General features: G+C 69.9%; 97 protein-coding genes, 3 pseudogenes and 1 riboswitch (2 of these 101 only partly in view). Of the genes and pseudogenes, 63 read left to right on the forward strand and 37 right to left on the reverse strand.

What is annotated here, in order from left to right:
* Window positions 1-478, forward strand: partial view of a hypothetical protein gene (locus ACQEU1_RS43330; RefSeq protein ID WP_433216106.1) — the final stretch only. The gene continues 1220 nt to the left of window position 1, outside the view; only the last 478 of its 1698 coding nucleotides appear in the window; its start codon lies off the left edge, out of view; its stop codon occupies window positions 476-478.
* A gap of 4 nt (window positions 479-482) precedes the next feature.
* On the opposite strand, the gene ACQEU1_RS43335 is transcribed toward ACQEU1_RS43330, so the two are convergent.
* Entirely contained in the window at window positions 483-1295 is an 813-nt protein-coding gene (locus tag ACQEU1_RS43335; protein ID WP_433216109.1) for a LysR family transcriptional regulator, read from the reverse strand.
* Between the two features lie 83 nt (window positions 1296-1378).
* Here ACQEU1_RS43335 and ACQEU1_RS43340 point away from each other — a divergent pair, with 83 nt between their 5' ends.
* Complete coding sequence (locus tag ACQEU1_RS43340; protein ID WP_433216112.1) at window positions 1379-2260, forward strand: MBL fold metallo-hydrolase; 882 nt, start codon at window positions 1379-1381, stop codon at window positions 2258-2260.
* Here the strand turns inward: ACQEU1_RS43340 and ACQEU1_RS43345 are convergent.
* Window positions 2257-2607: an MmcQ/YjbR family DNA-binding protein gene (locus ACQEU1_RS43345; RefSeq protein WP_433216115.1), complete on the reverse strand. Its 351-nt coding sequence runs from the start codon at window positions 2605-2607 to the stop codon at window positions 2257-2259. The two genes, ACQEU1_RS43340 and ACQEU1_RS43345, sit on opposite strands and share 4 nt — an antisense overlap.
* Before the next feature lie 335 nt (window positions 2608-2942).
* Here ACQEU1_RS43345 and ACQEU1_RS43350 point away from each other — a divergent pair, with 335 nt between their 5' ends.
* From ACQEU1_RS43350 to ACQEU1_RS43360, 3 genes and pseudogenes are all read left to right on the forward strand, one after another.
* The gene (locus tag ACQEU1_RS43350) at window positions 2943-3677 is read left to right on the forward strand and encodes a carbonic anhydrase family protein (protein WP_433216118.1); all 735 of its coding nucleotides are present in this window, start codon (window positions 2943-2945) and stop codon (window positions 3675-3677) included.
* Between the two features lie 982 nt (window positions 3678-4659).
* A pseudogene (locus tag ACQEU1_RS43355) lies at window positions 4660-5871 on the forward strand (MFS transporter).
* Window positions 5872-5901: 30 nt separating this feature from the next.
* Window positions 5902-7110, forward strand: coding sequence for an MFS transporter (locus tag ACQEU1_RS43360; protein ID WP_433216121.1), 1209 nt, complete (start codon window positions 5902-5904; stop codon window positions 7108-7110).
* Here the strand turns inward: ACQEU1_RS43360 and ACQEU1_RS43365 are convergent.
* Window positions 7017-7610, reverse strand: a complete 594-nt coding sequence (locus ACQEU1_RS43365) for a DedA family protein (RefSeq protein ID WP_433216124.1) — start codon at window positions 7608-7610, stop codon at window positions 7017-7019. The two genes, ACQEU1_RS43360 and ACQEU1_RS43365, sit on opposite strands and share 94 nt — an antisense overlap.
* Window positions 7611-7727: 117 nt before the next feature.
* Here ACQEU1_RS43365 and ACQEU1_RS43370 point away from each other — a divergent pair, with 117 nt between their 5' ends.
* The 6 genes from ACQEU1_RS43370 (at window position 7728) to ACQEU1_RS43395 (ending at window position 13525) form a co-directional block, all read left to right on the forward strand.
* Window positions 7728-8261 carry a DUF1453 domain-containing protein gene (locus tag ACQEU1_RS43370; protein ID WP_433216127.1) on the forward strand — a complete coding sequence of 178 codons (534 nt, stop codon included), beginning with the start codon at window positions 7728-7730 and terminating at the stop codon, window positions 8259-8261.
* Window positions 8258-9343 carry a sensor histidine kinase gene (locus tag ACQEU1_RS43375; protein ID WP_433216130.1) on the forward strand — a complete coding sequence of 362 codons (1086 nt, stop codon included), beginning with the start codon at window positions 8258-8260 and terminating at the stop codon, window positions 9341-9343. The genes ACQEU1_RS43370 and ACQEU1_RS43375 overlap by 4 nt, the downstream gene beginning before the upstream one ends.
* Window positions 9340-9963: a response regulator gene (locus ACQEU1_RS43380; RefSeq protein ID WP_433216133.1), complete on the forward strand. Its 624-nt coding sequence runs from the start codon at window positions 9340-9342 to the stop codon at window positions 9961-9963. The genes ACQEU1_RS43375 and ACQEU1_RS43380 overlap by 4 nt, the downstream gene beginning before the upstream one ends.
* 92 nt (window positions 9964-10055) lie before the next feature.
* Complete coding sequence (locus tag ACQEU1_RS43385) at window positions 10056-10820, forward strand: hypothetical protein (RefSeq protein WP_433216135.1); 765 nt, start codon at window positions 10056-10058, stop codon at window positions 10818-10820.
* A gap of 85 nt (window positions 10821-10905) precedes the next feature.
* A complete protein-coding gene (locus ACQEU1_RS43390; RefSeq protein WP_433216138.1) occupies window positions 10906-12258 on the forward strand; it encodes a gamma-glutamyltransferase in 1353 nt (450 codons plus the stop codon).
* A 64-nt stretch (window positions 12259-12322) separates the two neighbouring features.
* Window positions 12323-13525: a sugar efflux transporter gene (locus ACQEU1_RS43395; protein ID WP_433216141.1), complete on the forward strand. Its 1203-nt coding sequence runs from the start codon at window positions 12323-12325 to the stop codon at window positions 13523-13525.
* Here ACQEU1_RS43395 and ACQEU1_RS43400 read toward each other — a convergent pair.
* Both ACQEU1_RS43400 and ACQEU1_RS43405 read right to left on the reverse strand, forming a co-directional pair.
* Entirely contained in the window at window positions 13478-14590 is a 1113-nt protein-coding gene (locus ACQEU1_RS43400) for a hypothetical protein (protein WP_433216143.1), read from the reverse strand. The genes ACQEU1_RS43395 and ACQEU1_RS43400 overlap by 48 nt on opposite strands.
* A gap of 10 nt (window positions 14591-14600) precedes the next feature.
* On the reverse strand, window positions 14601-16286 hold the full coding sequence (locus ACQEU1_RS43405; protein WP_433216146.1) for a serine/threonine-protein kinase: 1686 nt from the start codon (window positions 16284-16286) through the stop codon (window positions 14601-14603).
* Between the two features lie 52 nt (window positions 16287-16338).
* On the opposite strand from ACQEU1_RS43405, the gene ACQEU1_RS43410 reads away from it, so the two are divergent.
* From ACQEU1_RS43410 to ACQEU1_RS43420, 3 genes are all read left to right on the forward strand, one after another.
* The gene (locus ACQEU1_RS43410) at window positions 16339-17091 is read left to right on the forward strand and encodes an FHA domain-containing protein (protein ID WP_433216149.1); all 753 of its coding nucleotides are present in this window, start codon (window positions 16339-16341) and stop codon (window positions 17089-17091) included.
* Window positions 17092-17413: 322 nt separating this feature from the next.
* On the forward strand, window positions 17414-18334 hold the full coding sequence (locus tag ACQEU1_RS43415) for a hypothetical protein (RefSeq protein WP_433216152.1): 921 nt from the start codon (window positions 17414-17416) through the stop codon (window positions 18332-18334).
* Window positions 18331-18861, forward strand: a complete 531-nt coding sequence (locus tag ACQEU1_RS43420; protein WP_433216155.1) for a histidine phosphatase family protein — start codon at window positions 18331-18333, stop codon at window positions 18859-18861. Before ACQEU1_RS43415 ends, ACQEU1_RS43420 begins: the two co-directional genes overlap by 4 nt.
* Here the strand turns inward: ACQEU1_RS43420 and ACQEU1_RS43425 are convergent.
* Window positions 18848-20002, reverse strand: a complete 1155-nt coding sequence (locus ACQEU1_RS43425) for a metallophosphoesterase (protein WP_433216158.1) — start codon at window positions 20000-20002, stop codon at window positions 18848-18850. The two genes, ACQEU1_RS43420 and ACQEU1_RS43425, sit on opposite strands and share 14 nt — an antisense overlap.
* A gap of 190 nt (window positions 20003-20192) precedes the next feature.
* Between ACQEU1_RS43425 and ACQEU1_RS43430 the strand changes: the two genes are divergently transcribed.
* The 3 genes from ACQEU1_RS43430 to ACQEU1_RS43440 all read left to right on the forward strand — a co-directional run bounded on the left by ACQEU1_RS43430 (window position 20193) and on the right by ACQEU1_RS43440 (window position 25019).
* A complete protein-coding gene (locus ACQEU1_RS43430; RefSeq protein WP_433216161.1) occupies window positions 20193-20582 on the forward strand; it encodes a hypothetical protein in 390 nt (129 codons plus the stop codon).
* 77 nt (window positions 20583-20659) lie between these two features.
* The gene (locus tag ACQEU1_RS43435; RefSeq protein WP_433216164.1) at window positions 20660-21904 is read left to right on the forward strand and encodes a PIN-like domain-containing protein; all 1245 of its coding nucleotides are present in this window, start codon (window positions 20660-20662) and stop codon (window positions 21902-21904) included.
* 106 nt (window positions 21905-22010) lie between these two features.
* On the forward strand, window positions 22011-25019 hold the full coding sequence (locus ACQEU1_RS43440) for an amidohydrolase family protein (RefSeq protein WP_433216167.1): 3009 nt from the start codon (window positions 22011-22013) through the stop codon (window positions 25017-25019).
* On the opposite strand, the gene ACQEU1_RS43445 is transcribed toward ACQEU1_RS43440, so the two are convergent.
* The 5 genes from ACQEU1_RS43445 to ACQEU1_RS43465 are packed head-to-tail and all read right to left on the reverse strand — an operon-like array spanning window position 25013 to window position 30034.
* On the reverse strand, window positions 25013-25894 hold the full coding sequence (locus tag ACQEU1_RS43445) for a dioxygenase (RefSeq protein ID WP_433216170.1): 882 nt from the start codon (window positions 25892-25894) through the stop codon (window positions 25013-25015). The genes ACQEU1_RS43440 and ACQEU1_RS43445 overlap by 7 nt on opposite strands.
* Window positions 25891-26886, reverse strand: coding sequence for a maleylacetate reductase (locus tag ACQEU1_RS43450; protein WP_433216173.1), 996 nt, complete (start codon window positions 26884-26886; stop codon window positions 25891-25893). Before ACQEU1_RS43450 ends, ACQEU1_RS43445 begins: the two co-directional genes overlap by 4 nt.
* Window positions 26883-28643, reverse strand: a complete 1761-nt coding sequence (locus tag ACQEU1_RS43455; protein WP_433216176.1) for an FAD-dependent oxidoreductase — start codon at window positions 28641-28643, stop codon at window positions 26883-26885. The genes ACQEU1_RS43450 and ACQEU1_RS43455 overlap by 4 nt, the downstream gene beginning before the upstream one ends.
* A 47-nt stretch (window positions 28644-28690) precedes the next feature.
* A complete protein-coding gene (locus ACQEU1_RS43460; RefSeq protein WP_433216179.1) occupies window positions 28691-29596 on the reverse strand; it encodes a helix-turn-helix domain-containing protein in 906 nt (301 codons plus the stop codon).
* Between the two features lie 21 nt (window positions 29597-29617).
* Entirely contained in the window at window positions 29618-30034 is a 417-nt protein-coding gene (locus ACQEU1_RS43465; protein ID WP_433216182.1) for a Rid family hydrolase, read from the reverse strand.
* A gap of 227 nt (window positions 30035-30261) precedes the next feature.
* On the opposite strand from ACQEU1_RS43465, the pseudogene ACQEU1_RS43470 reads away from it, so the two are divergent.
* A pseudogene (locus ACQEU1_RS43470) lies at window positions 30262-30381 on the forward strand (AraC family transcriptional regulator); the annotation flags it as partial.
* 22 nt (window positions 30382-30403) lie between these two features.
* Window positions 30404-31012, forward strand: coding sequence for a GlxA family transcriptional regulator (locus tag ACQEU1_RS43475; RefSeq protein WP_433216185.1), 609 nt, complete (start codon window positions 30404-30406; stop codon window positions 31010-31012).
* Here the strand turns inward: ACQEU1_RS43475 and ACQEU1_RS43480 are convergent.
* Window positions 30999-31433 carry an NUDIX domain-containing protein gene (locus ACQEU1_RS43480; protein WP_433216188.1) on the reverse strand — a complete coding sequence of 145 codons (435 nt, stop codon included), beginning with the start codon at window positions 31431-31433 and terminating at the stop codon, window positions 30999-31001. The two genes, ACQEU1_RS43475 and ACQEU1_RS43480, sit on opposite strands and share 14 nt — an antisense overlap.
* Before the next feature lie 55 nt (window positions 31434-31488).
* Between ACQEU1_RS43480 and ACQEU1_RS43485 the strand changes: the two genes are divergently transcribed.
* The gene (locus ACQEU1_RS43485; protein WP_433216191.1) at window positions 31489-32427 is read left to right on the forward strand and encodes a phosphotransferase; all 939 of its coding nucleotides are present in this window, start codon (window positions 31489-31491) and stop codon (window positions 32425-32427) included.
* Window positions 32428-32579: 152 nt separating this feature from the next.
* On the opposite strand, the gene ACQEU1_RS43490 is transcribed toward ACQEU1_RS43485, so the two are convergent.
* Both ACQEU1_RS43490 and ACQEU1_RS43495 read right to left on the reverse strand, forming a co-directional pair.
* On the reverse strand, window positions 32580-34502 hold the full coding sequence (locus tag ACQEU1_RS43490) for a putative bifunctional diguanylate cyclase/phosphodiesterase (RefSeq protein ID WP_433216194.1): 1923 nt from the start codon (window positions 34500-34502) through the stop codon (window positions 32580-32582).
* The gene (locus ACQEU1_RS43495; protein ID WP_433216197.1) at window positions 34499-35533 is read right to left on the reverse strand and encodes a sugar ABC transporter substrate-binding protein; all 1035 of its coding nucleotides are present in this window, start codon (window positions 35531-35533) and stop codon (window positions 34499-34501) included. Before ACQEU1_RS43495 ends, ACQEU1_RS43490 begins: the two co-directional genes overlap by 4 nt.
* A 120-nt stretch (window positions 35534-35653) precedes the next feature.
* Between ACQEU1_RS43495 and ACQEU1_RS43500 the strand changes: the two genes are divergently transcribed.
* Window positions 35654-37117, forward strand: coding sequence for an RNA-guided endonuclease InsQ/TnpB family protein (locus tag ACQEU1_RS43500; RefSeq protein ID WP_433216200.1), 1464 nt, complete (start codon window positions 35654-35656; stop codon window positions 37115-37117).
* Here the strand turns inward: ACQEU1_RS43500 and metH are convergent.
* Entirely contained in the window at window positions 37002-40577 is a 3576-nt protein-coding gene (metH, locus tag ACQEU1_RS43505) for a methionine synthase (protein WP_433216203.1), read from the reverse strand. The two genes, ACQEU1_RS43500 and metH, sit on opposite strands and share 116 nt — an antisense overlap.
* A gap of 14 nt (window positions 40578-40591) precedes the next feature.
* A riboswitch (S-adenosyl-L-homocysteine riboswitch) is annotated at window positions 40592-40672 on the reverse strand.
* Window positions 40673-40736: 64 nt separating this feature from the next.
* Here metH and ACQEU1_RS43510 point away from each other — a divergent pair.
* The 6 genes from ACQEU1_RS43510 (at window position 40737) to ACQEU1_RS43535 (ending at window position 48922) form a co-directional block, all read left to right on the forward strand.
* Window positions 40737-41567: a patatin-like phospholipase family protein gene (locus tag ACQEU1_RS43510; RefSeq protein ID WP_433216206.1), complete on the forward strand. Its 831-nt coding sequence runs from the start codon at window positions 40737-40739 to the stop codon at window positions 41565-41567.
* A gap of 152 nt (window positions 41568-41719) precedes the next feature.
* Entirely contained in the window at window positions 41720-43357 is a 1638-nt protein-coding gene (locus ACQEU1_RS43515) for a glycosyl hydrolase family 8 (RefSeq protein ID WP_433216209.1), read from the forward strand.
* Window positions 43358-43509: 152 nt separating this feature from the next.
* Window positions 43510-45198, forward strand: coding sequence for a glycosyl hydrolase family 8 (locus tag ACQEU1_RS43520; protein WP_433216212.1), 1689 nt, complete (start codon window positions 43510-43512; stop codon window positions 45196-45198).
* Window positions 45199-45221: 23 nt separating this feature from the next.
* Window positions 45222-46877 carry a HEAT repeat domain-containing protein gene (locus ACQEU1_RS43525; RefSeq protein WP_433216215.1) on the forward strand — a complete coding sequence of 552 codons (1656 nt, stop codon included), beginning with the start codon at window positions 45222-45224 and terminating at the stop codon, window positions 46875-46877.
* A 34-nt stretch (window positions 46878-46911) separates the two neighbouring features.
* Window positions 46912-48213, forward strand: a complete 1302-nt coding sequence (locus ACQEU1_RS43530; RefSeq protein WP_433216218.1) for a serine hydrolase domain-containing protein — start codon at window positions 46912-46914, stop codon at window positions 48211-48213.
* Window positions 48214-48220: 7 nt separating this feature from the next.
* Window positions 48221-48922: a MerR family transcriptional regulator gene (locus ACQEU1_RS43535; protein WP_433216221.1), complete on the forward strand. Its 702-nt coding sequence runs from the start codon at window positions 48221-48223 to the stop codon at window positions 48920-48922.
* Here ACQEU1_RS43535 and ACQEU1_RS43540 read toward each other — a convergent pair.
* On the reverse strand, window positions 48903-49961 hold the full coding sequence (locus ACQEU1_RS43540) for a hypothetical protein (protein WP_433216224.1): 1059 nt from the start codon (window positions 49959-49961) through the stop codon (window positions 48903-48905). The genes ACQEU1_RS43535 and ACQEU1_RS43540 overlap by 20 nt on opposite strands.
* Before the next feature lie 83 nt (window positions 49962-50044).
* Between ACQEU1_RS43540 and ACQEU1_RS43545 the strand changes: the two genes are divergently transcribed.
* From ACQEU1_RS43545 to ACQEU1_RS43555, 3 genes are all read left to right on the forward strand, one after another.
* Window positions 50045-50905: a DUF5829 family protein gene (locus tag ACQEU1_RS43545; protein WP_433216227.1), complete on the forward strand. Its 861-nt coding sequence runs from the start codon at window positions 50045-50047 to the stop codon at window positions 50903-50905.
* Window positions 50906-50944: 39 nt separating this feature from the next.
* Complete coding sequence (locus ACQEU1_RS43550) at window positions 50945-53752, forward strand: LuxR C-terminal-related transcriptional regulator (protein WP_433216230.1); 2808 nt, start codon at window positions 50945-50947, stop codon at window positions 53750-53752.
* Window positions 53753-53853: 101 nt separating this feature from the next.
* Window positions 53854-54828, forward strand: a complete 975-nt coding sequence (locus tag ACQEU1_RS43555) for an alpha/beta fold hydrolase (RefSeq protein WP_433216233.1) — start codon at window positions 53854-53856, stop codon at window positions 54826-54828.
* Here ACQEU1_RS43555 and ACQEU1_RS43560 read toward each other — a convergent pair.
* Window positions 54825-56219, reverse strand: a complete 1395-nt coding sequence (locus ACQEU1_RS43560; protein WP_433216236.1) for an amidohydrolase family protein — start codon at window positions 56217-56219, stop codon at window positions 54825-54827. The genes ACQEU1_RS43555 and ACQEU1_RS43560 overlap by 4 nt on opposite strands.
* Before the next feature lie 131 nt (window positions 56220-56350).
* A complete protein-coding gene (locus ACQEU1_RS43565; protein ID WP_433216239.1) occupies window positions 56351-57388 on the reverse strand; it encodes a sugar ABC transporter substrate-binding protein in 1038 nt (345 codons plus the stop codon).
* A 124-nt stretch (window positions 57389-57512) separates the two neighbouring features.
* Between ACQEU1_RS43565 and ACQEU1_RS43570 the strand changes: the two genes are divergently transcribed.
* A complete protein-coding gene (locus ACQEU1_RS43570; RefSeq protein ID WP_433216242.1) occupies window positions 57513-59468 on the forward strand; it encodes a putative bifunctional diguanylate cyclase/phosphodiesterase in 1956 nt (651 codons plus the stop codon).
* A gap of 6 nt (window positions 59469-59474) precedes the next feature.
* Here the strand turns inward: ACQEU1_RS43570 and ACQEU1_RS43575 are convergent, their stop codons facing one another.
* The 4 genes from ACQEU1_RS43575 to ACQEU1_RS43590 all read right to left on the reverse strand — a co-directional run bounded on the left by ACQEU1_RS43575 (window position 59475) and on the right by ACQEU1_RS43590 (window position 63885).
* Window positions 59475-60806, reverse strand: a complete 1332-nt coding sequence (locus ACQEU1_RS43575; protein ID WP_433216245.1) for a M28 family peptidase — start codon at window positions 60804-60806, stop codon at window positions 59475-59477.
* A gap of 53 nt (window positions 60807-60859) precedes the next feature.
* Entirely contained in the window at window positions 60860-61879 is a 1020-nt protein-coding gene (locus ACQEU1_RS43580; RefSeq protein ID WP_433216248.1) for a YbaB/EbfC family nucleoid-associated protein, read from the reverse strand.
* A 130-nt stretch (window positions 61880-62009) separates the two neighbouring features.
* Window positions 62010-63257 (reverse strand): PepSY-associated TM helix domain-containing protein, encoded by a 1248-nt coding sequence (locus ACQEU1_RS43585; RefSeq protein WP_433216251.1) that lies wholly within the window; start codon window positions 63255-63257, stop codon window positions 62010-62012.
* 118 nt (window positions 63258-63375) lie between these two features.
* On the reverse strand, window positions 63376-63885 hold the full coding sequence (locus ACQEU1_RS43590) for a hypothetical protein (RefSeq protein ID WP_433216254.1): 510 nt from the start codon (window positions 63883-63885) through the stop codon (window positions 63376-63378).
* 73 nt (window positions 63886-63958) lie between these two features.
* Here ACQEU1_RS43590 and ACQEU1_RS43595 point away from each other — a divergent pair, with 73 nt between their 5' ends.
* Window positions 63959-64351 (forward strand): GNAT family N-acetyltransferase, encoded by a 393-nt coding sequence (locus ACQEU1_RS43595; RefSeq protein ID WP_433216257.1) that lies wholly within the window; start codon window positions 63959-63961, stop codon window positions 64349-64351.
* Here the strand turns inward: ACQEU1_RS43595 and ACQEU1_RS43600 are convergent.
* Both ACQEU1_RS43600 and ACQEU1_RS43605 read right to left on the reverse strand, forming a co-directional pair.
* Entirely contained in the window at window positions 64348-64656 is a 309-nt protein-coding gene (locus ACQEU1_RS43600) for a hypothetical protein (RefSeq protein ID WP_285631591.1), read from the reverse strand. The two genes, ACQEU1_RS43595 and ACQEU1_RS43600, sit on opposite strands and share 4 nt — an antisense overlap.
* Before the next feature lie 15 nt (window positions 64657-64671).
* Window positions 64672-65244, reverse strand: coding sequence for a PadR family transcriptional regulator (locus ACQEU1_RS43605; protein WP_433216261.1), 573 nt, complete (start codon window positions 65242-65244; stop codon window positions 64672-64674).
* Window positions 65245-65300: 56 nt separating this feature from the next.
* Between ACQEU1_RS43605 and ACQEU1_RS43610 the strand changes: the two genes are divergently transcribed.
* Window positions 65301-65687, forward strand: coding sequence for a nuclear transport factor 2 family protein (locus ACQEU1_RS43610; RefSeq protein WP_433216264.1), 387 nt, complete (start codon window positions 65301-65303; stop codon window positions 65685-65687).
* On the opposite strand, the gene ACQEU1_RS43615 is transcribed toward ACQEU1_RS43610, so the two are convergent.
* The gene (locus ACQEU1_RS43615; protein WP_433216267.1) at window positions 65684-66403 is read right to left on the reverse strand and encodes a class I SAM-dependent DNA methyltransferase; all 720 of its coding nucleotides are present in this window, start codon (window positions 66401-66403) and stop codon (window positions 65684-65686) included. The genes ACQEU1_RS43610 and ACQEU1_RS43615 overlap by 4 nt on opposite strands.
* A gap of 10 nt (window positions 66404-66413) precedes the next feature.
* Complete coding sequence (locus tag ACQEU1_RS43620) at window positions 66414-66896, reverse strand: nucleotidyltransferase domain-containing protein (protein WP_433216270.1); 483 nt, start codon at window positions 66894-66896, stop codon at window positions 66414-66416.
* Between the two features lie 175 nt (window positions 66897-67071).
* Here ACQEU1_RS43620 and add point away from each other — a divergent pair, with 175 nt between their 5' ends.
* The 6 genes from add (at window position 67072) to ACQEU1_RS43650 (ending at window position 73044) form a co-directional block, all read left to right on the forward strand.
* Entirely contained in the window at window positions 67072-68070 is a 999-nt protein-coding gene (gene add / locus ACQEU1_RS43625; protein WP_433216273.1) for an adenosine deaminase, read from the forward strand.
* Between the two features lie 134 nt (window positions 68071-68204).
* Window positions 68205-69074, forward strand: a complete 870-nt coding sequence (locus ACQEU1_RS43630; RefSeq protein WP_433216276.1) for an SGNH/GDSL hydrolase family protein — start codon at window positions 68205-68207, stop codon at window positions 69072-69074.
* A 92-nt stretch (window positions 69075-69166) separates the two neighbouring features.
* Window positions 69167-70087, forward strand: a complete 921-nt coding sequence (locus ACQEU1_RS43635; RefSeq protein ID WP_433216279.1) for an AraC family transcriptional regulator — start codon at window positions 69167-69169, stop codon at window positions 70085-70087.
* Window positions 70088-70146: 59 nt separating this feature from the next.
* Window positions 70147-70515 carry an STAS domain-containing protein gene (locus ACQEU1_RS43640; protein WP_433216282.1) on the forward strand — a complete coding sequence of 123 codons (369 nt, stop codon included), beginning with the start codon at window positions 70147-70149 and terminating at the stop codon, window positions 70513-70515.
* A gap of 11 nt (window positions 70516-70526) precedes the next feature.
* Window positions 70527-71792 carry a tannase/feruloyl esterase family alpha/beta hydrolase gene (locus ACQEU1_RS43645; RefSeq protein ID WP_433216285.1) on the forward strand — a complete coding sequence of 422 codons (1266 nt, stop codon included), beginning with the start codon at window positions 70527-70529 and terminating at the stop codon, window positions 71790-71792.
* A 757-nt stretch (window positions 71793-72549) separates the two neighbouring features.
* A complete protein-coding gene (locus ACQEU1_RS43650) occupies window positions 72550-73044 on the forward strand; it encodes an O-acetyl-ADP-ribose deacetylase (RefSeq protein WP_433216288.1) in 495 nt (164 codons plus the stop codon).
* Here ACQEU1_RS43650 and ACQEU1_RS43655 read toward each other — a convergent pair.
* Both ACQEU1_RS43655 and ACQEU1_RS43660 read right to left on the reverse strand, forming a co-directional pair.
* Entirely contained in the window at window positions 73032-73571 is a 540-nt protein-coding gene (locus ACQEU1_RS43655; RefSeq protein WP_433216291.1) for a hypothetical protein, read from the reverse strand. The two genes, ACQEU1_RS43650 and ACQEU1_RS43655, sit on opposite strands and share 13 nt — an antisense overlap.
* A complete protein-coding gene (locus ACQEU1_RS43660; RefSeq protein ID WP_433216294.1) occupies window positions 73568-74560 on the reverse strand; it encodes a LacI family DNA-binding transcriptional regulator in 993 nt (330 codons plus the stop codon). The genes ACQEU1_RS43655 and ACQEU1_RS43660 overlap by 4 nt, the downstream gene beginning before the upstream one ends.
* 124 nt (window positions 74561-74684) lie before the next feature.
* On the opposite strand from ACQEU1_RS43660, the gene ACQEU1_RS43665 reads away from it, so the two are divergent.
* The 7 genes from ACQEU1_RS43665 (at window position 74685) to ACQEU1_RS43695 (ending at window position 83736) form a co-directional block, all read left to right on the forward strand.
* The gene (locus ACQEU1_RS43665; protein WP_433216297.1) at window positions 74685-75725 is read left to right on the forward strand and encodes an ABC transporter substrate-binding protein; all 1041 of its coding nucleotides are present in this window, start codon (window positions 74685-74687) and stop codon (window positions 75723-75725) included.
* A complete protein-coding gene (locus ACQEU1_RS43670) occupies window positions 75715-77205 on the forward strand; it encodes a sugar ABC transporter ATP-binding protein (protein WP_433216300.1) in 1491 nt (496 codons plus the stop codon). Before ACQEU1_RS43665 ends, ACQEU1_RS43670 begins: the two co-directional genes overlap by 11 nt.
* Window positions 77186-78148, forward strand: a complete 963-nt coding sequence (locus ACQEU1_RS43675; protein WP_433216303.1) for an ABC transporter permease — start codon at window positions 77186-77188, stop codon at window positions 78146-78148. Before ACQEU1_RS43670 ends, ACQEU1_RS43675 begins: the two co-directional genes overlap by 20 nt.
* The gene (locus tag ACQEU1_RS43680) at window positions 78145-79119 is read left to right on the forward strand and encodes an ABC transporter permease (protein WP_433216306.1); all 975 of its coding nucleotides are present in this window, start codon (window positions 78145-78147) and stop codon (window positions 79117-79119) included. The genes ACQEU1_RS43675 and ACQEU1_RS43680 overlap by 4 nt, the downstream gene beginning before the upstream one ends.
* A 7-nt stretch (window positions 79120-79126) precedes the next feature.
* Entirely contained in the window at window positions 79127-81844 is a 2718-nt protein-coding gene (locus tag ACQEU1_RS43685) for an AbfB domain-containing protein (protein ID WP_433216309.1), read from the forward strand.
* A gap of 8 nt (window positions 81845-81852) precedes the next feature.
* A complete protein-coding gene (locus tag ACQEU1_RS43690; protein ID WP_433216312.1) occupies window positions 81853-82926 on the forward strand; it encodes a S1 family peptidase in 1074 nt (357 codons plus the stop codon).
* A 192-nt stretch (window positions 82927-83118) separates the two neighbouring features.
* Entirely contained in the window at window positions 83119-83736 is a 618-nt protein-coding gene (locus ACQEU1_RS43695) for a DedA family protein (protein ID WP_433216315.1), read from the forward strand.
* An 81-nt stretch (window positions 83737-83817) separates the two neighbouring features.
* On the opposite strand, the pseudogene ACQEU1_RS43700 reads toward ACQEU1_RS43695, so the two are convergent.
* A pseudogene (locus ACQEU1_RS43700) lies at window positions 83818-84126 on the reverse strand (RapZ C-terminal domain-containing protein); the annotation flags it as partial.
* 172 nt (window positions 84127-84298) lie between these two features.
* Here ACQEU1_RS43700 and ACQEU1_RS43705 point away from each other — a divergent pair.
* The 9 genes from ACQEU1_RS43705 to ACQEU1_RS43745 all read left to right on the forward strand — a co-directional run bounded on the left by ACQEU1_RS43705 (window position 84299) and on the right by ACQEU1_RS43745 (window position 96174).
* Window positions 84299-84805, forward strand: a complete 507-nt coding sequence (locus tag ACQEU1_RS43705) for an SRPBCC domain-containing protein (RefSeq protein ID WP_433216318.1) — start codon at window positions 84299-84301, stop codon at window positions 84803-84805.
* Window positions 84806-84882: 77 nt separating this feature from the next.
* Window positions 84883-85401 carry an RICIN domain-containing protein gene (locus tag ACQEU1_RS43710; protein WP_433216321.1) on the forward strand — a complete coding sequence of 173 codons (519 nt, stop codon included), beginning with the start codon at window positions 84883-84885 and terminating at the stop codon, window positions 85399-85401.
* A 68-nt stretch (window positions 85402-85469) separates the two neighbouring features.
* On the forward strand, window positions 85470-88598 hold the full coding sequence (locus tag ACQEU1_RS43715; protein WP_433216324.1) for a tetratricopeptide repeat protein: 3129 nt from the start codon (window positions 85470-85472) through the stop codon (window positions 88596-88598).
* A gap of 318 nt (window positions 88599-88916) precedes the next feature.
* On the forward strand, window positions 88917-89225 hold the full coding sequence (locus ACQEU1_RS43720; RefSeq protein ID WP_433216327.1) for a hypothetical protein: 309 nt from the start codon (window positions 88917-88919) through the stop codon (window positions 89223-89225).
* 61 nt (window positions 89226-89286) lie between these two features.
* Window positions 89287-90264: a phosphate ABC transporter permease subunit PstC gene (gene pstC, locus ACQEU1_RS43725; RefSeq protein WP_433216330.1), complete on the forward strand. Its 978-nt coding sequence runs from the start codon at window positions 89287-89289 to the stop codon at window positions 90262-90264.
* A gap of 15 nt (window positions 90265-90279) precedes the next feature.
* Window positions 90280-91326: a phosphate ABC transporter permease PstA gene (gene pstA, locus ACQEU1_RS43730; RefSeq protein WP_433216333.1), complete on the forward strand. Its 1047-nt coding sequence runs from the start codon at window positions 90280-90282 to the stop codon at window positions 91324-91326.
* Window positions 91323-92876: a substrate-binding domain-containing protein gene (locus ACQEU1_RS43735; RefSeq protein WP_433216336.1), complete on the forward strand. Its 1554-nt coding sequence runs from the start codon at window positions 91323-91325 to the stop codon at window positions 92874-92876. Before pstA ends, ACQEU1_RS43735 begins: the two co-directional genes overlap by 4 nt.
* The gene (locus ACQEU1_RS43740) at window positions 92876-95278 is read left to right on the forward strand and encodes a hypothetical protein (RefSeq protein ID WP_433216339.1); all 2403 of its coding nucleotides are present in this window, start codon (window positions 92876-92878) and stop codon (window positions 95276-95278) included. The genes ACQEU1_RS43735 and ACQEU1_RS43740 overlap by 1 nt, the downstream gene beginning before the upstream one ends.
* Window positions 95275-96174: a class E sortase gene (locus ACQEU1_RS43745; protein WP_433216342.1), complete on the forward strand. Its 900-nt coding sequence runs from the start codon at window positions 95275-95277 to the stop codon at window positions 96172-96174. Before ACQEU1_RS43740 ends, ACQEU1_RS43745 begins: the two co-directional genes overlap by 4 nt.
* 48 nt (window positions 96175-96222) lie before the next feature.
* On the opposite strand, the gene ACQEU1_RS43750 is transcribed toward ACQEU1_RS43745, so the two are convergent.
* Both ACQEU1_RS43750 and ACQEU1_RS43755 read right to left on the reverse strand, forming a co-directional pair.
* Window positions 96223-97092 (reverse strand): esterase-like activity of phytase family protein, encoded by an 870-nt coding sequence (locus ACQEU1_RS43750; RefSeq protein ID WP_433216345.1) that lies wholly within the window; start codon window positions 97090-97092, stop codon window positions 96223-96225.
* A gap of 79 nt (window positions 97093-97171) precedes the next feature.
* Window positions 97172-98167 carry a hypothetical protein gene (locus ACQEU1_RS43755; protein WP_433216348.1) on the reverse strand — a complete coding sequence of 332 codons (996 nt, stop codon included), beginning with the start codon at window positions 98165-98167 and terminating at the stop codon, window positions 97172-97174.
* A gap of 200 nt (window positions 98168-98367) precedes the next feature.
* On the opposite strand from ACQEU1_RS43755, the gene ACQEU1_RS43760 reads away from it, so the two are divergent.
* On the forward strand, window positions 98368-99180 hold the full coding sequence (locus ACQEU1_RS43760) for a phosphate ABC transporter ATP-binding protein (RefSeq protein WP_433216351.1): 813 nt from the start codon (window positions 98368-98370) through the stop codon (window positions 99178-99180).
* A 4-nt stretch (window positions 99181-99184) separates the two neighbouring features.
* On the opposite strand, the gene ACQEU1_RS43765 is transcribed toward ACQEU1_RS43760, so the two are convergent.
* A complete protein-coding gene (locus tag ACQEU1_RS43765) occupies window positions 99185-100489 on the reverse strand; it encodes an MFS transporter (protein ID WP_433216354.1) in 1305 nt (434 codons plus the stop codon).
* 75 nt (window positions 100490-100564) lie between these two features.
* On the reverse strand, window positions 100565-101206 hold the full coding sequence (locus ACQEU1_RS43770) for a TetR/AcrR family transcriptional regulator (protein ID WP_433216357.1): 642 nt from the start codon (window positions 101204-101206) through the stop codon (window positions 100565-100567).
* A 111-nt stretch (window positions 101207-101317) separates the two neighbouring features.
* Here ACQEU1_RS43770 and ACQEU1_RS43775 point away from each other — a divergent pair, with 111 nt between their 5' ends.
* Together ACQEU1_RS43775 and ACQEU1_RS43780 are read left to right on the forward strand one after the other, a co-directional pair.
* On the forward strand, window positions 101318-102166 hold the full coding sequence (locus ACQEU1_RS43775; protein ID WP_433216360.1) for a shikimate dehydrogenase: 849 nt from the start codon (window positions 101318-101320) through the stop codon (window positions 102164-102166).
* A complete protein-coding gene (locus ACQEU1_RS43780) occupies window positions 102156-103925 on the forward strand; it encodes a bifunctional sugar phosphate isomerase/epimerase/4-hydroxyphenylpyruvate dioxygenase family protein (RefSeq protein WP_433216363.1) in 1770 nt (589 codons plus the stop codon). Before ACQEU1_RS43775 ends, ACQEU1_RS43780 begins: the two co-directional genes overlap by 11 nt.
* On the opposite strand, the gene ACQEU1_RS43785 is transcribed toward ACQEU1_RS43780, so the two are convergent.
* Window positions 103918-104949: an FAD-dependent oxidoreductase gene (locus ACQEU1_RS43785; RefSeq protein WP_433216366.1), complete on the reverse strand. Its 1032-nt coding sequence runs from the start codon at window positions 104947-104949 to the stop codon at window positions 103918-103920. The genes ACQEU1_RS43780 and ACQEU1_RS43785 overlap by 8 nt on opposite strands.
* Before the next feature lie 166 nt (window positions 104950-105115).
* Between ACQEU1_RS43785 and ACQEU1_RS43790 the strand changes: the two genes are divergently transcribed.
* The 3 genes from ACQEU1_RS43790 (at window position 105116) to ACQEU1_RS43800 (ending at window position 106740) form a co-directional block, all read left to right on the forward strand.
* Entirely contained in the window at window positions 105116-105892 is a 777-nt protein-coding gene (locus ACQEU1_RS43790; protein ID WP_433216369.1) for a heparin lyase I family protein, read from the forward strand.
* Between the two features lie 84 nt (window positions 105893-105976).
* Window positions 105977-106315 (forward strand): SPW repeat domain-containing protein, encoded by a 339-nt coding sequence (locus ACQEU1_RS43795; RefSeq protein WP_433216372.1) that lies wholly within the window; start codon window positions 105977-105979, stop codon window positions 106313-106315.
* Entirely contained in the window at window positions 106312-106740 is a 429-nt protein-coding gene (locus ACQEU1_RS43800; protein ID WP_433216375.1) for a hypothetical protein, read from the forward strand. Before ACQEU1_RS43795 ends, ACQEU1_RS43800 begins: the two co-directional genes overlap by 4 nt.
* Window position 106741: 1 nt before the next feature.
* Here the strand turns inward: ACQEU1_RS43800 and ACQEU1_RS43805 are convergent, their stop codons facing one another.
* Window positions 106742-107131 (reverse strand): RidA family protein, encoded by a 390-nt coding sequence (locus ACQEU1_RS43805; RefSeq protein ID WP_433216378.1) that lies wholly within the window; start codon window positions 107129-107131, stop codon window positions 106742-106744.
* Between the two features lie 77 nt (window positions 107132-107208).
* On the opposite strand from ACQEU1_RS43805, the gene ACQEU1_RS43810 reads away from it, so the two are divergent.
* Window positions 107209-107586: a winged helix-turn-helix transcriptional regulator gene (locus ACQEU1_RS43810; protein ID WP_433216381.1), complete on the forward strand. Its 378-nt coding sequence runs from the start codon at window positions 107209-107211 to the stop codon at window positions 107584-107586.
* A 9-nt stretch (window positions 107587-107595) separates the two neighbouring features.
* Here the strand turns inward: ACQEU1_RS43810 and ACQEU1_RS43815 are convergent, their stop codons facing one another.
* Both ACQEU1_RS43815 and ACQEU1_RS43820 read right to left on the reverse strand, forming a co-directional pair.
* Window positions 107596-107982, reverse strand: coding sequence for a hypothetical protein (locus ACQEU1_RS43815; protein ID WP_433216384.1), 387 nt, complete (start codon window positions 107980-107982; stop codon window positions 107596-107598).
* On the reverse strand, window positions 107982-111896 hold the full coding sequence (locus ACQEU1_RS43820) for a tetratricopeptide repeat protein (protein WP_433216387.1): 3915 nt from the start codon (window positions 111894-111896) through the stop codon (window positions 107982-107984). The genes ACQEU1_RS43815 and ACQEU1_RS43820 overlap by 1 nt, the downstream gene beginning before the upstream one ends.
* 295 nt (window positions 111897-112191) lie before the next feature.
* On the opposite strand from ACQEU1_RS43820, the gene ACQEU1_RS43825 reads away from it, so the two are divergent.
* Window positions 112192-114394 carry the 5' portion of a hypothetical protein gene (locus tag ACQEU1_RS43825; RefSeq protein ID WP_433216390.1) on the forward strand. 539 nt of this gene lie beyond the right edge of the window, so 2203 of the gene's 2742 nt are visible here — the first part of the coding sequence; it begins with the start codon at window positions 112192-112194; its stop codon lies beyond the right edge, outside the window.

Genomic DNA, 114394 nt, shown 5'->3' on the forward strand with positions numbered 1-114394 from the left:
GGGGCAGCGGAACGTCAGCCGCCTGGTGATCGGCGGCACGGTCGCCGAGTCCGGTGTGGACACCGTGGCCATCGCGCAGAGCATCGACCCCGGCAACTTCGCGCACGAGGAGACCGCGATGGTGCAGCTCGACCGGCTGAGCGCGCCGGCGGGCCCGTCCGTGTCGCTCAACACCTACATCACGCCGGCGAGCGACAAGACGTACTTCATCGGCCGTGCGCTCGGCAACATCGCGGCGCACGAGCTCGGCCACATGTCCGGTTCGTGGCACCAGCACCAGTTCAACGAGCACGACACGCTGATGGACCAGGGCGGCAACCCGCAGGCGATGTTCGCGGTCGGCGCGGACGGGATCGGCGGCAACGCCGACGACATCGACATGGACTTCGGCGAGGACGTCTTCGTGCCGAACGAGGGCTTCACCGGTGTCGAGGACGCGGCGAACCGCACGCGCTGGGGTTACAGCCGGGGTTACTGAAGGGTTAGTAGGCGCGGCTCGCTGACTCGACGAACGCGCGGGTCAGCGGGTCGTCCTTGATCCACGCGATCACCACGGGGCTCGGCGCCATGTCGGTGAGCGGCACCGTGACGAGCTCGCCGAGGTCGTGCCCGAGCGGGGCGAGACCCACGGAACCGTTCCACAGCACGGACTGCACGCACTCCTGGACGGCCCTGACGGTGGGGCCGGTGCGTGCTTTCCCGCCGTTCCAGTAGTTCTGCCAGATCTCGTCGGTGCCCTCGGGGAACTGGAACCAGTCGCGGCCGTCGAGGTCGGCGGTGGTGATCTCCGCCCTGGTGGCGAGCGGGTCGTCGGCTCTGAGCACCGCGCCGACCGGATCCTCTTTCAGGACAAGGGTTTTCAGGCCCGTCTCGTCGAACGGGCCGCGCGTCAGGGCGACGTCGACGTGGCCCGCGCGCAGGCCGCAGGTCGGGTCGGTCAGGTCTGTTTCACGGACGCGGATCTCGACGTCGGGGTGCGTGCTGCGGAATGCCTCCGCGAGGTGCGGGACGTGGTCGCCGAGCATGCCGACGGTGATCGTCCTCCTGGTGAGCTTGGCGCGGATGCGGTCGGCGTGGTCCAGCAGCGCCCTGGCCTCGTCGAGGAGGGTGTGGCCGGCGGCGGTCAGCGTGACGCCGGCGGGGGAGCGGAGCAGCAGCGTCGTGCCGAGGTCGTGCTCCAGGTGCCTGATCGCGCGGCTCAGCGGCGGCTGGCTCAGGTGGAGCCGTTTCGCGGCCCGTCCGAAGTGGCGTTCCTCGGCGACGGCGACGAAGTAGCGCAGCGTCCGCAGCTCCATGACCAGGCACGATACTCGCTCGGTATCGGGCATGCGATCTTGGTCTTGGACGTGGGGTGCGGTGTGGGGGTTCGGTTGGGGTTATGAACCTTCCTGATCCTGTCGTCCAGCTCTCCGGTGCCGTCGAGGTGGCGTCCGAGGTGCTGGTGGTCCCCAACTCCGGCGCCGGGCTCGTGCCCAACATCGGCGTCATCGGCGGCCGTGAGGCGGTGCTCGTGGTGGACACGGGACTCGGCCTCGTCAACGCCTCCGCCGTGCGCGAGTTCGCCGCCGAGTTCGCTCGCGGGCGTCGCGTGCACCTGACCACGACGCACTTCCACCCGGAGCACGCGTTCGGCGCGTCCGCGTTCTCCGGTGCGTACCTGGTGAACTCGGCGCAGGCGGCTGACCTGCGCCGCAAGGGTTCCGGATACCTGGAGATGTTCCGCGGCTTCGGCGGGCACGTGGCGGAGCGGCTGGCCGACGTGGTGCTGCCGGTGCCGGACGAGGTGTACGACGGCGTGCGCGCGCTGGACCTCGGCGGGCGCACGGTGCTGCTGCGGCCGACCGGGCGCGGCCACACGCTGGGGGACCAGGTGGTCGAGGTGCCCGACGCCGGCGTGCTGTTCACCGGCGACCTGGCCGAGACCGGGCAGTTCGCGATCTTCCCGTGGTTCCCGCCGCACGACACCGACGTGTCCGGGGTGGCGTGGATCGGCGTGCTGGACGCGTTGATCGCCGCTTCGCCGCAGATCGTCGTGCCAGGCCACGGCTCGGTGGGCGACGTGGGGGTACTGCAGGGGGTGCAGACCTACCTCCACGAACTGCGCGACGAGACGTGGCGGCGCAGGGACTCCGCGATGGCCGTGGACGAGATCGAGGCGGAGGTGCGCGAGGTGCTGCTCGCGCGGCACCCGTCGTGGACAGGTCGGGAGTGGATCTCGCCCGGCGTGCGTTGTCTGTGCAGTGACTTCAGTGTGGACTAAAGGTAGTCCTCGCCGAGGCGCGCGCGGATGAGCTTCTTGGGCACGCACAGGGCCCAGGCGCCTTCGACGAGCTCGGTCATCTCCTCGACGTCGAGCTCGGCCATCGAGGCGTGCACCCACTGGAAGCGCATGTCGGACTCGCTGGGGAAGGCGAACTTGACGGGGTCGCTCGCGACGAGCGCCTCCCGTTCCTCGCGCGGGAACCCGAAGCCGAGCACGGTCTCGTCCCGCGACAGCGCCGCGTAGACGATCTGGCCGACACGGAACTTCACGCGGTCGCGGATGAGGTGCTCGGTGGTGCGCGGCAGCGTCTTCGCCACGGCGCGAATGTCGTCCACGGTGACCATCCGCTCATCCTGCCGCATTCGTCGTGTTCACGGAGTTACTTCAGGCAAATTCGGCAAATCCTCCCGAATCGGACAATGGTGATCAAGAACCGTTCGGTTCATCAATCTTCCCGGTCGTTCTTCTCTGTCTCAATTCGAATTTGCGTGGTCAACAAACCTGCCCTGCGCGCCGTTCCCGCCTACCTGTTTCGACGGTGCTGACCTGCATAGAAGCACGTCGGGCCGCTGAATCAGTTCAGTCTCGTCCCGAATGGAACGCGGGGAATATTTCCGGTCAATGAGAGCGCGACCACACTCCACTCCCCATTTCACCCGATCGGGTGAAAAGTGGCGTTATGAACCTTAAGCGGTCCCTTCCGGCGCTTCTTCCGCTCGTGCTCACCGCGACGTTCTTCGCGTCCGGCGCGGCCGAGTCGGCGACGCCGAAGCAGAGTCCCGTCAACGTCACGCCGAACGCGATCCGGTTCGACCCGCACGCGCCGAAGCTCGACGTGTCGTACGGCGAGTCCGCGCTGGAGCTGAAGTACATCCGCAAGGACGCGGACAAGGCCGACGGCTGCACCACCCGCGACCACGAGGAAACAGAAGAGGCCGAGGTAGAGCCCGGCGCCGGCCACGTGACCGTGGCGGGCACCAGATACGACCTGGTCCAGTTCCACTTCCACACGCCGTCCGAGCACCAGTTCGCCGGCCACAACACCCCGCTCGAAATGCACCTCGTCCACCGCAGCGCCGCGGGCAAGCTCCTCGTGGTCGGCGTCCCGCTGGTCGCCGGCGGCCACTCGGTGGTCGACGACGTGCTCGCCAAGCTCTCCGCGGAGTGCGGCGCGCCGGTCGACATCGAGCCGATCAACCTCAACCGCCTGCTCCCCGCGGGCCACCACACCCTGCACTACACGGGCTCGCTCACCACGGCCCCGTTCACCGAGGGCGTCGAGTGGTACCTCACGGGCGAGCAGCACGTGACGGCGGCGAGCATCGCGCGCTTCAAGGGCCTGTTCACCGCAGGCAACGCCCGCGCGACCCAGCCGCTCAACGGCCGCACGTTCGTGGACGTGCCGCGCATCTGAGTCCTGGCGCGAAGGAAGGCCGGTCCCGCTCGGGGGCCGGCCTTCCTTCGTGTCTGGGGGATGGGTGGGGTTAGGGCTGGGGGTTGGGGTGCTGGTGTGGGGCGTGGAGGTACCGGTGGCGAGCGAGGCGGCTGGCGGCGAGGCGGCTGGGCAGAGCGGTGGCGGGGCGGGTGGCGAGGCGGGGCGGGTGGCGGGGTAGGCGCGGCGCGGTGCTGCAGGGCGGCGGGCGAGGTGGTGGGGCGGCGCGGCAGGCGGGGGCGAGGTATGGCGGTGCTGCGGAAGCGGGATGGCGGAGGGCGAGGGCGAGGGCGAGGGCGAGGGCGAGGGCGAAGCAGTTTGGCTGGGCGGAGTGGGGGAGGGAGGGGTGTCGGAAGTCAGGGCGGCCAGGCGGGGCGCGGTGGCGGTGGTGAGGAGGCGGGTGGCGAGGGGAGAGGAGTTAGCGACAAGGCGGGCCGGGTGGCGAGGTAGCCGGGGGCGGGGCTAGGCGGTCCGGGTGGCTAGGTAGGGCGGCGGGCGCGGTAGGTGGGGCGGGTGCTGCGGGGCTTCGACATGGCGGGGCGGCGGGCGAGGTGGGGGCCGACGTGGCGGAGCGGCGACGTGGCGGTGCTGCGAGGGCGTGGTGGCGAGGGCGAGGTGGCTGGGTGGCGAGGTGGCTAGGCGGCGAGGTGGCGTGGTGGGGGTGGCGAGGTAGCTGGGTGGCGGGGTGGCTGGGCGGCGCAGCAGGTGTGGCAGTGCTGCGGGGCGGGGTGGCCGAGGGCGATCCTGGCCGGTCGTGCGCGAAAGAAGGGCTGGTCGCCGCCACCCCTCGTCGCCCGTTCGCCCGCATCGCCCCTCCTGCTCGTCCCGCCCCGTCCGCCCCTCCTCTCGCCTCCTCGCCTCCTAGGCAGGTGACGCGCTTCACCGATTCAGGAGTCGCGTGCAATTGCCCGCGCGTGCAACTATTGTTGGCGCTGGCAACCTACGACTTCAAGGATTGTGTGACATGCCTGTCGCTCTGCTCGCCCTCGCGATCAGCGCCTTCGCCATCGGCACCACCGAGTTCGTGATCATGGGCCTGCTGCCGGAGGTGGCGGCCGACCTCGGCGTGACCATTCCCAGTGCGGGGCTGTTGATCTCCGGTTATGCGCTCGGGGTGGTGGTTGGGGCGCCGCTGCTGACCGTTCTCGGTGGGCGGTTGCCCCGCAAGAAGATGCTCATGGGGCTGATGGTCCTGTTCATCGCGGGCAACCTGGTGTCGGCGTTGGCCGGTAGCTACGGCGTGTTGATGAGTGGGCGGGTTGTGGCGGCGTTGGCGCACGGGGCGTTCTTCGGCGTTGGGTCGGTGGTGGCCGCTGACCTTGTCGCGCCGCAGCGGAAGGCCAGTGCGATCGCGTTGATGTTCACCGGGTTGACGGTGGCGAACGTGCTGGGTGTGCCGATGGGGACGGCGTTGGGGCAGGCGTTCGGGTGGCGGTCCACGTTCTGGGCGGTCACGGTGCTCGGGGTGGTGGGGTTGCTGGGGGTGTTGTTCCTGGTGCCTCGGCAGAAGGCCGGCCAGAACGAGCTGCGGAGCGAGCTCGCGGTGTTCCGGAACCCGCAGGTGTGGTTGGCGTTGGCGATGACCGCGTTCGGGTTCGCGGGGGTGTTCGCCTCGTTCACCTACATCGCGCCGATGATGACCGAGGTGGCCGGGTTCGCTGCTGGTTCGGTGACGTGGTTGCTGGTGTTGTTCGGGGTCGGGCTGTTCGCGGGGAACCTGCTCGGTGGCAAGGCGGCGGATCGCAGCGTCATGAAGAGCGTCATCGTCATCCTCGCCACCTTGGCCTTGGTGTTGACGGCGTTCGTGTTCACGGCTCAGTCGCCGGTCCTCGCGGCCATCACGATCGTGGTGTTCGGGGCGGCCGGGTTCGCGACGGTGCCGCCGTTGTAGATGCGCGTCATGCAGACGGCCGAGGGGGCGCCGGCGCTGGCCAGTGCGGCGAACATCGCGGCGTTCAACCTCGGCAACGCCGGCGGGGCGTGGCTCGGCGGGCTCGCCATCGAACGGGGGCTCGGGTACACGGCGCCCAACTGGATCGGGGCGTTGCTGGCCGCGGTCGGACTGGTCATCGCGGCCGGGTCGGTATTCCTGGAGCGGCGTGTGAGCATTCGCACTGCTCACGGGCCTTCTGAAGCGCGTCAGAACGACCGTACGATCGGTGCAGCCACTCACTAGCCAGGGGATGCCTTGAACACCACGCGCGCCATGACCGCGCTCGCTCTCGGCGGGTTCGGCATCGGGACGACCGAGTTCGCGACGATGGGGTTGCTGCCGCAGATCGCGGAGACGTTCGGCATTCCCGACTACGAGGCCGGTCACGCCATCAGCCTGTACGCCGCCGGCGTGGTGGTGGGTGCGCCGTTGATCGCGGTGCTCGGGGCCAAGCTGCCGCGCAAGGGCATGCTCATCGGGCTCATGCTGGCCGTGGCGCTGGGCAACGGGCTGTCGGTCATCGCCCAGGACAAGACACTTCTGCTCGTGTCGCGGTTTGTGGCTGGGTTGCCGCACGGCGCGTTCTTCGGCATCGCGGCGGTTGTCGCCGCCACGCTCGTTGCTCCCGAACGGCGCGGAACGGCCGTTGCGCGCGTGATGGTCGGTCTGACCGTGGCGAACCTTGTGGGCGTGCCGTTGGCAACGGCGGCGGGGCAGCAGATTGGCTGGCGCACGGCGTACATGGCGGTCGCGGTGATCGCGGTCATCACGGCGTTGGCCATCGCGGCGTGGGTGCCGCGGGTGCCCAAGGTCGAGGGTGCGTCGATGAAGGGCGAGGTCCGCGCGTTCGGACGGCCCACGGTGTGGTTCGCGATCTTCACCGGCATGATCGGCTTCGGCGGCATGTTCGCCGTCTACTCGTACGTCGCGCCGCTCACGACCGAGGTCGCCGGGCTGTCGGCGAGCGCGGTGCCGTGGATCCTCGCGGTGTTCGGGCTCGGCATGACGCTCGGCGCGGCCTTCGGCGGGCGGTTCGTGGACCGGTCGGTGACGGGCTCGGTGTTCGGCGGGCTGATCGCGGTCACCGCGATCCTCGTGCTGTTCGGGCTGCTCGCCGCGGTCCCGGTGTTCCTGTTCGTCTTCCTGTTCCTGCTGGGCTTCACCGTGCAGATCCTCGCGGCGGCCCTGCAGATCAAGCTGATGGACGCCTCGCCGGACGCGCCGTCGCTCGCGGCCTCGTCCAACCACTCGTCGCTCAACGTCGCGAACGGCGCGGGCGCGTGGCTCGGCGGTCTCGCCATCGCGGCGGGCTGGGGCTACACCTCCACGGCGTGGGTCGGCGTGGGCCTGTCGGTCGCGGGCCTCGCGATCGCGAGCGCCGCGCTGCTCTACGAACGGCGCTCCCTGACGCGTGCCACCACGAACCAGGCGACGCTGATCGCCAGCACCACGAGCACGCCGGTCGAGACCCAGCCCAGGTAGCGGTCGACCAGCTCGTAGTTGTCGCCGAGCGCGTACCCGGCGAGGATCAGCGCGGTGTTCCAGACGAGGCTGCCCGCCGCGGTGTAGAGCGTGAACTTCACGATCGGCATCCCGGACACCCCGGCGGGGATGGAGATCAGGCTCCGCACCACCGGCACCATCCGCCCGACGAACACGGCTTTGGTGCCGTGCTCGTCGAACCAGGCGTCGGCCTTGTCCACATCGGACGCCGAGGTGAACGGGATCCGGTCCGCGAGCCGCCGCAGCCTCTCCAGCCCGAGCCACGCGCCCAGCCCGTAGAGCACCAGCGCGCCGACGACCGAGCCCGCTGTCGTCCACAGGATCGCGGCGACCAGCGAGATCTTGCCCTGGCCCGCGGCGAACCCGGCCAGCGGCAGGATCACCTCGCTCGGCACGGGCGGGAACACGTTCTCCAGCGCGACCGCGAGGCCCGCGCCCGGCGAGCCCAGCGCCTCCATCAGACGGGTGATCCACTCCATACCTGTCGAATTACCCGTTTCGTCCCGGACCTCAACCCTCGGGTGGAGACGGATCTCCACCCTGGCTACAGTCCTGGGTCCACGCGCTGACCTGCGGAAATTCCTAACGTTGCCAGCATGAACGCAACCGCAGAGATCGTCCTCATCGCCGCCGCGATCATCTACGTGATGGCCCGCAGGCTGATGGGAGAACCCGCCGTCGGCAAGCGCCTGCTGCTGCTCCCCGTGATCCTCGGCGTCATCGGCCTGACCCAGACGACGCCGAACGGCCTGGGGTTCCTGCTGGTCAGCGTCGTGCTCAGCGTCGCGTTCGGACTGCTGCGCGGACTCACGATCCGCACCTACGAGCAGAACGGCATCGTGATGCTCCGCTACACCGCCACGACGGTCGTGCTCTGGGTGGCGAGCATCGCCGCGCGGTTCGCCGTCGGGTTCGCGCTGGCCCCGAGCGGTGCGCAGAGCAACGGCCTGATGCTCGTCGTCGGCGCCGGGCTGCTGGCCGAGGGCCTGGTCGTGATGTCGAAGGCCGTGCGGGTGGGTGGCCAGGTCGTGTGGGCGAAGGGGCGCAACGGCGAACCGCACCGCACGTCGGCGTTCCTCGACTCCTGGCAGGAGAAGCTCCGCGAGACCCGGCATGATTCGACCCGATGAAGCTCCCCGACGAGATGTTCCGGCCGCTGGTCACGCTGGTGATCGCCGTGATCACGGTGATCCAGCTGGTGACCCGTCCGCCGTCGCTGCTCGCGCTGACCTGGACCGTGACCGCCGTGGTGATCGCCGCGGCGGTCACGGCCGTGTTCGCGCTCGACCAGCTCCCCGACCGCGGCCAGATCGCGGTCATCGGCGTGTACGTGCTGTTCAGCGCCCCCTTGTTCGCGCTGGCGCCGTCGACGGCCGGGGTCGCGTTCGTCTTCCTCGCCACCAGCACGGCCGGCCGGCAGCTCGAGTCGCGGCACGTCTCGGTCGGGCTGGCCGTCGCCGGATCGGCGCTCGCGATGGTCTCGACCTGGGTGGCGGAAGCGCTGGGGGCGGCGGAGATCCCGCCGTGGTGGCTCGGCCTCACCGCCGGCCTTCCCGTGTACTTCGGCCTGGTCCGCCGCGAACGCGTCGCCGCCCAGGCCGCCGCCGAGTACACGGCGGTGCTCGAGGAACGCGGCCGCATCGCGCGCGAGATCCACGACGTCGTCGGGCACTCGCTGTCGGGCATCGCCGTGCAGCTCGACATGGCCGACGCACTGCACGGCGCGGGCAAGTCCATGGAGGCCAACGAAGCCGTGTTGCGCGCACGGGCGTTGGCGGTGTCGGGCCTGAAGGAGACACGACGGGCCGTGCACGCGCTACGAGAGAGCACGCTGCCCCTGACGGAATCGGTCGCACGGCTCGCGGAGACCCATGGTGCTGCCTTCCGGAGCACGGGGGAGGGGCCGGTGGGCGTGGAAATCGCGCAGACGGTGATCCGGGCGGCACAGGAGGCGTTGACGAACGCCCACAAGCACGCACCAGGGGCAGCGGTGGAGGTGAGGTTGGAGTACACGCCGGGGGTGGTGAGATTGACGGTGGCTGACAACGGTGGGGCAAGCCGGGTGATGGGGGCGGCCGACGGGCAGGAGCGGGCGGCGGCCGGTGGAATGGGCCTCGTTGGCATGCGGGAGCGGGCGGAACTCCTGGGCGGCAAGCTCTTCGCCGGGCCGGAAGGTCCGGGATGGACGGTCAGGGTGGAGCTGCCCCGATGATCAGGCTGTTGATCGTGGACGACCAGGCCGCCGTGCGCGACGGTCTCGCCGTCATGCTCGACCTCGACCCGGACATCACCGTCGTCGGCACCGCGCCCAACGGCCAGGAAGCCTTGGCCGCGGTCCAAGACTTCACCCCCGAAGTCGTGCTGATGGACCTCAACATGCCCGTCATGGGCGGCGCCGAGGCCACCAGAAACCTGCGGCGGTCACACCCGGAGCTGCCGGTCGTGGTGCTGACGACGTTCGACGACGACGAGTCAATCTTGGAGGCGCTCCAAGCCGGCGCACGCGGGTACCTGACGAAGGACGCCGATCGAAAGACGATCATCCAGGCGGTCAGGGGCGCCCACGCCGGGAACGCGATCCTCGACCCGGCGGTCCAGCTGCGCCTGCTCGACCTCGCGAGCCGCACCTCCACCACCGATCCCGGCTTCGACCTCACGACCCGTGAACGCGAGGTGCTCGACCTCATCGGCCAGGGCCTGCGCAACGGGGAGATCGCCAGGAAGCTCTTCATCAGCGAGGCGACGGTGAAGACGCACATCAACAACCTGTTCGCGAAGGCCGGGCTGCACTCGCGGGCGGACGCGGTCAGGCTCGCCCTCAAGCTCCGATGACTGCGGTCATCCGCAGGCATCTTGCCTGACAATCGTTGACAATCCTGGCGGAGACCTCCTACCTTCGGTGGTGCCGCCAGGAAGGAAGCACGATGAGAATCGCACTGACGGCTGCCGCGCTGATGCTGGTCACCGTCACTCCCGCGAGCGCGGCGCCCGCGTGGAGCCCCAACCCCGCGACCGACGGCCTCAAGGCGTTCGAAGGCATCGAGGTCGACCGCGGCAACAAGTTCCCCGACCGCAAGGGCAAGTACATCGTCGTCCAGGGCGACGCCTACCGGTTCAACATCTGGAAGAACGACCGCGACACCACCGGCGGCGGCGACCGCCAGCGCACCGAGTCCAAGGGCATGGTGTCCGGTGGCAACGCGCTGAAGATGAAGAACGGCGAGACGTGGGTCATCTCGTACGAGATGTACATGCCGTCATCGCTGCACGGCACGAGCAAGTTCACGCACATCTTCCAGACCAAGACGCCCAAGACCAACGGCGGCCCGTGGACGACGTTGTCCCTGAGCCGCAGCGGTAACACCGAAACGATCCGAGCGCGCGCGTTCAGCACGGACGGCGCACCGGACATCGCCGCCACGAACCTGGCCCCACTGCGCGACAAGTGGGTCACGGTCGAATGGACCATCACGCCCGGTTCCAGCGGCACGGTCGGTTTCGTGCTCCGCAACGGCGCGGGTGCCAACGCGCCGATCGCGGTGCAGGGCAAGCGAAGTGGCGTGAAGATCCCGGACGAGGGTGACTACGTGCGGCCGAAGTGGGGCATCTACCGCTCGGTCGAGAGCGCTTCCTCGGACATCCTCGACACGTACATCAACTTCCGGAACTACTCGGCGACCAAGAAGTAGGACGCCAAGAAGTAGGAACCAGCCGGGTGGCCCGCCCATCGCGACCAGGTCTACCGTGGAACGCCTTCACTTCTGGAGGTCGACGGTGCGAGGCGCGATCGCGGCGGGCCACCCGCTCACCGCACAGGCGGGCGCGGCGATGCTGCGCGCCGGAGGCAACGCGGTGGACGCGGCCGTGGCGGCGATGCTCACGTCCTGCGTCACCGAGCCACTGCTCACCGGGCTCGGCTCGGCCGGGTACATGATGATCGCCCCGGCGGGCGGAACCCCTGTGCTGCTGGACTTCTCGGCCGTCGCGCCGGGCCGCGGCAAGCAGGGCCCGAGGGCACCGCTCGACCCCATCACCGTCCACTTCGGTGACGCCGAGCAGGAGTTCCACGTGGGACCGTCGTCGGTCGCCGCCTACGGAATGCCCGCCGGTGCAGCGAGAGCCGCCGCGTACGGCCGTGCGCCGCTGCACGAACTCGTGGCCACGGCGGCGATGCACGCCCGTGAGGGTCATCGGGTCAACCGGTACCAGGCGTACGTCACGGCGTTGCTGCTGCCACTCGCGCGCGGCGCGGGCCTCACCGCGTTCGAAGAGGGTGACCTGCTCGTCCAGCACGAACTCGCCGAAGCCCTCGACCGGCTCGGCAGCGACGGCGCCGCCCCGTTCTACGACGGCGACATCGCGACCGCGATCACCGACTGGATCCAGAGCCACGGTGGCGACCTCACGCGCGAAGATCTCAAGGCGTACGAAGCCGTCGAACGCGAACCGCTGCACGTCACGCATCGCGGCCGTGACATCCACACGAACCCACCACCCGCCGCGGGTGGTGCGTTGCTCACGCAGATGCTCGAAGCGCTGCCGGACAACCCGTCCCAGCAGGACCTGATCCGCGCGCTCGCCACCCCGAAGACGCACCTGAACCGCCTCGGCTCCACCACGCACATCTCCGTGCTCGACGCGGACGGCACGGCGTGCAGCGTCACCACCACCAACGGCGCGGGCTCCGGCATCTCGATCGCGGGCGTGCACCTCAACAACATGATGGGCGAGGAGGACCTGTCACCGGACGGGTTCTTCAGCCACGCGCCGGGCGACCGGCTGCCGTCGATGATGGCGCCGACCGTCGTCCTGCGAGACGGCGAACCGGAGCTCGTGCTCGGCAGTGCCGGGTCGAGCCGGATCTGCGGCGCGATCCTGCAGGTGCTCGTGAACGTCCTCGACCGCGGCATGCCCGCCCAGGACGCCGTCGACGCGCCCCGCCTGCACCTGTCGGGAGACCACCTCCACGTCGAACCGGGAATTCGGCCGGAAACCGAGCTGCCGGTCACCCGGTTCCGCGCGCCGAACATGTTCTTCGGCGGCTGCCAGGTGGTCGAAATGACCGGATCGGGCCAGCTCAGGGGTGGTGCGGATCACCGTCGCGACGGTGCGATCGTCATCGTGTGAGACTTTGACCGCATCATGGGATATGTAGTTTCCTGATTGACCGCTCAACGAGCACGATGACGGGGTGACAACACTCAGCGAGAGAAGATCCTCGCCGTTCTTGTCCCGCACGTTCCTCCAACTCTCCGGCATCAGCGTCGTGTCGGGCGTCTCGATGGCGTTCGCGCTGCCGTTCGGCTCGCTGTTCCTGACGAGCGAGATCAAGGTCTCGCCGTTCCAGCTCGGGTTCTTCCTGATCGTCAGCCCGATCGCGCAGGTGGTCGCGAGCACGATCATGGGGAAGCTGTCGGACGGCCGGGTGCAGCGGCGGTACCTGCTCGCGGTGGGCGGTCTCGCCGGCGCGATCGGCTACGGCCTGTTCGCCGTGCTGCGCGACTACTGGTACCTGCTCGGCGCGTCCGTGGTGTTCATCGCGATCACGGGTTCGCTGCTGCCGCAGCTCTTCGCTTACGGCCGGCAGGTCTCCCAGGGGCCGTCGATGGTGGTCAGCGTGCTGCGGACGCTGCTGTCGGTCGCGTGGGTCGCCGGACCGCCGGTGGCCGCGTTGCTCGTCGCGCAGACCGGCTGGGTCGGGCTCTTCGGCGCGACCGCGGTCCTGCAGCTCGGCGTCGCCGTCCTCGCGCTCACCCTGCCGATCCCGCCCGCGCGGGCGGAAGAACCCGCCGAGCAGGAAGAAGCGGCCGGTCCGGCGCGCAACAACATGATGGTCGTGTCCGCGGCCTTCCTGTTCCTGCAGGGGGCCGTGGCGCTCGCGGTGAGCGGCCTGCCGTTGTTCATCACGACCGAGCTGCGGGGCTCCGCCGGGGACGCCGGGCTCGCGATGGGGCTGTGCGCGGCGCTGGAGATCCCGATGATGCTGTGGTTCGGCTCGCTCGCGAACCGCATGTCGCAGCACAAGCTCGTGCTCATCGGTGCCGTGATCGCGTTGGGCTACCACGGGTTGATGGTGTTCACCGGTTCCGTGTGGCAGGTGATGGCCGCGCAGCTGCTGCACGCCACCGTCATCTCGTTGATCATGGGTGTCGGCATCACGTACTTCCAGAGCCTCGACCCGTTGCGGCCCGGCCACGCCACGACGATGTTCAGCAACACCCAGATCGTCGGTGGCATGGTCGCGGGCGCGTTGCTCGGCGTGTCCCAGCAGCTGGGGTTCCGCTGGGTCTACGGGTTCAGCCTCGCGATGAGCGTGTGCGGTCTCGCGTTGCTGCTCGTCGCGGGCTCACTGAATCGTCGAGCCGGTGACCTTCGGCTTCTCGCTCGCGCCTAGGTAGAAGATCCCCTTGATCGTCTCGAAGCCGAGGCTGGGGTTGCGGCGCAGCGTGGAGCCCTCGACCGACATCGAGCCGGACTTGTCGTTGCTGACGAAGAACACCGCGCCGCCGCCCTCGTTGGCGGTGTTGTCCTCGATCAACGACCCGGCGACGCGCAGCGTGAACGTGTTGCCGTCGTTGTAGATCGCGCCACCGCTGCCGCCGCCCGGCGTGCCCCCGCGCGCCGGGTTGGCGCCGCGGCCGATGGCCTTGTTGCCGCGCATCAGGCTGTTGAGCACCACGAACGACGCGCCGATGCTGCTCAGCGCCCCGCCGTTGGAGCACACCCCGCCCTCGAACGTGCTGCTGGTGACGTAGATCGGCGCCTTCTGCGCCCAGTCGGTCACCCGGATCGCGGCACCGCCGAGGTCGGGGCCGTTGGTGTCGCACTTGTTGCCGGCGAAGCGGGAGTTCACGACCTTGAGCTGGCCGCCGAGCACGAAGATCGCGCCGCCGCCCCCGCCCTCGGTCTGGTCGCCGGTCGAGTTGCCGTCGGCGAGCGTGATGTTCTGGACGACGAGCCGCGGCCCGTTCTGCTCGATGATCCGGCGCTGGCCCTGGCCGCTCAGCGTGACCAGGCCGCCGCCGTCGAGCACGGTCCGCTGCCGCACCTTCGCGGTCGCGGCCATCGGGATGGTGTGCGGCTGCGCGCCGCAGTTGAAGGTGACGACGCCACCGGCGCCGAGCGCGTCGGTCACGGCCTGCGAGGTGCATGACGCGGGCGTCCCCGTGCCGATCACGCGGGTGGGCTTGGAGGTGTCCTCGGCGGCGGCTTCCGGTGGTACGGCGACGGTGCCGTTCGGGTTGCCGAACTTCGCGACGGGAGGAGGCGGGGGCGGAGGCTGCGCGGGCGGGGGAGCGGCGCTGCTGCTCGACGCGGGGGTCGTGGTCACGACGGTGACGGTCTGCGTCGTCGACGTGGTCGGTAACTGCGGTGCTGCGACGGGGGAACCGGGGATCGCCGTGCCGCAACCCGCCACGAGGGCGGCAAGCAGCACGACGGCCTGTCTACCTGAGGGCATGGCGGGCACCCTAAACGGGCTGGGGAAGGTTGGCTACCACCGTCTTGGCCAGCATGATCGCTCCAGAGCACAGAGTTGAAGAGTCCTTCACGTCCTTGTCCGCCAGCACGACCACGACCACCTCGTACCTGTCGTCCTTCAACGCCTTGTGCTGCAACGAGACCTCGCACGCGCCGTCCTCGGGTTCGGCACGGGCGGGCCTGCCGACGTCCACCGGGTCGCCGTCGTCGGGTTCGAACGGGCCTTGGCGGCTGAACTCGATGGCGATCTGGCGCTGCTGGTAGTCCCAGCCGCAGCCCCAGCTGCCGAGCTCGTTCCACGGGTACGGGATCGCCTCGGACCGCAGCTGGGCGCGGATGTCGCCCTTGTCCAGCAACGCGCAGGCGTTCGCGGAGGCGAGGGAGTCCTGCGGCCACGGGTGCTCCCGGCGCGGGATCTGGTCGCCGGCGAGGACCTTGCGCGCGTGCCCGCCCGCCGCGTCGGCGATCTCGCACAACGGCCGCTGCGACGTGCCGCCGGTCTTCACGTCGATCTGCAGGACGTTGCCGTCCACCAGCACGGCCGTTTTCGTGCAGATGTCGGGCGTGTCGGCCTTCTTCTCGAGCTGGCCCAGTTCGCCGTTGGGTTCCTCGGCGCCGTACTGCACGAACTGCTTGACGAAGTACTCCACCACCACACCGTCATCGCCCTTGTCGTCGAACGACAACCAGGTCGCACAGCCGTTGAACCAGTACGACTTCTCATCGGCCGTGTCGGCCTTGCGCGCGCCGAACCGCTGATAGTCGTCCACGGACGCGGCGAGCTCGCAGACGTCCATCGTCGCCGGGTCACCTACGGTGCCGGCGGCGGGCCGTTGCCAGAGGTAGACGCCACCCGCCGCGACGACCAGCGCGAGAGCCGCCGCGCCGAGCACGAGAGGCCGTCGGCGGCGGGGCTTGACGCCCTCCAGCAAGGCCCGGACGTTCTCGGCGGCCGGACGCTCCGCGGGGTCGCGTCGCAGCAGCTGGGCCAGCAGGTCGCCGAACGGGCCCGCGTGGCGCGCGGGCGTGATGTCGTAGGCCTTGGCGCGGCGGAGCTGTTCGGCGGATCCGGCGTCCGGGGACCCCCACGGCGAGGTGCCTTCGACGGCGGCGAAGAGCGTGGCTCCCAGCGCGAAGACGTCGGCGGCGGGCCGTGCCTCGTGGCCGTCCGCGACCTCCGGGGCGAGGTAGGCGGGCGTGCCGGCCACGTCGCCGCCGCCGACCAGGGTCGCTTCGGCCCAGCGCGAGATGCCGAAGTCGCTGAGCTTCGCGACGTCGTGCGCGGCCACCAGCACGTTGCCGGGCTTGACGTCGCGGTGGACCATTCCCTTGGCGTGCATCGCGGTCAAGGCGTCCGCGAGCTGCGCGCCGATCCGCGCGGCCCGTTCGGGCGTGACCGGGCCGTCCGTCTCGATGATCTCCGCGAGCGTGCGGGACGGCAGGTGCTCCAGCACCAGCCACTGCTCGGCGCCGTCGCGCACGGTGCCGAGGGTCGCGATCACGTTCGGGTGGCTCAGCTCGGCGCCGATGCGCGCCTCCCGGGCGGCGTCGCCGGTGCGTTTCAGCGCGACCGTCTCACCGAGCTCCAGATCGGTCGCCCGCCAGACCTCACCCATGCCTCCCGTGCCGAGATGCTGCTCCAGCCGGTACCGGTCCGCGATCGTGCGCCCCACCACGAACCCGGATCTTAGGGACGGGTCCCCGGGGAATGGAGGCAGACTGCTCGGAATGTACGAAAGTCTCGCCCGCCAAGTGCCGCAGACCGTGCCTGGAGGGATCGTCGCGCTCGCCCTCGCCGGCCGCGTGAACAGCGCTCCCGTCGACGGCCACACCGTGGTGTTCGGCCGCAACCGGCCCGACGTCGACATCTGCGTCGGCGAGAGCGACCTGCGGGTGTCGCGCAGGCACGGCGCGCTGACCTGCCGCGACGGCGGGTGGTGGGTGAGCAACCTCGGGCGGCTGCCGATCCGGTTGCCGAAGTCGCGGTGGCTGTTCCCCGAGGAGGACGCCGTGCCGCTCGCGCACGGCTACACGCCGTTGTTCATCCGCGGCACCCGCGATCGCGAGCACCTGCTGGAGCTGTACGTGGCGGGACCGGACGGCGGGCAGCCGTCAGTGCCACACGGCGCGATGACCGAGCCTCCGCGCCGATGGCGGCTCACCGACGACGAACGACTGCTTCTGGTCGTGCTCGGCCAGCGCTACCTGATGCACGAGGCGAACCCACAACCGTTGGCACGCCAGCACGTCGCCGCCGTTATGTCTGATTTGCGGCCCGACGAGCAGTGGAGCCACAAGAAGGTCGAACACATGGTGGCCGCGGTGCGGGCCCGGCTGTCCCGCGAAGGAGTGCCCGGCCTGGTCCGCGAGGAGGTCGGCGAGCCGGTCGGGAACGCGTTGAACGACAACCTGATGCGGGAACTCGTCCTGTCGACGACCCTGGTGCCGCCAGATCTTGCGCTGATCGACGCCCTGTCCTGAACAGGGCGGCTCTGAACCGGTTCCGTTGCCTGAAAGCGCGACGAGATCAAGGCGTTCTGCAGGTGTTTCCCTTCCGTGACACGGAAACCGGAACAAGATCCGGTTTTTCGCCACTTGCGCGACGGGTGTCCGCAGGTGCGGGACGGTGCTTAGCCTGACTCACGAGTCAGGAATCAGGCATTCGTTGACCCACCCGCCGTCACGGTGCGTAGACGGAATGGACTAACGGCCGACACAGCGTGCGGTCTATTGAACTCAAACAACCCGTTCGTGAAAGAACCACACGTTCGAGTGGCCGTGTGTCCCTGGCACACTGCGCTCCGTGCCGACCCAGTTCCCCGACGAACCACCGACCGAGCGCCACCTGGCGCCCGACCCCCAGCTGATGGAGGCCGCCCGCGCCAGGGGAGCCGCTCGCTGGGCCGCCGCCGGTGACCGCGTGGAGCAGGAAGAACAACCGAAGCAGATCGGTCCCCTCAAGCCCCGTGCCGCCGCGATCGCCGCCATCGTCGCGCTGCTCGTGCTCGGCGGGATCGCGATCATCACGTTCAACGGCGGCTCCGGCGACGGCGCCACCGACATCGCGAACCCCTCGCACAGCTACATCCCCGGCATGATCACCCCGCCGGAGGACCTGCCGGAGGACTCGGCGTCGAACAGCCAGAACCCGACGCTCGCCTCGTCCGCGCTGGGCCTGATGCCGACGACCACGCAGAACGCCGTGCCACCACCGGCTCCAGGTGACGCCGGACGAGCGGCCGGCGGCGCCAAGTCGTTCACTACCGGCCCCGGCTGCGGTGGCTACACCAGCGTCGGCTCGTACCGCGACGGCAAGAAGGGCTGGGTCGACCGCGGCGACGGCAAGTGCGGCTCGACGTTCGTGTCGATCCCGATGTCCGGCGACTCCCGCCGCGACGACAGCTCCGCCTACGGCCTGTGGACGTTCGCGGTCACCGGCACGTGCGACGTCTCCGTGCACGTCCCGAACGGCGGCCTGGAGGAGGTCGGGGGTAATCCGACCGTGTACAACGTCTACGACCGCAACGGGGTCGGCGGCACGCCGCTCGCGTCGTTCGCGATCAAGCAGGTCGACAAGCGCGGCCAGTGGGTGAGCGCCGGGAAGTTCAAGGCCAGCGGAAACCTGACCGTGCAGCTGCTCACCCGAGGTCAGGACTGGAACAACTCCGGACCCACCTACGCCCATCACGCCGCGAGTGCCATCAAGGCAGACTGCACGGCGTGACAAGAGATCTTCACCTGGTCCGGCACGGCGAAGCGACGAAGGACGAGTCGAGGCTGACCGCACGCGGTCGCCAGCAGACCGAAGCGCTGGCGGAACGGTTGCGGGGCACGGGGTTCGCGGCCGTGCACCACGGTCCCTTGCCCCGCGCGGCCGAGACCGCGTCGATCCTCGCGGACGTGCTGGAGGTGCCCTGCCGGGCCGAGGCCGCCGCGGACGACTTCGTGCCGCACTTCGTCCCCGACCACGACGAGTTCTTCGACCAGTTCCCCGAGTCCGAACGCACCCGCGGCCCCGCACTGGCGCACGAGGCCGAGACGCGGTTCGCCCGGCCCGGCGACGGACCGGTGCTGGTCGTGACGCACGCGTTCCTGATCAGCTGGCTCGTGCGGGACGCGCTGGACGCCCCGCCCGAGAGCTGGCTGACGCTGAACCACGACAACGCGGCGCTGACGGTCATCCGCTACACGACCGGTCAGTCACCGCGTCTCGTGCGGTTCAACGACTCAGGGCACCTCAGCTCGCTTTGAGGGTCAGCAAGCTGATCTCACTAGGCGCGAAGACGCGCATCGGCGGGCCCCAGAAGCCGGAGCCGCGGCTGGTGTAGAGCTGGGTGCGGTCGCTGTGCCTCGACAGGCCGGCGACCACCGGCTGCTGGAGCCGCACCAGGTAGTGGAACGGCCAGATCTGCCCGCCGTGCGTGTGCCCGGACAGCTGCAGGTCCACGCCCGCCTCGACGGCCTTGCCGATCTCCGACGGCTGGTGCGCCAGCAGCACGACCGGCGCGGTGGAGTCGGCGCCGCGCAGGGCGTGCGCGAGGTCGGCGGCGTGACCGGGCTCGCCGGAGTGGCTCGCCGTGATGTCGTCGGTGCCAGCGAACACCAGCTTCGCCTCGCCCCGCGTGAGCGTCTCGTGCTCGTTGCGCAGCGCCTTCCAGCCGAGCCTGGTCATGAGGTCGACCCAGCCCTGGCCGTTCGAGTAGTACTCGTGGTTGCCGGTGATGTAGAAGCGGTGCGCGGTGTTCACGTCGCCGAGCGGGGTGGCCTGCTCCAGGCGCTGCTCGGCGGTGCCGTCCGCGATGTCACCGACGTGCACGGCGACGTCCGCGTTCAGGCCGTTGACCGCGTCGACCATGCCGCGCGACCACTTGGCGCGGTTGATGGCGCCGTAGTGAGTGTCGGTGATGACCGCGACGGTCAGGCCGTCGAACGCCGGGTCGAGACGCGGAATCGTCACGTCCTGCCGTTTGATCCGAGGCACGCGCATCGCCTCGTACACGCCGTACACCGTCACGGTGACGATGAGCACCGCGAGCAGCACGGCGATGAAACGGCTGCGGAACGGGTTCTCGACGCCCGCGAGCGCCATGCCCAGCCGCACGACGTCCGTCAGCAGCGTCCACACGAACGCGATCCACACGAACCCCAGCAGGAACTGGGAGATCCGCGCGGCCCGGTCGCTGGAGCGTTGCGTGAACAGCACCATCATCGCGACGGCCGCGGCGACGAACACGATCGCGGCGATCGGGCGGACCGGGTCCGGCCACTCCGCGCTGGCCGCGAACAGGCCCTCGAACGGCACCCAGAACAGCAGTGTCGTCACGGTGAGGAGGACGAGCGTGAACACCACCCGCCGAACCGTGACGCGGGGCCGGGTAGCGGTGGTCGTCATCGAGTGCATCCTCCTGAGTCAGTTGCCTTAGACCTGGTTCAACGCTCAACGGCCGCAGTTTGTTCGCTTTGCTGTGATTTGACGTCCGTCACAGGCGTTTTCCCTGCTCGGACGCAACCGTACGGCCGTTGGGGAGTCTTCTAGTCAACACCCGGACAGCCACCGGACCCGACGACCTAGAGTGGGCCACATGATCTTCTACACCGCCGAGGAAAGCCGCACGCTGCGCACCGCCGTGTACGGCGCGATGCTGCTGGTTTCCCACGCCGACCCCGGCCCGGTGCTGGAGGAGCGGTTCGCCGGCCTGCGCGCGCTGACGCACCTGTCGCACGACCTGCGCGGCGTGCTCGGAGGCGCCCGCCCGTCCGTGCCCGCGGGGTCGGACGAGGAGATCGAGCCGGTCATCCTGGAGGCGCTCCGCTCGTCGATGAAGACGCTGACCGCGAAGTCGCCGGAGGACGCGGCGGACTTCCCGCGCGCGGTGCTCGCGATCTGCCGCGAGGTGGCCGAGGCCGACGGTGTCGTGGTGGACTCCGAGGACGCGATGGTCGCCCGCATCGAGGGCGCGCTCGCCCTCTGACGATTCGCGGTGGGCCGTTCGGATGAACGGCCCACAACCCGCTGAAACGCTCGCTTCGCTGCCGCGATCATTCCGGCATGAACGGGTTGTACGACGGCGAGTTCGCCGGCTACAAGATCGCGTCCCCGGCCGAGTTGGACACGGCTTTGCGGGAGGCGGTCGTCGCGGTGGACGCGAACGTGCTGCTCGACCTGTACAGGTTCAGCCCGCGGACGTCGAGCGACCTGATCAACACCTTCAAGAGCCTGGGCGACCGGCTCGTCGTGCCGCACCAGGCGTTGCGCGAGTTCTGGCGGCACCGGCAACGGGCGCAGGGCAGCCCGCGCGGCGCGACGAAGACCGCGACCGACGCACTCGCCAAGGCGGCGCGCTCTATGAACGACACCTTGGGCATCTGGGCGAAGGCCGTGGGCTTCAACCAGGGTGATCTGGCAGGGCTCACCGGCGAGGTGAACGCGCTGGTGTCGAGTCTCCAGGAGAAGCTCCAACAGGTGCTCGCGCACGCCGACGCGGACCGGGTCGGCGATCCGATCCTGGAACAGCTGGAAGAGTTGCTGCGTGGCCGGGTCACCTCGCCTTTGGCGGACGAGGAGCACGCGTCCTGCGTTGCCGAGGCCGGTCGGCGCATTGCTGCGGAGATCCCTCCCGGCTACAAAGACGCGGGCAAGCAGGAGGACGGCTCGGCCGATGGTGGGGCGGGCGATTACCTCGTCTGGTACCAGGCCACCCGTTATGCCCAGGAACACCAGCGCGACCTGCTGATCGTCACTCGTGACGAGAAGGAGGACTGGTGGTGGCGGCAGGGAGCCGAGTTCATCGGCCCGCGTCCCGAGCTCTCCCTGGAGTTCCAGAGCCTGACCGGACGGCGGCTGTTCCTCCTGCGCCCGACCGATCTGCTCGCACGCGCGTCTGTGCTGGAGGTCGACGTCGATGAGGAGTCGTCGGCGGACGCGGGTCGCCTGTCCTCTTACCTCGAAGAGTTGGAGGGGGTGCGACCGGCCACGTGGACGTTGGAGGAGCTCGCCGTGCTCCTTGTCGAGCTCGATGCGCACGCGCCGCCCCAGGCAGCGGCGCTCCGTCTCGCCACCTCAGGGCCGGTGGTCAGGTGCAGCGAGGTGTCCGCGCTGGGCGACGACCCCGAGGGCACGGTTCTGGTTACGTTCGTCCGTCCCTGCGACCGTCTGACGGCGACCTTGAAGGAGCAAGGACTCCTACATCCGGCCCTTCCAAAGATCTTCAGGTTCAGCCGCAGGGAAGGCGTCTGGTGTTTCGTGGTTCCTGAGGAGGTGCCTGCGTTGTTGCGCACGCTTGCCGCCAACTGAGACCGGCGTCCCACCAGGTGAGTGGTGGGCCGAATGGCGGATGTGCGCGGAAATCGCGGTGCCAGGGTGGATTCCACAGGGGATCGACACTGGGGAGTGTGCCGCCATGGAACTGTCGCGCCGCGAACTGCTGACCCGCACCGGCCAGGCCGCCGCCGTCGCCACCGCCGCGTCCACGTTGACGGCCGGCACCGCCACCGCCGAGTCCGGCGAGCGGGTGAAGCTGACGCAGGGCACGAACATCTCGGTGTCGCGGTCACGAGATGGCAAGTGGCTCGCCATCGACCTCGTCACCGCGATCTGGGTCTTACCGGCGAGTGGCGGGGAGGCGCGCAAGCTGACCGACGAACTGCAGGACGCGACGCTGCCGTCGTTCGGGCCGGGCAACCAGATCGCGTTCCAGTCCTATCGGGACGGCAACTACCACCTCTACACGATCGGACTCGACGGCCGTGGCCTGAAGCAGTTGACGCAGGGGAAGTTCGACCACCGCGAGCCCGCGTTCTCGCCTGACGGCAAGCAGATCGCGTTCGTCAGCGACCGGGCCGGCAGCTACGGCGTGCACGTGCTCGAACTGGCGAGTGGCAAGATCACGCAGCTCACCGGGGTGCCGGACGAGGCTGCCGCACCGCAGTGGTCGGCGGACGGCAAGCGGATCATCTTCACCGTGGGCAACGCGACGGTCGACGCGGTGGCGTTGGACGGCACGCGCGAACGGCTGGCGACCGCACCGGCCGGCTGGCAGGTGTTCGGCGCGGCTTTCGGGCCCGGTGATCAGCCCAGCTACACGCGGATGCGGCCTGGCCAAGCCGAGTTGGTGCTCGGGACGACCGCCGTGGTCACGGGGCAGGACGTGTTCGGGTTCGCGCCGATCTGGGACGGTTCCAGCGTTCTCTACACGGCCGACGGCAGGATTCGCCGGCTGACCGAGGGGTCTACAAAGGACATTCCGTTCACGGCTGTCGTGCCGGTCGTTTCGAAACGTCGGCCGCACCGCACGCGCAACCTCACCGGGGGAGCGGTCAAGGGCATCGCGAGCCCGGTCGTGTCGGGCGACGGCAAGATCGCGTTCCGGGCGTTGAACGCGCTGTACGTGCTGGTCGACGGCAAGGCCACCAAGCTCACCGATGGCAAGTACTTCGACTCGGACCCCGACTTCTCGCCGGACGGCAAGCAGATCGTCTACGCGAGCGACCGCACCGGTGTCGCCCAGCTGTGGGTTCGCGACCTCGCGTCCGGCCAGGACGAGCTGTTCGCGCCCGCCCCGCACGCGCAGATCACGCCGCGCTTCTCACCGGACGGCACGAAGGTCGCGTACCTCGACCAGGACGGCCAGGTGTGGGTCGCCGACCGGCAGGGACGCAGGCAGCTCACGCCGACGTTGTTCCAGCCCGGCCGCCCGACCTGGTCCAAGGACGGCACCATCGTCGCGCTGGCCGCGGTGAAGCCGTTCTCGCGCCGGTTCCGCGAGGGCACCAGCCAGATCTTGAGCGTGGACCTGACCAGCGGCGAGCTGAAGTACACCGAGCCGATGCCGTTCCGCTCCATCGCGACGCGCGGCGACGACGGCCCGGTGTGGTCGCCGGACGGCAAGCTGATCGCGTTCGTCGTGGAGAGCGTCGCGTGGGTCGTGCCGGTCGACGCCAAGGGCACCTTCCAGGGCACGCCCCGCCAGGTCACGCACGAGGTCACCGACTCGCTGGCGTGGCACGGCAGCGAAGCGTTGGTGTACCTGAACAACGGCCTCCTGCGGAAGTCCACTCTGGACGGAAGGGTCACGACCATCCGGCACGGCCTCACCTGGCGCAAGCCGAAAGCGCCGGACCGCAAGGTGATCCGCGTCGGCGCCTACTGGGACGGCGAGGCGCACGAGCTCAAGCGCAACGTCGACCTCGTCGTGGAGAACGGCAAGGTCGCGGAGATCCGCCCGCACCGGGGCAAAGCCGACGTCGACGCCGGCACCCTCACGGCCATCCCGGGCCTGATCGACGCCCACAACCACTGGCACCTGCGCGGCCGCCAGTGGGGCGCGCGGCAGGGCAACGTCTGGCTCGCCTACGGCATCACCACCGTCCGCTCGCCCGGCGACCCGGTCTACCAGATGGTCGAGACCAGGGAGGCGCTCGCGGCCGGAACCCTGACGGGCCCGAGGTTCTACGCCACCGGCGAGGCCGTGGACGGCGGCCGCGTCTACTACAACTTCATGCGCCCCACCCTGAGCAAGGCGCAGCTCGACCTCGAACTCCGCCGCGCTCACGAACTCGGCTACGACCTGATCAAGACCTACGTCCGCCTGCCCGTCGAACTCCAGCGCGCCGCCGTGCAACGGTCGAGGGTCCCGCTGTCGAGCCACTACCACTACCCGGCCGCCAACCTCGGCATGGACGGCCAGGAACACGTCGGCGCCACCAACCGCCTCGGCTACTCGCACACGATCACCAGGCAGGGCAGGGCATACCAGGACGTCGTCGCGATCTTCACCAGGTCCGGCATGTCCATGACCCCGACGCTCTTCCAGTCCCGAGCCCTCTACGACACCGACAAGTCCCTCGCCACCGACGAACGCACCCGAATCCTCTACCCGCCGTGGGAGTACGAGCGCAACCTCGCCGACGCCAACACCCAAGGCACCCCGACGGCCACGTCATCCCGCGCGGTCCTCAAGGGCTGGGTGGAACTGGCGCTGAACGTCCACCGCGGCGGCGGCTTCGTCATCACCGGCACCGACGCACCGCTCGACAGCCCCGCCACCGCCACCCACCAGAACCTGCGCGCCCTCGTCGAATACGACTTCACCCCGAGGGAAGCGCTCATCACCGCGACCCGCAACCCGGCGAGGTGGCTGGGCCTGCCGCTCGGCACGATCACCCGGGGAGCACCGGCCGACATCGCCTTCGTCGAAGGCGACCCGCTCGCCGACATCAAGGCGGCGGCGAACGTCAAGCAGGTCATGGTCGGCGGGGTCCTGCACAGCGTCCCGGACCTGCTGAAGCCCTACCAGCAGCCGGTCCAGAACCTGACGACGTCAGCGGCGCTCGACCCGTTCCCGTCCGCCGAGAACGAGCACTGGTGGCACGAACCGGAGTGGGCCGAGCGCGTCTGCTGCGATCACTGACGTTCGGGCGCCAGCACGATGTCGAAGCGGGAGCGCGTCCACGGCTTGTCGCCGAGCGCCCTCCCGTCCGGCGTCGGCGCCCCCGCCGGCTGCTCCTCGAACCGCTTGACCAGCGACTCCTTCACCCCGAACACCGAGTCGCCGATCTCCAGCTGCGGATCACCCTCGACGAAGATGTGCGTGACGAGCGTGCGGAAACCCTGAGCCGACACCATGAAGTGCAGGTGCGCGGCCCGCACGGGGGAGCGGTCGACGGCGTCGAGCAGCGCGCCGACCGGGCCGTCGTGCGGAATCGGGTACGCGGTCGGCTGCACGCCCCAGAAGCCGAACGCGCCGTCCTCGCCGGAGAACAGGTGGCCGCGGCCCGCGACACGGGAGTCGGTGTACTGGACGTCGTAGAAGCCGTCCTCGTCCGCCTCCCACACCTCGATGCGTGCGCCGGGGATCGGGTCGCCCAACGTGTCGCGGACGGTTCCCTCCACCCAGCACGGGGTGCCGGCCGCGCCGCCCGCGATGTCGCCGCCGATGCCGACGAAGGGTGACTCGTCGACGAAGAACGGGCCGAAGACCGTTGCCTCGGTGGCGTTCTCGTAGGCCTCGTTGTTGACGGCGATGGTCTGCATCGAGGCGCCCAGGACGTCGGACAGCAGGATGAACTCCTGCCGTTTGTCGTCGGTGATGTGGCCAACGGCGGTGAGGAACTCGATCGCGCGCGTCCACTCCGCCTCGGTCAGGCGGGTCTCGCGGATGAACACGTGCAGGTGCTTGACGAGCGCCTCCATGAGTTCCTTGAGCCGCGGGTCGGGGGTGCGGGCGAACGAGGCCAGCACGTCCGCGATCAGCTGCTCTTCGACTCGGTGCTGGGCGGTGGTCATGCTTGCGGAGCTCCGTTCTGGGCGGTGGTGAGCAAGGCGATCAGGTCGTCCTCGGTGACCGCACGGGGGTTCGACGGGGGCACGGACGGCAGGATCAGTGCAGCGGCCTCTCGCACGTCCGGAACGCCGCGCAGCACGGGGGAGGCGCCGATCTCGGCGTACAGGTCGAGCAGGCTGCCGCCCAGCGCATCGCGGATCCGGGTAGCTGCCTCGGGGACCGCGACAGCGTTGAACGCCAGCACGTGCGGCAGGACGGCGGTGTGCGTCTCGGCGTGCGGGAGGTTGTACGCGCCGCCGAGGACGTGGCAGATCTTGTGGTGCAGGCCGGAGCCGGCCGACGCGAACGCCACGGCCGCGAGGTAGGCGCCGTAGAGCAGCTGTTCGCGTGCGTCCTGACGCAGGCCGGTGCTCAGCGCGCGGATGCCTTCCAGCGCCAGCGCCTGGTTGATCGGGTCGGTGCGGGGTGCCCACATCGAGTCGACGCAGTGCGCCAGCGCGTTGCAGCCGGAGGCGACGGCCAGGGAACGCGGCAGGGTCGCGGTCAGCGCCGTGTCGTAGATGACGGTCACGGGCAGCACGCGGTTGTCCGAGCCCGTGGTCTTGCGCGACGCCTCGGTCAGGCCCCACACGTTCGTCGCCTCGGACCCCGCGTAGGTGGTGGGCACGGCGACGATCGGCAGGCCGGTGGTCAGCGCGACCGCCTTCGCGAGGCCGGTCGTGGAGCCACCGCCGACGCTCACCAGCAGGTCGGCGTCAGCGGCGAGCGCGCGGGCACGTTCGGCGTTCTCGACCGGTACGTGCGGGGCCACGTCGGTGCAGTGAACCGCCACGTCGATCCCGGCGGTGACCTCGGCGGCGACGGGTTCGCCGGAGATCAGCATCACCCGGCGAGCACCGAGCCGCGAGACTTCGGCGGCGAGGTCGGTGGCCGCCGTGCCGGTGCCGAACCGGACCCGCTGGCCGAGCGTCACGTGCTCGAACTGCCAGGTCATGCGCTCTCCTCCCGGCTCAGCACCGACGTCAGGACGGTCATCAGCTCGGCCTCCGGGTCCGCGGGCAACGACGCCGCCCGCCACGCGACGTGCTTGTCCGGCCGCACCAGCACCGCCCCATCTTCGTCCACACCGGACAGTCGCGACCAGTCGAAGTACAGGTCGGTGACCTCGCGGCCGGGCCCGATGACCACGGTCCGCACCGGTACGCCCAGCCGGTCGGCGGCCTTCTGCGCCGCGGCGGCCCAGGCCTCGCCGGTGATCCCGGTCAGCAGCGTGAACTGCCCGTACGGCACCAGGTCGTGCGTCGAGACCTTGCTGCGGCTGTCCCCGACCCAGGCGTGCGGCAGGCGCGCACCCGGCCAGGTCGAGGGCTCGTAGTACAGCTCCGGATCCCGGGACGGCTCGGCCCGCACCGAGCCGTCACCCACGACCGCGCTCGACTCGTACGACTGACCCATCTCCACGCCGTGAGCGTTGAACTCGTAGTTCTTCAGCTCCATGGCCTCCCGCACGGCCGCGCGCTTGGCGGCACCGGCCGGAGTGCCGTCCTTGCGCTCCTCGATCCGCGCGTCCATCTCCGCCTCCGACTGCGACGCGTCCAGCCCGAGCGCCTCGAACAACGCGCCGAACTCCCGCGCGGACTTGTTGGCACGCGTCACGATCTGCCGCGCGACCGGCGCCCGTTCGTCGGAGTACGTGTCCAGCAACGAGGTTCCGGCCTGGCCGTTCAGCACCAGCGCGAGCTTCCACGCCAGGTTGTAGGAGTCCTGGATCGACGTGTTGGAGCCGAGACCGTTCGACGGCGGGTGCTTGTGCACGGCGTCCCCCGCGCAGAACACGCGCCCGCTCTGCAACCGCGTCGCGTACTGCTCGTTGTTGCCCCACAACGAGATTCCGGTGATCTCCGCGTCCAAGGACGAGTCCCCGACGAGGTTGCGGACGATCTGCAACGCGTCCTCGGAGCTCACCTCGGGCACGCCCTGCGAGAGGTCGAAGCCCCAGACGATCAGCCACTCGTTCCACGGCCGCACCATCCGCACGAGCCCGGCGCCGATGCCACCGACGTTCGCCCCTGGCTGGATCACCCAGTACAGCACCGAAGGCCGGTGCCGGCAGAGTTCGGAGAGGTCGGCCTTGAACGTGATGTTCATCGAGCCCGCGATGTCCATCTCGCCTTCGCAGGGCAGACCCAGGTCGGCGGCCACGGCGGACCGGGCGCCGTCCGCGCCGATCAGGTACCTGGCCCGGATCTCGTACTCGTGCGCGGTCGTGCGGTCGAGCACCCGCACGGTCACGCCGTCCGCGTCCTGCTCGTGCCCCAGGTACTCGGTGCTGAACTGCGTGCGGGTGCCGCGTTCGGTGGCGTTGCGGACCAGGATCGGTTCCAGGTACGTCTGCGGGATGTCGCAGTTCATCGACGGCGACGCGAGCACGTGGTCGGCGTGCCGCGCCGGGTGGGTGCCCCACGTGAGGATGCGGCCGATCTCCTCACCGGTGATCGAGGTGCAGAACACCGTGTCACCGATCTGGTCGTGCGGGGTGGCGTCGGCGAGCACCTGGTCCTCGACGCCGACGTCGCGGAGGATCTCCATCGTGCGCTGGTTGGTGATGTGCGCGCGAGGGGTGTTCGCGGTCCACCGGTACTTCGTGATCATGATGTTCGGAACGCCCAGGGTGGACAGGAACAACGCCGCGGAGGCTCCGGCCGGGCCGGACCCCACGATCACCACATCGGTCTCGACGGAGGTCACCATGCCGAGAACGGTGACAGGTCAACTTCTTGGTCGGTGGCCCGTGCGCGTCACGTGGCGGAAACAGGCAAAAACTTCAAGGCCGCCCGGTCCTGCCTGGGCGTCACGCCGAACCGCGCCCGGTACGTGCGGGAGAAGTGCGCCTGCGACACGAACCCGGTGCGCGCGGCGACCTCGGCCAGCGAGATCGGCTCGGCGAGCTTCAGGCGTGCCGCGTCGAGGCGGGCGTTCAGGATCGCCTGCGGGACGCTCTGCCCCGACCTCGCGAACAACCGGGACAGGTGCCGGTCCGAGTACCCGATGGCGGCCGCGATCCGGTGCGCGCACAGCTCCGGTTCGTGCAGGTGCGCGGCGATGAACGCCTGCGCGGCGGCCAGGTCGGCGGTGGGCGTGCGGACGCCCAGCACCGAGTCCAGCAGGCCGGCGGCCGTGCTCTCCAGCCCGTCCCAGTCGGCGGGCCCGCGCAACGCCCCGGTCAGGGCGTTGACCAGCGCGAACGCGTGCGGGTTGTCCCGGAAGCCGAACACCTGCGGCTGCACGGGTCCCCGGCGCGGCGCCTTCAGCACCAGCTCGGTGAGACCGGCGGAGAACTCGCGCCGGAACGGCCGGTCGGCGTCCAGCACCAGCGCCTGACCCGGCACGACGAGGGCGCTGCCACCTCGGTGCTCGAACCGGCTCTCCCCGGCGAGCGAGAAGTAGACGACCACGCCGTCGGCGGGGTGCTCGGCGATCTGCCGGACGTCCCTGTCGACGGCGTGCGGCGACCCGGTCACCCGCGCCACCTGGAGCCTCGGCAGCGTCAGGTTCACCTCGGTGCCCTCGAACGGCCGGTCGGCGGTGACCCGCAGGCCGACCAGGGCGCGGGCGTTGTGCTCCTCCCACCCGGTCAGCCTGCGCGCACCGGGCAGGTCGTGCGTCCGGAACCTCGTCAGGCCGGGCGGGTGCACGAGTGCCATCCGTCCACGGTAACCCGTCCGTCAGACGCGGGCGATGAACTTGATCTCCACCAGCTGCTCCGGGAACGCGAGCCCGGTCGTGCCGACGAGCGTGCTCGCGACCTGCGGGTCCGGCCTGCCGTACGCCTCCTTGCGCACCTCGCCCGCCACCGCGAACGCCGCCGGGACGTCGAGCACGTAGAGGACCTCCTCCACGACGTCGTCGAGCGTGGCCCCGAACCGTTCGAGCAGCTTCGCGGTGTTGACGTAGGTCTGCCGCATCTGCGCCGCCGTCTGCTCGTAGCCCGTCGCGCGGCCGTTCTCGACCGGGGCCGGTGCGACGAGGTCCGCGCCGTCGTGCGACAGCTGGCCGGAGATGTAGATCGTGTCACCGTGCCTGAGCGCCTGCACGTACCCGTAGGCGGATTCCCAAGGCACACCGTGGTTCTGCGTTTCCATGGCGTCGAGCCTCGCGAACGTCGCTTGTGGACACGACCCCGCCGGGTGCCGGAAACCGCAAGGATCGTGACACCCGGAGTACGGTCGGCGGCGTGCTGACCGTCGCGATCCTCGCGCTGCCCGACGTGTACCCGCTCGACCTCAGCATCCCGGCGCACGCGCTCGGGACGCAGCCCGGCTACGCCGTCGAGGTCGTGCCGGCCCTCAAGCCCGCAGACATCGTCGTGGTGCCGGGCTACGAGAACCCGGAGACCGCGCCCGCTCCCGAGCACCTCGACGCCCTGCGCGAGGCCCACGCCCGCGGCTCGCGGATCGCCGCGATCTGCACCGGCACGTTCGCCCTCGCGTTCGCCGGGTTGCTGGACGGCCGTGACGCCACCCACGCACTGGCGCTACCTCGAACCGTTGCGCGCGCTGCGACCATCGGTGAACGTGCTCGCGAACCGGCTCTTCGTCGAGGACGGCACCGTGCTCACGTCAGCGGGTGGGGGAGCGGGCATCGACGCGTGCCTGCACCTGATCCGCGCCGACTTCGGGGCGGCCGCCGCGCACGAGGCGGGCCGCGAGGTCGTCGCCTCCCCGGCCCGCGACGGTGCCGAGCCGCAGTACGTCGACGTGCTGAGCCCCGTCCGCGCCGACCTGAGCGAGGTGCGGTCGTGGGCCATGGCGCACCTCGGCGAGGCGATCACCGTCGACCGGCTGGCGGCGCGCGGCAACCTGGGGCGGCGGACGTTCATCCGGCACTTCGAACGGGAGACCGGCCATCCGCCGATGCGCTGGGTGACGCTGCAACGGGTGCTGAGCGCGCGCCGGCTGCTGGAGACCTCGGACTGGCCGGTGGACCGGATCGCCGCCGCCACCGGGTTCGGCACGGGATCGAACTTCCGCGCGATCTTCCGGCGCGAGGTGGGCACGACGCCGACCGGCTACCGCAAGGCGCACCAGGGAACCACGAGCAGGGACCTCACCAGCCGATGACGCCGAACCTCTCCCCGGCCAGGTAGCCCGCGATCCCCGCCGCCGGGTACCCGATCATGTCCTCCGGCAGGTCCCGCAGCCCGAACCACCGCACCTCGTAACACTTCTCCGGCTCCAGGTTCGCGGGCTCGCCGCTCCACCGCAGCACCTCGAAGTACAACCCGAGCCGCGGCTCCACCCCGAACCCGTTGGCGTGCGAGAGGTGCACGTGCCGCAGGTCGGCGGGATCGATCACCACCCCGACCTCCTCCTTCGCCTCCCGCGCGGCGGCCGCGAGCACCGACTCACCGGCGTCGAGCTTGCCGGACGGCAGGTGCCACCGACCGTCGAACTCCGGGTCGGGATCGCGCCGCCGCGACAGCAGCACCGAGCCGTCGCGGACGAGCAGGACGTGGACATCGATCAGGTGACGGTCCGCCATACCGCCCACCGTAAATGATCTGCGAGAGGCCGCGGTTTTGTGACACTGTCGTGCGATGAACGCCTTCGCGACCCCTGAAGACATCGCACACCGCACACAGGCGGCGACGAACGCCGCCGTGGCGGCCGGTCGCGAACTCGGCCTGGAGATCACCGAGGGCAAGGTCCTCTACGAGCTGTTCTCCGTCGTCGTGCACCTCGCACCGGCGCCGGTCGTGGCCCGCGTCCCGACCGTCCTGCCGCACACCACCACGCTGGAAAGCCTGGCCAGGAGGCAACAGCAGGAGCTGGACGTCGCGCAGTGGCTGCACGACCAGGGCACCCCGGTGATCCCGCCGAGCCCGCTCGTCGAACGCAAACCCGTGCAGCGCGACGGTTTCTCCATCACCTTCTGGCCGTTGACCGGCGAGGACAAGTCGAAGGAACCCGACTACGTCAAGAACGCCGAGCTGTCCGCCGACCTGCACAAGGCGCTGCGCACCTACCCCGGCGAGCTCGACTTCCTGGCCTCCGCCGAACCCCGGTTCGTCCGCGAGGGCCTGGAACGCCTGGAAGGCCTCGGCATCGTCAGCCAGGACGACCTCGCCAGGGCCCGCGCCGAGTGGGCGGTGCTGGAGCCACTGGCGAGCGACGAGGCCGAGTTCCGCAAGCGGTTCCCCGGCGTCGACCTGCAGCCGATCCACGGCGACTCGCCGCCCGCGAACATCTTCGCGAGCACCGACGGCCCGTTGTTCTCCGACTTCGAGCTGGTCACGTACGGCCCGGTCGAGTGGGACCTCGCCGGTCTCGGCCTCGAGTACGAGGCCGCCTACAACCGGGGTGCGGCGCGCAACGGCCTGCGCGAGCTCGACAAGGAGGTGCTCAGGTTCGTCAACGCGATCGGCGCGATCCGGGTGATCGCCTACCTGTCGTGCGCGGACCAGCTGCCCGCCATGGTCGACTTCATGCAGCCGTTCATCGACCAGTGGCGGGACACCGAACGGTACGCGCGGTGACCGCGATCTTCACCACGTCTTTCACCGCTCAGCAGGGCACCTCGTAACACCGGCCCCCGCCCCCCATATGTCCAATATGGAGGGCGGGGGCCGGCGTCACGATGCACCCGCCTGAGGGGCGAAACACGCGGCGAAGGTCAGCGCTCACCGCGCTACGCGTGAGCCGCGGCCCGATCACCCAGCCAGGACACGACTTCCTCGGCGGGCAACGGCTCACTGAGGAAGTACCCCTGCACCACGTCGCAGCCCGCCTCGGCCAGCGCCGTCCAGGTGTCCTGGTCCTCCACGCCCTCCGCGACGGCCTGCAGCCCGAAGTTGCGGGCCAGCGCCACCAGGGCGTGCACGATCGCCGAGTCGCCGGCGTCGGTGCACATGTGCGTGACGAACGACCGGTCGAGCTTCATCTCGTGCACCCGCATGCTGCGCAGGTACGAGATCGACGAGTAACCGGTGCCGAAGTCGTCGATCGAGAGCCGCACGCCCAGCTCCGTCAGGCCGCGCAGCACCTCGACCGCGCGGTCCGGGTCCGAGATGATCGCGGACTCGGTGATCTCCAGCGTCAGCAGGCGCGCCGGCAGGCCGTGCCGCTTGATCAGGTCAGCGACGTCGCCGGGGAACTCGGTGTGGTGCAGGCACGCCGCGCCCACGTTCACCGAAACGGGCACCTCCCAGCCCGCGTCCGACCACGAACGGCACTGCCTCAGCGCGGCGTCGATCACGTACCGGGTGAGCGGCTCGATCAGGCCGTTCTCCTCGGCGATCGGGATGAACTCGTCCGGGCGCACCAGGCCGCGCGTCGGGTGCTGCCAGCGGGCCAGCGCCTCGACCCCGCACACCGCGCCCGTGTTCGCCAGCGCCTTCGGCTGGTAGTGCAGGAACAGCTCGCCGCGGTCGATCGCGTGCCGCAGCTCCGTGACGGCCGTCAGGTGCGCGGCACCGCGTTCGTGCAGGCGTGCGTCGTACACGGCCACACCGGACTTCTCGCGCTTCGCCGCGTACATCGCGATGTCCGCGTGCCGCAGCAGCTCGTGGCCGTCACCGGAGTCCGACGGGCACAGCGCCACGCCGACGCTGCCCGCTATCTCCAGCTCCAGGCCCTCCAGCGTCACCGGCATCGCCAGCGCCTGCAGGATCTTCTCCGCGACCATGCTCGCGTTCTCCGCCGAGCCGACGCCGGGCAGCAGCACCGCGAACTCGTCGCCGCCGAGGCGTGCCACCAGGTCCGTGTCGCGCACGGCCCACGACAGTCGGTTCGCCACCTGGCGCAGCAGCAGGTCGCCGGTGTGGTGGCCGAGGGAGTCGTTGACCTCCTTGAACCTGTCCAGGTCCACGATCAGCAACGCCAGCGGCTCGTCCTTCTTGCGCGCCGTGTCGACGGCCAGTTCCATCCGCCGCGCGAGCAACGCCCGGTTCGCGAGGCCCGTCAGGGTGTCGTGGTGCGCCTCGTGCTCGTTCTTCGCGGCCTGGCGCAGGATCATCCGGCGCTGGCCGAGCAGGATCATGCCGAACAACCCGACCAGGGCCGCGTCCAGCACGAACACCACGATCTGCGCGATCCGCAGCTGCGCGTTCTTGGCGTCGGCCGTGCGCAGGTACTCGTTGGTGTCGAGGCGCTGGACCCCGATCGTCGAGGAGATCTGCCGCTTGAGCGACGAGTGCGCGAGCGAGGCCTGGCTCGCCTGCAACGGGTCGGTGCCGGCGACGACCTGGCGCAGCATGTCGGTGCTCTGGTCGTACAGCGTCAGCAGCCTGCCCGCCTGCTGCGCGTCGGACGGCGAGCCGTTGGCGACCAGCCACTCGAGGTCCGGCCGCGCCGAGCCCACGGAGTTCTGCAGCGGCTGGATCGTCTGCTCGGTCCGCGCCAGCTGGATGTCGCTCAACGCGTTGTCGGCGACGTTGATGTGCTCGAGCACGCGGGCCCAGCGCTCGCTGGTCTCGTTGAGCTCACGCACGTGCGCGGTCGTGGCCTGCGCGCTGATGCTGCTCCACAGCGCCAGCCCGGCCAGGACCAGCAGTCCGAACGTCAGCCCCACCGTCGCCACCCGTGCGGTGGCGCGGCCCTCCCAAAAGCTCACCGTGCCTGCTCCAACGGTCGCACCCAGCTCGCCGGATCCTCGACGAAGCTGTCGATCTGAGGCTGGAAGAAATCCTTGCGGGCCTTCTCCGACTCCTGCCGGTGCAGGATCTGCTCCAGGTTCCCGGTGGTGACCGTGAGCCCGGGCGTCTCGATCCAGCCCTGCGGCAGCGGCTCTCCGCTCTTCGCGTGTCGCGCCAGGAGCCAGCCTGCCACAGCTCCCTTGAGGTAGTGCTCCGGCGAGATGGACGCCACCATCGCGCCGTCCCGCACCGCCTGCAACGTTCTCGGGTCGACCCCGAACCCGCCCACCAGCCACCTCGCCGACTTCTCGGTTCTCAACGCGGCGAGGTTCACGCCGTCGCAGTCGCCGGTACCAACGAACGCGAGGGCGTTCGGATTCGCGGCCACGAGACGTTTCCACGCGTCGCGATTCGCGGCGTCGTCACGTTGCGTGTCGAACGGGCCCAGCACCACTACCCCCGGTAGCTTTTCGGTGAATCGACCCCGGATTCCCTCCGCCCGGTCGTCGAACCCGGCGAGTCCCGGCGCGGTGTTTCCCAGCACCACCGTTCCGGTCGCGTCCGAGGGCAATCGGCGCATCAACTCGTCAGCCAGCTTTTCGCCCAGTTCGTAGTCGTCGTTACCGATGTGGAGTTTCACGCCGGAACTCACGGTGAGGCGGGTGTCCACCCCCACCACCGCGACGTGCTGGGAGAGCGCCTCACCGATGGACGGCGCCATCAGCGCGGGCTCGGACGTGGCCACCGCGATTCCGCCTTTGGCCGCCGCCGTCAAATCCCGGAACAACTCGACTTCCTTGTGCCCGTCCTGCCCGCGAGGGCCGGTGACCGTCGCGCTGACGCCGCCGATCCTGCCGACGCCCTCGTGAAAACCGCTGGTCATCTCCTGCGCGAAGGAACCGCCGGTGCGCTTGACGACGAAACCCACGTGCGGCAGCGCCTGGGAACCGCCTGCGCCACCGCAGCCTGCCAGCAGCACCAGACCCAGCACCAGCGCCGCAGCTCGCATGGATGACCTCGGGCTCGTCACGAGATGGATTGATCTCCAGAGCGGCCGAGCCTACCGGAATGCGGACCGCCGCTCCGACCTCAACCGCGGTGCGGTGGACGAGCATTGGAAGGCCTGCCAATGAGTGGGGCAGCGCGTGGTCCGGGTTGGTTCGGCGGTGCGGGTTCGGTTGTCGAATCGCTCGGTCCCGCTGATTCGTCACGAAATCGCATGGTTACGCTTAGGGTCGTGCACCTCCGGCACAACTTCCGCGTCTATCCGTCTCCCGGTCAGCAGATCGAACTGGCCAGGGCGTTCGGATGCGCGCGTGTGGTGTTCAACGACGGACTGAGGCTGCGACAGCAGGCTTATGAGGCAGGCGAGAAGTACGTCTCGGACAGGGAACTGTCCCGCCGCCTGATCACGGAAGCCAAACGCACAGCCCGACGGGCGTGGCTCGGCGACGTGTCGACCGTGGTGTTGCAGCAAGCGCTGGCCGATCTGAACACGGCGTATCGTCACTTCTTCGCCTCGGTCACGGGCAAGCGCAAGGGCGGAGAAGTCGCTCATCCCCGGTTCCGGTCTCGCAAGGACAACCGGCAGTCCATCCGGTTCACGAAGAACTCGTGCTTCAAGATCCTGGACAACGGACACCTGCGGCTGCCGAAGATCGGCGCCCTGGAAGTCCGCTGGTCGCGGCCTCTGCCCTCAGACCCCTCGTCCGTGACGATCGTCAAAGACGCCGCGGGCCGGTACTTCGCCTCGTTCGTCGTCCAGGCGGCGGACGACGAGACCCTGCCCGCGATCGAATCCGAGGTCGGCATCTATCTGGGCCTGATCCACTTCGTGGTGCTGTCGGACGGCGCGAAGGTCGCCGCTCCGAAGTTCCTGCGCCGGTCGGCCCGCAAGCTCAGGCGCCTCCAACAAGCTCTGTCGCGCAAGACGAGAGGCAGCAACCGTCGCAAGAAGGCCGTGGTCAAGGTGGCCCGCGCCCACGCACGGGTGGCTGACACCCGACGGGACTGGCAGCACAAGCTGTCCACGACGATCATCCGCGACAACCAAGCGGTGTACGTCGAGGACCTGTGCGTCGTCGGTCTGAGCCGGACCAGGCTCGCCACATCGGTGCACGACGCCGGGTGGGCGGCGTTCATCGGCATGCTGGAGTACAAGGCGGCTCGGTACGGGCGCACCTTCGGCCGGGTGGGCCGGTTCTTCCCTTCCACCCGGATGTGCTCGGGTTGCGGGCGTGTCAACGAGAGGTTGGCGCTGGACGTCCGGTCGTGGACCTGCTCCTGCGGAGCGGAGCACGACCGTGACGTCAACGCCGCGAAGAACATCAAGGCCGCCGGGCAGGCGGACTTCAACGACCGTGGAGCGTGCGTAAGACCTGCACTCGTGCCGGCAGCGCGCGGTGAAGCGGTAACCCACCCGGACGCCGGCATAGCGCCCGCCGATACCGGCAAGCGCTTTCACGTCGCGGAACCGATCAGGCGGGTTCGTACCCGAGATTCGGGCGCAGCCACTGCTCGACTTCGGCGAGCGGCTTGCCGTACCGGTTCGCGTAGTCCTCGACCTGGTCGCGGCCGAGGCGCCCGACGGTGAAGTACTTCGCCTCCGGGTGCTGGAAGATCAGGCCGCTCACGCTCGCCGCCGGGTTCATCGCAAACGATTCAGTGAGCCCGATCCCGATTTGCCGTTCCGCGTCCAGCAGGTCGAACAGCTCGCGCTTCACGGTGTGGTCGGGGCAGGCCGGGTAGCCGAGCGCCGGGCGGATGCCGCGGAACTTCTCGGCGTGCAGCTCGGCGAGCTCCGGCTGGGCGTCCGGCTCGAACCAGTCGCGCCGCGCGCGCAGGTGGATCCACTCGGCGAACGCCTCGGCCAGCCGGTCTGCCAGCGCCTTCACCATGATGGCGCGGTAGTCGTCGTTCTGGGCCTCGTACTTCGCGGCCAGCTTCTCCGCGCCGAGGATCGTCACCGCGAACCCGCCGATGTGGTCGCCCTCCGGGGCCACGTAGTCGGAGAGGCACCGGTTCGGGCGCGACAACGGCTTCTGCGTCTGCTGGCGCAGCATCGGGATTCGCACGCCGTTGTCGAGCAGGATGTCGTCGCCGTCGGAATGCGCGGGCCAGTAGCCGTACACGCCCTTCGCCTCGAACAGCTCACCCGCGATGATTTCGTCCAGCAACGCCGTCGCGTCGTCGAACAGTTCGCGCGCGACCGGGTTTTCCAGGATCGCGGGGAACTTGCCCTTGACCTCCCAGGCGAGGAACAGGAACGTCCAGTCGATGAACTCGCGCAGTTCGGTGAGCGTCGGCGTCATCACGCGGGTTCCGGTGAATTCCGGGGTCGGCGTTTCCGAGAAGTCCACCTTCTCCGAGTTCGCGCGCGCGTCTTCTAGCTTGAGCAGCGGAACCGATTTGCGGTTCTCGTGCTGTTCGCGCAACCGGGCCTGTTCGGCGCGGTTCGAGAGGTTCAGGTCGTGCGCGCGCTTGTCGTCCAGCAGGTCGGAGACGACGCCGACGACCCGGGACGCGTCCAGCACGTGGATGACCGGCTCGTCGTAGACCGGGGCGATCTTCACGGCGTTGTGCTGCTTCGAGGTCGTCGCGCCGCCGATCAGCAGCGGCACCTTCATGCCGCGCCGCTGCATCTCCTCGGCGACCGACACCATCTCGTCCAGCGACGGCGTGATCAGCCCGGACAGGCCGATGACGTCGGCGTGCTCCTTGATGGCCGTGTCGAGGATCTTCGCGGCGGGCACCATCACGCCGAGGTCGATCACCTCGTAGTTGTTGCAGCCCAGCACCACGCCGACGATGTTCTTGCCGATGTCGTGGACGTCGCCCTTGACCGTGGCGAGCACGACCTTGCCGTTGCCGCCGGCGGTCGCCTTCGGTTCGGCGTCCATGAACGGCTCCAGGTACGCGACCGCGCGCTTCATCACGCGGGCGCTCTTCACGACCTGGGGCAGGAACATCTTGCCGGCGCCGAACAGGTCGCCGACGACCTTCATGCCGTCCATCAGCGGGCCCTCGATGACGTCGAGGGGCCTCGGCAGCGCCTGGCGGGCCTCCTCGGTGTCGTCCTCGATGAAGTCGACGACGCCGTGCAGGATCGCGTGCTCCAGGCGCTTGGCGACCGGGGCCTCGCGCCACGACAGGTCGACCACGCGCTTCTGGCCGGGGCCCTTGACGGTCTCGGCGTGCGTGACGAGCCGGTCCGTCGCGTCGTCGCGGCGGTCGAAGATGACGTCCTCGACCAGTTCGAGCAGGTCGGCCTTGATGTCCTGGTAGACGACGAGCTGGCCCGCGTTGACGATGCCCATGTCGAGGCCGGCCTTGACGGCGTGGAACAGGAACGCCGAGTGCATGGCCTCGCGGACCACGTCGTTGCCACGGAAGGAGAACGACAGGTTCGAGATGCCGCCGCTGATGCGGACCCCGGGACATCGCTCCTTGATCCGCGGCAGGGCGTCGATGAACGCCTTGGCGTAGCCGTTGTGCTCCTCGATGCCCGTCGCGACCGCCAGCACGTTCGGGTCGAAGATGATGTCCTCGGCCGGGAAGCCGACCTTCTGCGTGAGCAGGTCGTACGCCCGCGCGCAGATCTCGACCTTGCGGTCGGTCGTGTCGGCCTGGCCCGTCTCGTCGAACGCCATCACGACGACACCGGCGCCGTAGTCGCGGATCGTGCGGGCCTGCCGCAGGAACGGCTCCTCGCCCTCCTTGAGGCTGATCGAGTTGACCACGCCCTTGCCCTGCACGCAGCGCAGCCCGGCCTCCAGCACGGACCAGCGGGAGCTGTCGATCATCACCGGGATGCGGGCGATCTCCGGCTCGGTGGCGATGAGGTTGAGGAACGTCGTCATCGCCTGCTCGCCGTCGAGCAGGTCGGCGTCCATGTTGACGTCGAGCAGGTTCGCGCCGCCGCGCACCTGGTCCAGCGCCACGGTGAGGGCGGCGTTGTGGTCGTCGCCCTCGATCAGCCTGCGGAACTTGGCGGAGCCCGTGACGTTGGTGCGCTCGCCGATCATCACGAACCCGGTGTCGGGGCCGATCTCGAACGTCTCCAGGCCGCTGTACCGGGTGGTGTGGCGTCCGTCGGGCACCGAGCGGCTGGTCTCGTCCTTGACGGCCTCGGCGATGGCCTTGATGTGCGCGGGGGAGGTGCCGCAGCAGCCGCCGACGACGTTGACGATGCCGTTGCCCGCGAAGTCCTTCAGCAGGGCCGCGGTCTCGTCCGGCGTCTGGTCGTAGCCGCCGAACGCGTTGGGCAGCCCGGCGTTCGGGTGACAGGCGACGTAGGTGTCCGCGAGCCGCGCGAGGTCCGTGACGTGCGGCCGCATCTCCTCGGCGCCCAGCGAGCAGTTCACGCCGACGACCAGCGGCTTCGCGTGCGCGATCGAGTCCCAGAACGCCTCGACGGTCTGGCCGGACAGCGTGCGGCCGGACAGGTCGACGATCGTGACCGAGATCCACAGCGGCAGCTCGGGCGCCACCTCGCGGGCGGCGGCGATGGCGGCCTTGCAGTTGAGCGTGTCGAAGATCGTCTCGATCAGCAGCAGGTCGACGCCACCCTCGCGGAGCGCGTCGATCTGCTCGACGTAGGTGGCCTTCACCTGCTCGAACGTGACGGCCCGGTACGCGGGGTCCTCGACCTTGGGGGACAGGCTGAGCGTGACGTTGAGCGGTCCGACCGACCCGGCCACGAACCTGCCGCCGAACTCGTCCGCGGCCTGCCGGGCGAGCCTGGCGCCGGCGATGTTCATCTCGCGGACCTTGTGCTCCAGCCCGTAGTCGGCCTGGCCGATCGAGGTGGCGGTGAACGTGTTGGTGGTCGTGATGTCCGCGCCGGCCCGCAGGTACTGCCGATGGACGTCCAGCACCAGGTCGGGGCGGGTGAGGTTCAGCAGGTCCGGGTCACCCGCGACGTCGGGGACGTGGTCGGCGTACTCGGTGCCGTAGTAGTCACCCGGCGCGAGCTTGGCCTGCTGGAACATGGTGCCCCAGGCACCGTCCAGCACGGCGATCCGCTGGTCCAGCAAGGACTTGAGTCCACTCACGCGCGCTCCCGAAAAGTCCGGAAGCGCCCTTGTTCGTGGTGGAACGAATCCGAGCGTGGCAGGCTTGCTGGCCCGTTGCAGCGCTTCTCGGTTTCAACCGCAAGGCTACCAATCTGGACCAAACGTCAGGAAACCGTCTCACTCCATAGGATGGTCGTCGTGACCGGAAAACGCGCGTTGGTGCTGGGTGGCGGTGGTGTCACCGGGATCGCCTGGGAGACCGGGATTCTGCACGGACTGGCCTCCCAGGGGGTCGACCTGTCCTCGGCCGATCTGTTCGTGGGGACCTCGGCGGGGTCCGTGGTGGCCACCGAACTGGCCGGGGGCGGGGTGCTGGCCGACCTGTACGCCGGTCAGCTGTTGCCGCCGGACGGGGAGATCCCGGCTCGGTTGACGTCCTGGATGGTGGTGCGGTACGCGCTTTCCTACGTCCTGCCGGGGACTTCGGCCCAGAAGAGGGCTCGGCTGGGGCGGGCCGCCTTGAAGGCCCGGACGCCGTCCGAGGAGTCCCGGCTCGCGGTGTTCGACTCTCGTCTGTCCATTAAGGACTGGCCGTCGCGTGCGCTCAAGGTCACGGCCGTGGACGCGGTCAGCGGGGAGTTCGTGGCGTTCGACCGGGACAGCGGGGTGCCGCTGGTGAAGGCCGTCGCGTCCAGTTGTGCCGTGCCGCTGGTCTGGCCGCCGGTCAGCGTCAACGGGAGCAGGTACATGGACGGCGGGATGCGGTCTGTGGCCAACGTCGACCTCGCCAAGGGGTACGAGCGGGTCGTGGTCGTGGCGCCGCTGACCCGGGCCGCCAGTGCCGCGGCTTCGCCTGGTGCTCAGGCCGCGAAGCTCGGGGTGCCGTCGATCGTGGTCAGTCCGGATCGGGCCGCGCTGGCCGCCATCGGGTCGAACCTGCTGGACCCCGCCCGGCGGCGGCCTGCTGCCGAGGCCGGGTACGCGCAGGCCGGGACCGTGGTCGAGGCGGTGCGCGAGGTCTGGGGCTGACCGGCCCCCGGTGCCGGAACGTCCGGAACTCGTCCCGGTCCCGATTTGTCCTGGACAAGTGGTTGGTACCTCTTGTCCGTTGGTGACCTGCCGCCTAATCTGCGCCCGTCTGCGATCAGGCAGCTTTGTTACCCAATGGGCTAGAGGTGGTTGTGAGCAGCAGATTGATGGTGGGAGCGCTGGCATTGGTGCTCCTGGCGGCAGGGACGACCAGCGCTTCGGCGGCGGATCCCCTGGTCTCCCGCGGCAAGGCGGTCACGGCGTCGTCGGTGGAGGCGTCCGGGTACGAGCCGGACAAGGCCGTGGACGGCGACGCCGGTACGCGGTGGGCCTCGGCGCTCGGCACCGCCCAGGAGTGGGTCCGGGTCGACCTCGGCTCGGCGCACTCGGTCAGTCGCGTGCGGCTGAGCTGGGAGGCGGCGTTCGCCAGGGCGTACCGGGTGCAGACCTCCGCTGACGGTGGCGCGTGGAACGACGTGTTCACCACCAGCACCGGGGACGGTGGCGTCGACGACCTGACCGTGTCCGGCAGCGGCCGGTACGTGCGGGTGCTGGGTACCGCTCGCGGTACGGAGTGGGGCTACTCGCTCTGGGAGTTCGAGGTCTACGGCGTCGGGGACGGCACACCGCCGCCCACCGGGGTCGCGGTGCCGTTCGGCAGCCGGCAGCAGCCGTACGCGGCCGGGATGCTGAGGCCGTCCGGCAGCACGTCCACTGTGGACGCTCAGGTGGTGGACCACTACCAGCGCTGGAAGAACGCCTTCGTCCGGCAGAACTGCGGCAACGGTTGGTACCAGGTGATCTCGCCCGATGCCGACCATCCGTACGTGGCCGAGGCGCAGGGGTACGGCATGGTCGTGGTCGCGACCATGGCCGGGGCCGACCCGGACGCCAGGAAGATCTTCGACGGGCTGGTCAAGTGGAAGATCGACCACCCGTCCTCGATCAACCGGGACCTGCTGGCCGCGGAGCAGGACGTGAACTGCCGCAGCGTCAACGGCGGTGACGGTGCCACCGACGGCGACATGGACGTGGCCTACGGGCTGCTGCTCGCCGATCGGCAGTGGGGTTCCGCCGGGACCTACAACTACAAGCAGCTGGCGGTCCGGCACATCAACGCCATCAAGGCGAGCGAGGTGAACCCGCAGACCAACCTGCTGAAGCTGGGGGACTGGTCGAGCGCGGGGGACCAGTACTACTACCTGTCGCGGTCCTCGGACTGGATGGTCGACCACTTCCGGGCGTTCCGGAAGGCGACCGGGGACGGGGCGTGGGACACGATTCGCGGCGCGCACCAGAACGTGATCGCGCAGCTCCAGCAGAACTACGCGCCGGGGACGGGGTTGTTGCCGGACTTCGTGGAGAACACGAACTCCTCGCCGCGGCCGCCTGCCGGGCAGGTGCTGGAGAGCGTCAACGACGGCAGGTACTACTGGAACGCCTGCCGCGTGCCGTGGCGCATCGGCGCGGACGCGGTGACCAGCGGGGACCCGCAGTCGCTGGCGGCGGCCCGCAAGCTCAACACGTGGGTCAAGGCCAAGACCGGCGGTAACCCGAACAACATCGCGATGGGATACCAGCTCAACGGCACGCAGATCTCCGGTGGCAGTGCCGCCGCGTTCTTCGCGCCGTTCGCGGTGGTCGCGGCGACCGACTCGGGCAGCCAGGCGTGGCTGGACGCGTTGTGGAACAAGATGGTGCAGACGCCGGTCGACGGCGGCAGCTACTTCTCCGCGAGCATCCAGCTGCAGGTGATGATCACGGTCACCGGCAACCACTGGGTGCCGTGACCTGACGGCCGGCGGGGCTGTTCCGGGTCTCGCCGGCCGTGCTGTCCGAACGCGCAACACTGGGCCGTACCTCTTGTGAGCTGCGCAGACGCCTGCCTACCGTCCCCTCCACTCGCATTGGCAGTTTTGTTAACCAATTGCTGGAGGCGGTCGTGGGCGGCAGAAAGACGGCATTCGGGGCGGCCGGGCTCGTGCTCGGCCTCCTCGTCGCCGGAACAACCATCGCGTCGGCGGCGGATCCGCTGGTCTCGCGCGGCAAGGCCGTCACGGCCTCGTCCGTCGAGGGCAGCGGGTTCGAGGCGGGCAAGGCGGTCGACGGCAGCGCGTCGACCCGCTGGGCCTCGGTCGAAGGGCACGACCCCGAGTGGCTGCGGGTCGACCTCGGCTCGGCGCACTCCATCAGTCGCGTCAAGCTGAGCTGGGAGGCCGCGTACGCGAGGTCGTACCGGGTCCAGACCTCGGCCGACGGCTCGGCGTGGACCGACGTGTTCACCACGAGCAGCGGTGACGGCGGCACCGACGACCTGACGCTGTCCGGCTCGGGGCGCTACGTCCGGGTCTACGGAACGGCGCGCGGCACCGCGTACGGCTACTCGCTGTGGGAGTTCGAGGTCTACGGCGTCGCCGGAGGCACCCCGCCGCCGACGACGACCACCACGACCACCACCACACCGCCTCCGAACGGACTGGGTTATCCGTTCGGCAGCAGGAAGTCCCCGTACGCGGCGGGCACGCTCCGCCCGTCCGGCAGCACGTCCACTCTGGACGCCGAGGTCGTCGACTACTACCAGAAGTGGAAGGCCGCGTTCGTCAAGCAGAACTGCGGCAACGGCTGGTACCAGGTCATCTCGCCGGACGCGAAGTTCCCTTACGTGGCCGAGGCGCAGGGCTACGGCATGGTGATCACCGCGCAGATGGCGGGCGCCGACCCGGACGCGAAGAAGATCTTCGACGGCCTGCTCAAGTACAAGCTCGCGCACCCGTCGGTGAACAACCCCGACCTGCTGGCGTCCGAACAGGACACCGCGTGCCGGAGCGTCAACGGCAGCGACAGCGCCACCGACGGCGACATGGACACCGCGTACGGACTGCTGCTCGCCGACAGGCAGTGGGGCAGCACCGGCACGTACAACTACAGGCAGATCGCGGTCAAGAACATCAACGCGATCAAGAAGAGCCTCGTCAATCCCACCACGAACCTGCTGCTGATGGGCGACTGGTCCGGCCCCGGCGACAGCAGGAAGTACTACGGGTCGAGGTCGTCGGACTGGATGCCGGACCACTTCCGCGCGTTCCGCACCGCCACCGGCGACGGCGCCTGGGACACCATCCGCACCAAGCACCAGGACCTGATCGCCCAGCTCCAGTCGAAGTACGCGCCGAGCACCGGCCTGCTGCCGGACTTCGTGCAGGACACCAACAGCACGCCCAAGCCCGCCGTCGGCAAGGTGCTCGAAGAGGACGAGTACGACGGCAAGTACTGGTACAACGCGTGCCGCGACCCGTGGCGCATCGGCGCGGACGCCGCCCTCACCGGCGACGCGAAGTCGCTGGCGGCCGCGCGCAAGATGAACTCCTGGATCAGGAGCAAGACCGGCGGCGACCCGAACAAGATCGGCGTCGGCTACCAGCTGAACGGCACGCAGGTCCAGAGCGGCACCGACGCGGCGTTCGTCGCGCCGTTCGCCGTCGCCGCCACGACCGACGCGGGCAGCCAGGCCTGGCTCGACGCGTTGTGGACCAAGATGCTGGCCACGCCGATCTCGACCGACACGTACTTCGGCGCGAGCATCCAGCTGCAGGTGATGATCACGGTGTCCGGAAACCACTGGATCCCGTAGCCGCCAGAGGATCAAATGGTGCGATGGGGACAGCAAGAGCTCGTCGCATCGCCCAGCGGATCCACCGGGGGCAGCTCCAGTACACCGGGGAGCTGCTCCTGGACCGGCTGGAACGGGTCGCGCGCGCCGTCGAGGAACGTGGTGGCGGCTGGGCGGCGACCCAGGCCGCGTGGCTGCACGAGGCCCCCCGGACCGGGGCCGACCTGCTGCACGAGGGCGTGCCGCTGAGGGTCGTGCAGGTGGTGGACGCGCTCCAGACGGTACGTGGCTGGTCGAAGCCCGCGTCCGCCCGTGTGCGGCGCGACGAGGAACTGGTGCGCGACGCGCTGGAGGCCGACGGGCTTCGCGGTCGGCAGAAGACCCCGCAGCGGCCTGCCGAGCCGCTGGACGTGCGGAGGCTGCCGAAACTCCTCGCCGACTACCGCGCGGAAGCCGATCCGGACGTGCGCGGGGAGATCTACGGGCTGCTCTGCCTGCCGACCGGCCTCGACACCCCGGAGGTCGCCGCGCTCGCCGAGCGGTGGTGGGACTCGGAGGACGACTGGGAGGCGGCCGTCGCGGTGCTGGCCGCCCGCGGTGCCGGGTTGCTGGACCGCGAACGGGTGCTGGTCAAGGCGGCCACCGGCGAACCCCACGCGGCGAGGCTGGCGCTCGACCACCTGGCCGGGGAGGGCACCCCGGAGGAGATCGAGGTGCTGGGGTCGATCGTGCGCAGGCCCGAGGTGCGGTGGCGCTGGGTCCGCTGCCAGGCGGTGGCGAGGCTCACCGAGATCGGCGGTGAGGCGGCGGAGGCCGCGTTGCGGGACCAGGTGCTCACCCCGATGGACCCGCCGTGGCGCACCGACCGGTCCTGGTTGCACCGCAACGCCGCGGCCGTGACGCCCCGGATGATCGAGGTGTTGTCCGATCCCGAGTGGCAGCACGAGGCCTCGTTCGCGCTGGGCGAGCTGCGGGCCGCGGAGGCCGTGGGCGCGTTGTGCGCGAGCGCGCGGACCGCGGAGACGCCGGTGCAGCAGATCCAGGCGCTGGGGCGGATCGGCTCCCCGGAGGCGGGGCCGGCCCTGGCGGACCTGGCGGTCGCGCACGCCGAACCGCGGGTGCGGGAGGAGGCGTTGCTGGCGCTCGGCAGAACCGGCGGGGCGGACGTCGTCGCCGTGGCGATGGCGGCGTGCGACGACCCGAGCGTGCGGGTGCGGAACCGCGCCGCCCGCGTGCTCGCGCGGCACGCCGACGAGCGGGCGGTGACCACGCTGATCCGCCTGTGCGACACCGGGAACGCGGCGGTGGCGGCGGCCGCGCTGGCCCGCCTCGGCGACCCCAGGGCGGTGCCGACGTTGTGGCACCTGTTCCTCCACCACCACGAGAAGGCCGCGCGGCACGCCGCCGGCCGGGGCCTGGCTCGCATCGAGGGACCTCAGCTGTGGTCCTACGGCAACGATCCCCGCGTCCGGCGCGCGTACATGTGGTTGCTCGGGCACAAGCCGGAGTGGCACCTCAGGTCCCTGCTCGACGGGACCAGGGACGGCGACGCGATGGTGCGCACCCGTGCCGTGCAGGCGCTCGGCCGGCGGCGCGACCCCGAGGGCGCGATGCACCTCCGCCTGGCGCTGGCCGATCCGGACCCGAGGGTCTCCTCCGCCGCGAAGGCCGCGCTGGAACTTCTCGGAGACACCGCTTGACCTTGACCCTGGGTCAAGGTTCGAGGGTATGGGCATGGACAACGACTTCATCGCCCAGACCGCCGCCCGCTTCGCCATCCCCGGCGCCGCCGTCGGTGTCTTCCACGACGGCCGCGCGCACTACCTCACCCACGGCGTGACCAGCGTCGAGAACCCGTTGCCGGTCACGGAGGACACGCTCTTCCTGCTCGGCTCGGTCACCAAGACCTACACCGCCACCGCGATCATGCGGCTGGTCGCGCAGGGCCGGGTCGAGCTGGACGCTCCGGTGCGTCGGTACGTGCCGGAGTTGAAGCTGCTCGACGACCGCGAGTTCACCGTCCGCCAGTTGCTGAACCACACGTCCGGCCTCGACTGGGGCACGCTCGTCGACACCGGCGAGGGCGACGACGCGTTGCGCCGGCACGTCGGCGAGCTCGCCACGCTCACGCTCATCGGCGAGGTGGGGGAGCGGCCGTCCTACAGCCAGTCCGGCTTCAACCTGGCCGGGCGGATCATCGAGAACGTCACCGGGCAGACCTACGAGCAGGCGATGGCGTCGTTGCTGCTGGAGCCGCTCGGGCTCGGCGGCACGCACTTCGACCGGGACGCGGTGATGACCCGCCGGTTCGCCGTCGGGCACGAGAAGGGCGAGGTCGCGCGGCCGTGGCGGCACTGGCGCGCCAACAACCCCGGTGGTGGCATCGCGGCCTCGGTCGCGGATCTGCTGGCCTGGGCGCGGTTCCACCTCGGTGACGGTGACGGGATCGATCTCGCGGCGATGCGCGTGCCCACGGCGGTGCTGCGCGGCAGCAACCTCGGCGACGCGATCGGGGTCGGCTGGTTCCTGCGCGAGATCGACGGCGTGCAGGCGATCGGGCACGGCGGCTCGTCCAACGGGCAGTTCGCCGAACTGCTGATCGTGCCCTCACGAGGGTTCGCGGTGGTGTCGGTCGCGAACCAGGGCCCCGACGGCATCCCGTTCAACCAGGCCGTGGTGCGGCAGGCGCTGCAGGACCACGCCGGGTTGCTGGACCGCGACCCCGAGCCGTTGCCGTACGACGCGGGGAAGGCGGCTGAAGTCGTTGGCGGGTATGACAACGACGCGATGGTTATGTCCATTCAGGACGAAGGCGGGCTGGTGCTGGAGGTGCTGATCCGGCCGGAGATCCGGGCGTCCGCCGAGATGGAGCTGCCGGCCGACCACGCGCCGTTCCCGATGGGACTGCTGCCGCGCGACGAGTACGTGATCACCGGCGGAGCGTTCAGCGGGCAGCGCGGGTTCTTCACCCGCGACGCGGACGGCGTGATCGTCGGCGTCGATCTCGCCGGACGCATGTTCGGCCGGGTGCGATGATGCCGCGGTGATCACGATCGGCCAGCTGGCCCGGTACGCGGGCGTGACGATCAAGGCGGTGCGGCACTACCACAAGGTGGGGCTGCTGCCGGAACCCGAGCGCGACCACTCCGGCTACCGGCGCTACTCCGCCCAGGACGCGGTCGACCTGGTCAAGATCCGCACGCTCGCCGAGGCCGGCGTGCCGCTCGCCCGCGTCAAGGAACTGCTGGTCGCCGACTCCGACGAGTTCGCGGCGGCGATCAGCGAGATCGACGAGGCGTTGCGCCGCCGTGAGGAGGAGATCCGGCAGGCACGCGCACGGGTCGTGCGGCTCGAGGCGGGAGACGCGCTGGTCGTGGACCCGAAGGCCGTCGCGCTGCTGGACCTGTTGCGGGAGCTGGGGGTCAGCGACCGCGGCCTGCGGATGGAACGCGAGGTCTGGGTGCTGATGCAGGCCGTCGCACCGGACGAGGCGGCGATCTGGCTCGACGACAAGCTGGAGTCGCTGGCGGACCCCGAGTTCCAGCGGATCTACCTGGCCTACGACGAGGCGTTCGGGTTCGCGCCGGACGACCCGCGGCTGCCCGCGCTGGCGAGGCGGGCGGCCGCGTGGCTCGCGGACAGGCCGGAGATGCCGGTGGCGGACCCGGAGATCACGGCGCTGGCGATGGCCGCCGCCGGCGCCTCCTCGCCTGCCTGGGACGCGCTCAGTAGAGCGTCCGCATGAACGCCGGGCCGCCCTGCTCGTCGTTGCGGCCCTTCTCCACGAACGCGATGTTGTGGTGGAACGAGATGCCGCTGATGTTGCGTTCCAGGTAGGAGCCCTGACCGCCGGGGTCGCGCACCTCCGCCTGGTTCAGGCCGTCCACAAAGGACTTCAGCAGGCCCATCGACGTGCCAGCGGGCGCGTCCGGGTGCCCGCCCCAGCTCGGCCAGTACGCGGTCTGCAGGTCCTCCACGACGTAGAGGCCACCGGCCCGGACGTGCGGGAACAGCGCGTGGAACGACGTGCGCACGTGATCGTTGAAGTGGCTGCCGTCGTCGATCACCACGTCGAACGGCCCGAGCTCGCGGCCCAGCCGGTCGAGGAACCCCGCGTCGGACTGGTCGCCCTGGATCGCCGTGATCCGCGGGCCGGTGACGGTCTTGGGCACGATGTCGAGGCCGTGGATCAGGCCGCGCCGGAAGTACCGCTGCCACATCCGCAGCGACCCGCCGCCGCTGTCGGGGGACTCCCAGCCGCCGATGCCGATCTCCAGCACCTTCACCGGTTCGTCGCGCAGGCGCGCGAAGTGCCGTTCGTAGTGCTGCGTGTACCAGTGCAGGTCGCCCCACTTGTCCGACCCGAACTCCACGGCCAGCTCACCGAGGTCGCGCCGGCCGGGCCGCAGCGCGGACAGCAGCTGCTGCACGGCGTCCGCGAGGCCCTTGCGGCGGTGGAACCAGCCCGCGACACCGCGCTCGTCCAGCTCGGGGTCGGGCGTGCGGACGGCGAGGCTCGGCCACGGCCGTTCGCCGGTGCCGTAGAGGCCGCGCACGGCGTCGGCGAGGTCGAGCGAGACCGTCACGTCGGAGTCGGTGCGCAGGTGGGAGGTGGTGCGGCCGGCGAAGGTGAGGTCGAGCCGGACGTCGTGCTCCCCGATCTCGGCCAGCAGCGCGTCCGTCACGGCGTCGGGGGTGAGCCGGCTGATCGTGTCGTCCAGCAGGTCACGGCCCGCGGTGACGGCCTGGAGCAGCGGAGCGAGAACCGTCCACCGTGCGACCACGAAGTCCCCCTTGTGCGGCTTGAGTCTGGCTTGAGCGTGACCGTTTTACGATCAAATCTATGGGGATCCGACGTGTTTCTTGCATGATCTTGGCTGTAGTTCTGGTCGTGTCCGGCGCGGGACCGGCGCAGGCGGGAGAGCGGCAGTTGTTGTACTACAACCACGCGTGGGGAACGTACGACCGCGCCACCGCGGACGCGGTGGAGCACTCGGCGTACCTCAAGGAGTTCGCGGACTTCGAGGTGCGCACCACGACAGGCGCGGACGGCCGGTCGTGGACAGGCCGCTACCTGCGGGGCCACCTGAGCTACATGGAGGTCTTCGGACCCGGTGACGTGCCCGGCAAGGACGGCGAGCCGGGAGGGGCGGGGCTCGCGCTGTCGACGGACCACGACGGGGACATCGAGAAGCTCCAGGCGAAGCTGACGGCGGCGGGGTCGAACCCGATCGAGTTCACCCAGACCCGCGACTTCGGCGACGGCGTGCACGTGCCGTGGTTCGACGCGTTGTTCCTGCACGAGACCTACGAGCGGTTCGGCACGTGGGCGATGGAGTACCGCGACGAGTACCTGGAGGACCCGCGCGCCGAGGTGGGCCCGCCGAGGTTCCCCGGCGACGTCAGCAGGGAGCGCTACCTGCCGGACACCTACAAGCGGAAGCTGATGCGCGACATCACGCTCATGCAGTTCGACGTCACCGCGTCCGACCTGAGGGACACCATGCCGTTCCTGCGGGTCGGCGGCTTCTCGGTGCGGACGGACGGCGACTCGGTCGTGGCGTCGCGCGGAGGTACGACCCTGCGGTTCGAGGCGGTGCCCTCGACGCGGACCGGGCTGAAGCGCGTCGAGTTCGAGCTCAACCGCCCGGTGGCGCGGCACGTCGAGCAGCTGGGCACGTCGACGCTGGTCGTGGGGCCGGGCAAGCGCGCGGTGTGGACGTTCTGACACCCTTGGTCCCAACGGACCAACGATCGGGGTGTCGGGGTGCTCGTCGGGCGGGAGCGGGAACGGGAACGGCTGGCCGCGCTGGCACGCTCCGGCGGGTCGTTGCTGATCGCCGGAGAGCCGGGCGTGGGCAAGTCGGCGTTGCTGGCCACGCTCGACGGTCACCTGGTCACCGGCGTGGAGGCCGAGCAGGACCTGCCCTACGCGGGCCTGCACCAGGTGCTGCACCCGTTCCTCGACCTGTCCGCGGTGCCCGGTGTGCGGCGCGCGGCGCTGGAGGTCGTGTTCGGACTGTCAGACGGTCCGGTGCCGCCGTTGCAGCTGGTCGGGCTCGCGGCTCTGGACGTGCTGTCGGCCTCCCGCTGCGTGGTGCTGGTCGACGACGCGCAGTGGCTGGACCAGGCGAGCCAGGACGTGCTCGGGTTCGTGGCACGCCGCCTGACCGGTTCGGCGCTCGTCGTGGTGGCGCGGGAGCCGGTGTTCGCGGGAGTGCCGACGCTGTCGCTGCAACCGCTCTCACCGGATGACGCTCGTTCCTTGCTGGCCGAGGTCGCTCCTGCGCTGAGTGCTGAACGCCGATCCGTCGTGCTCGCGCTGGCGGCGGGCAATCCGTTGGCGCTCAGCGAACTTCCGCTCGGCGGTGACTCGCTGGAGGAGGCGTTCGCGGCGCGGTGTGCGGCGCTGCCCGCCGAGTCGCGCTCGTCGTTGCTGTCTTTGGCTTTGGGCGGGCCGGTCCGTCCTGAGCTCGGCGCCGCCGTCGAGGCTCGGCTGGTGTCGCGGGACGGCGCGTTCCGGCACCCGTTGATCAGGTCGGCGGTCGTGCGCTGTGCCGGGGCCGACGAGGTGCGCGACACCCACCGGCGGCTGGCTTTCGCCGCCGTGCAACCGGATCAGCGCGCGTGGCACCTGGCCGAGGCCGCTTCGGGCGCCGACGAGAACGTGGCGTGCCTGCTGGAGAAGACCGCGGACCGGGCGTTGGCGCGCGGCGGGGCGGTGGCGGCCGTGCGGGCTCTGGAACGGGCCGCCGGGTTGGGGGATCCGGCCGCGGTGGTGCGCCGTTCGTTGCGCGCGGCCGAACTCGCCGCCGAGGCGGGGCGCCGTGACGACGTCGACCGCATCCTGACCTCGTTGCGCGGCCTGGACCTGACGGCTCGGGAGCGCGCGCTCGTGACGTGGCTGCCCACGGCGTTCGACGACGGCGTGGGCGTGGCGGGCCCGGCCGAACTGGTGGGGCTCGCCGAGTCTGTCGCGGCCGACGACGTCGAACTGGGCCTGCGGATCTTCTGGAGCGTCGCGATGCGCTGCTTCTGGGTGGAACCGGGCCAGGCCGTCCGCGAACGCATCGCCGCCATCGCCCGCCGCCTGCCGATCGACCCGCACGACCCGCGCATGCTGGCGATGGCCGCCTACGTGTGCCCGGTGCAGCAAGGTGACGCGGTGGTGGCGGGCCTGCGCGAGGTGACCGGCGCGGGCGCCTCCGCTGCCGGTGTGGGCGCTCGTGCCGCCGATGCGGGCGCTCCCGCCGCTCGTGCGGACGCTCCCGCTGCCGGTGTGGGCGTCCCTGCCGCCCGTGTGGACGTTCCTGCCGCCGGTGTGAGCGCTCCCGCCGCTCGTGCAGATGCTCCCGCTGCCGGTGTGGGCGTCCCTGCCGCCCGTGTGGACGTTCCTGCCGCCGGTGTGAGCGCTCCCGCCGCCCGTGTGGACGCCTCCGCCGCTGGTGCGGACGCTCCCGCCGCAGGTGTGGGCGACCCCGCCGCTGGTGTAGGCGACCCCGCCGTCGGCGCGACCTGCCCACCGACCGACGACCCGGCGACTCTCCGCCTGCTCGGCAGCGCCGCGCTGCAGGTGGGCGCGTTCGCCGACTCCGTGCGTCTCTCGCACGCCGCCGGACTCGGCTTCCGGGCCCAGGGCCAGTACGGACTCCTCGCCCGCGCGCTGGCCGTCGAGGCCTGGAGCCGCACCCGCCTCGGCGACCTCGCCGAACCGCTGGCCCGCGAGGCCGCTCTGCTCGCCGAGGAGACCAGCCAGCCGTACATGCGCGGTCTGGCCCTCGCGGTGCAGGCCGAGATCGCCGCCCTCCGAGGCTGCTACGAACGGTGCGCCTCGCTGTGCGCCGAGGCCGAACGCATCGGCCTCGCCGCGGGCGCCCGCCCGGTCCTCGCCACGGTCCAACTCGCCCGCGGCCTTGCCGCCCTGGGCGAGGGCCGCTACGCCGACGCCTACGCCGCGATCCTCCGCGTCCACGACCCGGCCGACCCCGCGTACCAGCTGGCGCTGCGCCGGTACGTGCTGCCCGAACTCGCCGAGGCCGCCACCCGCAGCGGCAACGCCGACGAGGCCCGCAAGATCGTCGAGGAGCTCGACACCGCCACCACCTCACCGGCGTTGGCGTCGGGCCTGCGGTACGCGCGGGCGCTCCTGGCACCGGAACCCGAGGAGTCGTTCGAGGCGGCCTTGGACGCCGAGAGCTCGCCGTGGGACCGCGCCCGCGTGCGGCTGGCGTTCGGGGCGTGGCTGCGCAGGCAACGGCGAGCGGCGCAGGCCCGTCCGCACCTGAAAGCGGCGGCGGAGGCGTTCGAGGCGTTCGGCACGACGGACTGGGCGGAGCGGGCACGGGAGGAGCTGCGGGCGTCGGGCGAGTCGCGGGGCGTCTCGGGCGACCTGACCGAGCACGAGCTGACGATCGCGCGGCTGGCGGCGGACGGGCTGACCAACAAGGAGATCGGCGAACGCCTGCACCTCTCGCACCGCACGGTCAGCACGCACCTGCACCGCATCTTCCCGAAGCTCGGGGTGACGGCTCGCGCGGAACTGCGGGAAGCGCTGGAGGGAGCGATGGGCGAGTAGCGGCGAGAAGTGCTTGCGCGGGCGGGGCGGACCGATGACGTACCCCGGCACCGTCACGTGACGCTCGCGACGCCACCCACAACGCTCCTACCGTCGCCCCCATGATCAGCAGGCGGCAGTTCTCCCAGGCACTCGCCGTGGCCGGCCTGGCCGCACCCCTCGTCACCACCGCCACGGCGCACGCCACCCCCACCTGGGGCCCGGTCAAGCAGGTCAGGGCAGGCCTGCTCGACATCGGCTACGCGGAGATGGGCCCTGCGAACGGCCCCGTCACGATCCTGCTGCACGGCTGGCCGTACGACATCCACAGCTACGTCGACGTCGCCCCCGCCCTGGCCGCGCAGGGCCACCGGGTGCTCGTCCCGTACCTGCGCGGCTACGGCTCGACGCGGTTCCTGCGCGCGAGCACCACCCGCAACGGCCAGCAGTCCGCGCTCGCCGCCGACGTCATCGCCTTCATGGACGCCCTGAAGATCCGCCAGGCCACCATCGCCGGCTTCGACTGGGGCGCGCGCACCGCGTGCGTCACCGCTGCCCTCTGGCCAGAGCGGGTCAAGACGCTCGTGTCGGTCAGCGGCTACCTGGTCGTGAACCTCGAGCAGAACCAGCGACCGTTGTCCCCGCAGGCCGAGCTCGGCTGGTGGTACCAGTACTACTTCGCGACGGAACGCGGTGTGCAGGGCTACGAGCAGAACTCGTACGAGTTCAACAAGCTCATCTGGAAGCTGGCCTCCCCGCAGTGGAACTTCGACGAGGCCACCTACGCCCAGAGCGCCACGGCCTGGAAGAACCCCGACCACGTCGCGATCGTCATCCACAACTACCGCTGGCGCCTGCAGCTCGCGCAGGGCGAGCACCGCTACGCCGCCCTGGAGCGCAAGCTGCAGGCCAAGCCCGTGATCGGCGTTCCGGCGATCACGATCGCCAGTGACTTCGACGGCCCCAACAAGGACGGGGCCGCGTACCGCGGGCAGTTCAGCGGCCGTTACGAGCACCGCGTCCTCGACGGCATCGGCCACAACGTGCCGCAGGAAGCACCGGAGGCGTTCACGAAGGCGGTTCTCGACGTCAGCTAGGGCGTCAGGATCCCGCCTGCCTCCCGGCGGATCCGCAACGACGACGCCCGCGCGTCCCGCACGATCCGGCCGACGTCGTGCACCAGCCGCCCGCCGCGCTTGATGATCCGGCCGTCGGAGAACACCGTGTCGACGTTCGCCGTGCTCGCCTGCACCGCCGTCGTCTCGATCAACCCTCCCGGTGCGAGGTTGATGTCGTTGGCGCGCAACAGGATCACGTCCGCGCGCTTGCCAGGCGTGATCGACCCGGTGACGTCGCCGAGTCCCAGCGCGCGGGCGCCGTTCAGGGTCGCCATCTCCAGGACGTCGCGGAACCCCACCTCGGGCAGGCCCGCGGTGGGCGTGCCGGCCCACGGGATGCCGGTGTTCCAGACGAGCCGCATGGTCTCGAACACGTCCGACGGCGCGATCGACGTCGCGTCCGACGACAACGACACCGGCACCCCGGCCTGGCGGAACCGCAGCAACGCCGACCGCGGATCGCCCGAGGAGCCGAGCCGGAACTCCGAGTGCGGCGACCACGAGAAGCCCGTCCTGGTGCGGGCGACGATCTCCATGTCGCTGTCCAGCGCCGTGACGTAGTGGCACAACAGGGTTCGAGGCCCGAGCCACCCGCGCCGTTCGTAGTCGGCGGCGTCCACGATCCGCGGCGGCGCCTGACCGGCGTGGATCGCGACCGGCAGTCCGCGTCCGACCGCCGCGTCCATGTCCGCGAAGAACGCCGGTTCGGTGCTCTGCGACAACCCGCGCAGCGCCACCCCGAGGTGCACCAGCCCGAACGAACCGTCCGCGAAGTACTGCTGCCGCACGCGATCCACGTCCGTGAACGACATCGGCACGTCCCGAGGCATCTGGTCGACGTGCCCGTAGGAGAACCGTGCCCGCAGGAACCCGTCCCGATGCGCGCGCAGCTCGGCGTCGGCGTGCGCGGGCGACCGGGTGTTGTTGGACCAGTTGTGGACGGTCGTCACGCCCGCGTTCGCCAGCTCGGCGAGCCCGAGCAGCACGCTCCGGTACACGTCGACGTCCGTGTACAACGTGGAAGTGGCCCGCTTGGCCGCGAAGTAGGGGAATCCATCGGCCACGAAATTCCGGCCCAGCGCACTCCACATGTGGTGGTGGGTGTTGACGAAGCCGGGCATCACGATCATGTCGGTCGCGTCCACGACCTGCGCGCCGCGAGCGGGGAGGTCGGGCCCGACGGCGACGATCCGGCCGTCGTCGATCAGGACGTCCGCGCGCGGCAGCACCCCGAGCACCGGGTCGACGGTGATGACGGCACCGTCGCGGATGAGGTAACGGCGCCGGTTCGTGTCGGCGGTAGCGGGCATGGCCGACACGGCGAGTGCCGCCGCGCCCAGGGATTTCGTGAGGGTCCTTCGGTTGATCATGCGGCCTCCTAGGCAGGAAGGAGCCGTCATGCTCGCCCGGAGGTCAGGGGAGTGTCACGGGCGCGGAAAGCGGTTGCTCTGCCCGGTGCAGCGCGCCTGGCCGGGTGGGGGCAAGCGGTTGCCCGCCGCGATCAGCGCGCCTGGTCCAGCGGCCGCAGGTGCTTCGCCGAGCCGATCAGCTCGTCGATCTGCGGCCGTGCCGCCGCGAGCCTGCTCTCCTCGGTCGCCTGCCGCCGCACCACCTCGTCCACGTTGGACGCCTGCACCAGCAGCCCCGGCGAGACGATCCACCCCTCCGGCAGCGGCCGCCCCTTCGTGTGCTCGGCCAGCAACCACCCCGCCACCGCGCCCTTCAGGAAGTGCTCGGCCGACACCGTCGCGAACAGGTGCCCGTCCTTGACCCCCTGCAACGCCTTGGTGTCCAGGCTGAACGCCCCGGCGAGCCACGCCGCGCCCTTCTCCTGGTGCACCCGCGCGAGGTTGATCGCGTCCACGTCACCCGCCCCCAGCAACGCCACCGCGTCGGGGTTCGCGTCGGCCAGCCGCCGCCACGTGGCGAGGTTCGCGCCCAGGTCGCGCCCGGTGTCCAAAGGCCCGATCACCTGCAGCTTCGGCAACCGCTCCGCCAGCCGTTCGCGCAACCCCAGCGACCGGGCGTCCAGCGCGGGCATCGCCGGGGAGTTGCTGCCGATCACGACCTTGCCGGCGGAGTCGGCGGGCAGCCGCTCGACGGTCGCGTCCGCGAGCACGCGGCCGAGCTCGTAGTTGTCGTTCTCGATCAGCAGCCCCACGCCGCTGCCCGGCGCGATCTGCCCGCCCGCCACCGCGATCATCGGCACGCCCTGGTCGACCACCTGCGCCATCGGCTCTGCCACGAGTTCGGGGGCCACAGCGGACAGTCCGATGCCGCCCTTGGCGCGGGTGGCGAGGTCGCGCAGCAACGCGGCCTGCTTCAGACCGTCGTGAGTGTCCGGTCCCGTCGTCTCCGTCCGCACGCCACCGGAGATCGCCGCGCCCGCCCGGAAACCCTCGCTCATCTCCTTCGAGAAGTCGCGGCTGGTGTTCTGCGACACGAACCCGATCGTCGGCGGGTCATCGGACGTCTGCTCCCCGCCGCACCCGGCGATCAGCAAAACCGCAGGCAGGATCAGGAAAGCGGAACGGAACACGGTCAAACCCCATCAGTCGGCCGCCGGAAGCCGAGGAGGTTATCGCACAGCGGATCGAGGTGTCGGCTTGCGTGCGGTCCTTTGGCTGCGTACCAATAGCTACTTCGCAGGGAAGGCGGCACCGATGCTGTCCAACTGGGTCGAGGCCCGCACCACCGTGCAGACGACGGTCGTCAGTCTGACGGTAGGTCTCGCCGCGCTGGCCGGCCTCGCGCTCTGGACGAGCCTGAGCATGCAGCAGGCGGCCACGCACCTGCACGAGCTCACCGAGGTCAGCGACCGCTGGGGCGTCGTCGTGCAGAACGTCGACGTCGCCGACCACGCGCTCACCGACTACGTCCGCTCCGGCACGCCGATCATGAGCCAGCCCGTCGCGACCGCGGCCGGTGCCGCGGACGAGAGCCTGCGCTGGCTCAAGGAGAACGGCACTCCCGCGGACGTCCGCGCCGCCACGATCGTGAGCGACCTCTACGACGACTACACCGTGCTGTTGCGCGAAACCGTCATCGCCGCTGATCCCGTGACCACGCTGCAGAAGGCCGACCAGGCCGAGCTCACGCTGGCGTCGTTGCGCAAACAGCTCTCCACGGTCGTGCAGCTCAAACGCCTGGAGACGACGGACTACCTGCGTTCGGCAGAAATCCAGAACGGCAACCTGCGCACCGCCGCGCTCATCGCGTTCATCGTCGATCTGGGGCTCGTCGGGCTGTGCGGCGTCGTCCTGCTCGGCCACCGCCGCAAGATCCTGCGCCAGGCCGCGAAGAGTGAGCACGAGGCGATGCACGACGCGCTGACCGGGCTGGCCAACCGCACGTTGCTCACCCAGCACACCGCGCAGGCGATCGGCCGCAGCAACCAGACCGGCGACCCGCTCGGGCTGTTCCTGATCGACCTCAACCGCTTCAAGCCGATCAACGACACCCTCGGCCACGCGTTCGGCGACCGGCTCCTGCAGCTCGTCGCGACCCGTCTGACCAGCGCGGTCCGTGAGGTGGACACGGTCGCACGGCTCGGCGGTGACGAGTTCGCCGTGTTGCTGCCGTCAGTCAGCACGGCGGCGAACGCGCTGATCGTCGCCCAACGCGTGCACAAGGCGTTGGACGAAGCGGTCGACCTGGACGGACTCGCGGTCGACGTCGGGTGCAGCATCGGCGTCGCGCTCTACCCGACGGACTCGGCCGACGGGCACGAACTGCTCAAGCACGCGGACATCGCCATGTACGCGGCCAAGCGCGCCCGTCTCGGCACCGCCGTCTACGAGCCGGGCCTCGACGAGCACAGCGCCGCCCAGCTCACCGTGATCAGCGACCTGCGCCGCGCCCTCGACCAGGCCGAGCTCGTCCTGCACTACCAGCCGAAAGCGGACCTGCGCAGCGGCACGGTCTGCGGCGCCGAGGTGCTGTGCCGCTGGCAGCACCCGCGGCACGGCCTGCTCGGGCCCGACCGGTTCATCCCGGCCGCCGAGGAGACCGGGCTCATCGAACCGCTCACCCAGTACGTGCTCGACCACGCGCTGGCCCAGTGCCGCGCCTGGCACCTCGACGGCCGCGACGTGCCGATCTCGGTCAACGTCGGCGCGCAGTGCCTGCACGACCGGACGTTCCCCGAGCAGGTCTCCGTGCTGCTGGAACGCCACCGCGTGCCGGCGGACGTGCTGACGCTGGAGATCACCGAGAGCGCGATCATCGCCGACCCGCACCGCGCGAGCGACGTGCTGACCCGGTTGCGCGACCTCGGAGTGCGGCTCTCGATCGACGACTTCGGCACCGGCTACTCGTCCATCGCCTACCTGCGCACGATGCCCGTGCACGAGATGAAGATCGACCGCTCGTTCACGACGAACATGCGCTCGGACGCGTCCAGCGGCGCGATCACCCGCTCGTTGCTGGGACTCGCGCACAACCTGGAGCTGGAGGTCGTGGCCGAGGGCGTCGAGGACGAGGAGACGTGGAGCGTCCTCGCCGCTCTCGGCTGCGACATCGTGCAGGGCTACTGCCTGAGCAGACCGCTGCCCGCCGACCAGTTCGCCGACTGGTTGCGGGACCGGTCGCTCAAGGAACTGATCACTGCCTCGGACTAACGCTGACTAACGCTGACTGGCGAGCCGGTAGGCCGCCGCGCCGATCAGTTCCAGCGAGACCTGCAACCGTTCCAGGCTCACGTTGTCGCGGATCGTGTCCTCCGGGGTGTGGTAGATCGGTTCGAGGTTCGCCGGGCCGGCCTCGCCGCGCCAGCTGAAGTTCGCCGACGCCATGCCCTTCTCGTGGAACGGCACGTGGTCGCTCGACCCGCGCGCCACCGGCCCGTGCACCCTCGGGTCGTAGCCGAGTCGTTGTGCCGCAGCACGAACGGCCGCCGTGGTCGCGTTGTCGGCGCCGTCGACCGACAGCAGCCAGTACGCGGTCGCGGGGGAGTGGCTGGTGGCGACCATGTCGTTCTGGAACACGCCCTTGATCCGCGCGATCTCCTCGGGCGGCAGCTGCGAGACGTAGTGCCGCGAGCCGAGCAGTCCTTGCTCTTCCGAGCCCCACAACGCGAACCGCAACGCCTTGTGCGTCGGCAGGTACCGCAGGACGCGGGCGAGCTCCAGGCAGAGGACCGTGCCGCTGCCGTCGTCGTTGGCGCCCGGCGACCCCGGCACGCTGTCGTAGTGCGCGCTGACCATCACGACCCCGTTGTCACGCCACGGGAACGTCGCCGGGCGGTCCGCGATCACGTTGTAGGACGTCAGGTTCGGGTGGTGCGTGGTCTTGATCGTCAGCTCGCCGGTGCCCTGCGCGCGCAGCTTCTCGGTGTGCACCTGGGCGAGCCCGATCACCGGCACGGTGACGTTGCGGTCGAGCGTGGGGGAGAACGCGCCCGACTTGCTCGCGGTGGCGGAGATCCGGCCGAGGACCACGGCCACCGCACCCCGTTCGACGGCCGCGTGCGTCGGCGCGGACCCGGCCGGGGCGTTGACGTAGAAGGCGATCTTGCCGGTCAGGTCGGGCAACGCGCCGTCGGTGACCTCGACGAAGGGGGCCTTGACGGTGACGCCGAGCGCGCCGAACCGCGACGCCCCGGCCTGCCACCTGCCGTTGACGTCGGCGAGGTACTTGTCCGGCACGGTGAACGGCTGCGTCGTCACCTGGTACCGCAACGACTTCAGCTCGCGCACCAGGTAGTCGCGGGCCTTGAGCTCCGACTCGGTGCCGCCGATCCGCGGCCCGATCCTCTCGCTCAGCACCTTGAGGTGTTCCAGTGCCGTGCGGGCGCGAACCCTTGCCACGACGGGGAAGTCGCCGAGGTCGAGGTCCGGCAGGTGCGAGGCGCCCGGCCGTTGCTCGGTGGCCGCGAGCGCACTCGCGGGGTTGGCCACGACAGCGGCCACACCGGCCGCCGCCGCGAAGAAGTCACGTCTGCGCAAGTCGTCCCCCATCTCCCGAAGTCCTCAGGCGAACGTAGGCAGGCCGTCACTTCCGCGACAACCGACTAGTGGCTGGCTTTCACCAGGTGGTCGTCGGCGTGCTCCAGCACGAGATCCTCCACTTGGCGGCGTGCGTTCTGACGCGCTTTCTGCACGCACGCCATCAGTTGCGCGGCCAGGACCTCCGGGGCGAGGTCGCGGACCTCGGGGCTCAGGTCGATGCCCGTCGTGTGACCGTTCGAGTCGACCGTGACCGTGATGCCGCCGCGGGTCGCCTCGCCGCTGACCGCCGCGAGCAGCGAGACCAGGTCGAGGTAGCGGCGCTGCTCGCGTTCGGCCGCGGCGTCCCTGCCCTCCTCCCACCACGCGATGCGGCGGCGCAGCAACGCCCGCGCACCCTCGGGATCGGCCACCGGAACCGTCCAGGAACCCGACGCGGTGTGCACCGCGATGGCGTTCGCGTGCGCCGAGACGCGGAGGACGCGCGCGAACGAGACGCCGGCGTCGACGCGCGTGCCGTGCCTGGTGGTCCAGTCGACGCGGTCCGTGCCGATCACGAGGCGCGTGCCGCGGCCGTCGATCACGAGCGGGAACGACGTGGAGCCGAGTTCCAGCACCGGCGCGGAGAGCAGCGACCGGTGGGCCATCCGCGCGAGCGCGCTGGCCGAACCCGCGCCGAGCACCCCGGCCGCGCACAGGGCCTTCACCGCGATCGCCGCGCCGGGGCTGAGCCTGAGCGCGATGCCCGAGCCCGGCAGCACCCCGAGCACGAGTTGCGCGCCGGTCATCAGGGTGGTCGCGGGCAGCCACGAGTGCGGGTCGCTCAACCCGTTGCGGCGCAACCAGGTCAGCAACGCCCACGCGCAGGCCGCCGCGGCGACGGCTGGAATGGCCACCCACCACGGCATGATCCGCTGGCCCGCCGAGGTCATCCCGGCGAGCACGACGCAGACGATGCCGATGGCGACGGGCAGGACACCGGCGGAGAGCAGGAGCAACGTCCTCGTGCGGCGCCAGCGCGCGGCGAGCGCGTGGACGACCTGGGGATCGTTGATCAGAGGAATGGCGTGCGGGATCAGTGTCATGGGCACACCCCTGTCAGCTCTCCACCCGTCACCGTGTCGTGACGGGTGGGCCGACCAGGCTTCCCGGCTCACCGGGCATTAATATGCCGTAAATGTCCAGATCAGGCAAGCCTTGTCCACAGTGGACGGTCTAGGAGGCGGCTGCTTTCTGCCTCCTGCCAAGGAGAACGTCGACGAGCAAAAAGGCCAAAAGGCTGATCCCGAGCAGCGGTGCGAACCACCCGGCGACCAGCGCGCCGACGCCGAGCCCGATCAACGCGCCGCGCGGGGCCTTGCGCCACTGACCGCGCGGTGTCGGCCGCCCGAAGCCGCTGGTCGGCCTGCGCTTCCACCACATGCGGTAACCGAGCACGACCAAAGCGACCAGTCCGCCGCCGATCAGCAACAGCAGCAGCTGGTTGGGCCAGCCGAACAGCACGCCCATGTGCGCGTCGATGCCCCAGCGCGTCAGCTTCGCGCCGAGCGGGAAGTCGGCGAACCTGAGCTCGCTGATCACGTTGCCGCCCTGCACCGCGACCGCGTCGCCCTGCGACGGCAGGCCCTTCTCGATCTCGGCGACCTTCCACGCGCCACCGGCCTCGACCGGCAGGCTGATCTCGACGCCCTTCGCGTCCAGGCCCGCGCCCTTCGCGGCGCCGAACACCTCGTCGATCTCGCCGTGCCCGCCGGCGGACGGGGTGGGCGTGGTCGTGCCGTGGTCGCCGTGGCTCTCGCCGTCGCCGGTCATCTTCAACGTCGGCGTGCTCCAGCCGACCGCCGTGCGCAGCATCGCGACGTTCTCGCCCGCGTACGCCGACCAGGTGAGGCCGGTGGCGGACAGGAACAACGCGCCCGCGAGCACCCACACGCCGATCAGGCCGTGGGTCTTGATGCGCTTGCTGTTGCGGGCACGGGAGATCCACAGCACCAGGCCGCCCAGAGCGACCACCCACAGCCACGACGCGGCGAGCTCGCTGTAGAGGCGGCCGGGTTCGCCGAGCATCAGGTTGCGGTGCAACTGGTCCAGCGTCGTGCGCAGCGGCAGCACCCCGCTCGACCCGTAGACCACGAGGTCACCGGTGACGCGTCCGGTGCCGGGGTCGACGAAGACCGCACGGCGTTCGGACTCGCCCAGGCCCTTCTCGGCGAACAGGACCCGCGTCGTGGCACCGGGTTCCGGCGCCGGGCGGACCGCGACGAGCTCGCCCTGCGGTGACGTGGCGAGGGCGGCGTCGACCTGGGTGGACAGCGGAAGTTGTTGTGCGGTGGCGGGAACGCGCAGCTGGTCGGAGTAGACCCACGACTCCAGCTGCGGGGTCAGGGCGTACAGGACGCCGGTCAGCGCGGCGATGAGGATGAACGGGCCGACGAGCACGCCGGCGTAGAAGTGCAGGCGCATCAAGAGTCCCCGCCACGCGAACGATGTGCGTGACGGAGCGGCTGTGGTGGTCATGGCGCTCCAAATGGGCGTGAACAGGGGCAGGACCGCTCGGGTGAGCGGACCTGTGAAGGGACCTTCAGACCTGTTCAGCCGGGGGACCGCGCCACAGCGGCACGGTCAGGACGACCGCGGCGGGCGCGGCCGACGGCGTGCAGACGCCCAGGGGAGCGCTGGCGGGCAGCGCGGTGAGCCTGCGGGGGAGCGCGGCCGCGATGGCGCGGGCGAGCGTGAGCACCGTGCGTTCGGCGGCGGCGAGCACCGCGACCGTCACCGCGGTGGCGAGCACGTGCGAGGTGAGCATGCGCGCCGGCTCGGCCTCGTGCACGTGCCGGAACGCGGCGAGCGACACCAGGACGTGCATGGCGAGCTGGCCGCCACCGATCAGCAGGAGCAGCCGTTGCCACGTCAGCTCGTGCTTCGCGAACCCCGTCGTGGCCCACGTCAGCAGCGCTACCAGCGAGAACACGAGTCCGGCGTCGGGCAGGTGACCGTCCGCGCTGGAGTGCGCGAGGACCGCGAGCGAGCCGTTGACCACGCCGACGGCAGCACAGCGCGCACGGCGCAGTGGAGCGGTCGGCAGGGTCATGACCAGGAGCTTAGCCGGGAAATTGGTCGAAACCAGCCCTACGGATGGCGTACGAGATTGGTTCAATGTCGACGTGATTTCGTACCGCACTGATGTCAGCGGCCTCACCGAGGCCGACCTCGCCGGGTTCTTCGTGGGCTGGCCGGTGGCGCCGTCCGCTGCCCAGCACCTCGCCGTGCTGCGCGGGAGCTACCGCGTGGTCGTCGCGTGGTCCGGGTCCGAGGTCGCCGGGTTCGTGCACATGATCAGCGACGGCGTGCTCACGGCGTTCGTGCCGTGGCTGGAGGTGCGGCCGGCGTTCCAGGGGCAGGGCATCGGCTCCGAGCTGATGCGGCGGATCGTGGCCGAGGCCGCCCACCTGTACTCGGTGGACCTCACGTGCGACGAGGAGCTGCGGCCGTTCTACGAGCGGCTGGGGATGAGCGCGCTGACCGGGATGGGGCTGCGCAACCGCACCGCGCTCTAGATGCCTTCGAGGTCCAGTGTCTGCTGGTGCGGGCCGCCGGTGAACGAGCTGGTGAGCAGTCCGGCGCTGCGGCACCGGCCGCACGTCACCGGCGAGGTCGTCGCCTTGAAGCGGGTGAAGTCCCAGCTGCCCGTGCCGACGTGGCAGCCGGGGCCCGGCACCTCGAGGCCCAGCCAGCCCTGCAACCGGACCGCGTGCACGACGTCCGAGCCGTCGAGGTAGCCGTTGAGCCGCCCCGCGAACCGGTTGCGCGCCTCCTGCGCGGGCGCGCTCAGTGCCTCCTGCAAGACCGAGATGCCGTTCATGACCCCGATTCAACCTCACGTGGGCGCGTCGAGGCGGGCACCACGCCGCTCCAGCACGGTGAGGCTCCTGGCGCACCACTTCACGTTGTCCCGCTCGAACGACAGACCCCTCAGCAGCGTCAGGTACGGGCCGACGCGGTCCGCGGTGGCCAGGAAGTCGTCCTCGGCCTTGCCGTTGAGGAGCTTGGCCTTCAGGCGTTCGTAGCGCTCGATCTTCGCCTCGGCCCACTGCTTGCGCTCGCGGATGGAGGCCTTGACCGCGTCGAGGTCGCCGGAGTCCGCGGCCAGCACGGCGACCAGCAGCTCGTCGCGGATCGCGGTGGGTTTGTGCTGCTGCGCGGTGAACTTCGTCAGTTCGCTCGCGCCCTTCTCGGTGAGCGTGAACAACCGCTTGTTCGGCCTGCGTTCCTGCTCGACGGTCCTGGCCGTGATCAGCCCGTCGGTCTCCATCCGGTCGAGCTCCCGGTAGAGCTGCTGCGGCGTGCAGATCCAGAAGTTCGCCACGGCCGCGTCGAAGGTCTTGGCGAGGTCGTAGCCGGACGCCTCACCGTCGAGCAGGGTGGCCATCACGGCGTTGCGCAGCGACATACCGGCAGGTTACGGTGCCTCGGGATAGTCAACAAGTTGAGTATGCGAGGTGGGCTGTGAACGCGTTCCGCAAGGCCGTCGAGGCGCGCGACACCGAGGCGATGGCCGCGTGCCTGGCCGACGACGTGGTGTTCACCAGCCCCGTCGCGTTCGCGCCGTACCCCGGCAAGGCCCTGACCGCCGCGATCCTGCGCGGCGTGATGCGGGTGTTCGAGAACTTCCGCTACGAGCGCGAGATCGTCGACGGGGAGAACCACGCGCTGGTGTTCCGGACCGAGATCGGCGGCAAGGAGATCCAGGGCTGCGACTTCCTGCACCTCAACGCCGACGGGCTGATCGACGAGTTCACCGTGATGGTGCGGCCGCTGTCCGGCGCCCAGGCCCTGTCCGCCGCGATGGCCGCCCAGTTCGAGCAGATCAAGGCCGAGGCGATCGCGGGTTAGGCCTTCTCGTACACGCTGACGTGCCGTCTGCTGTCGGCGACGAACGGTTCGTTCAGCCAGCCCGCGTGCCTCTGCCGCAGGGACAGCCCGGCGATGCGGGCCATGAGGTCGAACTCGCCGGGGTACGAGAGCCGTTGCCTGATCGCGCCGAACCGGATGCCGTCCGCGCCGATGTGCACGTGGTTCTCGTCGAGGATCTGGGTGACGGGGTCGTAGCGGTTGACGTCGAGCTCGACGTGGTCGATCTCCACCTTCTCCACGTCGACGTACTGGTGGCGTTGCCGCGCGGCCCAGCTCGGCACGCCGCACTCGATGACGAACACGCCGTCGTCGGTGAGGTGGCGCGCCGCGTTCTCGAAGCAGCGGACCTGGTCGTCCTGGGTGAGCAGGTTCGTGATGGTGTTGAAGACCAGGTACACCAGCGGGTACGTGCGGCCGGTGCCTTCGGTGGACATGTCGCCGAGGACGACCTCGACGCTGTCGCCGCCCGGTTTCTCGCGCATTCGCGCGACCATGTCGGGGGAGAGCTCGACGCCGTCCACGTGCACGCCGGATTCCTTGAGCGGCAAGGCGATGCGGCCGGTGCCGATCGCGAACTCCAGCGCCCGGTCGCCGAACCGCCGGAGGAAGCGGACCGTGTCGGCCTCGTCGCCTCTGAGGTCGTCGTCGTAGGTCTTCGCTGTTTCAGGGCCGAAACTCGGGTTGAATCCCTTCACCTGACCCACGCTAGGACCCGGCGCCACCGATTATTCCGCGCAGCAGCTCGAGATCGTGCAGATCCCGTTCGCGCGGCTGGTAACCCTGGTGGAAGTGCAGTTGTTGTGCCGCGGACAGGCAGCGGACGGTCGTGCCGAGGATCGTGCCGGTGACGAAGCACGCCGCGGGGTAGCGGAACGGCTCGCCCGGCGTCAGCGAGGACTGCTCGGCGCTGCCGTCGTCCGCGAACCGGAGCGGGTGCAGGTCGATCTCGCGCGGTCCCGGTCCGGTGAGCACGAACCGGACGGGGCGCCAGGAGAGCGTTTCCACGAACCCCTTCCGCTGGAGGGCTTGGAGGATCCGCGGTTCCTGCTCCTCGCGGTGCAGGAGGTCGAGGTCGGCGTGCGGCCGAGTCTGCCGGCCGAGGAGCGCGTCGACGCCCCAGCCGCCGCCGACGTGCACGTCGAAGCCGTCGAGCGCGTTCAGGATCTCCAGCACGTCTTCCCCGGTCATGCCCGACAGCGTGCAAGTGAGGCTCGCGCTCCGCCACCGGGTTTCGCTAGGTTGGGGTTCGTGCCGGACTTCAAGCTGCCGCTCTACGGCGCTGACACCGAACGTGGCGACCTCGCTCCCTGAGTCGTCCCCGTTCCTGCGCACACCTCTCACCTCTTTCCCGGGGAGCTTCGCCATGCGTTCGTTCATCCACGCCCTGCCCAAGGTCGAACTGCACGTCCACCTGGTCGGTTCGGCCGGCCTCGACACGGTTCTCGAGTTGGCGCGTCGTCATCCGGAGGCCGGAGTGCCCACCGACCGCGCCGAGCTGGAACGCTTCTACACGTTCCGCGACTTCGACCACTTCCTGAAGGTGTTCTGGGCCGTTCAGTCGATGCTGAAGGGCAGCGCGGACATCCACACCCTCGTCGTGGGCCTGGCTCGCGAGCTGGCGCGGCAGAACGTCAGGTACGCCGAGGTCACCGTGACGCCGTACAACCACCTGACCGACGGCATGGCCTCCGACGAACTCCTGGAGGGACTGGCGAGCGGCCGCGCGGAAGCTCTCGCCCTGGGCGTCGACCTGGCCTGGTGCTTCGACATCCCCGGTGAGAAGGGCCTGGTCGCTGCCCGCGAGACGCTGGCGTTCGCGCTGTCCTCCCGCCCGGAAGGCCTGGTCTCGTTCGGCCTCGGCGGCCCGGAGCAGGGCGTGGGCCGAGCCCAGTTCGCGCCTTTCTTCGCTGCCGCAAGGGAAGCGGGCCTGCACAGCGTCCCGCACGCGGGGGAGACGTCCGGCCCGGAGACGATCTGGTCGGCGTTGCGCGACCTGCACGCCGAGCGCATCGGCCACGGCACGAGCTGCTGGGAGGACCCGGCGTTGCTGGAACACCTGGCGTTGAAGGGAGTTCCGCTGGAGGTCTGCCCGACGTCCAACGTGCGCACCCGGCAGGTCGCCTCCATCGAGGCGCATCCGGTGCGGCAGATGCTCGACGCCGGCGTCGTCGTGACGCTGAACACCGACGACCCGCCGTTCTTCGGCGCCACCCTGGAAGGCGAATACCTCGCCGTGGCCACGACACTGGGCCTCGGCCGCACCGAGGTGGCCCGCCTGGCCGAGAACGCCGTGCTGGCGTCGTTCCTGCCGAGCGACCGCAAGACCGCGCTGCTGGAGGAGATCGCCGCGGTGTCCGATTAGCACGGCAGGGCCGAAGTTGTTGCCCTCTCACCCGAAACCCTGACGTCAAGCCGTTCAGCGCATCTCGACAGGCGGCGTCGAGATGCGTTGTTCGGGCACCATCGCGGTGCATTGACATCCACATCGGGGGTCCGGTGAAGAGAACTCTTGTCGTACTCACAGCTGTCGCGGCCGCACTTGGGATCGCTCCCACGGCGAACGCGACCTACTCCACCTCGCTGGTCGTCATGGGCGACTCCTACGCCTCCGGCACCGGCGCGGGCTCCTATCAGGACGGCACCGCGGGCACCTGCTGGCGGAGCGACAACTCCTACGGCGAACAGGTGGCCGCCCGCCTGCGCGCCCAGGGACGCCTGGGCAGCTTCACGAACGTCAGCTGCAGCGGCGTGGAAACCCAGGAACTCGCCGCCCCGTTCAAGGGCCAGCGGCCCCAGTACGAGGCCCTGAAGCGCAACACGAACGTGGTGCTCCTGACCATCGGCACCAACGACCTCCAGTACGCGCAGTACGGCGGCCTGTGCATCCAGTCGGACTGCACCGGCGCACCCACCGAGGCCATGCTGGCGAAGCTCCCGCAGATGGGCAGCAACGTCACCGGCGTCCTCACCGAGATCAAGAAGCGCAGCCCGCACGCCCGAGTCGTCCTCGTCGGCTACGGCCGTCAAGTGTCCACAAAGGCCAACCCGGCAGGCGCCACCCTCGACCCGGTCTGCGGCGACGGCATCCTCACCACCGAGGAACGCGCGCAGGGCAACGAGGTCGCGGACGGCATCGACGCGACGCTGCGTTCGGCGGCGGCGAAGGCTCTCCACCGTGGCGTCAACGTCACGTACGTGAGCCCGTTCTCCCGCCCCGGCACGTTCGAGGGCCACGCCCTGTGCGAGTCGGGCACCCCGTTCCTGCGCGGGTTCGACGCGCTGGCGCCGGGCCAGGAGGGCCAGGAGGCCGTGTTCCACCCGAACCAGCAGGGCCAGACGGCCCTCGCCTCGCTCGTCCGGGTCTGATCCACCGGTGGCGGAACGTCCCGCAGGGGCACGAGACAGGGCGTTCCGCCAACCGCCGGAATCGATCGTTCGGCCGGTGGACACCGTCCGGCGTGGCGAGGATCGTGCAGGACGTGGAAGAGGTCGTCGAGGTGACGGACTTGGACGCGGCGCACGCGGTGCTGACCACGGCGTACGCGAAGTTGCGGTTCAGCAGCGGTGACCGGGGCTCGTCGCTGCGCTTCGCCTCCCGCGCGCTCGGCCCCGTGCGGTTCGACCGGCTGAGCGGGCACATCGGGTTCGAGGCGGCCGGCGAGCCGATGGGGGACTACATCTTCGGGCACCTGACGTCCGGGCGGCTTCGCTACAGCTCTGACGGCGAGGACCGGTTCGTGTCGCCGGGCGAGGTCTTCCTGTCCGTGCCGCCCGGCCGGCCGTTCACGGCGGGTACGCAGGACCCGCGGGCGTCGATGATCGTGTTCACGCAGGCCGTGGTGGACGAGGTTGCTGACGGCGTGCGCTTTGCCGGGTGTCGCCCTCTCTCGTCACGGGCTGGCGCTGCGTGGATGTCGATGTGCACCCATCTGCACGATGAGGTGCTACCGACGTTCGGCGACAACGAGTTGGTCGTGGCGAACGCGACGCGTCTGTTCGTGTCGACCACACTGGCGACGTTTCCCCACAGCGCGTTGGTGGACACGGCCGAGCGGCACGGTGCACAGCCGAAGACGCTGAGGCGCGCCATCGCGTTCATCGAGGCCAACGCCGCGAAGGACATCACGGCCGGAGACATCGCACGGGCTGCACGGGTGTCCATCCGTGCGTTGCAGTTGGCGTTCAGGCGTCATCTCGACACGACCCCGATGGCCTATCTACGGCGCGTGCGGCTGGCGTGTGCGCACGAAGACCTACGTGCGGCGAACGGCACGGTGACAGCTATCGCCGCGAGGTGGGGTTATGCGCGGCCGAGTGTGTTCGCTGCGCACTACCGCACGGCCTATGGACGTTCGCCCTCGCAGACGCTTCGCTTTTGAAGCTGACGCTTCGTTCTGGCTGCTATCGTTCGGGCCGGTCCGTGCGCTGAAGTTGGTCGATGACTGCCCGTGAGACCAGCCCGTTCGCCGTGCGGACGCAACGCTCCGGCACCCGCTTCGTCGCCACCTGCCGCGGCGAGATGGACATGACGACCTGCGACCTCCTCTTCGCCGCCGTGCTGCCCGGCGTCACCGACACCACGACCGACCGCGTGACGATCGACCTGGCCGACGTGACGTTCCTGTCCGCGAGCGGCCTGCGCACCCTGCTGCTCCTGCTGTGCGCGGCCCACCACAACGGCAAGTCGTTCGACCTGCACCGCACCCGGCCGCAGGTGCGCCGGGTGCTGGACCTGTTCGGCTTCACCACCTTCAAGGCGGGCCTTGTGTGGCAGGCAACCATGTCGCCGAAGGGCCACCACAACTAGCTTGACCAGCTATGTTGCTTCCGCTGGTACTGGTCCTCGCGCTCACGCCGCCGACCGCCGCGACGAAGGTCCCCGGCGCGGAACACCACGAACTGACCCGCCTCGCCGACCTCACCACCACGGGCCTCGTCGCCACCGGCCACACCGACCCGGCCGACTGGGCGGGCCTCACCAGCGCCGCACTCCCGGTGCCGCCGGCCGTCCCCGGCATCCAGATCGACGGCTACTTCCCGGACACCTCCCGCACCAACACCAACCACGGCTGGCACGACTCCCAGTTCGTGATCAGACTCCCGGACCGCTGGAACGGCGGCCTGGTCGTCACCGGCGCCCCCGGCGTCCGCGAGCAGTACGCCAACGACCGGGCCATCTCCGACTGGGTCCTCTCCCGCGGCTACGCCTTCGCCGCCACCGACAAGGGCAACACCGGCGCCCAGTTCTACAAAGACGGCAACGCCATGCAGGAGTGGAACCACCGCTTCACCCAGCTCACGATCGCCGCCAAGTCCGTTGTCTCCCAACGCTACGGCCGAGCCCCGCGCCGCACGATCGCCACCGGCATCTCCAACGGCGGCTACCTCGTCCGCTGGCAGCTGGAGAACCGCCCGCACCTCTACGACGGCGGCGTCGACTGGGAGGGGACGCTGTGGACGGCCAAGGGCCCCAACCCCCTCACCTTCCTGCCACCGATCCTGCGCGCCTACCCCCGCTACCTGGCAGGCGAACCGGGCGCGCACGAGGAGATGGTCGCAGCAGGTTTCCCAGCGGGCACCGAGTTCCTGTGGGACTACCATTACCGCTACTACTGGGACCTGACCCAGCGCATCTACCGCGAGGAGTTCGACCCGGGCTTCGACGGCGCCCTGGAGGCAGGCGTCCCGTTCTGCGCCTCAGGAACGCCCAACTGCGACGCCGACTACTCCTACGCGGCGCGCCGCCCCATCGCCGGACCCGCCGTCTCGAAGGTCGCGTTGACGGGCAAGGTGAAACGGCCACTGCTGACCGTGCATGGCACCTACGACGTGCTGCTGCCGATCAGCCAGGACTCGGACGTGTACGCGGCCATGACGCCCGACCGGCTGCACCGCTACTACCGGGTGGAGCAGGGAACGCACGTCGACGGCCTGGTGGACACCTACCCGGACCGGCTGAGGCCGCTCGCGCCGTGCCACCGGTCGGCGTTCGTGGCGCTGGAACGGTGGTTGGACGGCGTGCAACCACCGCCCTCGGCCACTCTGCCCAGGCCCGCGGACGTGAGCACCTGTCCGCTCGCGTGACGCCGGCGACAAAGGCGCAGCGAGTGGGAGTCGCAGCGGAATCGCGCATTTGCGCAGGTCAGATGGAATTGTTGACAGCCTTAACCTTGATGAGTGGTGACGCGACGAGCCTGTGGAACTCCGCCTCGCGGCGCCCTTGATCTAAGAGAAGTTGTTGACCTCGTCTGAGCAGCAGAACTCGCGTGAAAACAACCGTCAGGCGGTTCTGGGAAACTCCACCGTGCTCGCTGTTGATCTGCTTGCCGATGGCGTCTCAATCATTTTGGCCGTGCAGGCGAGCCTGAAAGAGGATGCCATCCTCTTCGGTGTTGCCGGCGTGCTGCTTGCAGTCGGCTGTCTCGCGTCGCTCAGCGGGCGACGGTCATTACCGCAGGTACCACGACTACGCCGTTCGTTGGTCCCGATCCCGCGCTCTATCGGGACAACACCGGCGCCAACTGCAGAACCATCGTTGACTGCCGCTCGCAGGCTTGCCCCTTCGCGAAGCGTGTCACCTACGCCGACTGCGCCAACTCGAAGGAGCAGAAGGAGGTGGCGGATGTCGATATCAAGACGGGGTTGGTGCTGTGCATCCAGAAGGCAGATGGGCGAGCGTGACCGTATCAAACCGATACGTTGAGAACGGAGCGACTGAGCTCGACTTGCAGATCGTTGTGTGGAAGCGCCCCAACGAGTAAATCGGCGTAAGAGAACGATCAGGGCGAGTCTCGAGAGGTCAGGTGTCATCCTCGTCCGCCGTCGTGATCCAATCGGGGACGTGGCCACCATCGAGTACGTCCTCGGCGACATCACCGAGCAGGAAGTCGACGTGATCGTGAACGCCGCCAACTCCTCCCTGCTGGGCGGCGGGGGAGTGGACGGCGCGATCCACCGCAAGGGCGGGCCCGAGGTCCTCGACGCCTGCCGGAAGCTCCGCGCCGGCCACTACGGCGGCGGCCTCAAGACCGGCCAGGCCGTCGCCACGCCCGCGGGCAGGCTCAAGGCGCGCTGGGTCGTCCACACCGTCGGCCCGGTCTGGTCCGCGACCGAGGACCGCTCAGCACTCCTGGCCGACTGCCACCACAACGCCCTGAAGGTCGCGAAAAGCCTGGGCGCACGATCGATCGCCTTCCCCGCGATCTCCACCGGCATCTACCGCTGGCCGGTCGAAGACGCCGCCCGCATCGCCAACGCCGCCGTGCGGGACGCCGGCATCGAGCTGATCAGGTTCGTGCTGTTCGACGAGAAGACCCTGAACGCCTACCGCCCGTAGTCCGCGATCTCCATCGCCCACCGGTACACCTCGCCGGGATCCCCCAACGCCGCAGGCAGAGCAGCCGGCACCAGGGTTCCGCTCAACGCGTCCAACAGGTCGTACAACCCGAGATGCGCCCACTCCCACAGCATGCTGTCGAAGTTGTAGGCCCGCATCAACGGCCCGACCCGCTCCCGGATCGAGTCGACGGCCGACGGCGACAACCCCACCCCGTGCAGTCGTGCCGAGGTGGCGGCGACGTGCTCCGAACCGAACGAAGTGTCGAGGAACGGCTCCAGCAGGTTTCCCCACACGTCGAACCGCACCACTTCTGGCACGTCGTGCCGTGCGCAGAACGCCTTCAGCCCGGCGGAGTCGGTCAAGAACAACGTCTCACCGGCCACGGTCCGAAGCTCGAACGGCGCGAACGACGTGGACACGTCACGCACGTCGGCAGCGCGCAACACCCCGTGCGGCGCAACGGAAGCCCACGGAAACCGGTACCCGGCGAACACGATGCTGTCCGGGCCGAACGTCACCGTCATCGCGCGACGGTGCTTTCCCGCACCTGCAAGGAGAACGGCGTCTCCACGTCCTCCAGCACCGAGTCCGGCGACTCCACCCGCCGGTGCAGCAGGTCCACGGCCGCGCGGGCGATGGCGGACTTGTCCGGCGCCACAGAGGTCAGCGACGGCGAGCTGTAAACGCTCTCCTCGTTGTTGTCGAAGCCGACCACGGCCAGCTGCGACGGCACCCGCACGAACCGTTCGGCCGCTGCCCGCATCGCGCCGATCGCCAGCAGGTCGTTGAAGCAGAACACCGCGTCCGGCGGCATCCGCAGGTCCAGCAACGACTTCATGGCAGCGGCGCCGTCCGCGCGGTGGTAGTTCAAGGCGGGCACGACGAGCTCGTCCTGGAACGGCAACCCGGCCTCCGCCAGCGCTGCGCGGTACCCCTCAAGACGCAAAGCAGCCGTACCACGGTGAGGGTGTGCGCCGATCGCGGCGATCCGCTTGTGCCCCAACGAGATCAGGTGCCGAACGGCGGCCTGTGCGGCGGCCACGTTGTCGATGCCGACGCGCGAGATCGGGACGTCCACCGCGTGCTCACCCAGGAGCACCGCGGGCACGGACAGCTGGAAGTCGTCCACCTGCAACGCCTCGGGCGACAGGATCGCCGCGTCCACCAGGTGCGGGCCCAGCGAGGCCAACGCCGAGCGCTCGCCGGCCAAGGTGCCGAACGTCTGCTCGATGAGCACGTTCCACTCGTGCTCCTGGGCGGCGGCGATCACCAGGCCCGCCAGTTCGGCGAAGTACGGAATGGAAAGCTCCGGCAGGACCAGGGCGATGAAGCCGGTGCGGCCGCGGCGGAGGTTGCGGGCGCCGAGGTTGGGGCGGTAGCCGGTCGCTTCGAGCGCCTCCTCGACGCGGCGGCGGTTGTCCGGTTTGACGAACGAGTAGCCGTTGACCACGTTCGACACGGTCTTGACCGAGACTCCCGCCAGCCGGGCGACGTCCTTGAGCGTGGCCAACACAGCCTCCTGAAAAGTGCCGCGAAAAAAACCGAGACGGTTCCGGGTCTTTACATCGTTGGAACAACGATGCAAATCTAACGCCTGAGAGCGCGTCCACGCCAAGCCCGCCGTGTAGGAGCCAACGATGTCTCGCATGTTGCTCATCGCCGTCGCCGCCTTGCTCGTGACGGGGTGCACAGCCAGAGAAACCCCGACCACAGCCAGTAGCGAGGGGCCCGCCGCGTCCGCCGCGCAGAACCAAAGCGCAGGTCCCGGCTGTGCGCGCAGCAAGACCGGGTACCCGCAGGTCGAGCTCAAGGGCGCCTCGGTCGGCTTCTCGCAGTCGGAGAAGGAAGCGAACCCGTTCCGCATCGCGGAGACCCAGTCGATCAAGGACGAGGCCGCCAAGCGGGGCGCCGACCTGCTGGTCACCAACGCCCAGAGCGACCTGAACAAGCAGATCAGCGACATCAAGTCGCTGCTCGACCGCGGCGTGAAGCTGCTCATCGTCGCGCCGCTCAACTCCGACGGCCTGCAGCCCGCGTTCGACGCGGCCAAGGCCAAGCAGGTGCCGGTCGTGACGATCGACCGCAAGGTCACCTCGCAGCCCTGCGCCGACTACCTGACCTTCATCGGTTCCGACTTCGTCAAGCAGGGCGAACGCGCCGCGCAGCAGATGATCAAGGCCACCGGCGGCACCGGCAAGGTCGCGATCCTGCTCGGCGCCTCGGGCAACAACGTCACGGTCGACCGCACCAAGGGCTTCAAGGACGGCATCGCGGGCACGCCGGGCCTCTCCGTCGTGGCCGAGCAGACCGGTGAGTTCGACAGGTCCAAGGGCCAGGCCGTGATGGAGCAGCTCATCCAGAGCAACCCCGACATCACCGCCGTCTACGCCGAGAACGACGAGATGGGCGTCGGCGCCGTCACCGCGCTCAAGGCCGCGGGCAAGCAGCCGGGCAAGGACGTCAAGGTCGTCTCCATCGACGGCACCCGCAACGCCGTGCAGCTCATCGCGGACGGCAGCTACACCGCGGTCGTCGAGTCCAACCCGCGCTTCGGTCCGCTCGCGTTCGACACGCTGGAGAAGTTCGGCAAGGGCGACGAGATCCCGGCGACCATCGTGATCTCCGACGACGAGTACGACACCACGAACGCCGCGCAGAAGCTCGGCAATGCCTACTGATCCGGTGATCGAGGTCGCGGGCGTCACCAAGACGTTCGCCGGCGTCCGCGCCCTCGACGACGTCAGCTTCACGCTCCAGCGCGGCGAGATCCACGCGCTGGTCGGGGAGAACGGCGCCGGCAAGTCGACGCTGATCAAGGTGCTGACCGGCATCCACACCCCGGATGCCGGCTCCATCACCCGCAACGGGCACATCTCCACGATCTACCAGGAGGTGAACCTCGTCCCGTTGATGAGCGTCTCGGCGAACCTGTTCCTCGGCCGCGAGCCGCGCAACCGGTTCGGGCTGATCGACCGTGCCAAGAGGGATGCCGACGCCGCGAAGCTCCTGCAGGGCTACGGCATCACGGCGGACGTGAGCAGCCCGCTCGGGACGCTCGCGGTCGGCGAGCAGCAGATGGTCGCGCTCGCGCGGGCCGTCGACGCCGAGGCGGACGTCGTCATCATGGACGAGCCCACGTCGTCGCTGGAACCGCGCGAGGTCGAGACGCTCCTCGGGGTGGTGCAGAAGCTCCACGACGAGGGCATCGCGATCATCTACGTCAGCCACCGCATGGACGAGCTGTACCGGATCTGCGACACCGTGACGGTGCTCAGGGACGGTGTGAACGTTCACAGCGGCTCCCTCGAAGAGCTTCCGCGCATCGAGCTCGTCTCGCTGATGCTCGGCAGGTCGGTGAAGGAGATCGAACGCGACGGCACCACGGCGTTCGGCGAGGACCACCACGCCGACACCCAGCCGGTGCTCGAAGCGCGCAACCTGACGAGCACGCCGCGGATCAACGACGTGAGCGTGTCCATCCGGCCCGGCGAGGTCGTGGGCCTCGCCGGCCTGCTCGGCTCCGGCCGCACCGAGACCGCAAAGGCGATCATCGGCGCGCTCCCGCTGAACAGCGGCACGGTGCTCGTCGCGGGCAAGCCCGTGGCGCACACCGTGAAGGCGTCGACCAGGGCGGGCGTCAGCATGCTCGCCGAGGACCGCAAGACCGAGGGGATCATCCCGAACCTGTCCGTGCGCGAGAACATCGTGCTCGCGGCGCTGCCGAGGCTGAGCAGGTTCGGCGTGGTCAGCAGGTCCAAACAGGACAGGATCGTCGACACCTTCGTCAAACGCCTGCGCATCAAGGTGTCCAGCCCCGAGCAGAAGGTCGCGGAGCTGTCCGGCGGCAACCAGCAGAAGGTGCTGCTCGCCCGGTGGCTGTGCACCGAACCGAGGATCCTGCTCCTCGACGAACCGACGCGCGGCATCGACGTCGGCGCCAAGGCCGAGGTGCAGGCGCTGATCGACGAGCTCGCGCGGGAAGGCCTGGCGGTGCTGCTGATCAGCTCCGAACTGGACGAACTGCTCGACGGGTCGGACCGCGTCGTCGTGCTGCGCGACGGCGCGGTCGCCGGAGAGCTCGAAGGAGAGCAGCTGACCCGTGAGCACGTGCTCAACGCGATCGCGGCGGAGGTGAGAGATGACGCAGACAGCCGCTAAAGCCACCAAGGTCACCACGAAGGCCACGCGCACGCAGTGGTTGCAGGACAACGGTGTCTACGTCGCCGTCGTCGTCCTGCTGCTGTTCAACGCCCTGTTCACGGCCAACTTCCTGACGGTCGGCAACTTCACCACGCAGCTCGTGCAAGCCGCGCCGGTGCTGATCGTCGCGCTCGGCATGGCGCTGGTGATCGGCACCGAGGGCGTCGACCTGAGCGTCGGCGCGGTGATGGCGCTCGCCGCCGCGATCATCCCGCTCTACCTGGGCGCGGGCCCGCTGATGGCGATCACGATGGCGCTCGTCGTCGGCGTGCTCTGCGGAGCGTTCAACGGGTTCCTGGTCGCCAAGGTCGGCATCCAGCCGATCGTCGCCACGCTGGCGTTGCTGGTCGGCGGCCGCGGCCTCGCCCTGGTGATCGCGAACGGCCAGCTCGTGCAGCTGCGCGACCCGGCGTTCCTCGCCCTCGGCACCGACGACGTGCTCGGCATCCCGGTCAGCGTGCTGATCGCGGGGGTGTTGGCGCTCGTCATCGCCGCTGTCACCAACCGCACGACGTTCGGCCGTCAGCTCGTCGCGATCGGTGGCAACCGCAAGGCGGCCACGCTCGCGGGCCTGCCGGTCAACCGGGTGCTGGTCGGCGTCTACGCGATCTGCGGCGCGCTCGCGGCGATCGCGGGCGTGCTGGCCACCTCCCGGCTCGCCGCCAGCGACCCGGCCGACATGGGCATGCTGATGGAGCTGTCCGCGATCACCGCCGTGGTCGTCGGCGGGACCCCGCTGACCGGCGGCAAGGTCCGCGTGCTCGGCACCGTGTTCGGCGTGATCCTGATGCAGCTCGTCAGGGCCACCCTGATCAAGCACAACCTGCCCGACTCGATCGCGCAGATGATCCAGGCCGCGATCATCGTCGCCGCCGTCTACGTGGCTCGGGAGCGCCGATGACGACGACACTCACCAAGGCGGCGCCGAGCCCGACCAAGGCCGCGCGCACCAAGGTCCTGCAACGCCAGGGCGCCGCCGTCGCGCTCGTGCTCATGGTCGCGGTGTCGTGGCTGGTGTTCCCGCGCTTCGGCAGCCTCGACAACCTGCGCGACCTCGCGTTGCAGGGCTCGTTCCTGGCGATCATCGCGATCGGCATGACGTTCGTGATCATCACGGGCGGCATCGACCTGTCCGTCGGCTCGCTCTACGCGCTCGGCGGCGTGCTCGCCGCGTGGGGCTCGCAGTACGGGTTCCTGGTGGCGCTGGCACTTCCGCTCGTCGTGTGCGGGTTGATCGGCCTGATCAACGGCCTGCTGATCGCCAAGACGAACATGGCGCCGTTCATCGTCACCCTGGCGTCGCTGCTGTTCGCCCGCGGACTGCTGCTCGCGATCACCGACGAGGGCGCCAACACGTACAAGATCGACGGCGACAGCGCGTTCGTCGAGCTCGGCCGCGGCACCGTGGCGGGCTTCGGCTACCCGATCTTCGTCGCCGCCGTGCTCGCCCTGCTCGGCGGCATGGTCCTGAACCGCACCAACTTCGGCCAGAACGTGTTCGCCACCGGTGGCGCCGAGCAGTCGGCGGTCCTCCTCGGTGTCCCCGTCGCCAGGACCAAGATCCTCGTCTACACGATGAGCGGCACGCTGGCGGGTCTCGCCGGCGCCCTGACCGCCGCCTATCTGCAGTCGGGCGTCACGGTCATCGGCGTCGGCCTCGAACTGGACGCCATCGCGGTCGTCGTCATCGGCGGAACCCTGCTGACCGGTGGCATGGGCACGATCCTCGGCACCGTGATCGGCGTGGGCCTGATCAAGGTCATCCAGAACGTCATCAACCAGATCGGCACGCTCGACAGCAACTACCAGTCAGTGGTCAGCGGCGTGTTCCTCCTCATCGTCGTTGTCCTACAACGAATATTGCGAAGATAGGAGAGCCATGACCAGACGCGTCCTGGGCGTATTGGTCGGAATCCTCATCACAGCAACCTTTCTGACACCGACAGCGGCGCAGGCGGCGGAGTGGGTCCCGAAGACCCCTCCGCTGGCCACGCCGTGGACCTCGCAGGTGTCACCGACGAACGCACTGCCCGAGTACCCGAGGCCGCAGCTGCAACGGCCGGAGTGGCAGAACCTCAACGGTGTCTGGGAGTTCGCTGGGGCACCCAACCTCTCGAACCCGCCCATCGGCAGGCCGCTGGCCGAGGGCGTGCTCGTGCCGTACCCGATCGAGTCCGCGCTGTCGGGGATCAAACGGCACGAGGACAACATGTTCTACCGCCGCACCTTCACCGTGCCGGCCGGGTGGAACGGCCGTCAGGTCAAGCTGAACTTCGGCGCCGTGACCTGGGAGACCCGCGTCTGGGTCAACGGCAGGCAGGTCGGCACGCACACCGGCGGCTTCGACGCGTTCTCGTTCGACATCACCTCGGCGCTGAACGGCGGCACCAACGAGATCGTCGTCGGCGTCACCTCGACGATCGACGGCAGCCGCTACCCGATCGGCAAGCAGCGCCGCAACCCGAGCGGGATCTTCTACACGGCCGCGTCCGGCATCTGGCAGACCGTGTGGCTGGAACCGGTGCGGGCAGCCGGCATCACCCGCCTCGACACGACCCCGAACGTCCCCGCGAGCGCGCTCGACCTCGTCGTGCAGGGCACGGCCGGGCAGAGCGTCACCGCCGAGGTGCTGAGCGGCGGCCAGGTCGTCGGCAGGCAGACGGGCACGACCGGCACGTCGTTGCGCGTCCCCGTGCCGAACGCCCGGCTGTGGTCGCCCGACGACCCGTTCCTCTACGACCTGCGCGTGACGCTGGGCGGCGGGGACGCGGTCACGGGCTACTTCGGCATGCGGTCGCTCGGCAAGGCGATGGTCGGCGGCGTCATGCGGCCGTTGCTGAACGGGAAGTTCGTCTTCCAGAGCGGCACGCTGGACCAGGGCTACTGGCCGGACGGCATCTACACGGCGCCGACCGACGAGGCGCTGCGGTTCGACCTCGAACGCCAGAAGGCGCTGGGGTTCAACATGGTCCGCAAGCACATCAAGGTCGAACCGGCGCGCTGGTTCTACCACGCGGACCGGCTCGGCCTGATGGTCTGGCAGGACATGCCGTCCGTCGACTCGATCGACGAGGCGCCGAACTCGCACGCCAACTACGAGTCCGAGCTGCGCCGGGTGATCGACCAGCTCAAGGGCATCACGTCGATCGTGCAGTGGGTGCCGTTCAACGAGGGCTGGGGAGAGTACGACGCGGGCCGGATCGTGAACCTGATCCGCTCGATCGACAACACCCGCCTGATCAACCACAACTCGGGGTCCAACTGCTGCGTCTCGGATCCCGACCCCGGCAACGGCGACGTGATCGACGACCACCACTACCAGATCTCGGCCAACACCAGGCTGCCCGACGCCAACCGGGTCGCGATGCTCGGCGAGTTCGGCGGTCTGGGCCGCCGAGTCGTCGGCCACGAGTACCAGCCGGGTGCCGGATTCGCCTACGGCGCCCTGTACCCGGACGAGGCCTCGCTGACCAAGCGGTACGAGGAGATCATCAAACAGGTCCAGCGGCTGATCCACACCCGTGGGCTGTCCGCGATGGTCTACACCGAGCCGTACGACGTGGAGAACGAGGTCAACGGGTTCTACACCTACGACCGGCGCGTGCTGAAGATGACCGAGGCACGCGTGCGGGCGGTGAACCTCGGCGTGCTGGCGGTCGCCCGCGGCACGTCGCTGACCCCGGACGACGTGGTGTCGTTGCGCGTCACCACGTCCGGCTACACCGACCGGTACCTGCGCCACCAGGCGTCGCTGGCCCGCACCGACGTGATCAACACCGACCTCGGCAAGCTGGACGCGACGTTCAACCTGCGTCCCGGCCTCGCCGACGCGGCCTGCTTCTCGTTCGAGTCGCGGAACTTCCCCGGCCAGTTCCTGCGGCACAGCAACGGACGCGTCCGCATCGACGTGAACAACGGCTCGATCGCGGGCGACGCCACGTTCTGCGCCCGGGAAGGCTCCGGCGGCACCGCGCTGGAGTCGTTCAACGTGCGCGGGTCGTTCATCCGGCACTACAACGAGAGCGTCTACCTGGCGCGCTCGGGTGGCCCGAACCCCTGGGACACCGCGAGCTCGTTCGCCGCGGACACCACGTGGGCGGTCGGCACCGGCCTGTGGCGCAGCGGCGCGGACCTGCCGCTCGACCAGGCCCGTTCGTTCCGCGTGACCACGCCCGGCTTCACGGACCGCTACCTGCGGCACCGGGAGTCGTTGGCGCGCACGGACGTCGTGACGAGCTCCAGCGACGCCCTGACCAAGTCGGACGCGACGTTCGTGATCCGGCGCGGACTCGCCGAACCCACCTGCTACTCGTTCGAGTCCCGCAACATCCCCGGCCAGTTCCTGCGGCACGCGGACTTCCGCGTCCGCCTCGGCTCCAACGACAACACCGACCTGTTCCGCCGCGACGCGACGTTCTGCGCGCAGCAGGGCAGCGGTGGCGTGCGGCTGGAGTCGGTCAACGAGCTCGGCACCAACATCCGGCACTACTCGGAGGAGGTCTGGGTCGCCTCGAACGGCGGCGCGCACACGTACGACAACCCTGCCTCGTACAACCAGGACGTGAGCTGGGCCGTGAGCTCACCCTGGGCGCCTTAGGAGACAACATGTTGCTACGCATAGCTTCTGTGTCCGCGATCCTGTTGGGCACGCTCACCATCCCTGCCGTGACGGCGTCCGCTGACGTTGTGGACGCCATGAGCCGCGACTTCGGCATCACGCAGTCGGAGGCGCTGACCCGCATCCGCGCCGAGAAGGTCGCGCTGAAGATCGCACCCGCCGCCGAGCAGGCGGCCGCCAACGCGTACGGCGGCAGCTGGTACGCCGACGGCGAGCTGCAGGTCGCCGTCACCGATCCCGCGCGGGTGGACGCCGTGCGCGCCACCGGTGCCCAGCCGGTGCTGCGGACGAAGTCCCTCGCGTCGCTGAACACCGTGAAGACGGGCATCGACAGACTGTCGAAGGCCGGGGCCGTGCCGGAGGGCGTCGCCGGGTGGCGGGTCGACGTCCGGCGCGGCACCGTCGTCGTCGACGCTCTGCCGGGAACCGATGTTTCCGCACTGCCGAAGGATGTTGTCGTCAACACCGCCGGAGTGCAGAAGCCGCAGACGTACGCGGCCGGCACCGTGGGCGGCGACCCGTTCTACACCGGCAACGTCCGTTGCTCGATCGGCTTCTCCGTGCACGGCGGCTACGTCACGGCCGGCCACTGCAACGTCGGCGCCTGGAACGTCTACGGCTGGGACCGCTCCTGGCAGGGCGAGTTCGTCGGCTCATCGTTCCCCGGCAACGACTACGGCTGGGTGCGCACCGGCGGCGGCTGGTGGAACGTGCCGGTCGTGCTCGGCTGGGGCCAGACCAGCGACGCCCTGGTCCGCGGTTCGTGGGAGGCCCCGCCCGGCACGTCCGTGTGCCGTTCGGGTTCGACGACGCACTGGCACTGCGGCGTGATCCAGGGCCGCAACGAGACCGTGAACTACCAGCAGGGCGCGGTCTACGAGATGGTCGGCACGAGCGTGTGCGCCGAGGGTGGTGACTCCGGTGGCTCGTTCATCACCGGTGACCAGGCCCAGGGCGTCACGTCCGGCGGGTACGGCAACTGCTCCGGCGGTGGCCGCACCTGGTTCCAGCCCGTCAACGAAATCCTGCGCACGTACGGGTTGACGCTGCTGACCGCCTGATGACTCCCGCCGGGGGACGCGGGCGCCTCCGCGTCCCCCGGCGGGTTCCACCTGACGGGGAGATCATCCACCTGTGGGGGTTCTCCCTTACGCCAGAGGTCTACTGCCGGCTCAGACCACGGGCCGATGCGCGCGCAGACCCGGCCCTTGTGAACTGTCCCGGACGTTCTGACGTTCCTCTGGGGAGAGTTCATGTCCTTCCTGACCGACGCCCTCGAAGGCCTCGCCGGCCTGCCGCAACCCGCCGTCCTGGCCGTCACGGGCGCGTTGACGCTGGCCGAGTGCACGCTCGGCGTCGGCTTCCTGGCACCGGGCGAGAGCGCGTTGCTGCTGGCCTCCACGACCGTGACGACGCTGCCCCGCTTCCTGGTCATGTGGCTCGTGGTCACGGTCTGCGCGGTGGCGGGCGACAGCATCGGCTACTACCTCGGCCGCCGCTACGGCGACCGGCTGCGCGACAGCAGGATCATCCGCAAGGTGGGACAACAGCACTGGGACAAGGCGGGCGACCTGCTGCGCCGCCGTGGCGCGTGGGCGGTGTTCTTCGCGAGGTTCATGCCCGTCGTGCGCACGCTGGTCCCGGCGTCGGCGGGTGCGTCCAAACTGGACTATCGCCGGTTCCTGCCCGCCTCGATCGCGGGCGCGGTGTGCTGGTCAGCGCTGCACATCGGCATCGGCGCCACGGCAGGCGCCTCGGCGAAGTACGTCGAGTCGGTCTTCAACGGCGCGATGTGGGTCCTGCTGGGCATTGCTGCGCTGGTCACCGTGATCGTCGTGCTGCGCCGCCGCAAGGCCACCGTGAGTTCGTGACGGGGTCAGCACCTCCTTGCTGATGTCGCGGTGCAGGACCTCCGCGGACCAGCCGAGCGCGGAGGCGCGGTGGAAGAGCTGTTCGGCGAAGACGACGCTGCGGTGGCGGCCGCCCGAGCACCCGGTGGCGAGGACGACCGTGCCTCGTTCGAGGGCGACGAGCGCGGTGACGGCGTGGAAGACGCGGTCGAGGTACTCGGGGACGCCTCGGGTGCGGAGGACCCTGGAGACGACCGCCGGGTGGCGGCCGGTCAGGTCGCGCAGCCGCGGTGAGACGAGCGGGTCGCGGAACCGCTCGCGCAGGTCCACGACGAGGTCGGCGGCCGGAGCGGGCCCGTGCCCGAACCCGATGGAGACGATCCGCAGCTGCGGGGTGGTGTCGGTTCCCATGAGCCCACGATCGAGCCGGAAGCCCTTGCAGGACAGGAGTTTCCCGAGTCCCGCCGAGGCTGGAACGGGCAACGTCGGCCAGTCGCCGCGAGGTGCGCCTGATCGGCCGATGCCCACCGGGGCACAAACGCGTATTTTCTTCACGTCTGCGTCCCGGTGGAAGGTGGTCGCCTTGCTGGCAGCCGGTCTGGTGTTGGCGGTACTCGCGAGCGGCGCCCCGCTCGACCCCAGGGAGCCGGGCGAGCACTCGGTGGTCTACCGCGCCGAGACCGTCATCTCGGCACCTCAGGAACGCGTCTACGGCCTCATCACGGACTTCGCGGGGTACGCGCGCTGGAACCCGTGGGTCGTGAAGGCCGCGGGCGGGACGGCGCCGGGCGACGAGGTGCGGGTGGACGTGCTGCTCGGCTCGGTGCGGATGGCCGCGAAGCACACCGTGCTCAACGGCGTTCCCGGTCAGCGGTTCTGCTGGAAGGACGCAGGCTGGAACGCGTGGTTCGTGTACGGCCAGCGTTGTCGAACGCTCACAACGCAGCCGGACGGGACCGTGCTGGTGACCAACGAGCTGCTGGTCGACGGCGTGCTGTCCGGGGGAACGGACCTCTTCATCGGCAAGGCGATGAAGGACGGCATGCAGGCCGAGAACGCAGCCCTGAAGCGGACCGCCGAGGCGGGCTGAGCCTGGTGTCGACGGACAGTCGACGGATTGTCGACGGGGCGGGCCATCGTGAGCGGCGACCAAAAGGGGAGGTACCCATGAGGAAACGGATCGCCACCACGGCGCTCGCCTCGACCGCCGCCATCGCCGCTCTGCTCGGCACCGCCACGCCCGCCTCCGCCGACGACCACTTCGACGTGACCGTCCGGAGCGCGGCCAGCGGCAAGTGCCTGGCACCGCAGGGAGAGTCGCGCGAGGACGGCGTGCCCATCGTCCAGACTTCCTGCGTCGGCAGCCCGTACGAGCGGTGGGACTTCATCGACCGCGGGAACCGCGTCTTCCAGATCCGGAACGCGGTCACGTTGAAGTGCATGGACGCCTTCGGGGGCAACACCGACGGGACACCGGTCATCCAGTGGCCCTGCGCCAACACCAGCAACCAGCGGTTCCAGGCCGGCCGCAACCTGCCTGACTGGGTGACGCTCAGGTCGCGGGTCGCCGGTACGAGCACGCACTGCCTCGACGTGCCGGGCAGCCGGCCCGACGAGGGGCTCGCGATGCAGATCTGGACCTGCAACGGCACCGCCGCGCAGACCTTCGGCGTGTTCCCGGTCTGACCTCGCGTCGCAGGACGAATCCTGCGACGCGACGTATCCCCGAGCCGGGAGGGTGCTCTCCTCTCTCGGTGGAACTCGGGGATGAAGACCAGGCGGGGCAGCGGATGCCGGCTACCGGCATCCGCGTGCTCGGGACGTTCGAGGTCGAGGCGGACGGCGGGCTGCTCGACCCCGGCGGGCCGCGGCTGCGGGCCGTGCTGGCGTTGCTCGCGGCGCACGCGGGCCGGCCGGTGAGCGTGGCGACGTTCGTGGCGGAGCTGTGGGGGCCGGGGGCACCGCCGGACGCGGAGCGCACCGTCCGGACCTACGTCTCCAGGCTGCGCAGGGGAGTCGGGCCGCTGGCCGCGCTGATCCGCACCCGGCCGCCGGGGTACGTGCTGCTGGAACCGGAGGTCGTGGACGCCGTCCGGTTCCAGCGGCTCGCACGGGCGGGGCGCGCCGCCCTGGCGAAGGGTGAGATCGTTGCCGCGCAGGGGTTTCTGACCGGGGCACTTGGACTGTGGCGCGGACGGCCCTACGACGAGTTCGACGGCGTCGCCGCGCTGGAGGCGGAGCGGACTCGGCTGGACGGGGTGCACCTCGACGTCGTGCAGGACCGCGTGGACACCGACCTGGCCACCGGGGCCGGTGACGGGCTGGTCGCCGAACTGACCGAGCTCACGGCCAGCCGTCCCGGCCACGAGCGGTTGTGGGGCCAGCTGATGACGGCCCTGTACCGCGCCGGTCGGCAGGCGGAGGCCCTGGAGGCGTTCCGGCGGGCGCGGGCGGGACTGGTCGAGCACGCCGGGGTGGAACCGTCACCCGCGTTGACCGGCGTCCAGGAGGCGATCCTCGCGCAGGACCCCCGGTTGTTGCCCGCGAGTCCGCGTCCGGTCCAGCTGCCACCGGTGGCGCCGGGATTCGTGGGCCGTGACAGCGAACTGGCCGCGCTCGATGCCGCGGTGCACGCGAGACGGGACACGGTCGCCGTCGTCGCGGTGTGCGGGACCGCGGGAGTGGGCAAGTCCGCCCTGGCGCTGCGCTGGGCCCGGCGCAACGCCGCCCGTTTCCCCGACGGGCAGCTCTACGTGAACCTGCGGGGGTTCGACCCCGGCGGGGTCCTGCCACTGGACGAGGCGTTGCACGGCTTTCTCACCGCGCTCGGGGTCGCGTCCGATCGCGTGCCCGGCACCGTCGAGGCCCGGATAGCGCTCTACCGCGGCAGCACAGCGGGAAAGCGCTTGCTGGTCGTCCTGGACAACGCGCGCGACGCCGCACAGGTCCGGCTGTTGCTGCCACCGGAACCGGGCTGCGCCGTCGTCGTCACCAGTCGCGACGACCTGGCCGGTCTGGTGGCACGGGACGGTGCCGGCCGGGTCGAGCTGGACGTGCTCGCCCCGGAGGCCGCGACCGAGCTGCTGCGGCAGTTCATCGGCGAGCAGCACGCCACCACCGCGGAACTCGGCGAGCTCGCCGTCCGGTGCGCCCGGCTACCCCTCGCGCTGCGGGTCGCCGCCGAACTGGTCACCCGGCGCGGACAGGCCGGCCTCGACGAGCTCTCCGACGAACGCCGCAGGCTCGACCTGCTCACCGCGGGCACCGACTCCGACACCGCCGTGCGCGCCGTGTTCTCCTGGTCGGAACGGCACCTGCCCCCGGCCGCGAACCGGCTGTTCTGGTTGCTGGGGCTGCATCCCGCTCGCGACACCGGCATCGCCGCCGTCGCCGCGCTGGCCGGCGTCGACGCACCCGCCGCCCGGACGCTGCTCGGTGTCCTGCACTCCGCCCACCTCGTGGAGAGCACGGGATCCGATCGCTGGACGATGCACGACCTCCTGCGGGCGTTCGCGGGGGAACGCGCCGAGCAGCAGCTTCCAGGCCTGGAAAGCAGACAGGCGTTGAAGAACCTCTACGAGCACCACCTGACCCACGCGTTGGACGCGACCGACGCCCTGTACCCGTCCGCGAAACGATGGCGCGGCGAGCCGGCGCGGCCCCACACGCCCATGACGCCCGCCACCGCCAAGGCGTGGCTGGACACCGAACGGCCCACCCTCGTCGCGATCATCGCCACCGCCTCCGGTGAGTTCGCCGGCTACGCCGTCCGGATCGCCCGCGCCATCGGTCGACATCTCGACGTCGGTTACCACAACGCCGACGCGTTCGCGGTGCACCAGCACGCCCTCACCGCGGCGGACGAGATCGGCGACGCGGCCGGCCGGGCCCGCGCCCTGCTGGAACTCGGGCGTTCGCACGCCCGCGCGGGTGAGTACGAGGAGGCAGACGAGCGCTTCTGGGACGCGCTGGAGATGTTCCGGAGCATGGGGGACTCGGCGGGAGAAGCCAGGACCCTGCACGCTCTGGGCCACAACCAGGGCCGGGCCCGCCGCTACCACGAGGCCCTCGCCACCTACGGCCTGGCACTGGAACTGAGCCGGCGGACGGGTGATCGTGCCCAGGAAGCCGTCGGCCTCGCCAGCATCGGGCAGGTGCAGCACAGCCTCGGCAGGCACGAGGACGCGGTGGAGTGCTACCGCAGGGCCGCGTCGATCTACGCGGAGCTGGGCCAGCGGGTCGGGCAGGGCAGGATCCTCAACGACCTCGGCTGCGCCCTGCACAGCCGCGGGCGCCTGGAGGAAGCGCACGACCACCACCAAAGGGCGCTGGTGATCCTGGACGACGTCGGCGATCGCGCGGCGGCGTCGATCGCGCACACCGAACTGGGCCGCATCTGCTCGCGGTGGGGCCGTCACACCGAAGCGCTGGCGCACCACGACAACGCGATCGCCGTGTTCCGGGAGATCGGCGACCCGGTGGGCGAGGCCGAGGTGCTCGTCAACCTGGGCGCCACCCACGAACGGATGGGCCGCTACGAGACGGCTGCCGACCTGTGCCGGGACGCTGAGGAACTGGCCGTGAGGCTGGGTGACCGCCTGCTGCGGTGCGCCGCCCTCAACGGCCGCGGCCGCGCGCTGTGCGGCTTAAGCCGGTTCGACGAGGCGTTGGCGTGCCACGAGGAGGCGTTGACGCACGCACGGGAGATCCAGGACCCCGAACAGGAGGCGCGCTCGTTCGACGAGCTGGCCGCCGTGCGCTCGCACACCGGCGATGTCGCAGAGGCGCGTCGCCTGTTGAACGCGGCTCTGACGATCTACGAAACGCTCCGGATGCCGGAGGCCACCGTTGTGCGCCAACGGCTTGACGTCCTGGCCGGTTGAGGCTGTCACCGGGCGGATCGGCGTGCGGCACGACCGGCAGTTTCGCGCAGGCGTTGATCAACTAGGTGGCAGCAGGCAGTGCCGCCGTTCGTCGTTGTCTCATGTGGCGATCTGACCAACAACGGCCGTACTTGTCCACCATTCAACTTCCAGCTGTGTGGCGCTCACCTTCCCGTTCACCTCTTGTGCACTTTCGCGAAGAGTGTCGCGGCCATGTCGGGGGGAGGCGCAGTTGCACGCTTTCAGTGTTATCGCACGGAGGAAAGCGTTGTCCGCTGGAGGTTGCTCGGTGGCAACAACAGGGTGCTAGGGGTCTGCATGCGCGGCCACGACAACCACGGCCGTGCACTGGGGGAGATCGAGCTGGTGCGGCGGGTGGCCACGACCATGAACTACACGGTGGTGCACGCGGAACGCGGTCTTTGGTGGTGGCGGCTCGGTTCGCTCGCCAAGTCCGCGCAGGGGTTCGCGCGCCGGGTCGACGCGGAGCTCGCGGCCGGGCGGTTCCGGCGCAGGGCCGGGCAGGCAGGCAACGATCCCGAGCTCGCCGTGTTCTCGCCGGGGCGAAGACGGGGTGCGCGCGGCGGCGGGCAGTCCGACGTGTGGCCGCAGCGCCCAGTTGGATGACTGTTCATCCTCGCCGGAAACCCTTGCGGTGGTTGGCGAACTACGAGGGGGAACGACCGGGATGACGGACAGCCCGCGCACGATCGCGCCCGGCATGCCGGTGGTCGATCGGGTGTTCCGCACGGCTGCCGCGTCGAGTGGCGCGCTGGTGCTGCTGATCATGGGCGGCATCGGTGTCTTCCTGGCGTACCAGGCGGTTCCGACGCTGCGCGTGCTCGGCTGGAGCTTCTTCACCGAGAACCTCTGGCGGCCCGAGTCCAATCGACTGGGAATCCTGTCGGTGGCGCTGGGCACGCTGCAGGTCGCCGCGGTGGCGATCACGATCACGGTGCCGGTCGCGCTCGGCACGGCGCTTTACATCGCCGAGTACGCGCCCGCGCGGATCAGGCGCGCCCTGATCGCGCTGGTCGACCTGATGGCCGCGATCCCCAGCGTCGTCTACGGCCTGTGGGGCTTCTTCATGTTGCAGGGCGAGATCATCTACCTCTCCCGGTGGCTGTCGAAGTACCTCGGTTTCCTGCCCTTCTTCCACGTCGAGACGGACGTCAACGCGGCGGCGTGGGAGAAGACGCAGTACACGTCGTCGATTTTCATCTGCGGCGTCGTCGTGTCGATGATGGTCATCCCGATCACCGCGTCCGTGATGCGCGAGGTGTTCTCGCAGGCACCGGTCGGCGAACGGGAGGCCGCGCTGGCGCTGGGATCCACGCGCTGGGGCATGATCCGCTCGGTCGTGCTGCCGTTCGGCAGGGGCGGCATCATCGGCGGCACGATGCTCGGCCTCGGCCGCGCGCTCGGTGAGACCATCGCCGTCGCCCTCATCATCTCGCCCGCGTTCGACGTCAAGTTCCGCGTGCTGGAGAAGGGCGGCAACACGATCTCGCAGCTGATCGCGCTGCGGTTCGGCGAGTCCAGTCCCTTCCAGCTCTCCGCCCTGCTCGCGGCCGGGCTGGTGCTGTTCCTGTTCACCCTGCTGGTCAACGTGCTCGCGTCGATGATCGTGGCCCGCAGTCGCAGCGGCGCCGCGACCGAGATCTGATTCCGGGGAAACGGGATGGAAGAGGAAGTGCGGCGGGCGACCGGGGGTCGCACGCTCGACGAGGTGCTGGCCGCGCTCGGGGCGTTGCTCGGGTCGCTCGCGCTCGTCTGGGTGCTGTACCTGAACCTGCTGCCGGCGTCCGGCGCGCTCGGGTTCGTCGTGTGCTGGTACCTGACGTTCCTGCTGATGTACGCGGGCGTCACGGCGCTGCGCCACCCCCGGCCGGTGATCGCCGACCGGGTGGCGGGCGCCGTCGTGCACGGGCTCGCGTCGCTGCTCGCGCTCGGTCTGGTGCTGGTGGTCGGTTTCACGTTCTACCGGGGCGCGGAGGCGTTGGGGCACCTCAACTTCTTCACCGACGACCTGCGCTCGGCCGGCCCGCTCGACCCCCTGGAACGCGGTGGCGTGCTGCACGCCGTGGTCGGCACGGTCGTGCAGATCACCATCTCGGTCGCGATCACCCTGCCCCTCGGCGTGGGGTGCGCGGTGTTCCTCAACGAGGTCAAGGGACCGCTGGCCCGGCCGGTGCGCACGGTGGTGGAGGCGATGACCGCCCTGCCGTCCATCGTGGCCGGTCTCTTCATCTACGTGACGGTGCTGGTGTTCGCCGGGTTCGACCGCAGCGGGCTCGCCGCGTCGCTCGCGACCAGCGTGATGATGCTGCCGATCATCGCGCGGGCGTCCGAGGTCGTGCTGAGGGTGGTGCCGGACGGGCTGCGCGAGGCCTCCCTCGCCCTCGGCGCGTCCCAGTGGCGCACGGTCTGGCGGGTCGTGCTGCCGACCGCCAGGCCCTCGCTCGCCACCGCGCTGATCCTCGGCATCGCGCGCGGCATCGGGGAGACGTCACCGGTGCTGCTGACGGCCGGCTACACGACGTACCTCAACGCGAACCCGGTGGAGGGTCCGATGGTCTCGCTGCCGCTCGTGACCTACACGCTCGCCCGCTCCTCGGAGAAGGTCGACCAGATCCGCGCGTTCGGCGCGGCCTCCATCCTGCTCGCCATCGTCCTGTTGTTGTTCGTGACCGCGCGGATCGTCGCGGCGAGAGGGGGCCGCCGATGAGGCGAATCGCATTGGTGGTGCTGCTGTTGCTGCTGACGGCGGCGCCCGCGCAGGCGCAGAGCTACTTCCCGATCCGGGGCTCCGGGTCGTCGTGGAGCGAGAACGCCATCAAGCAGTGGATCTCCGACGCGAGCACGTTCGGGCTGCCCGCGAGCTACTCGGGCACCGGGTCGAGCGCGGGCCGGCTCGACTTCGCGCAGAAGATGAACGACTTCGCGGTGTCCGAGATCCCGTTCCAGGGCGTCGATCCGACGACCGGCAACGCGGACAACTCCAACGGCAGGCCGTTCGCGTACATGCCGATCGTCGCCGGCGGCACGTCGTTCATGTACAAGATCACGATCAACGGCCAGTTGGTGCGCGACCTGCGGCTGCGCGGGGAGACGATCGCGAAGATCTTCACCGGCCAGATCACCGACTGGTCCGACGACCAGATCACCGGCGACAACAACGGCCGCAAGCTGCCGAAGAAGCGGATCGTGCCGGTGGTGCGCTCCGACGGCTCCGGCACGACCGCGCAGTTCACGTTGTGGATGTCGAAGCAGCACCCGCAGCAGTACTGCCCGTTCTTCGCCGAGCACGTCGACGCGGGCAAGCCGTGCGGGCTCACGTCCTACTACCCGACGTTCGGCAACGCCGTGGCGCAGAGCGGGTCCTCGCAGATGGCCGGGTACATCTCCGCGGAGTACGGCGAGGGCGCGATCGGCTACGTCGAGTACTCCTACCCGCGCGCGATGGACTACCCGGTGGTGAAGGTCAAGAACGCCGCCGACTACTTCGTCGAGCCGACCGACTACAACGTCGCGGTGGCGCTGCAGTTCGCAAGCATCGAGCGGGACGCCTCGAAGGAGACCTACCTGACGCAGATCCTCGACGGCGTCTACACGAGCAACGACCCGCGCACCTACCCGCTGTCGTCGTACTCCTACATGATCCTGCCGACGTCCGAGGACGGGAAGACCACGCGGGACTCCGGCCGCACGCTGTCGGCGTTCGCGCGCTACTTCCTCTGCCAGGGCCAGCAGAAGATGGGCCCGCTCGGCTACTCGCCGCTGCCGCTGAACCTCGTCAAGGCCGGGTTCGAGCAGGTCGCCAAGGTGCCGGGCGCCGAACAGGCGCAGCTCAACCCGGTCGGCTGCCGCAACCCCACGTTCGACCCGAACGACCCGGAGTCCAACCTGCTCGCGAAGTCCGCGCCGATGCCGCCGGACTGCGACAAGGTCGGCAAGGGTCCGTGCGGGGCTGAAGGCGGTGGCGATCCGCAGAACCCCGACGGACAGCAGAACGTCGACGGGCAGAACCCCGGCACCGTGGGCCAGGACGGGCAGACCCCCGACGGCCAGACGGGCGTCGACCCGCTGACCGGTCAGCCGGTCGACGCGGACCGCAGGAGGTCCGCGACCGGCAGCGCCACCGAGCTCGCCGCGGCCCGCGGGGAGGGCATGACGACCGGGCTCGCGGTGCTGGCCGCCGTGCAGCTGGTGCTCGTGCTGGTCGTGCCCACCTTCGTCGCCCGTGCCCTGAACCGCCGCCGAACAGGGAGCAACTGATGCGCAGGAGCATCCATTTGGGACTGGTGCTGGTCCTGCTCTGGACGTCCGTAGGGGTGGTGCCCGCGTCGGCCGCCCCGGAGACGCAGACCAGGGACGGCATGTCCGTCACCGTCTCGCAGACCTCGGACCTGGTGCGGCAACGGGTGAAGGTGTCGTGGTCCGGCCTCACGCCCACGAAGGGCAGCGGTGCCAACGCGAGCTACCCGGTCGCGATCATGCAGTGCTGGGGCGCGCCCGCCGAGGTGACGCAGCAGCGGTGCTGGTCGGCCGGACGCGCCATGGAACCCGCCACGTTCATCGACACCGCGCCGTGGGACCCGGTGCAGTACGGCGACTACGGCGACCTCGGCCTCAACCTCGCCACCGTGCTGTCCTTCACCGCCCGCGACGGCAAGCGCTACTCGTGGGAGCCCGTGCAGGTCGACGACGCGGGCGTGCCGGTGGCGTGGCCGGACGGCAGCGTGCGGGCGGGAGCGCCGCCGGACCTGACGCAGGACACCTACAACTTCATCCAGCCGCCGACGCTGCTGGGGGAGACCCGTGCCGACGGCAAGGGCGCGGTCGACATCGAACTGCTGCCCGCCGAGCAGCTGCCGAGCCTCGGCTGCTCGGACACCGCGGCCTGCTCGCTCGTCGTGGTGCCGATCGGTGAACCGCGCTGCAACCCCGATCTCTCGGGACTGGTCGAGGACTGGGCGCTGGGCTGCGAGCCGGGGGCGGAGAACTCGTCGCTGCGCTCGGCCGCCACCTGGAAGTCGCCGGTGAACTGGGAGAAGCGGTTCACGTTCCCGCTGTCGTTCCGCAAGACCCAGCAGGTCTGCGCGCAGGACGACCGCGAGGAGACCGGGCTGTCCGGCTCGCCGTACCTCAACCAGCTGATGTCGAGCTGGCGCCCCAAGTTCTGCCTCGACGGCGGGTTGTTCAAGCTCGGCTACACGAGCCTCGGCGAGGGCGACGCGCGGCGGCAGTTCCTGCGCAACCTCACCGAGAAGCGCGCGGACGGGGTGAACGCGGTGCTCACGTCTCGGCCTCCGGACGGCGAGGCGTCGCGGCCGGTGGTCTACGCCCCGGTCGCCGTCACCGGGTTCACCGTGGCGTACCTGCTCGACGACGCGGCGGGCGCCGAGGTCGGCTCGCTGAACCTCACGCCGCGGCTGCTGCTCAAGATGCTCACGCAGTCCTACACCGGTGCCGCGCCGGGCATCGAGACGCACCCGGCTATCGCGGGCAACCCCGCCTGGTGGGGTTCCGATCCCGAACTGGCGGCGGCGAACCCCGGTCTCGCGCTGCGCGGGTTCGGGGTGGAGCCGTCGGCGTACCCGTTGCTGGTGCAGGGAGATCTCGACCTGACGTGGGCGCTCACCGCGTACATCGCCTCGGACCCCGCGGCGGTGGCGTGGCTCGGCGGCGCGCCGGACGAGTGGGGGATGAAGGTCAACCCGAAGTTCCAGGCGACCGCGCTGCCATTCGCCGCGGTGGAGCTGCGCGACGACTGGAAGGTGCCGGCGACGTCGGCGACCTACAAGAACCAGCTGTGGTTCAACCTGATCGCGAACCAGGTGCCGTCGGTGGTCGCCTCCGCCGTCGCACTGGTGCAGGGCAGGCCGATGGCGACCACGAACGAGTCGCTGGAGGGCGACCGGTTCGTCTACAAGCGACCGGAACGCCAGCAGACCGGGTCCCGCGCGCTGCTCGCCGTGACGGACCTCGCCGACACGTCCGTGTTCGGGCTGCGGTCGGCCTCGCTGCGCACCCGCACCGGCGAGTACGTGGCACCGAACCGCACCACGATGGCGTTCGGGTTGAACGCGACGACCATCGACGCGAAGACCGGTATCCTGCAGATCGACCAGTCCAAAGTAGATGGACGGGCCTATCCCGGCACGTCGCTCGTGTACGCGGGCGTCCCGACCTCGCAGCTGCCCCAGGCGCAGGCCGACCGGTACGCGACGTTCCTCGAGTACGCCGCCGGTGCCGGGCAGGACTACGGCATCGAGATCGGCAAGCTGCCCGACGGGTACCTGGCGCTGACCGACCCGTTGCGCCAGCAGGCCAGGGACGCGGCCAAGGCCGTGCGGGAGCAGAAGGGCGTGGTGCCGCCACCGCCGCCCGCCGTGGTCGACAACCCGGCCGGACTGCCGATCGCCGGCCGCGACAACGTCCGCAAGCCCGAGAACGCGCCGGTGCCCTCGTCGGTGGCACCGCCCTCGCCGGCACCGAGCTCGACCGCCGTGACCACGTCGTCGTCGACCCGTGCCGACTCGTCGGCGTTCGGCCGGTGGGCGCTGCCGGTGCTGCTGGGACTCGGCCTGCTGGCCGGGCTCGTGGCGCCGCTCGTGCCCGCGGTGTCGTCGCCGGAGCACCCGTTGCGCCGCCTGTTCCGCCGGCGGTCGTCGTGACGCTGCTGGCCGCGCCTCCTCCTGAGACCGGCACGGCGCCACCGCCACGGCCGAAAGCGGTGCAGCCGCTCGAGATCGCGCTCATCACGCGCGTGCTCGGCGGGTTGTCGCTCGCGTTGCTGGGGTTCGTGGCGTACGTGCTGGTCGTCGGGCCGATGACGCACGACCGCGCGCAGGACCTGCTCTACGCCGACGCGCGGGAGAAGCTCGCCGAGATCGAGATGCCCACCGGCGGCTCGATCGAGCCCGGCTCCCCGGTGGCGTTGCTGGAGATCCCCGGCCTGCACCTCAACGAGGTCGTCGTCGAGGGCACCACGGGCGGGCTGCTCACCGACGGTCCAGGGCACCTGCGGACCACGCCGTTGCCCGGCCAGCCGGGCAGTGCGGTGATCATGGGGCGGGCGTTGACGTTCGGCGGGTCGTTCCGCGACATCACCGCGCTGCGCGAGGGCGACGAGGTCGTCGCGACCACCGGCCAGGGCCGGTTCGTCTACCGCGTCGACGGGGTGCGGCGCGACGGCGACCCGATGCCCAAGCCCGGCGGCAACCACCTGGTGCTGCTGAGCGCGGAGGTCAGCGAGTTCCTCGGGCTGCCGATCAAGGTGGAACGGACGGTGTTCGTCGACACGACCCTCGTGCACCCGAGCCCGTCCGGGCTGACGCCGCCCCCGGTGTCGTTGCTGCCGGAGGAACGGGCGCTGGAACGGGACGCGGGCGGTCTGGTGCCGCTGGTGCTGTGGTCGCAGGTGCTGCTGCTCGCGGTAGCGGGCTTCACCTGGGCCCGCACCCGCTGGGGGCGCTGGGAGACGTGGTTCGTCGGCGCTCCGGTCGTGCTGGCCGCGTCCTGGCAGGTCTACGAGTACTTCGCCATCTCACTGCTGCCGAACCTGGCCTGAGCAAGGGAACGGGGCTCCCGCCGCGGCGGGAGCCCCGTTTCGCTGCGCTCAGACCGCCGCGCGCACGACCAGGAACTGGGTGCGCTTGAACAGCGAGAGACCGTTGTCCGTCACGAAGACCAGCGTGCGGGCACCGTCCGCCAGCGGGGCGCCCCACGAGACGCCCTGGACGTCGTCGACCTTCTTGCCGAGCGCGGTCAGGTCGAGGACCTGGGTCTTGGCCACCGGCTGGTAGTCCTGCCCGGCGAGCGCGTCCACACCGGCGATGTTGGTCGCACCGGTCGCGAAGTCGATCTCGAACAGCTTCTTGCCCTCCAGCACGAGGAACCGGCTGTCGGCGACGTGCAGGATCTCCGCGACCGGGGCGTCCGCGACGTAACCGAACTGCACCAGCAGCTCGCCGGTCGCGCGGTCGTGCAGGGTGAGGCGGGTCGCGGTGCCGTCGGCCGCCGCCGGCGCCTCGGTCGCCGTCAGCACGGTGCCCTCGGGCGTGGTGGCGAGCCCGGTCAGCGTGGCGCCGGCGAGAGAAGCGGGGAACTGCTGGGTGAACGCGCCGTTCGCGGTGGACTCGCGGACGACCGCGCCGTCCGTCCACAGCAGACCGTTGTCGGCCCGCACGCCCTGCGGCGCCGACCTCGGGAACTTCGTGCCGTCGGCCTGGCGCAGTTCCTTGACGCCGGTGACCGTGACGCAGTCGCTGACGCGGGCGGTGAACACGCGGTCCTTGGTGATCAGCCGGAACTGGCCGTCCGCGCCGGCGTCGATGCCGGTGATCCCGCCGACTGTCTTGCCGGCGAATCTCGTGTGGCCGGGCAGGCTGTGCTCGGCGATCAGGGTGAACTCGGCGGCCTGCGCGGACGGGGTGACGACCACGGCGGCGGCGACGGCCGCGACGGTGGCGATGAGGGCGGTGCGCATCGGTTCTGCCTTTCTGGCGGTGGTGAGGGGAAAGGAAAGGGCCCGACGTGCGACACGCCGGGCCCTTCGTGGTGGTGCGTCAGTTGCGGTCGACACCGCAGTTGGAGGAACGGCGGAAGCCGGCGGCGATGATGTCCGCGCGCGCCGTCGTGTTGGTGCAGATGTAGCCGAGGGTGCCGAAGAGGCCCGAGAACTTCGCGACCGTCTTGTCGGCCTTGCGGATCACGTTGAACAGCGCGCGGTCGTACGCGACCACGCCACCGGTGGTGACGGCCTGGCCGTCGGCCGGGTTCACGCGAGCGGTCTCCGCGGCGGCCTTGCCGGCCGGGCGGACCGAGTCGTCCACCGTGTTGACCTTGATCGTCGAGATGCCGACCGCGCGGCCGACGGAGAACGGCGCGATGGCGTTGGCGTCACCGACGAGCGGTGCCGCGTTGTGCTCCTGCACGGGCTGGCCGCCGAACGTGTCCTTGGCACAGGTGCCGGGCGCGGTCAGGCCGATGCTCTCCAGGAAGAACGCGCGCGTGCCGGAACCCGACTGCGGCAGGTAGGCGGTGCGGTTGCAGTCCGCGCTGCCGGCGGCCGACGCGTACAGCTTGTTCAGGTCCAGCGTGGTCAGCGTGGTGGGCACGTTGGACGTGCTCGCCGTGGCGTAGGTGACGGTGTCGCGGGCGAACTCGATGAAGCCGTAGTTGGCCTCGGTGCCGTCCGACTTCGCCTTGCGCGAGGAACGCGCGTAGTCGAGGTTGTGCGTGCTGCCGTCGGCGATCAGCGCGCTGATGCCCGCGGACGAGCCGTTCGGGCGGGTGATCGTCGGCGCGCCCGCCTTCGGGGTGATCGTCGTGCTGCCCGGGACGATGGCGTCCCAGGAGTAGGCGCGGTTGGCCGGAGCCGGGGACTTCGCGTTGTAGTGCGCGGTGAGGGTGTTCAGCACGCCCTGGGTGGTGTCCGAACCGACGCCGACGACGTCGGTGGCGGCGGGGACCACACCGGCGGCCGGGTCGGCCTGGGCGGTGCCCGCGAAGGCACCGATGGTCGTGACGACCACGGCCGCCTTGATCAGGGTGGAGCGCATTGGGTTTCTCCCTGTGGCTCAACGGTTTCCTGGCGACGTGAACGTTGCCCGATGGGTGCACCCGCAACCACCACGAGGTGGGAAACCTTGTGCTCTCGCGCCATCCCGCCGCGGTGAACGCGCACCCAACCGCGCCGTCGGCCATGCCAGGTGAACCGCTTGTTCACCGGTTGGTGCGCCCAGGCCTCTACCCTCCGCGCGTGACGCAGACACAGGTGGACCTGGAATCGCTGATCACGGGCGCGACGCTGGAAGCCGTCGACGTGTCCGCGTGGTTCGGCAAGCGCAAGGTGCTGGACCGCGTGTCCCTCACCATGTCGGCGGGCACCGTGACGGCGCTGATCGGCCCGTCCGGCTGCGGCAAGTCGACGTTCCTGCGCATTCTCAACCGGATGCACGAGCTCGTGCCGTCCGCCGCGCTCGCCGGGGAGGTCCGCCTCGACGGCTCGGACATCTACGAGCAGGGCCGTCCGATCACCGAGACCCGCCGCCGCATCGGCATGGTGTTCCAGAAGCCCAACCCGTTCCCCGCGATGTCCATTTCGGACAACGTGACGGCCGGCCTGAAGCTGACCGGCCTGTCGGCGTCGCGCGCGGAACGAGAGGCGCTGGTCGAGTCGTGCCTGACGCGCGCCGGTCTGTGGAAGGAGGTCCGCGACCGGTTGCGTCAGCCGGGCGGCGCGCTGTCGGGCGGCCAGCAGCAGCGCCTGTGCATCGCGCGTTCGCTGGCCGTCCGCCCGGACGTGCTGCTGATGGACGAACCCTGCTCCGCCCTCGACCCCACCTCGACCCGGCGGATCGAGGAGACCATCGCCGAACTGCGCACCCAGGTCACGATCGTGATCGTCACGCACAACATGCAGCAGGCTGCCCGCGTGTCGCAGCGGTGCGCGTTCTTCCTGGCCGAGGACGGCGCTCCTGGGCACGTGGTGGAGCAGGGCCCCACCGAGGACATCTTCGGCAGCCCGGTCGACCCGCGCACCGCCGACTACGTGAACGGCAGGTTCGGCTGACCGCTCAGGCCCGGCTGCCCACCACCTCGGCCGGCTGCGGTGCGGTGCGCCCGAGTTCCGCGGTCGGGCGCCGGAACGTCTCCCGTCCCGTGGCGATCGCCGCTGCACTCAGCGCGCACACCGCGGCCGTGAAGATCGCGACCCCGATCCAGTCCTCACGCCCCGAACCGATGGCCGCCACGACACTGGGCGCGAAACCCGCGATGGCGAACCCGATCTGGGTGCCGATCGCCATGCCGGACAGCCTGACCTCGGTGCTGAACATCTCGCCGTACAGCGAGGGCCAGATGCCGTTGATCGCGGAGTAGGCCACGCCGAACAGCAGGATGCCGAGCGCGAACACGAGGCCGTACGCACCGATCGAGATCGACCACAGGTACGGGAAGATCAGGATCGCGCACGCGCCGCAGCCGGCGAGGAAGACGGGCTTGCGGCCGATCCGGTCGGAAAGCCCTGCCAGCAACGGGATCGCGGCCAGCGCGACGACGTTGGCGAGCACGCCCACCCACAGCATCGGGGTGCGGGCGAGGCCGATCGTGTTCACCGCGTAGCTCAGGGCGTAGACGGTGAAGATCGTGCTGACCGAGGCGATGGTCGCGGCGAGCACGACGCGCAGGACGTCGATCCAGTGCGTGCGGAACAGCGTCGCCGCGGGGAGTTTGGCCTTCTTGGTGCGTTCGAACGCGGCGGTCTCGTCGATCTTGCGGCGGATGACGAGGCCGGCGACCACGACGAGTGCGCTGCACCAGAACGGAACGCGCCATCCCCACGTGAGCAGGTCTTCCTGGGGGAGTGCCGCCACCGGCAGGAAGATCGCGGTGGCGAGGATCTGGCCCGCCTGCGTGCCGCTGAGGGTGAAGCTGGTGAAGTACGCCCGGCGGTGTTCCGGCGCGTGTTCCAGCGACATCGAGTTGGCGCCCGCCTGCTCACCCGAGGCGGAAAGTCCCTGCAGCAGGCGGAGGAAGACGAGCAAGATCGGTGCCAGCACGCCCGCGGTGTCGTAGGTCGGCAGGCAGCCGACGGCGAAGGTCGCGACGCCCATCAGCAGCAGCGTGAAGATGAGGACCTTCTTGCGGCCGAAGCGATCGCCGACGTGGCCGAGGACGAACGCGCCGAGCGGCCTCGCGAGGTAGCCGACGCCGAACGTGCCGAGGGCGAGCAACGTTCCCGTCGCCGGATCGGCGGCGGGGAAGAAGACCTTGTTGAAGACCAGTGCCGCGGCGGTGCCGTAGATGAAGAAGTCGTAGTACTCGAGGGCGCTGCCGATCCAGGCTGCCAGCGCAGTCTTGCGGGCCATCGATGTGGTCACGGCGTACTCCTATGTACGGCCTAGTTAGTTAATACAAGTTCGGACATGGCACCCCCGCGTGTCAAGGGTCAGATTTCAGCTGGTCAAGTAGTCGATCAGCATGTCACCGAGCATGCGCCGGTGGTGGTCGCGGCGCTCGGGGTCGAGCATGTCGCGGCCGAAGATCGCGGCGAACGTGTGCCTGTTCGCGAGCCGGAAGACGCAGAACGAGCTGATCACCATGTGCACGTCGAGGGGGTCGACGTCGGCGCGGAACCGGCCGGCCGCGCGGCCCCGTTCGAGGAGCTGCGTCAGGCCGTCGAGCGCCGGGTTCGCCAGTCCCGCCAGGACTTCCGAGCGGGCGATGTGCTCGGCGCGGTGGATGTTCTCGATGCTGACGAGCCGGATGAAGTCCGGGTGCGCCTCGTGGTGGTCGAAGGTCAGCTCCGCGAGCCGGCGGATGCCGTCCTCTGGCGAGAGGTGCTCGACGTCGAGTTCGGCCTCGAGCGCCCGGATCTCCTGGTAGGCGCGTTCCAGCACGGCGATGTAGAGCTGTTCCTTGCCGCCGAAGTAGTAGTAGATCATCCGCTTGGTCGTGCTGGTGCGTTCGGCGATCTCGTCGACGCGCGCGCCCGTGTAGCCCTTGTCGGCGAACTCCCGGGTGGCCACCTCCAGGATGTCGGCGCGGGTGCGGTCCTTGTCCCGCTGGCGCTCGGCATCGGGTGATGGTGCGGCCACCTTGCCCCCTTCGATCGGCGGATGACCAGCCAACTCTAGTCCAGCACTTCCTGGCGGCGACTCGGAGCGCTACAGTGAACTCACTAGTTCGTACATTAAGCGGGAGGTCCGGTGACCAGCTACCAGATCGGGCTCGTCGGCACCGGCATCGGCCCGTCGCTGAGCCCGGCGCTGCACGAGCGCGAGGCGCGCGAGCTCGGGCTGAGCTACACCTACCGGCTGCTCGACCTGGACGTCATCGGGCGGCCGGTCGGCGACGTGCTGGCTCGGGCTCGGGCGGAGGGGTTCACCGGCCTCAACGTCACGCACCCCGCGAAGCAGGCGATCCTGCCGCACCTGGACGACGTCGCCGGGGAGGCCGCCGCGCTGGGTGCCGTCAACACCGTGGTCTTCGAGAACGGCGCGGCGATCGGCCACAACACCGATGCCACGGGCTTCGCCCGCAGTCTTCGCCGTGGCCTGCCGGACGTGCCGATGGCGAACGTCGTTCTGCTCGGAGCCGGGGGAGCGGGCGCTGCCGTCGGGCACGCGCTGCTGTCGCTCGGCACCGGTCGCCTGGGCGTCCACGACGTCGACCCAGTCCGCGCCGCGTCGCTGGTGACGGCGTTGCGGAGCAGGTTCGGCGACGACCGGGCCGTCGTGTGCGGTGCTGACGCGGTCCAGAACGCAGACGGGCTGGTGCACGCGACGCCCACCGGCATGGCGGCCCATCCCGGGCTGCCGATCGACGAATCGCTGCTGCGCGAAGGACTTTGGGTCGCCGACATCGTCTACCGGCCCCTGGAGACGGCGCTGCTGGCCGCCGCTCGGGCACGCGGCTGCCGGGTTCTGCACGGCGGCGGGATGGTCGTGCTCCAGGCCGCGGAGTCGTTGCGGCTGTTCACCGGCTTCGATCCGGACGCGGGCCGGATGCTCGCGCACTTCGAGGAACTGGAAGGGGAACCCGCCCATGCGTCCTGATCCGCGCACCTCGATCGCCACCGTGTGCCTGTCCGGCACTTTGGACGACAAGCTCGTCGCGGCCGCCGAGGCGGGCTTCGACGGCGTCGAGCTGTTCGAGAACGACCTGCTCGCCTCTCGTCGCGGACCCGCCGAGATCCGGGGGCGCTGTGCCGATCTCGGGCTGGGCATCGATCTTTACCAGCCGTTCCGCGACTTCGAGGCCGTGCCGCCGGACGTGCTCGCCGCCAACCTGCGCCGTGCCGAGCAGAAGTTCGGTGTCATGGCGGAACTGGGCGTGGACACGGTTCTCGTGTGCTCGTCGGTGTCGCCGGACGCGATCGACGACGACGATCTCGCCGCCGAACAGCTGCACCTGCTGGCGACGCGCGCGGGTGAGCACGGCCTGCGCATCGCCTACGAGGCCCTTGCCTGGGGCCGGTACGTCAACGGCTACGAGCACGCGTGGCGGATCGTGCGCCGCGCCGCCCACCCGGCGCTGGGAGTCTGCCTGGACAGCTTCCACATCCTGTCCAAAGAGGACGATCCGCGGGTGATTCGCGCCATCCCCGGCGACAAGATCTTCTTCCTCCAGCTCGCCGACGCGCCGGCGTTGCCGATGGACGTCCTCCAGTGGAGCCGCCACCACCGCCTCTTCCCGGGGCAGGGCGACTTCGACCTGACCACGTTCACCCGCCACGTGCTCGACGCCGGCTACCGGGGCCCGCTCTCGCTGGAGGTGTTCAACGACGTGTTCCGCCAGTCCGACCCGCGCCGTGCCGCGATCGACGCCATGCGGTCGCTCGTCGGCCTGCGGGACTCGTTGGGGCTGCTGGACGTTCCCGCCGCGCCCGTACCGGACGGCTACGCGTTCGCCGAGGTCGTGGGCGAGGCGAACCTGGCCGCGCTGGGGTTCGCGCGAGCGGGCGTGCACCGGTCGAAGCCCGTCGAGCTGTGGACGCAGGGCGAGGCGCGCGTGCTGGTCAACGCCGACGGCGAAGCAGGTGCGGTCGGGGCGCTCGGCCTTTCCGTGCGCGACCCCGCGGCGGCGGAGCACCGCGCGAAGGTGATGCTCGCACCACCGCTCTCGCGGGCGTCCGGGCCGGGCGAGGCCGCGCTGACGGCCATCACGGCCCCGGACGGAACGCAGATCTTCCTGTGCGCCGACGAGGAGTGGCTCACCGACTTCGTGCCCACCGGGGAGTCCGTCGCCGGGGTCGGGATCACCGGCATCGACCACGTCGCGCTGACCCAGCCGTTCGACAACTTCGACGAGGCCACGCTCTTCTACCGTTCGGTGCTGGGGCTGGAGCCGGGTGCCATCGCGGAGTTCGCGGCGCCGTTCGGGCTGGTGCGCGGCCGTGGCGTGAGCGCGGGCGGAGTGCGGTTGACGTTGGATGCTGCACTGGTGCGCCGAGGCGGTTGGGCCCCGGCGGTGCGGGAGCCTCAGCACATCGCGTTCACGTGCGCCGATGTCGTGGAGTGTGCTCGCGCGTTGCGGCAGCTGGGTGCGCGACTGCTGGACATCCCTGGCAACTACTACGACGACCTGGCGGCCCGCACGGCCTTGCCGCCCGAGCGCATCAGCGCGCTGCGCGAGCAGTCCGTCCTCTACGACCGCGACGACCGCGGCGAGTACCTGCACTTCTACACCGAGCTGGCCGGCGCCAGGGTGTTCTTCGAGGTGGTCGAGCGCATCGGTGACTACCGGGGGTTCGGCGTGGTGAACGCTCCCATTCGCATGGCGGCCCACCACGAAGCCCGGCAGGCCGCTAGGTGAAGAGGATCTTCCTGGCGGCGGCCTTGCCCGGTGCGGTGCGCAGCAATGTGAACGCCAACTCCGCGACGTTCGGACTCCTGACGAGGGAGAGGCCGCGCCGGAGTTGGGAGCGCAGCAGGTAGCGGCGGCGCATCGCCGCGCCGTCGTAGTGCTTCAGCACGTACCTGTTGCCGCTGCGCAGGTAGTCGGACGTGACCTCGGCGGCGAGCTCGGACATCCGCATGCACGGGTCGAGCCCGCCCGCCGTGAGCGGGGAGACCGCACCCGCCGCGTCGCCGACCAGCAGGCCTTGCGGGGACACGATTCGGCGCAGCAGCCCGCCGACCGGGATCGGCCCGCCCCTCCGCCTGACCGGTCCGGCCGGTTCCGGCGTGGGGAAGCTGTCGCGGAAGCGTTGCAGCAGTTGGGGGAGAGGGGCGGTGAAGCGGTCGGCGCGGCCCGCCAGGCCGATGTGAGCGTGCTCGCCGTCGTCGATGACCCAGGCGATGTAGCCGGGCGCGAGACGCGGGTCGACGACGCAGTGGAACGTCGGCGTCGAGCCGGTCCGCACCGGGTAGACCTCCTCGATGCCGGTGATCATGCGCCGGTTGACGTCGAGGCCGAGGTTCTTCGCGACCGTGGATCTGGCGCCGTCCGCGCCGATCGTGAACCGCGCCTTCGTGGACTTCCCGGGATAGCTGGAGTTCAGCGTGACCTGGGCGCCCGCGCGTTCCGCTTCCCTGACCGCGGTGGTGTAGATGCTCTCCATGTCACCGACGCGGAATTCGTCGCGGTCGCTGATCAACTCCACCGGATTTTCGCCCGACGGCGGGTAGAGCAGCACGCGCCGGACCGCCGGGCCGAGGTGCGGCAGGTCGTAGTCGTCGAGCGTGCGCCGGACGAAGATCCCGGTCGTGCGGATGCCCGTCTCCAGGCTTGTCCGGCGTTCACACACGGCCACGTCGAGGCCTGCTTCGGCCAGCAGGCGCGCGGTGGTGAGCCCGGCCAGCCCGGCGCCGACGACGAGCACGTCCACGGTGTCCATGTGCCCGACGCTAGATCCGGTCACCCGGCTGTTTCCGCCTTCCCGGCGACACCTTCACGGGATCTGCACCGTTTCTCCACAAATGTGAGCGCTTGACATGCCGGAGCCGGGTCGCGGAAGGTGTGCACACCGCTGCCTCGAATCGTTGGTTCGAGGAGGAACACCGATGGAGTTGTTCAACCGCCGCACCGCTCTGCGAGGCGCACTCGCAGTCGCGGCCACGCCACTGGCCGCGGGTGTGGCATCGGCAGACGTGGGGGCGCTGGCGTTCGTCCAGAAGTGGGCGCCGAACCCCGGCTCGGTCGGGCTGAAGGCGTTCGCGGGCGTCGAGGACGACCGCTCGAACTCGCACCCGTCGGCCACGCACATCTTCGCCGAGAGCGACCAGTACCGGTTCGTGATGCACAAGTCCGATCGGGACGGTGCGGACCGGCAGCGCAACGAGGTGCGCGCGATCCAGACCGGCAGCACCCGCCACGACATGAAGAAGGGCGAGACCTGGCGCTACAACTACCAGATGTACGTGCCGTCGACCCTGAAGGGCACCACCAGCTTCACGCACATCTTCCAGGTCAAGCACACCGGAGTGGACTCGCCGGTGGTCACGATGTCGTTGTTCCGCTCGGGTTCCGCGGAGACCGTCGAGATGAGACTGTTCGGCGCGGGCCAGGCGAAACTCGGCAGCACGCCGCTCGCGCCGTTGCGCAACAGGTGGATCGACGTCGAGATCGAGATCAAGGTCGCCGACTCCGGCAGCCTGCGCTTCTCGTTGAAGGACGGCGGAACCACGGTGGTCAACGCCTCCCGCTCCGGCTTCGACACGTGGCTGGGCGGTGACCAGGCGCACCCGAAGTGGGGCATCTACCGAGGCCTCGGCGACTCCGCGCAACTGCAGGACACCTACCTGTTGCTGCGCAACATGAGGGCGTACCGGAACGAGTAGAGGGTGTTCCCACAGAGGCCTCTGCGAGTCAGAATCACTCTTGTGGGGGATCTTCACGGACGAACCGTCGAGAGCAGGGCCGGCGTGGCCGCCTTCCTGGCAGGCGTGTGGCTGATCGCCGCACCACCGGTCCTGCACTTCGGCGCGGCCACACACGCCTTCCGCCCGTACTGGGTCTCCATGGGCCTGGCCGTGGTGATCATGCTGCTGGGCATGGTGCGCGCCATGGCACCCCTGGACGTGCCGTTCATCAGGCACCTGACGATCGCCCTAGCCCTGTGGCTGATCGTCGTGGCGTTGCTGCGCGCGGACGGAGGCACCGCCATCGTCTGGCTCAACCAGCTGGTCGTGGGCGCTCTCATCGCCCTCTCGGCAGGCCTCGCCCTGCTCATCAGCTTCCGCGGCGTCCGCGTCCGCCGATGAGAGGCACCTGGTCCGACCTCTGCCTGATCTGCCACGGTCAGCAGGACTTCGTGGTGAACGTCCATGAAGCAGGCCCGTACGAACGCTCACACGACTACACCCGAGTCCTGTTCTGCCGTGCCTGCGACCTCGGCGAACTCCGCGCCTTCAGCTACGACGGCTTCGTGGTCTTCGGCGAGGAGGACGAGGTGATGGTCTGGTCCTCGGCGATGTCCGCAGCCGACGTCTCCCTGCTCCGGTCCGCCTTCACCTGCACCGTGCCCCTGGCCGGCATCTGCGACTGCCCACAACACACTCGCTTGTACGACACCAGTGTGAGCGCTAACAAGACCCGCCTGCCCGAACACGGTCCCGACCGCCACAGCCCTGCAGGCCGCACCACCGTCACGGTCGCGGTGGTGGACGGCCTGGCGGAGTTCCGCTGACTCAGTCGATCACCGCGACAGCCTCGACCTCGACCAGGTGCTCCGGCACGTCGAGACTCGCGACCCCGATGAGCGTGGCCGGCGGCGTGGCCCGCTCTCCCAGGCGTGCCATGGCGTTCTCGATGCCCTTGACGAGCTCCGGCATCTTCTCCGGCGCCCAGTCCACGACGTAAACCCGAACCCTGACGAGGTGTGCGAAGCCGGCGCCCGCCGCCCTGAGCGCGGTGTGCACGTTCACGTACGCCTGCTCGGTCTGCGTGGCGAGGTCGAGCTCCGCGTCCCAGGCCACCTGCCCGGCCAGGTAGATCGTCCTGCTCCCGCTGGCCACCGCGACGTGGTGGTACACGTCGACCTGCGGCAGCCCCTCGGGGTTGATGAGCGTGACAGCCATGGTTCTTCCCTCTCTTGCGGTTACTCGCTCACCGTAGGAGAGTGACCGCTGACCTGGAAGAACGCACTATTTCGAGAGTGAGGCACCACAAGGTGAGCAAGCAGCTCAGCGGCGACCTGGCCCGCGCCGACTCGCTGGCCCGCGAGATCTTCTCCGACATAGCCAACAAGTGGGCGCTGCTCATCGTCGAGACCATCGGCGACACCACCAAACGCTTCACCGAACTCAAGACCGAGGTGGACGGCATCAGCCACAAGATGCTGACCCAGAACCTCCGCCTGCTGGAACGCAACGGCCTCGTCACCCGCCACGTCCACCCGACCGTCCCACCCCGAGTCGACTACACCCTCACCGAACCGGGCCAAGCCCTCCGCGCCACCGTCGACGCCATGTGCGCCTGGACGTCCCGCTACCTGACCGAAATCGAGTCGGCCCGCATCCGCTTCGACGCCTGATCCGCGGCCCTACGCGAGCGGGTCTTCCGGCTTCGGGATGTCGAGAACCTGGTCGGGGCTCAGCTCGGTGATGTCCCGCGGCCCGTCGTCGGTGATCAGCTCCAGGGTGGTCTTCCCGTCGAGTTCTCGCTTGATCTCGTCGATGAGCTCTTGAGCACGCCGGCGCTTGAGGATCCGATCGGCCAGGTCGGTGACGGCCAAGGCGGCCGAGGGGATGGAAACGATCAACGCCGCGACCGCGACGGGGTCGACGGCCTTCTTGTCCTCGGGGGCCGAGCCCTCCGCGCTCAACGGCGTTTCGCGCGTCTGGTACCCCCAAGCGCCGACCAGCTTGTCGAGGCTGGACTTCGCGGATGCCAAGCCGTCGTCGGTGGCACTCTCGATACGGATGATCATCATTCCTCTTCTTTCAGGCTGAGATGGTCAAGCAGATCGGTCAGGTGTTCGACGACCGTGGTCGCGCCGATCTTGGTGGCGGCCTGAAGGCTCGCGCTGGCCACCTGCTGGGCTTGATCGGTTAGACCGGCCCTTGCGAGCAGGCTGGCCCATGCCTGGCCGACGATGGCAATACCGTCGGCGCGTTGCAGGTCGAGGAAGGTCGAGTAGGACTCGATCAGCCTGGTGGCGGCGGCCACGTAGTCGTTCTGATCTAGATGGATCTGTGCCAGATCCCAGTTCGCTGCGGCGATGCCGTCGAGATCGCCTAGGCGGGTATTCATCTCTAGTCGTTTGAGTTGAAGAGATGTTGCCTTCTCGTGGTCACCATGCAGGAAGAGGATGTTGGCGATCAGCCCCCATGTGATGGCGATGGATCGGGTGTCGCCCAGGCGCTCAAATGCCGGCAGCTCGACGTCGTGTCGGATGCGTAGGGCTTCGTCGAGGTCCCCACGCACTTCGGCGATGTCGCCGATTTTGCTCCATGTGATGGCGATGGATCGGGTGTCGCCCAGTCGTTCGTAGACCGGGAGGGTGACGTCGCGGCGGATGCGTAGGGCTTCGTCGTACTCACCGCGGCGGTAGTGGATGTCGCCGATTTTGCCCCATGTGACAGCGATAGCGCTGGTGTCGCCCAGTCGTTCGAGGGCGGGTAGGGTGACGTCGCGGCGGATGCGTAAGGCTTCGTCGTGGTCGCCGCGGTGGTAGTGGATGTCGCCGATTTTGCTCCAGGTGACAGCGATCTCACGGGTGACGCCCAGTCGTTCGTAGGCCGGTAGCTCGACCTCGTGTCGGATGCGTAGGGCTTGGTCGTAGTCACCGCGGCTGTAGTGGATGTCGCCGATTTTGCCCCAGGTGATGGCGATGGATCGGGTGTCGCCCAGTCGTTCGTAGGCCGGTAGCTCGACCTCGTGTCGGATGCGTAGGGCTTCGTCGTACTCACCGCGGTGGTAGTAGATGTCGGCAATCTGCCCCCATGTGACGGCGATGGATCGGGTGTCGCCCAGGCGCTCAAATGCTGGCAGTTCGACGTCGTGTCGGATGCGCAGGGCTTCGTCGTAATCGCCACGGTGGTAATGGATGTCGGCGATACGGCCGGATGCCATTGCGGCTTCGCGGTCGTAGCCTGCGGTGAGGAAGAGTTCACGTGCCTGGTTCAACAGGGTTTCGGCTTTGCGCATGTCGCCTGTGATGATCAGACGCTGGGCTTGGTCAGCGATGACCCGGGCACGCTCGAGAGAATCGTCGGCCTCGTCAGTGTCCGTGTCCGCTGCTCGATCGAGCAGCGTCTGGCCTGTTGCTCCGTCTCCGCTGGTGAGGGCAGCATCCGCCACCACGCGCAACAGGACGAGAGAGACCGGGTGATGATGCCGATCCAGGAGCGCGATCACCTCGCTTCCGAGTGAGGCAGCGGTGGCTGCGAGGCCTATGCGCAGGTACACGATCGCGCCGACGGCGCACTGGGCGGTGATGGCTGGGTTGTCCGCCAGCATCGCCAGCCGCGTCAACTGCAGATCCTCTTCTGGAGTCCGGCGGCGGGGTGGCGATGTCCACGCGGCCAAGAGGACCTCGACGGTGGCCTGGGCGAGCGCGGCCTGCTCAACAAGGGTGAGCGGGGCAATGCGGCCAGTGGCGAGAGGGCTCACGGCAACGGCGGTTTGTTCTGGCTCGGCGAGGTCGTTGTGGGGCTCCAGCAGTCCCAGGCCGGAGAGTCGGGCTGGTGAGCCACCTACGTGGGTGGCGACGAGGTCGACCACCGTTTCCGGGATCGGCAGGTCGAACAGCGTGAGTGCCCGGACCAGAGCGGCACTCGCCGCGCCTGCCTCCTCCAGGAGTGCGTCCAGCGCGAGGTTTTCCAGGAAGTCTCGGACTTCGCCGTCTTCTGGCAGGTTGCCCTGGCGCAGGTACTCCTCCATGCCCGTCACCGCCGCTTCCGCACGGGGTAGGGGTACGTGCTCGTTGTAGACCAGGCGTAGGCAGATCAGGTCTTGCAGGCCTGGGTTGCCTCGGCTCACCGCGACTGCCCGTGAGGCCAGGTCGGCTCGTTCGACTCGGTGTTCGGCTGTGGCCAGGGCCTGTTGGCGGCGGTGCAGTTTGCGTTGGCCCACGGTGGGGAGTGCGCCCAGTTGGATGGGGTCCAGGCGGGTTTCGGCGCCGTTGAGCGTGAAGGTGTAGCGGCTGGTCAGCAGTAGGCGGCTGTCGGTCTCGTCGGTGTTGAAGGCGCGCAGCACCGCGGACAGCACTGGTGCGTGCTCGGGGGCCACTCGGTGCGGTCCGTCCTCTGAGGACACCAGGATGCGTTCCAGGTCGTCGATGATCAGCAGCAGCGGTTTGCGGCCGTCGCGTGCTTGGGCGCACGGGCCGGCCAGGAGGTCGACCAGTACCTCGCCGATCGCCTCTGGTCTGTCTCGTACTCGCGCGAGTTGGCTGTCGATCAGTTCGCGGGCTGCCGGGTTGGTGCGTGCGGCGTCTCGTACGGCGTCCAGTACGGCCAGGGCGCTGTAGTCGCGGAACACCACGGCCACCGCGTACTGGCCCGCTATGCGGTCGGCGATTCTGGCCGCGAGGCTGGACTTGCCCAGGCGGCCCAGGCCGTGCAGCAGGACGCCGATCTTCTCGCTGTTGCGCAGCACCCGCAGTGCGCGGCGCAGTTCCTTGCGGCGGCCCACGAACATCTGCGCTCTGGCCACCGGCACTTGCTCTTTGTGGTCCAGGAAGCGTTTTGTGCCGTGCACGGCCGACACCAGGGACCGCTTCTGGCTGCCGGCGACCACCGGTCCGCCGCCCGTGGGGCCCAGCCACACCCTGGCCAGGTGCCAGTCCGCCCGCACCCTCGGGTCGTCCGACGCCAGCAACGCCCGGCGGGCGTCACCTACCGCCACCGCCACGTCCACCTGCCTGTTGAGCTCCTGGTACAGGCGCCTGGCGAACAACGTGGCCGCCTGGTCCTGCACCGAGCCGTCCCAGCCGATCACGGCCGGGACGCCGGCGGCGACCAGGCTGGTCGACAGCGAGTGCGCCAGCAGTTCCTTGTCCCCGCCCGGTCCTGGGCCTGCTTTCCGGCCGGCGCCCGAGGGCAGGTGCGGCGCGCTGTCGGCGCCGGTCGCGGTCAGGCACGCCGAGACGAACACCAGCCGTGTCGTGTCGTGGGGGAGCAGGGCGACCAGTTCGGATGCCGTCGTCGGGCGGGCACCGCCGGTGTCGTCCTCCATCAGCAGCACCGGCTTGCCCGGCCCGCCGTCCTCGCCCGGCCAGTTGTTGGAGCCGTGGCAGGACAGGTGCACGACCGGGAGCCTGGCGGTCGACAGCCGTTCGCCGAGCTGTTCCGGATCTCCGGTGTCCTCGACCAGCAAATCGATGCGGGCATCACCCACCGCGTCGAGGATCGCCATCTCCTCGGCCTCGAAATCCAACTCGTACTGCCCGGTCGGAGAAGAGGCCATGAACGCGACACCGAGTCGATAGCCGCCCAGCTCCGCCGACGCCGCTGCTGTTCCCAGCCTGCGGGCCACGCCGAACCGCGTTATCCCGTCCTCGGCCAGGAAACCGCCGTCCGGCCACGCCAGCAATTCGAACGGCGCCCGCAACAACTGCCACACGGACCCGGAGGGCCACTGCGGACCCCGCACCTCCAGCACCACCGGAGCAACCGCACGCTGCAACCAGACGCGGAGCTGGCCCTGTTCGCCGTCCAGCCACGCGAACAGCTCACGGCCGATCTTCACCAGCTCGTCGGCGGAGCCGGCGCGCACGTACCGGTCACCGATCCTCTTCAGGAAGTCGAAGTCCGCCTCTCCGAGCGCTCGCCGCGGACCGACTCGCTCGTCGCCCAGGACCAGCTCGAACCCCGAATCGTCCACGACAAGTCCGAACACCCGCACCTCCCTCACGCAGCATCCCCAACTTCGCCGGACCGCCCCGATCGGTTACCGAACATCGCGCCAAGGCATCCAACTACCCCTGAACGGCGTAGTCGAACACCGACCGGCCGTGTTCCCTTTTTGTCCATGAAATGGCATCGGAAACGCGGCCTGGAATCGAACTCCGGCACTGTATTTCGCGGTTCCGTGGAATAAGCGGCGACGTTTCTCCTTTCTGAACGCGGGCGCAGAACAACGGCTACAGTCGCATTCCCTCCTTCGGGAGCGGGACTCACGCCAAAGGAGAACGGTGATCGAGATCAATGCCGCCGAGTCGTCGTCCGTCGAGGTCATGGACGAACTCCTGAAGCTGGTGCAGGACCTGACCGAGCGCCCCAGGTTCGGCGAGCTCCCCGGAGGGCGGCCGGGTGCTCGCGCCGGGAACGACCGGGGCATCCCGCTGGTCTGCCTGGTCCGCGAACACGGGTCGGCCGGGCTCCTCAAGGTCCTGCGCGCTCACCTGCGCGCCGCTCACCCCGGCCGGATTCCGCACGCCTACCACCAGTTCCCCGGCGTCGAGGGGGAGGAGCCGTCGCCGCACCAGGTCGCGGAGGTGGGCGTGGTGCTGGCCGAGGTGGCACGCGAGCTGTCCGGCGCGGCCAACGGGCGTTACGGGCGGCACGTGTTCCCGCGGTTCCGGCTCGTCTACTGGTTGATGAACCAGCCGGCCGAAGGCGGCGAGCCCGAGTCGGCGACGAGTCTGCTCACCCGGCTGCGCGAACGCGACCTGCGCGGGCGCACCGAGGACGACCTGATTCCCCGGGAGGCGTTCGACACCGCTGCGGACGCCGCGCCGTGGTGGGCGCGTGTGGCGCTGAAGTTGTTGCCCTCGTTCCTCTTCCGGGCGAAACTGCGCGGTCTCGTGCCCGGCAGGGAGTACCGGTGGCTGCTGCGCCAGCCCTACCTCGCGCCGCACGATCCCGGCACGTTCCTCGGTTTCGCCGAACGCCTCACCGGCACGCTCGCGCCCGGCAGGGGCTCCGAGCCGCACGAGGACGCGCGGCAGCTCGCCAAGCTCCTGGTCAACGCGTTCCTGGAGGACGTGCGGCGGGGGTACCGGCGGACGCCGTGGCGGGTCCGGTCGGCGCGGCGCACCGTCTACCCGGTGGTGCTGCTCGACGGCATCCGCCGCGACAACGGCGGTTACGCCCTGCTGAAGCTCATCAACGACGTGCGCAACGACACCGGCTCGTTCGACCCGCTGATCATCATCAGCGGCAGTGAGAAGGTGCCGCCCGACGCGGCCGCCGCGGACGAGCGGGCACCGGCGTGGGTGGAGAACGCCGGGCGTGCCTACGAGACCTGGACGCGCAAGCTCGCCACGAACAGCCGCGGGCGCCGGCCCACGGCGTGGTTCCTGCCGTTGCGGGTGCCGCCGGTCGAGATCGAACCCGGTGACGTGCCGCCGCTCGCGACGCTGACCGTGCGGCCCGCTCCGGTCTGGTCCCGGACGTCCGTTCTCGCGGTGGTGGTCGTGATCCTGCTCGGCGCCGTCGTGGCGGGCGGGTACTGGCGGATCACCACGGCCGCGGCGGAACGCGACCGGCACTGCGGGTTGCCGCCGGACGACGCGAACTTCGAGACGCTCACCAGACTCGGCACCGCTGACTGCGTCGGTGTGAGCAGCAGGGCGATCCCCTTGCTCGACAACGGGTCCAGCGAGCTCAGGAACCGCTTCATGCGCGTGCAGGACCAGATCGCCCTGCAGAACGAGCAGGTGGACCAGGCCGGCAAGGAGAGCCCGGACCGTCCATACGCGACGGTCGTGTACGTGTCGGCCATGAGCGGTCTGCCCGAGTCGCTGGCCACCAACACCTCCCGGCTCATGGGCGTGGCGGCGATGCAGGCCCGGCTGCTGGACGAACGCGGCAACGGGCACCCGCTGATCAAGGTGCTGCTCGGCAACGCCGGCCGGACCATGCAGTACGGCGACGCGCTGGTCGAGCACCTGAAGACCTGGATGCGCCGCGACCCGACCGTCGTCGGCGTGCTCGGCCTGGCGCAGAGCCGCCAGACGACGCGGGACACCATCGACAAGCTGGGCAGGCAGGGGCTGCCCACGGTGGCCGCCACGTTGTCGGCGAACGAGTTCCCGAGTGTGTCGTCGAGGTACTTCCAGATCTCGCCGACCAACGACAGGGAGGCGCGGGTCGCCGTCGAATACGCGAACCAGAGGTACGCGGGCCAGAGGAAGGTCCAGATCGTGCGTTCGGCGGACGACACCGACCTCTACTCCGCCGACCTCGCGCGGAGCTTCCGCGACCGGTTCGCCGACGAGCGCCTGGGACGGACCAGGGAGGTGCTGACCGACCTGGTCTACCGGCCCACCACCGACGAGGACCACACGAACGCCCGTGAGATCGGGCAGCAGCTCTGCCAGGGCACACCGGACACGCTGGTCGTCTACGCGGGACGGCCCGGCGAGTTCTCCGACCTGCTGGACGGCGTCGCCG

The sequence above is a fragment of the Lentzea sp. CA-135723 genome, assembly GCF_050936595.1.
In the GTDB taxonomy this organism is placed as follows: Bacteria; Actinomycetota; Actinomycetes; order Mycobacteriales; family Pseudonocardiaceae; genus Lentzea.

Excerpts from the sequence above, each read along its gene's own strand:
- ACQEU1_RS43335 (WP_433216109.1), bottom strand. The coding sequence starts at position 1,295 with ATGGAGCTGCGGACGCTGCGCTACTTCGTCGCCGTCGCCGAGGAACGC.
- ACQEU1_RS43340 (WP_433216112.1), top strand. The coding sequence starts at position 1,379 with ATGAACCTTCCTGATCCTGTCGTCCAGCTCTCCGGTGCCGTCGAGGTG.
- ACQEU1_RS43345 (WP_433216115.1), bottom strand. The coding sequence starts at position 2,607 with ATGGTCACCGTGGACGACATTCGCGCCGTGGCGAAGACGCTGCCGCGC.
- ACQEU1_RS43350 (WP_433216118.1), top strand. The coding sequence starts at position 2,943 with ATGAACCTTAAGCGGTCCCTTCCGGCGCTTCTTCCGCTCGTGCTCACC.
- ACQEU1_RS43360 (WP_433216121.1), top strand. The coding sequence starts at position 5,902 with ATGACCGCGCTCGCTCTCGGCGGGTTCGGCATCGGGACGACCGAGTTC.
- ACQEU1_RS43365 (WP_433216124.1), bottom strand. The coding sequence starts at position 7,610 with ATGGAGTGGATCACCCGTCTGATGGAGGCGCTGGGCTCGCCGGGCGCG.
- ACQEU1_RS43370 (WP_433216127.1), top strand. The coding sequence starts at position 7,728 with ATGAACGCAACCGCAGAGATCGTCCTCATCGCCGCCGCGATCATCTAC.
- ACQEU1_RS43375 (WP_433216130.1), top strand. The coding sequence starts at position 8,258 with ATGAAGCTCCCCGACGAGATGTTCCGGCCGCTGGTCACGCTGGTGATC.
- ACQEU1_RS43380 (WP_433216133.1), top strand. The coding sequence starts at position 9,340 with ATGATCAGGCTGTTGATCGTGGACGACCAGGCCGCCGTGCGCGACGGT.
- ACQEU1_RS43385 (WP_433216135.1), top strand. The coding sequence starts at position 10,056 with ATGAGAATCGCACTGACGGCTGCCGCGCTGATGCTGGTCACCGTCACT.
- ACQEU1_RS43400 (WP_433216143.1), bottom strand. The coding sequence starts at position 14,590 with ATGCCCTCAGGTAGACAGGCCGTCGTGCTGCTTGCCGCCCTCGTGGCG.
- ACQEU1_RS43410 (WP_433216149.1), top strand. The coding sequence starts at position 16,339 with ATGTACGAAAGTCTCGCCCGCCAAGTGCCGCAGACCGTGCCTGGAGGG.
- ACQEU1_RS43425 (WP_433216158.1), bottom strand. The coding sequence starts at position 20,002 with ATGACGACCACCGCTACCCGGCCCCGCGTCACGGTTCGGCGGGTGGTG.
- ACQEU1_RS43430 (WP_433216161.1), top strand. The coding sequence starts at position 20,193 with ATGATCTTCTACACCGCCGAGGAAAGCCGCACGCTGCGCACCGCCGTG.
- ACQEU1_RS43435 (WP_433216164.1), top strand. The coding sequence starts at position 20,660 with ATGAACGGGTTGTACGACGGCGAGTTCGCCGGCTACAAGATCGCGTCC.
- ACQEU1_RS43440 (WP_433216167.1), top strand. The coding sequence starts at position 22,011 with ATGGAACTGTCGCGCCGCGAACTGCTGACCCGCACCGGCCAGGCCGCC.
- ACQEU1_RS43445 (WP_433216170.1), bottom strand. The coding sequence starts at position 25,894 with ATGACCACCGCCCAGCACCGAGTCGAAGAGCAGCTGATCGCGGACGTG.
- ACQEU1_RS43450 (WP_433216173.1), bottom strand. The coding sequence starts at position 26,886 with ATGACCTGGCAGTTCGAGCACGTGACGCTCGGCCAGCGGGTCCGGTTC.
- ACQEU1_RS43455 (WP_433216176.1), bottom strand. The coding sequence starts at position 28,643 with ATGGTGACCTCCGTCGAGACCGATGTGGTGATCGTGGGGTCCGGCCCG.
- ACQEU1_RS43460 (WP_433216179.1), bottom strand. The coding sequence starts at position 29,596 with ATGGCACTCGTGCACCCGCCCGGCCTGACGAGGTTCCGGACGCACGAC.
- ACQEU1_RS43465 (WP_433216182.1), bottom strand. The coding sequence starts at position 30,034 with ATGGAAACGCAGAACCACGGTGTGCCTTGGGAATCCGCCTACGGGTAC.
- ACQEU1_RS43480 (WP_433216188.1), bottom strand. The coding sequence starts at position 31,433 with ATGGCGGACCGTCACCTGATCGATGTCCACGTCCTGCTCGTCCGCGAC.
- ACQEU1_RS43485 (WP_433216191.1), top strand. The coding sequence starts at position 31,489 with ATGAACGCCTTCGCGACCCCTGAAGACATCGCACACCGCACACAGGCG.
- ACQEU1_RS43495 (WP_433216197.1), bottom strand. The coding sequence starts at position 35,533 with ATGCGAGCTGCGGCGCTGGTGCTGGGTCTGGTGCTGCTGGCAGGCTGC.
- ACQEU1_RS43500 (WP_433216200.1), top strand. The coding sequence starts at position 35,654 with ATGAGTGGGGCAGCGCGTGGTCCGGGTTGGTTCGGCGGTGCGGGTTCG.
- ACQEU1_RS43525 (WP_433216215.1), top strand. The coding sequence starts at position 45,222 with ATGGGGACAGCAAGAGCTCGTCGCATCGCCCAGCGGATCCACCGGGGG.
- ACQEU1_RS43530 (WP_433216218.1), top strand. The coding sequence starts at position 46,912 with ATGGACAACGACTTCATCGCCCAGACCGCCGCCCGCTTCGCCATCCCC.
- ACQEU1_RS43545 (WP_433216227.1), top strand. The coding sequence starts at position 50,045 with ATGATCTTGGCTGTAGTTCTGGTCGTGTCCGGCGCGGGACCGGCGCAG.
- ACQEU1_RS43555 (WP_433216233.1), top strand. The coding sequence starts at position 53,854 with ATGATCAGCAGGCGGCAGTTCTCCCAGGCACTCGCCGTGGCCGGCCTG.
- ACQEU1_RS43560 (WP_433216236.1), bottom strand. The coding sequence starts at position 56,219 with ATGATCAACCGAAGGACCCTCACGAAATCCCTGGGCGCGGCGGCACTC.
- ACQEU1_RS43570 (WP_433216242.1), top strand. The coding sequence starts at position 57,513 with ATGCTGTCCAACTGGGTCGAGGCCCGCACCACCGTGCAGACGACGGTC.
- ACQEU1_RS43575 (WP_433216245.1), bottom strand. The coding sequence starts at position 60,806 with ATGGGGGACGACTTGCGCAGACGTGACTTCTTCGCGGCGGCGGCCGGT.
- ACQEU1_RS43580 (WP_433216248.1), bottom strand. The coding sequence starts at position 61,879 with ATGACACTGATCCCGCACGCCATTCCTCTGATCAACGATCCCCAGGTC.
- ACQEU1_RS43585 (WP_433216251.1), bottom strand. The coding sequence starts at position 63,257 with ATGCGCCTGCACTTCTACGCCGGCGTGCTCGTCGGCCCGTTCATCCTC.
- ACQEU1_RS43590 (WP_433216254.1), bottom strand. The coding sequence starts at position 63,885 with ATGACCCTGCCGACCGCTCCACTGCGCCGTGCGCGCTGTGCTGCCGTC.
- ACQEU1_RS43600 (WP_285631591.1), bottom strand. The coding sequence starts at position 64,656 with ATGAACGGCATCTCGGTCTTGCAGGAGGCACTGAGCGCGCCCGCGCAG.
- ACQEU1_RS43605 (WP_433216261.1), bottom strand. The coding sequence starts at position 65,244 with ATGTCGCTGCGCAACGCCGTGATGGCCACCCTGCTCGACGGTGAGGCG.
- ACQEU1_RS43620 (WP_433216270.1), bottom strand. The coding sequence starts at position 66,896 with ATGACCGGGGAAGACGTGCTGGAGATCCTGAACGCGCTCGACGGCTTC.
- add (WP_433216273.1), top strand. The coding sequence starts at position 67,072 with ATGCGTTCGTTCATCCACGCCCTGCCCAAGGTCGAACTGCACGTCCAC.
- ACQEU1_RS43640 (WP_433216282.1), top strand. The coding sequence starts at position 70,147 with ATGACTGCCCGTGAGACCAGCCCGTTCGCCGTGCGGACGCAACGCTCC.
- ACQEU1_RS43645 (WP_433216285.1), top strand. The coding sequence starts at position 70,527 with ATGTTGCTTCCGCTGGTACTGGTCCTCGCGCTCACGCCGCCGACCGCC.
- ACQEU1_RS43655 (WP_433216291.1), bottom strand. The coding sequence starts at position 73,571 with ATGACGGTGACGTTCGGCCCGGACAGCATCGTGTTCGCCGGGTACCGG.
- ACQEU1_RS43665 (WP_433216297.1), top strand. The coding sequence starts at position 74,685 with ATGTCTCGCATGTTGCTCATCGCCGTCGCCGCCTTGCTCGTGACGGGG.
- ACQEU1_RS43670 (WP_433216300.1), top strand. The coding sequence starts at position 75,715 with ATGCCTACTGATCCGGTGATCGAGGTCGCGGGCGTCACCAAGACGTTC.
- ACQEU1_RS43675 (WP_433216303.1), top strand. The coding sequence starts at position 77,186 with ATGACGCAGACAGCCGCTAAAGCCACCAAGGTCACCACGAAGGCCACG.
- ACQEU1_RS43680 (WP_433216306.1), top strand. The coding sequence starts at position 78,145 with ATGACGACGACACTCACCAAGGCGGCGCCGAGCCCGACCAAGGCCGCG.
- ACQEU1_RS43685 (WP_433216309.1), top strand. The coding sequence starts at position 79,127 with ATGACCAGACGCGTCCTGGGCGTATTGGTCGGAATCCTCATCACAGCA.
- ACQEU1_RS43690 (WP_433216312.1), top strand. The coding sequence starts at position 81,853 with ATGTTGCTACGCATAGCTTCTGTGTCCGCGATCCTGTTGGGCACGCTC.
- ACQEU1_RS43695 (WP_433216315.1), top strand. The coding sequence starts at position 83,119 with ATGTCCTTCCTGACCGACGCCCTCGAAGGCCTCGCCGGCCTGCCGCAA.
- ACQEU1_RS43710 (WP_433216321.1), top strand. The coding sequence starts at position 84,883 with ATGAGGAAACGGATCGCCACCACGGCGCTCGCCTCGACCGCCGCCATC.
- ACQEU1_RS43720 (WP_433216327.1), top strand. The coding sequence starts at position 88,917 with ATGCGCGGCCACGACAACCACGGCCGTGCACTGGGGGAGATCGAGCTG.
- pstC (WP_433216330.1), top strand. The coding sequence starts at position 89,287 with ATGACGGACAGCCCGCGCACGATCGCGCCCGGCATGCCGGTGGTCGAT.
- pstA (WP_433216333.1), top strand. The coding sequence starts at position 90,280 with ATGGAAGAGGAAGTGCGGCGGGCGACCGGGGGTCGCACGCTCGACGAG.
- ACQEU1_RS43735 (WP_433216336.1), top strand. The coding sequence starts at position 91,323 with ATGAGGCGAATCGCATTGGTGGTGCTGCTGTTGCTGCTGACGGCGGCG.
- ACQEU1_RS43740 (WP_433216339.1), top strand. The coding sequence starts at position 92,876 with ATGCGCAGGAGCATCCATTTGGGACTGGTGCTGGTCCTGCTCTGGACG.
- ACQEU1_RS43750 (WP_433216345.1), bottom strand. The coding sequence starts at position 97,092 with ATGCGCACCGCCCTCATCGCCACCGTCGCGGCCGTCGCCGCCGCCGTG.
- ACQEU1_RS43755 (WP_433216348.1), bottom strand. The coding sequence starts at position 98,167 with ATGCGCTCCACCCTGATCAAGGCGGCCGTGGTCGTCACGACCATCGGT.
- ACQEU1_RS43780 (WP_433216363.1), top strand. The coding sequence starts at position 102,156 with ATGCGTCCTGATCCGCGCACCTCGATCGCCACCGTGTGCCTGTCCGGC.
- ACQEU1_RS43785 (WP_433216366.1), bottom strand. The coding sequence starts at position 104,949 with ATGGACACCGTGGACGTGCTCGTCGTCGGCGCCGGGCTGGCCGGGCTC.
- ACQEU1_RS43790 (WP_433216369.1), top strand. The coding sequence starts at position 105,116 with ATGGAGTTGTTCAACCGCCGCACCGCTCTGCGAGGCGCACTCGCAGTC.
- ACQEU1_RS43800 (WP_433216375.1), top strand. The coding sequence starts at position 106,312 with ATGAGAGGCACCTGGTCCGACCTCTGCCTGATCTGCCACGGTCAGCAG.
- ACQEU1_RS43805 (WP_433216378.1), bottom strand. The coding sequence starts at position 107,131 with ATGGCTGTCACGCTCATCAACCCCGAGGGGCTGCCGCAGGTCGACGTG.
- ACQEU1_RS43815 (WP_433216384.1), bottom strand. The coding sequence starts at position 107,982 with ATGATCATCCGTATCGAGAGTGCCACCGACGACGGCTTGGCATCCGCG.